The sequence below is a fragment of the Sphingobium limneticum genome (assembly GCF_008710165.1).
GTDB classification, from domain to species: Bacteria; Pseudomonadota; Alphaproteobacteria; order Sphingomonadales; family Sphingomonadaceae; genus Sphingobium; species Sphingobium limneticum.
The window spans coordinates 56,078-168,092 of the sequence record NZ_VYQA01000010.1 but is presented as its reverse complement, the minus strand read 5'-3'; the positions used below and the strand labels follow the sequence as shown (position 1 = coordinate 168,092).

At 64.0% G+C, this 112,015-nt stretch carries 105 protein-coding genes, 1 tRNA gene and 1 other annotated feature (2 of these 107 cut by a window edge); of the genes, 69 read left to right on the top strand and 37 right to left on the bottom strand.

All coding sequences use genetic code 11. The features are described from left to right. Window positions 1–560 carry the 5' portion of a DUF418 domain-containing protein gene (locus tag F4U95_RS14695; protein WP_150426205.1) on the bottom strand. 697 nt of this gene lie to the left of the window's left edge, so only the first 560 of its 1,257 coding nucleotides appear in the window; it begins with the start codon at window positions 558–560; its stop codon lies beyond the left edge, outside the window. 171 nt (window positions 561–731) lie between these two features. Between F4U95_RS14695 and F4U95_RS14690 the strand changes: the two genes are divergently transcribed. Both F4U95_RS14690 and F4U95_RS14685 read left to right on the top strand, forming a co-directional pair. Beyond that, entirely contained in the window at window positions 732–1,499 is a 768-nt protein-coding gene (locus F4U95_RS14690; RefSeq protein WP_150426204.1) for a methyltransferase domain-containing protein, read from the top strand. A 16-nt stretch (window positions 1,500–1,515) separates the two neighbouring features. Next, the gene (locus tag F4U95_RS14685) at window positions 1,516–2,139 is read left to right on the top strand and encodes a GNAT family N-acetyltransferase (RefSeq protein WP_246171602.1); all 624 of its coding nucleotides are present in this window, start codon (window positions 1,516–1,518) and stop codon (window positions 2,137–2,139) included. Here F4U95_RS14685 and purT read toward each other — a convergent pair. From purT to F4U95_RS14670, 3 genes are all read right to left on the bottom strand, one after another. Beyond that, window positions 2,127–3,296 (bottom strand): formate-dependent phosphoribosylglycinamide formyltransferase, encoded by a 1,170-nt coding sequence (gene purT / locus F4U95_RS14680; RefSeq protein ID WP_150426203.1) that lies wholly within the window; start codon window positions 3,294–3,296, stop codon window positions 2,127–2,129. The genes F4U95_RS14685 and purT overlap by 13 nt on opposite strands. A 157-nt stretch (window positions 3,297–3,453) precedes the next feature. Next, entirely contained in the window at window positions 3,454–5,631 is a 2,178-nt protein-coding gene (gene purL / locus F4U95_RS14675) for a phosphoribosylformylglycinamidine synthase subunit PurL (protein WP_150426202.1), read from the bottom strand. Window positions 5,632–5,696: 65 nt separating this feature from the next. Beyond that, a complete protein-coding gene (locus F4U95_RS14670; protein WP_150426201.1) occupies window positions 5,697–6,467 on the bottom strand; it encodes a DUF6683 family protein in 771 nt (256 codons plus the stop codon). A gap of 195 nt (window positions 6,468–6,662) precedes the next feature. On the opposite strand from F4U95_RS14670, the gene F4U95_RS24600 reads away from it, so the two are divergent. Then, a complete protein-coding gene (locus tag F4U95_RS24600; RefSeq protein ID WP_161600394.1) occupies window positions 6,663–6,818 on the top strand; it encodes a hypothetical protein in 156 nt (51 codons plus the stop codon). Between the two features lie 213 nt (window positions 6,819–7,031). Here F4U95_RS24600 and F4U95_RS14665 read toward each other — a convergent pair whose 3' ends face one another. Further along, window positions 7,032–7,415 carry a hypothetical protein gene (locus F4U95_RS14665; RefSeq protein ID WP_120250506.1) on the bottom strand — a complete coding sequence of 128 codons (384 nt, stop codon included), beginning with the start codon at window positions 7,413–7,415 and terminating at the stop codon, window positions 7,032–7,034. Between the two features lie 168 nt (window positions 7,416–7,583). Between F4U95_RS14665 and F4U95_RS14660 the strand changes: the two genes are divergently transcribed. The 5 genes from F4U95_RS14660 (at window position 7,584) to queA (ending at window position 11,417) form a co-directional block, all read left to right on the top strand. Continuing rightward, window positions 7,584–7,838: an exodeoxyribonuclease VII small subunit gene (locus tag F4U95_RS14660; RefSeq protein ID WP_120252107.1), complete on the top strand. Its 255-nt coding sequence runs from the start codon at window positions 7,584–7,586 to the stop codon at window positions 7,836–7,838. A gap of 5 nt (window positions 7,839–7,843) precedes the next feature. Beyond that, a complete protein-coding gene (locus F4U95_RS14655) occupies window positions 7,844–8,761 on the top strand; it encodes a polyprenyl synthetase family protein (RefSeq protein ID WP_120250505.1) in 918 nt (305 codons plus the stop codon). 5 nt (window positions 8,762–8,766) lie between these two features. Beyond that, window positions 8,767–9,285, top strand: a complete 519-nt coding sequence (gene coaD, locus F4U95_RS14650) for a pantetheine-phosphate adenylyltransferase (protein WP_150426200.1) — start codon at window positions 8,767–8,769, stop codon at window positions 9,283–9,285. A 224-nt stretch (window positions 9,286–9,509) separates the two neighbouring features. Further along, window positions 9,510–10,295 carry a peptidylprolyl isomerase gene (locus F4U95_RS14645; protein ID WP_150426199.1) on the top strand — a complete coding sequence of 262 codons (786 nt, stop codon included), beginning with the start codon at window positions 9,510–9,512 and terminating at the stop codon, window positions 10,293–10,295. Window positions 10,296–10,388: 93 nt separating this feature from the next. Then, window positions 10,389–11,417, top strand: coding sequence for a tRNA preQ1(34) S-adenosylmethionine ribosyltransferase-isomerase QueA (gene queA / locus F4U95_RS14640; protein WP_150426198.1), 1,029 nt, complete (start codon window positions 10,389–10,391; stop codon window positions 11,415–11,417). Here the strand turns inward: queA and F4U95_RS14635 are convergent. The 3 genes from F4U95_RS14635 to F4U95_RS14625 form a co-directional block, all read right to left on the bottom strand. Continuing rightward, window positions 11,397–12,920: a glycosyltransferase family 39 protein gene (locus tag F4U95_RS14635; protein ID WP_161600393.1), complete on the bottom strand. Its 1,524-nt coding sequence runs from the start codon at window positions 12,918–12,920 to the stop codon at window positions 11,397–11,399. The genes queA and F4U95_RS14635 overlap by 21 nt on opposite strands. A 108-nt stretch (window positions 12,921–13,028) precedes the next feature. Next, window positions 13,029–13,367: a DMT family protein gene (locus F4U95_RS14630; RefSeq protein ID WP_120250499.1), complete on the bottom strand. Its 339-nt coding sequence runs from the start codon at window positions 13,365–13,367 to the stop codon at window positions 13,029–13,031. A 121-nt stretch (window positions 13,368–13,488) separates the two neighbouring features. Further along, complete coding sequence (locus F4U95_RS14625; RefSeq protein WP_150426196.1) at window positions 13,489–14,421, bottom strand: DUF2171 domain-containing protein; 933 nt, start codon at window positions 14,419–14,421, stop codon at window positions 13,489–13,491. 235 nt (window positions 14,422–14,656) lie between these two features. Here F4U95_RS14625 and F4U95_RS14620 point away from each other — a divergent pair. From F4U95_RS14620 to F4U95_RS14610, 3 genes are all read left to right on the top strand, one after another. Further along, a tRNA-Ala gene (locus F4U95_RS14620) sits at window positions 14,657–14,732 on the top strand. A 66-nt stretch (window positions 14,733–14,798) separates the two neighbouring features. Further along, entirely contained in the window at window positions 14,799–15,581 is a 783-nt protein-coding gene (locus F4U95_RS14615; protein ID WP_150426195.1) for an NUDIX hydrolase, read from the top strand. A gap of 3 nt (window positions 15,582–15,584) precedes the next feature. Then, window positions 15,585–16,310 carry an extensin-like domain-containing protein gene (locus tag F4U95_RS14610; protein WP_150426194.1) on the top strand — a complete coding sequence of 242 codons (726 nt, stop codon included), beginning with the start codon at window positions 15,585–15,587 and terminating at the stop codon, window positions 16,308–16,310. A gap of 47 nt (window positions 16,311–16,357) precedes the next feature. Here F4U95_RS14610 and trpE read toward each other — a convergent pair whose 3' ends face one another. Continuing rightward, window positions 16,358–17,881 (bottom strand): anthranilate synthase component I, encoded by a 1,524-nt coding sequence (gene trpE / locus F4U95_RS14605; protein WP_150426193.1) that lies wholly within the window; start codon window positions 17,879–17,881, stop codon window positions 16,358–16,360. A gap of 1 nt (window position 17,882) precedes the next feature. Further along, window positions 17,883–19,832 carry a SurA N-terminal domain-containing protein gene (locus tag F4U95_RS14600; RefSeq protein ID WP_120250494.1) on the bottom strand — a complete coding sequence of 650 codons (1,950 nt, stop codon included), beginning with the start codon at window positions 19,830–19,832 and terminating at the stop codon, window positions 17,883–17,885. 201 nt (window positions 19,833–20,033) lie between these two features. Here F4U95_RS14600 and tpiA point away from each other — a divergent pair, with 201 nt between their 5' ends. The 3 genes from tpiA to pyrG all read left to right on the top strand — a co-directional run bounded on the left by tpiA (window position 20,034) and on the right by pyrG (window position 23,084). Then, complete coding sequence (gene tpiA / locus F4U95_RS14595; protein WP_150426192.1) at window positions 20,034–20,795, top strand: triose-phosphate isomerase; 762 nt, start codon at window positions 20,034–20,036, stop codon at window positions 20,793–20,795. Between the two features lie 189 nt (window positions 20,796–20,984). Beyond that, on the top strand, window positions 20,985–21,362 hold the full coding sequence (gene secG, locus F4U95_RS14590) for a preprotein translocase subunit SecG (protein ID WP_150426191.1): 378 nt from the start codon (window positions 20,985–20,987) through the stop codon (window positions 21,360–21,362). Between the two features lie 90 nt (window positions 21,363–21,452). Continuing rightward, the gene (gene pyrG / locus F4U95_RS14585; RefSeq protein WP_150426190.1) at window positions 21,453–23,084 is read left to right on the top strand and encodes a CTP synthase; all 1,632 of its coding nucleotides are present in this window, start codon (window positions 21,453–21,455) and stop codon (window positions 23,082–23,084) included. 34 nt (window positions 23,085–23,118) lie between these two features. Here pyrG and F4U95_RS14580 read toward each other — a convergent pair whose 3' ends face one another. The 3 genes from F4U95_RS14580 to F4U95_RS14570 form a co-directional block, all read right to left on the bottom strand. Beyond that, window positions 23,119–23,862 (bottom strand): hypothetical protein, encoded by a 744-nt coding sequence (locus F4U95_RS14580; protein WP_150426189.1) that lies wholly within the window; start codon window positions 23,860–23,862, stop codon window positions 23,119–23,121. Between the two features lie 114 nt (window positions 23,863–23,976). Further along, on the bottom strand, window positions 23,977–25,089 hold the full coding sequence (locus tag F4U95_RS14575; protein ID WP_150426188.1) for an NADH:flavin oxidoreductase/NADH oxidase: 1,113 nt from the start codon (window positions 25,087–25,089) through the stop codon (window positions 23,977–23,979). Between the two features lie 128 nt (window positions 25,090–25,217). After that, window positions 25,218–26,348 carry a PQQ-dependent sugar dehydrogenase gene (locus F4U95_RS14570; protein WP_150426187.1) on the bottom strand — a complete coding sequence of 377 codons (1,131 nt, stop codon included), beginning with the start codon at window positions 26,346–26,348 and terminating at the stop codon, window positions 25,218–25,220. Between the two features lie 264 nt (window positions 26,349–26,612). Here F4U95_RS14570 and rimP point away from each other — a divergent pair, with 264 nt between their 5' ends. The 10 genes from rimP (at window position 26,613) to F4U95_RS14520 (ending at window position 35,747) form a co-directional block, all read left to right on the top strand. Next, window positions 26,613–27,137, top strand: coding sequence for a ribosome maturation protein RimP (rimP, locus tag F4U95_RS14565; protein ID WP_120250489.1), 525 nt, complete (start codon window positions 26,613–26,615; stop codon window positions 27,135–27,137). Between the two features lie 13 nt (window positions 27,138–27,150). After that, window positions 27,151–28,722 (top strand): transcription termination factor NusA, encoded by a 1,572-nt coding sequence (nusA, locus tag F4U95_RS14560; RefSeq protein ID WP_150426186.1) that lies wholly within the window; start codon window positions 27,151–27,153, stop codon window positions 28,720–28,722. A gap of 198 nt (window positions 28,723–28,920) precedes the next feature. Next, window positions 28,921–29,583 (top strand): DUF448 domain-containing protein, encoded by a 663-nt coding sequence (locus tag F4U95_RS14555; protein ID WP_120250487.1) that lies wholly within the window; start codon window positions 28,921–28,923, stop codon window positions 29,581–29,583. A gap of 97 nt (window positions 29,584–29,680) precedes the next feature. Next, window positions 29,681–32,302, top strand: a complete 2,622-nt coding sequence (gene infB / locus F4U95_RS14550; RefSeq protein ID WP_150426185.1) for a translation initiation factor IF-2 — start codon at window positions 29,681–29,683, stop codon at window positions 32,300–32,302. 100 nt (window positions 32,303–32,402) lie between these two features. Beyond that, on the top strand, window positions 32,403–32,804 hold the full coding sequence (gene rbfA, locus F4U95_RS14545; protein WP_120250485.1) for a 30S ribosome-binding factor RbfA: 402 nt from the start codon (window positions 32,403–32,405) through the stop codon (window positions 32,802–32,804). Between the two features lie 31 nt (window positions 32,805–32,835). Continuing rightward, the gene (locus F4U95_RS14540) at window positions 32,836–33,105 is read left to right on the top strand and encodes an AbrB/MazE/SpoVT family DNA-binding domain-containing protein (protein WP_150426184.1); all 270 of its coding nucleotides are present in this window, start codon (window positions 32,836–32,838) and stop codon (window positions 33,103–33,105) included. Further along, the gene (locus F4U95_RS14535) at window positions 33,105–33,494 is read left to right on the top strand and encodes a type II toxin-antitoxin system VapC family toxin (RefSeq protein WP_150426183.1); all 390 of its coding nucleotides are present in this window, start codon (window positions 33,105–33,107) and stop codon (window positions 33,492–33,494) included. The genes F4U95_RS14540 and F4U95_RS14535 overlap by 1 nt, the downstream gene beginning before the upstream one ends. A gap of 14 nt (window positions 33,495–33,508) precedes the next feature. Next, entirely contained in the window at window positions 33,509–34,405 is an 897-nt protein-coding gene (locus F4U95_RS14530) for an alpha/beta hydrolase family protein (RefSeq protein ID WP_150426182.1), read from the top strand. A 218-nt stretch (window positions 34,406–34,623) separates the two neighbouring features. Then, entirely contained in the window at window positions 34,624–35,202 is a 579-nt protein-coding gene (locus F4U95_RS14525; protein ID WP_150426181.1) for a thymidine kinase, read from the top strand. Then, entirely contained in the window at window positions 35,199–35,747 is a 549-nt protein-coding gene (locus tag F4U95_RS14520; RefSeq protein ID WP_343032335.1) for a GNAT family N-acetyltransferase, read from the top strand. The genes F4U95_RS14525 and F4U95_RS14520 overlap by 4 nt, the downstream gene beginning before the upstream one ends. A 50-nt stretch (window positions 35,748–35,797) precedes the next feature. Here F4U95_RS14520 and F4U95_RS14515 read toward each other — a convergent pair whose 3' ends face one another. Further along, window positions 35,798–36,493: an HAD family hydrolase gene (locus F4U95_RS14515; RefSeq protein WP_150426180.1), complete on the bottom strand. Its 696-nt coding sequence runs from the start codon at window positions 36,491–36,493 to the stop codon at window positions 35,798–35,800. A 62-nt stretch (window positions 36,494–36,555) separates the two neighbouring features. Here F4U95_RS14515 and truB point away from each other — a divergent pair, with 62 nt between their 5' ends. From truB to ligA, 8 genes are all read left to right on the top strand, one after another. Next, the gene (truB, locus tag F4U95_RS14510) at window positions 36,556–37,608 is read left to right on the top strand and encodes a tRNA pseudouridine(55) synthase TruB (RefSeq protein WP_150426179.1); all 1,053 of its coding nucleotides are present in this window, start codon (window positions 36,556–36,558) and stop codon (window positions 37,606–37,608) included. Further along, complete coding sequence (rpsO, locus tag F4U95_RS14505) at window positions 37,609–37,878, top strand: 30S ribosomal protein S15 (protein WP_120250479.1); 270 nt, start codon at window positions 37,609–37,611, stop codon at window positions 37,876–37,878. Window positions 37,879–38,148: 270 nt separating this feature from the next. Beyond that, window positions 38,149–40,497: a polyribonucleotide nucleotidyltransferase gene (gene pnp, locus F4U95_RS14500; RefSeq protein WP_120250478.1), complete on the top strand. Its 2,349-nt coding sequence runs from the start codon at window positions 38,149–38,151 to the stop codon at window positions 40,495–40,497. A gap of 158 nt (window positions 40,498–40,655) precedes the next feature. Next, entirely contained in the window at window positions 40,656–41,669 is a 1,014-nt protein-coding gene (locus F4U95_RS14495; protein ID WP_150426237.1) for a sensor histidine kinase, read from the top strand. A gap of 66 nt (window positions 41,670–41,735) precedes the next feature. Then, entirely contained in the window at window positions 41,736–42,524 is a 789-nt protein-coding gene (locus tag F4U95_RS14490; RefSeq protein WP_120250477.1) for an outer membrane protein assembly factor BamD, read from the top strand. Window positions 42,525–42,668: 144 nt separating this feature from the next. After that, a complete protein-coding gene (gene recN / locus F4U95_RS14485) occupies window positions 42,669–44,330 on the top strand; it encodes a DNA repair protein RecN (protein WP_150426178.1) in 1,662 nt (553 codons plus the stop codon). Window positions 44,331–44,415: 85 nt separating this feature from the next. Beyond that, on the top strand, window positions 44,416–44,790 hold the full coding sequence (locus tag F4U95_RS14480; RefSeq protein WP_150426177.1) for a putative quinol monooxygenase: 375 nt from the start codon (window positions 44,416–44,418) through the stop codon (window positions 44,788–44,790). A 185-nt stretch (window positions 44,791–44,975) separates the two neighbouring features. Continuing rightward, window positions 44,976–47,093 (top strand): NAD-dependent DNA ligase LigA, encoded by a 2,118-nt coding sequence (gene ligA, locus F4U95_RS14475; protein ID WP_150426176.1) that lies wholly within the window; start codon window positions 44,976–44,978, stop codon window positions 47,091–47,093. Window positions 47,094–47,188: 95 nt separating this feature from the next. Here the strand turns inward: ligA and chrA are convergent, their stop codons facing one another. Both chrA and F4U95_RS14465 read right to left on the bottom strand, forming a co-directional pair. Further along, window positions 47,189–48,433 (bottom strand): chromate efflux transporter, encoded by a 1,245-nt coding sequence (gene chrA, locus F4U95_RS14470; protein WP_170267497.1) that lies wholly within the window; start codon window positions 48,431–48,433, stop codon window positions 47,189–47,191. 145 nt (window positions 48,434–48,578) lie between these two features. Next, window positions 48,579–48,977: a winged helix-turn-helix transcriptional regulator gene (locus tag F4U95_RS14465; RefSeq protein ID WP_120250472.1), complete on the bottom strand. Its 399-nt coding sequence runs from the start codon at window positions 48,975–48,977 to the stop codon at window positions 48,579–48,581. 111 nt (window positions 48,978–49,088) lie between these two features. Here F4U95_RS14465 and F4U95_RS14460 point away from each other — a divergent pair, with 111 nt between their 5' ends. Next, entirely contained in the window at window positions 49,089–49,700 is a 612-nt protein-coding gene (locus F4U95_RS14460; protein WP_150426174.1) for an NAD(P)-dependent oxidoreductase, read from the top strand. 140 nt (window positions 49,701–49,840) lie between these two features. Here F4U95_RS14460 and yghU read toward each other — a convergent pair whose 3' ends face one another. Next, window positions 49,841–50,710: a glutathione-dependent disulfide-bond oxidoreductase gene (gene yghU / locus F4U95_RS14455; protein ID WP_150426173.1), complete on the bottom strand. Its 870-nt coding sequence runs from the start codon at window positions 50,708–50,710 to the stop codon at window positions 49,841–49,843. Between the two features lie 86 nt (window positions 50,711–50,796). Then, on the bottom strand, window positions 50,797–51,231 hold the full coding sequence (locus F4U95_RS14450; protein WP_120252101.1) for a universal stress protein: 435 nt from the start codon (window positions 51,229–51,231) through the stop codon (window positions 50,797–50,799). 389 nt (window positions 51,232–51,620) lie between these two features. On the opposite strand from F4U95_RS14450, the gene groES reads away from it, so the two are divergent. The 3 genes from groES to F4U95_RS14435 all read left to right on the top strand — a co-directional run bounded on the left by groES (window position 51,621) and on the right by F4U95_RS14435 (window position 54,443). Then, window positions 51,621–51,908 (top strand): co-chaperone GroES, encoded by a 288-nt coding sequence (gene groES, locus F4U95_RS14445; RefSeq protein ID WP_004211301.1) that lies wholly within the window; start codon window positions 51,621–51,623, stop codon window positions 51,906–51,908. A 127-nt stretch (window positions 51,909–52,035) separates the two neighbouring features. Further along, window positions 52,036–53,682: a chaperonin GroEL gene (gene groL / locus F4U95_RS14440; protein WP_120250469.1), complete on the top strand. Its 1,647-nt coding sequence runs from the start codon at window positions 52,036–52,038 to the stop codon at window positions 53,680–53,682. Window positions 53,683–53,825: 143 nt separating this feature from the next. Beyond that, entirely contained in the window at window positions 53,826–54,443 is a 618-nt protein-coding gene (locus F4U95_RS14435; protein ID WP_150426172.1) for a hypothetical protein, read from the top strand. On the opposite strand, the gene F4U95_RS14430 is transcribed toward F4U95_RS14435, so the two are convergent. Then, window positions 54,437–55,123 (bottom strand): GNAT family N-acetyltransferase, encoded by a 687-nt coding sequence (locus F4U95_RS14430; RefSeq protein WP_150426171.1) that lies wholly within the window; start codon window positions 55,121–55,123, stop codon window positions 54,437–54,439. The two genes, F4U95_RS14435 and F4U95_RS14430, sit on opposite strands and share 7 nt — an antisense overlap. Before the next feature lie 113 nt (window positions 55,124–55,236). Between F4U95_RS14430 and F4U95_RS14425 the strand changes: the two genes are divergently transcribed. Continuing rightward, the gene (locus F4U95_RS14425; RefSeq protein ID WP_150426170.1) at window positions 55,237–57,216 is read left to right on the top strand and encodes a putative bifunctional diguanylate cyclase/phosphodiesterase; all 1,980 of its coding nucleotides are present in this window, start codon (window positions 55,237–55,239) and stop codon (window positions 57,214–57,216) included. A 21-nt stretch (window positions 57,217–57,237) separates the two neighbouring features. On the opposite strand, the gene F4U95_RS14420 is transcribed toward F4U95_RS14425, so the two are convergent. Next, entirely contained in the window at window positions 57,238–58,221 is a 984-nt protein-coding gene (locus F4U95_RS14420) for a crotonase/enoyl-CoA hydratase family protein (protein ID WP_150426169.1), read from the bottom strand. Window positions 58,222–58,459: 238 nt separating this feature from the next. Between F4U95_RS14420 and F4U95_RS14415 the strand changes: the two genes are divergently transcribed. Together F4U95_RS14415 and tgt are read left to right on the top strand one after the other, a co-directional pair. Then, a complete protein-coding gene (locus F4U95_RS14415) occupies window positions 58,460–58,639 on the top strand; it encodes a hypothetical protein (protein ID WP_120252098.1) in 180 nt (59 codons plus the stop codon). 45 nt (window positions 58,640–58,684) lie between these two features. Continuing rightward, entirely contained in the window at window positions 58,685–59,815 is a 1,131-nt protein-coding gene (gene tgt / locus F4U95_RS14410) for a tRNA guanosine(34) transglycosylase Tgt (protein WP_150426168.1), read from the top strand. Window positions 59,816–59,931: 116 nt separating this feature from the next. Here tgt and F4U95_RS14405 read toward each other — a convergent pair whose 3' ends face one another. Both F4U95_RS14405 and F4U95_RS24805 read right to left on the bottom strand, forming a co-directional pair. After that, the gene (locus F4U95_RS14405) at window positions 59,932–61,479 is read right to left on the bottom strand and encodes a sensor histidine kinase (RefSeq protein WP_246171601.1); all 1,548 of its coding nucleotides are present in this window, start codon (window positions 61,477–61,479) and stop codon (window positions 59,932–59,934) included. 43 nt (window positions 61,480–61,522) lie between these two features. Continuing rightward, entirely contained in the window at window positions 61,523–61,774 is a 252-nt protein-coding gene (locus F4U95_RS24805) for a NepR family anti-sigma factor (protein WP_150426166.1), read from the bottom strand. 276 nt (window positions 61,775–62,050) lie between these two features. Here F4U95_RS24805 and F4U95_RS14395 point away from each other — a divergent pair, with 276 nt between their 5' ends. The 8 genes from F4U95_RS14395 to F4U95_RS14365 all read left to right on the top strand — a co-directional run bounded on the left by F4U95_RS14395 (window position 62,051) and on the right by F4U95_RS14365 (window position 71,281). Beyond that, window positions 62,051–62,842, top strand: coding sequence for a response regulator (locus F4U95_RS14395; protein ID WP_120250464.1), 792 nt, complete (start codon window positions 62,051–62,053; stop codon window positions 62,840–62,842). A gap of 77 nt (window positions 62,843–62,919) precedes the next feature. Beyond that, the gene (locus F4U95_RS25380) at window positions 62,920–63,051 is read left to right on the top strand and encodes a hypothetical protein (RefSeq protein WP_281347236.1); all 132 of its coding nucleotides are present in this window, start codon (window positions 62,920–62,922) and stop codon (window positions 63,049–63,051) included. 117 nt (window positions 63,052–63,168) lie between these two features. After that, the gene (locus tag F4U95_RS14390) at window positions 63,169–63,834 is read left to right on the top strand and encodes a sigma-70 family RNA polymerase sigma factor (RefSeq protein ID WP_120250463.1); all 666 of its coding nucleotides are present in this window, start codon (window positions 63,169–63,171) and stop codon (window positions 63,832–63,834) included. 52 nt (window positions 63,835–63,886) lie between these two features. Continuing rightward, window positions 63,887–64,159 carry a hypothetical protein gene (locus F4U95_RS14385; protein ID WP_120250462.1) on the top strand — a complete coding sequence of 91 codons (273 nt, stop codon included), beginning with the start codon at window positions 63,887–63,889 and terminating at the stop codon, window positions 64,157–64,159. Between the two features lie 238 nt (window positions 64,160–64,397). Beyond that, the gene (locus F4U95_RS14380; RefSeq protein WP_150426165.1) at window positions 64,398–65,786 is read left to right on the top strand and encodes a TIGR03013 family XrtA/PEP-CTERM system glycosyltransferase; all 1,389 of its coding nucleotides are present in this window, start codon (window positions 64,398–64,400) and stop codon (window positions 65,784–65,786) included. Between the two features lie 13 nt (window positions 65,787–65,799). Next, window positions 65,800–67,872 (top strand): XrtA/PEP-CTERM system histidine kinase PrsK, encoded by a 2,073-nt coding sequence (gene prsK / locus F4U95_RS14375; RefSeq protein WP_150426164.1) that lies wholly within the window; start codon window positions 65,800–65,802, stop codon window positions 67,870–67,872. After that, window positions 67,872–69,236, top strand: coding sequence for a PEP-CTERM-box response regulator transcription factor (gene prsR / locus F4U95_RS14370; protein WP_150426163.1), 1,365 nt, complete (start codon window positions 67,872–67,874; stop codon window positions 69,234–69,236). The genes prsK and prsR overlap by 1 nt, the downstream gene beginning before the upstream one ends. Before the next feature lie 5 nt (window positions 69,237–69,241). Continuing rightward, the gene (locus F4U95_RS14365; protein ID WP_150426162.1) at window positions 69,242–71,281 is read left to right on the top strand and encodes a tetratricopeptide repeat protein; all 2,040 of its coding nucleotides are present in this window, start codon (window positions 69,242–69,244) and stop codon (window positions 71,279–71,281) included. A 1-nt stretch (window position 71,282) separates the two neighbouring features. On the opposite strand, the gene F4U95_RS14360 is transcribed toward F4U95_RS14365, so the two are convergent. Beyond that, window positions 71,283–71,627: a GntR family transcriptional regulator gene (locus F4U95_RS14360; RefSeq protein WP_150426161.1), complete on the bottom strand. Its 345-nt coding sequence runs from the start codon at window positions 71,625–71,627 to the stop codon at window positions 71,283–71,285. Window positions 71,628–71,700: 73 nt separating this feature from the next. Further along, a complete protein-coding gene (locus F4U95_RS14355; RefSeq protein WP_150426236.1) occupies window positions 71,701–72,279 on the bottom strand; it encodes a nitroreductase family protein in 579 nt (192 codons plus the stop codon). Between the two features lie 144 nt (window positions 72,280–72,423). On the opposite strand from F4U95_RS14355, the gene F4U95_RS14350 reads away from it, so the two are divergent. From F4U95_RS14350 to F4U95_RS14335, 4 genes are all read left to right on the top strand, one after another. After that, window positions 72,424–73,947: a peptide MFS transporter gene (locus F4U95_RS14350; RefSeq protein ID WP_150426160.1), complete on the top strand. Its 1,524-nt coding sequence runs from the start codon at window positions 72,424–72,426 to the stop codon at window positions 73,945–73,947. Next, on the top strand, window positions 73,944–75,341 hold the full coding sequence (locus F4U95_RS14345; RefSeq protein ID WP_150426159.1) for an amidohydrolase: 1,398 nt from the start codon (window positions 73,944–73,946) through the stop codon (window positions 75,339–75,341). Before F4U95_RS14350 ends, F4U95_RS14345 begins: the two co-directional genes overlap by 4 nt. Beyond that, on the top strand, window positions 75,338–76,645 hold the full coding sequence (locus F4U95_RS14340; protein WP_150426158.1) for an amidohydrolase family protein: 1,308 nt from the start codon (window positions 75,338–75,340) through the stop codon (window positions 76,643–76,645). Before F4U95_RS14345 ends, F4U95_RS14340 begins: the two co-directional genes overlap by 4 nt. Window positions 76,646–76,799: 154 nt before the next feature. After that, window positions 76,800–76,855: a sequence feature (sul1 is cis-regulatory element that is thought to sense ions involved in sulfur or methionine metabolism; They are found in Alphaproteobacteria), on the top strand. Between the two features lie 66 nt (window positions 76,856–76,921). Continuing rightward, window positions 76,922–78,412, top strand: coding sequence for a SulP family inorganic anion transporter (locus F4U95_RS14335; protein WP_150426235.1), 1,491 nt, complete (start codon window positions 76,922–76,924; stop codon window positions 78,410–78,412). Window positions 78,413–78,509: 97 nt separating this feature from the next. On the opposite strand, the gene F4U95_RS14330 is transcribed toward F4U95_RS14335, so the two are convergent. Then, window positions 78,510–79,007 carry an SH3 domain-containing protein gene (locus F4U95_RS14330; protein ID WP_150426157.1) on the bottom strand — a complete coding sequence of 166 codons (498 nt, stop codon included), beginning with the start codon at window positions 79,005–79,007 and terminating at the stop codon, window positions 78,510–78,512. 103 nt (window positions 79,008–79,110) lie between these two features. Here F4U95_RS14330 and F4U95_RS14325 point away from each other — a divergent pair, with 103 nt between their 5' ends. Beyond that, window positions 79,111–80,109: a 2-hydroxyacid dehydrogenase gene (locus tag F4U95_RS14325; RefSeq protein ID WP_150426156.1), complete on the top strand. Its 999-nt coding sequence runs from the start codon at window positions 79,111–79,113 to the stop codon at window positions 80,107–80,109. A 115-nt stretch (window positions 80,110–80,224) separates the two neighbouring features. On the opposite strand, the gene F4U95_RS14320 is transcribed toward F4U95_RS14325, so the two are convergent. After that, on the bottom strand, window positions 80,225–80,674 hold the full coding sequence (locus F4U95_RS14320) for a ferritin-like domain-containing protein (RefSeq protein ID WP_161600392.1): 450 nt from the start codon (window positions 80,672–80,674) through the stop codon (window positions 80,225–80,227). A gap of 168 nt (window positions 80,675–80,842) precedes the next feature. Between F4U95_RS14320 and F4U95_RS14315 the strand changes: the two genes are divergently transcribed. The 4 genes from F4U95_RS14315 to F4U95_RS14300 all read left to right on the top strand — a co-directional run bounded on the left by F4U95_RS14315 (window position 80,843) and on the right by F4U95_RS14300 (window position 86,038). Next, window positions 80,843–81,028, top strand: coding sequence for a DUF1328 domain-containing protein (locus F4U95_RS14315; protein WP_120250451.1), 186 nt, complete (start codon window positions 80,843–80,845; stop codon window positions 81,026–81,028). Window positions 81,029–81,033: 5 nt separating this feature from the next. Next, on the top strand, window positions 81,034–81,237 hold the full coding sequence (locus tag F4U95_RS14310) for a DUF5818 domain-containing protein (RefSeq protein ID WP_150426154.1): 204 nt from the start codon (window positions 81,034–81,036) through the stop codon (window positions 81,235–81,237). A gap of 43 nt (window positions 81,238–81,280) precedes the next feature. Continuing rightward, window positions 81,281–83,053: a DUF885 domain-containing protein gene (locus F4U95_RS14305; RefSeq protein ID WP_150426153.1), complete on the top strand. Its 1,773-nt coding sequence runs from the start codon at window positions 81,281–81,283 to the stop codon at window positions 83,051–83,053. A 219-nt stretch (window positions 83,054–83,272) separates the two neighbouring features. Beyond that, entirely contained in the window at window positions 83,273–86,038 is a 2,766-nt protein-coding gene (locus tag F4U95_RS14300) for a bifunctional aconitate hydratase 2/2-methylisocitrate dehydratase (protein WP_150426152.1), read from the top strand. Between the two features lie 241 nt (window positions 86,039–86,279). Here the strand turns inward: F4U95_RS14300 and F4U95_RS14295 are convergent, their stop codons facing one another. Then, window positions 86,280–86,507, bottom strand: a complete 228-nt coding sequence (locus F4U95_RS14295) for a hypothetical protein (RefSeq protein ID WP_150426151.1) — start codon at window positions 86,505–86,507, stop codon at window positions 86,280–86,282. 239 nt (window positions 86,508–86,746) lie between these two features. Between F4U95_RS14295 and acnA the strand changes: the two genes are divergently transcribed. After that, window positions 86,747–89,416: an aconitate hydratase AcnA gene (gene acnA, locus F4U95_RS14290; protein WP_150426150.1), complete on the top strand. Its 2,670-nt coding sequence runs from the start codon at window positions 86,747–86,749 to the stop codon at window positions 89,414–89,416. 148 nt (window positions 89,417–89,564) lie between these two features. Then, window positions 89,565–90,176 (top strand): hypothetical protein, encoded by a 612-nt coding sequence (locus F4U95_RS14285; protein WP_150426149.1) that lies wholly within the window; start codon window positions 89,565–89,567, stop codon window positions 90,174–90,176. Window positions 90,177–90,179: 3 nt separating this feature from the next. Here the strand turns inward: F4U95_RS14285 and F4U95_RS14280 are convergent, their stop codons facing one another. Continuing rightward, window positions 90,180–92,516 (bottom strand): GH92 family glycosyl hydrolase, encoded by a 2,337-nt coding sequence (locus tag F4U95_RS14280; RefSeq protein ID WP_150426148.1) that lies wholly within the window; start codon window positions 92,514–92,516, stop codon window positions 90,180–90,182. A 112-nt stretch (window positions 92,517–92,628) separates the two neighbouring features. Here F4U95_RS14280 and F4U95_RS14275 point away from each other — a divergent pair, with 112 nt between their 5' ends. Together F4U95_RS14275 and F4U95_RS14270 are read left to right on the top strand one after the other, a co-directional pair. Continuing rightward, on the top strand, window positions 92,629–93,330 hold the full coding sequence (locus F4U95_RS14275; protein WP_150426147.1) for a glutamine amidotransferase: 702 nt from the start codon (window positions 92,629–92,631) through the stop codon (window positions 93,328–93,330). Window positions 93,331–93,456: 126 nt separating this feature from the next. Further along, the gene (locus F4U95_RS14270; protein WP_150426146.1) at window positions 93,457–94,809 is read left to right on the top strand and encodes a glycoside hydrolase family 27 protein; all 1,353 of its coding nucleotides are present in this window, start codon (window positions 93,457–93,459) and stop codon (window positions 94,807–94,809) included. Between the two features lie 45 nt (window positions 94,810–94,854). Here the strand turns inward: F4U95_RS14270 and F4U95_RS14265 are convergent, their stop codons facing one another. After that, window positions 94,855–96,531: a M28 family metallopeptidase gene (locus F4U95_RS14265; RefSeq protein WP_170267496.1), complete on the bottom strand. Its 1,677-nt coding sequence runs from the start codon at window positions 96,529–96,531 to the stop codon at window positions 94,855–94,857. Window positions 96,532–96,572: 41 nt separating this feature from the next. Continuing rightward, window positions 96,573–97,229, bottom strand: coding sequence for a glutathione S-transferase (locus tag F4U95_RS14260; protein ID WP_150426145.1), 657 nt, complete (start codon window positions 97,227–97,229; stop codon window positions 96,573–96,575). Window positions 97,230–97,355: 126 nt separating this feature from the next. Here F4U95_RS14260 and F4U95_RS14255 point away from each other — a divergent pair, with 126 nt between their 5' ends. Beyond that, window positions 97,356–98,579 (top strand): polyhydroxyalkanoate depolymerase, encoded by a 1,224-nt coding sequence (locus tag F4U95_RS14255; RefSeq protein ID WP_120250440.1) that lies wholly within the window; start codon window positions 97,356–97,358, stop codon window positions 98,577–98,579. Window positions 98,580–98,602: 23 nt separating this feature from the next. On the opposite strand, the gene F4U95_RS14250 is transcribed toward F4U95_RS14255, so the two are convergent. Both F4U95_RS14250 and F4U95_RS14245 read right to left on the bottom strand, forming a co-directional pair. Beyond that, the gene (locus tag F4U95_RS14250) at window positions 98,603–98,908 is read right to left on the bottom strand and encodes a YdeI/OmpD-associated family protein (protein WP_150426144.1); all 306 of its coding nucleotides are present in this window, start codon (window positions 98,906–98,908) and stop codon (window positions 98,603–98,605) included. A gap of 66 nt (window positions 98,909–98,974) precedes the next feature. Beyond that, on the bottom strand, window positions 98,975–99,328 hold the full coding sequence (locus F4U95_RS14245) for a YbaN family protein (protein WP_150426143.1): 354 nt from the start codon (window positions 99,326–99,328) through the stop codon (window positions 98,975–98,977). Between the two features lie 221 nt (window positions 99,329–99,549). Between F4U95_RS14245 and F4U95_RS14240 the strand changes: the two genes are divergently transcribed. Both F4U95_RS14240 and F4U95_RS14235 read left to right on the top strand, forming a co-directional pair. Then, on the top strand, window positions 99,550–100,380 hold the full coding sequence (locus F4U95_RS14240) for a 23S rRNA (adenine(2030)-N(6))-methyltransferase RlmJ (protein WP_150426142.1): 831 nt from the start codon (window positions 99,550–99,552) through the stop codon (window positions 100,378–100,380). 130 nt (window positions 100,381–100,510) lie between these two features. Beyond that, the gene (locus F4U95_RS14235; RefSeq protein ID WP_150426141.1) at window positions 100,511–100,831 is read left to right on the top strand and encodes a hypothetical protein; all 321 of its coding nucleotides are present in this window, start codon (window positions 100,511–100,513) and stop codon (window positions 100,829–100,831) included. Window positions 100,832–101,078: 247 nt separating this feature from the next. On the opposite strand, the gene F4U95_RS14230 is transcribed toward F4U95_RS14235, so the two are convergent. The 4 genes from F4U95_RS14230 to F4U95_RS14215 all read right to left on the bottom strand — a co-directional run bounded on the left by F4U95_RS14230 (window position 101,079) and on the right by F4U95_RS14215 (window position 104,473). Then, the gene (locus F4U95_RS14230) at window positions 101,079–102,386 is read right to left on the bottom strand and encodes a sensor histidine kinase (RefSeq protein ID WP_120250435.1); all 1,308 of its coding nucleotides are present in this window, start codon (window positions 102,384–102,386) and stop codon (window positions 101,079–101,081) included. A 163-nt stretch (window positions 102,387–102,549) separates the two neighbouring features. Then, on the bottom strand, window positions 102,550–103,215 hold the full coding sequence (locus tag F4U95_RS14225; protein ID WP_120250434.1) for a response regulator transcription factor: 666 nt from the start codon (window positions 103,213–103,215) through the stop codon (window positions 102,550–102,552). 50 nt (window positions 103,216–103,265) lie between these two features. Next, window positions 103,266–103,616 (bottom strand): hypothetical protein, encoded by a 351-nt coding sequence (locus F4U95_RS14220; RefSeq protein ID WP_120250433.1) that lies wholly within the window; start codon window positions 103,614–103,616, stop codon window positions 103,266–103,268. 125 nt (window positions 103,617–103,741) lie between these two features. Beyond that, window positions 103,742–104,473 (bottom strand): SIMPL domain-containing protein, encoded by a 732-nt coding sequence (locus F4U95_RS14215; RefSeq protein WP_150426140.1) that lies wholly within the window; start codon window positions 104,471–104,473, stop codon window positions 103,742–103,744. A gap of 139 nt (window positions 104,474–104,612) precedes the next feature. On the opposite strand from F4U95_RS14215, the gene F4U95_RS14210 reads away from it, so the two are divergent. The 6 genes from F4U95_RS14210 (at window position 104,613) to F4U95_RS14185 (ending at window position 110,207) form a co-directional block, all read left to right on the top strand. Next, the gene (locus tag F4U95_RS14210) at window positions 104,613–106,394 is read left to right on the top strand and encodes an ABC-F family ATP-binding cassette domain-containing protein (protein WP_150426139.1); all 1,782 of its coding nucleotides are present in this window, start codon (window positions 104,613–104,615) and stop codon (window positions 106,392–106,394) included. Window positions 106,395–106,462: 68 nt separating this feature from the next. After that, window positions 106,463–107,173 (top strand): VIT1/CCC1 transporter family protein, encoded by a 711-nt coding sequence (locus F4U95_RS14205; RefSeq protein ID WP_150426138.1) that lies wholly within the window; start codon window positions 106,463–106,465, stop codon window positions 107,171–107,173. 43 nt (window positions 107,174–107,216) lie between these two features. After that, the gene (locus F4U95_RS14200; protein ID WP_150426137.1) at window positions 107,217–107,762 is read left to right on the top strand and encodes a glutathione peroxidase; all 546 of its coding nucleotides are present in this window, start codon (window positions 107,217–107,219) and stop codon (window positions 107,760–107,762) included. Continuing rightward, window positions 107,762–109,072 (top strand): M20/M25/M40 family metallo-hydrolase, encoded by a 1,311-nt coding sequence (locus F4U95_RS14195; RefSeq protein WP_150426136.1) that lies wholly within the window; start codon window positions 107,762–107,764, stop codon window positions 109,070–109,072. Before F4U95_RS14200 ends, F4U95_RS14195 begins: the two co-directional genes overlap by 1 nt. A gap of 107 nt (window positions 109,073–109,179) precedes the next feature. Next, window positions 109,180–109,824: a trimeric intracellular cation channel family protein gene (locus tag F4U95_RS14190; protein WP_150426135.1), complete on the top strand. Its 645-nt coding sequence runs from the start codon at window positions 109,180–109,182 to the stop codon at window positions 109,822–109,824. Window positions 109,825–109,961: 137 nt separating this feature from the next. After that, window positions 109,962–110,207 carry a helix-turn-helix domain-containing protein gene (locus F4U95_RS14185; protein WP_150426134.1) on the top strand — a complete coding sequence of 82 codons (246 nt, stop codon included), beginning with the start codon at window positions 109,962–109,964 and terminating at the stop codon, window positions 110,205–110,207. Between the two features lie 73 nt (window positions 110,208–110,280). Here F4U95_RS14185 and sppA read toward each other — a convergent pair whose 3' ends face one another. After that, on the bottom strand, window positions 110,281–112,015 hold the 3' portion of the coding sequence (gene sppA, locus F4U95_RS14180; RefSeq protein ID WP_150426133.1) for a signal peptide peptidase SppA. The gene runs 152 nt beyond the window's last position; only the last 1,735 of its 1,887 coding nucleotides appear in the window; the start codon falls outside the window, past its right edge; it ends in the stop codon at window positions 110,281–110,283.

Here is a 112,015-nt window from a genome sequence, read left to right as displayed (position 1 = left end):
AGATAGCCGTCGCGCATCATACCGGTCGCGCCGGGGTCTGCGGCGGCATGGCCCCACAGATAGAGGCTGGCGATGAAGGTGGCGCACAGCAGGAACTGGAAGAAGAAGAAAAGCAGCGCGCGTTTGACCAGGGCAAAGGGTTCCAGGTTCACGAACAGCAGCGCGAACAGGCTGACCAGCGCATAGACGCGCAAGATGTCGCCCCACCAGAGCAGGAAGAAATGGGCGCAGCCAAGGACGAACAGCCAGCCCGCGCGGACCATCTGCGCCCGGCGGCCGTCGCGCCCGGCCATTTCCTCCCGGTCGATCAGCAACAGCATCGACGCGCCGAACAGCAGGGCGAAGAGGCCGCGCATCTTGCCATCGATGAGGATCAGGCTGACCGCCCAGGCGGCGATGTCGGCGGCCGAAGGCGTGCCGGCCACCGCCGGGTTGAAATAGGCGTTTTGCGGCAGGGCGAAGGCGGTGATGTTCATCCACAAGATACCCAGCACCGCGCAGCCGCGCAGCACGTCCATGGCCCGGATACGAGGGGCGGGGTTGCGGGGGGAGGCGGTCATGAAGCGGATGGTCCCTGCTGATACTGGCCAAATGGGCAAAGCTCTGCCATGCGCCTAGAGCCTTTCCCCAATCGGTGGAAAGGTTCTTGTTTCTTGCAGTCGCATTTTAGCTGCGCTGGCCTGCCGCTCCAAGGCGTGAACCATGACTGATCAACCGAAAATGCTCCGTCCATGAACGATGCCCGCAAGCAACGGATAAGCGACACATTCGGTGCGGCGGCGGCGCATTATGACGGGCATGCCGGGCCGCAGCGGCTGGCGGCGAGCCTGGTGGCGGATATTGCCCAGCGGCAGCAGCCCGATGGGGTGACGCGGATATTGGAGGTCGGGTGCGGCACCGGCTTTTTGACGCGCGATATTCAGGCGCGCTGGCCCGGCGCGGAGTTGATCGCGACCGATATTTCGCCCGGCATGCTGGAGCAGGCGGCGGCCAATGGGCGGGTCGCGGGCCGGTTCATGACGATGGATGGAGAGGCGCCGGTTTTCGACGGGCCTTGGTTCGACCTGATCCTGTCCAGCCTGGCATTTCAGTGGTTCGACGATCTGGAAGGCGGCATCGCGCGGCTGGTGGGGTTGTTGCGGCCGGGCGGGAGCCTGATCTTCTCCACAATGGGGCAGGGGAGCTTCGCGCACTGGCGCGCGGCGCATGCGGCCTGCGGGCTGGTGGCGGGCGTGCCGGACTATCCGTCGCTGGATGCGTTGCGGGCGATGCTGGGGCGCCATGCAGACGCATTTGCCTTCGACGAGGATTATGCGCTGGGCTGTGGCGGCGCGCGCGGGCTGATCGCGCATCTGAAGGGGATCGGAGCGGTGGTGCCGGTCGACGGGCGCAAGCCGTTGGGCCCGACCGACCTGCGCCGGGTGATGGCCGCGTTCGAGGCGGAGGGCGGCGAGGATGGCTATCAGGTTTTGTTCGGCCGGGTGACGCGGCCGGACTGAGCGCGGCCGCCTCCGCTTGATTGCGCACCGGAAAGCGGCGATCGCCGGGCAGGACGGGCTGGTGCGGGCGGTTGGGGCATGGCATGTCCGGGGCATGACGCTGACCATCCGCCCTGCGCTTTCATCCGACGTGGAAGCCCTGTCCATCCTCAAGCTGACGGCGTTCCGGCAGACCTTCATAGATGGCTTTGCCGTGCCCTATCCGCCGGCTGACCTCGCGCAGTTCGAGCAGGAGAGTTATGGCGTCGATCGGGTCGCGGCGGAGCTGGCCGATCCGACCCATGCGACATGGGTGGCGCAGGACGCGGATGGCGCTTTGCTGGCCTATGCGCATGTGGGGCCGTGCAAATTGCCGCATCCGGACGCGTCGGCGGATCAGGGGGAATTATATCAACTCTATGCGCTGAACGCCGCGCAGGGGCAGGGCATGGGCGGCGCGTTGATGCGCGTGGCGATGGATTGGCTGGCAGCGGCAATGCCAGGGCCGGTGTGGCTGGGCGTATGGTCGGGCAATGACCGGGCACAGGCCATTTATGGCCGGGCCGGTTTCACGAAGGTCGGCGAATATGGCTTTCGGGTCGGTAGCTGGACCGACCATGAATATATCTTCTGCCGCGACGGTACGGATCAGTCCTTGTAGACGATCGTCACCTTGTCGGCGGCGGCCTTTGCAAGGGCGCGGGCGGCGTCGGCGGCGTCGGCGCGGGCGATGGCCACGCCCATGCGGCGATAGGGGCGGGTGGTCGGTTTGCCGAACAGGCGGATATCGACTTCGCCGCCCGGCGTCGCGAGCGCGTCGGCCAGCCCTTCATAATGGAAGTCGGCGGAGTCGCGATCGGCCAGGATGACGGCGGAGGCGGAGGGGCCGCGCAGGGTAATGTCCGGGATGGGCAGGCCCAGGATCGCGCGGGCATGCAGATCGAATTCGCTCAGATTTTGCGAGAGGAGCGTCACCATGCCGGTGTCGTGCGGGCGGGGCGACAGTTCGGAGAAGATGACGTCTTCGCCCTTCACGAAATATTCCACCCCGAAAATGCCGTAGCCGCCCAGATCGTCGACTACCTTGCGCGCCATATCCTGCGCGGCGGCAAGGGCGGTGTCGGACATGGGGGTAGGCTGCCAGCTTTCCTGATAATCGCCCCGTTCCTGCCGGTGGCCGATCGGCGGACAGAAATAGACGCCGTCGCGGGTGCGGATGGTGAGCAGGGTGATTTCATAGTCGAAGGCGATAAATTCCTCGACGATCACGCGGCTGCGGTCGCCGCGCATGTTGGCGACGGCGTAGGTCCAGGCGGCCTCCAGTTCGGCGGCGCTGCGGACCGTGCTTTGCCCCTTGCCGGAAGAGGACATGACCGGTTTGATGACGCAGGGAAAGCCGGTGTGGTCGGCGCCGGCGATCACCTCGTCCAGGCTTTCGGCATAGCGATAGCGTGACGTGCGCAGGCCGAGGTCCACGGCAGCGACTTCACGGATGCGGTCGCGGTTCATGGTCATGATGGTCGCGCGGGCGGAGGGGACGATGGTGATGCCCTTGCTCTCGAAATCGGCGAGGACTTCGGTGCGGATCGCTTCGACTTCGGGGACGACGAAATCGGGCTGATGCTTTTCGATCGCGGCGGCGAGCAGATCCGCGTCCAACATGGAGAAGATTTCGAAGCCGTCCGCCACCTGCATGGCGGGGGCGCCCGCATAGCTGTCACAGGCGATGACCTGCGCGCCCAGGCGCTTGGCGGAGATGGTGAATTCCCGGCCCAGCTCGCCCGAACCCAGGAGGAGGATCTTGGCGGTGAAGGGCATGGGGAGACTCCTGTGACGTGACAAAGCCCCTGACAACAAGGGCAAGAACCATCCTCTCCCGTCATCCCGGCCTTGAGCCGGGAGCCTGCTTTTCTCGTCGCCGTCGCTGCAAAAAGGCAGCTGGACCCCGACGCGAGGCCGGGGTGACGGTCGGTTTTTACAGTTCGCTGTCCATGAGGGCGGGGAAGAAGCCTTCATGCGCGGTGCGCAGCGTGTCGATCGCGACGCCTGCGACCGTGCTGCCGCCGACGGTGCCGATCTTGACCGCGCCGGGGACGTCCACGCCCGCCGCCGTGGTGACGACATAGCGGCCCTGATCTTCGCCAAAGGCCGATGCGGTGGTGAGGGCGACGTCCAGCGTCGCGCCGACCTTGCCCGCCAGCGCCATTTCCGCGATCGTGACGATCAGGCCGCCGTCCGCGATATCATGCACGGCGGTCGCCCTGCCCTCTGCAACAAGCGTGCGGACGATGTCGGCGTTGGCGCGCTCTGCGGCCAGATCGACCTTGGGCGCTTCACCGGCTTCGCGGCCGGCGATTTCGCGCAGCCAGATGGTCTGGCCGAGGTGCGAACCCTCTCCGCCGATCAGCCAGATCGCGTCGCCTGCATTCTTGAATGCGACCGTCGCCATGACGTCCACATCCGCCAGCAGGCCGATGCCGCCGATCGCCGGGGTCGGCAGGATCGCCGAGCCGCCGCCGGTCGCCTTCGATTCATTGTAGAGCGAGACGTTCCCCGACACGATCGGGAAGTCGAGCGCACGGCAGGCGTCGCCCATGCCCTCCAGACAGCCGGTCAGCTGCGCCATGATTTCGGGGCGCTGCGGGTTGGCGAAGTTGAGGCAGTTGGTGACGGCAAGCGGGGTGGAGCCGACGGCGCTCAGGTTGCGATAGCATTCGGCGATCGCCTGCTTGCCGCCTTCATAGGGGTCGGCATAGCAATAGCGCGGCGTGCAGTCGGTGCTGATCGCGATGCCCTTTTGCGCGCCATGGACGCGCACGACCGCGGCGTCGCCGCCGGGGCGCTGCACCGTGTCGGCGCCGACCATGTGATCATATTGTTCCCAGATCCAGCGGCGGCTGGCGATGTCCGGGCTGCCCAGCAGGGTGACGAGGTCCGCGCCGATATCCGCGCTTTCCGTGATGTCGCCCAGCGGTTCGACCTTCGACCAGATCTTATACTCGTCCTTGGGCATGGAGGGACGGTCGTAGAGCGGCGCGTCGTCGGCCAGCGGGGCGAGCGGGATATCGCAGACGATCTCGCCCTTATGCTCCAGCACCATGCGGCCGCTGTCGGTGACATGGCCGATGACGGCGAAGTCGAGTTCCCACTTCTTGAAGATCGCTTCGGCGAAATCCTCGCGGCCGGGCTTGAGCACCATGAGCATGCGCTCCTGGCTTTCCGACAGCATCATTTCATAGGTGGTCATGCCGGTTTCACGCTGCGGCACATCGTCCATCTTGAGGTGGAGGCCCACGCCGCCCTTCGACGCCATTTCGACGCTGGAAGAGGTGAGGCCGGCCGCGCCCATATCCTGAATGGCGACGATCGCGTCGGACGCCATCAGTTCAAGGCAGGCTTCGATCAGCAGCTTTTCGGTGAAGGGATCGCCGACCTGCACGGTCGGGCGCTTGGCGTCGGCGTCGTCGCCGAAATCGGCGCTGGCCATGGTTGCGCCATGGATGCCGTCGCGGCCGGTCTTCGACCCCACATAGACGATCGGGTTGCCGACGCCGCTGGCGGCCGAATAGAAGATCTTGTCGGTGTCCGCGACGCCAACGGTCATCGCGTTCACCAGGATGTTGCCGTCATAGGCGGGGTGGAAATTCACCTCGCCACCCACGGTCGGCACGCCCACGCAATTGCCGTAGCCGCCGATGCCATGCACGACGCCCGCGATCAGATGCTTCATCTTGGGGTGGTCGGGGCGGCCGAAGCGCAGCGCGTTCATGTTCGCCACCGGGCGCGCGCCCATGGTGAATACGTCGCGCAGGATGCCGCCAACGCCAGTCGCCGCGCCCTGATAGGGTTCGATGTAGGACGGGTGGTTGTGGCTTTCCATCTTGAAGATCGCGGCCTGACCATCGCCGATGTCGACTACGCCCGCATTTTCGCCGGGGCCGCAAATGACCTGCGGGCCTTTGGTCGGCAGCTTCATCAGGTGGATCTTGGAGGATTTATACGAGCAATGTTCCGACCACATGACCGAGAATATGCCCAGTTCCGTCAGGTTCGGCTCACGGCCGATCGCCTTCAGTACGCGGTCATATTCTTCCGGGCTGAGGCCATGTTCGGCGACGACTTCCGGGGTGATCTGGGGCGATGTGCTGGACATGCCCGCGCCTTTAGCGAGGGCGAGGGCGAAGGGCAATGGTGGGCGTGCGGGGCGAGGCGATGGGATCAGGCCGTAACGAACCCCCGATCGGTCAATTTCAGGGCGCGCAGGTCCAGTTTCATGTCGTTGCGGAAGCGGATGACGGCGGCGTCGCCCAGTTTGCGCTTCATGGCGGCGTCGCCACGTTGCCCGGCTTCGATCCAGGCTGTGCCCTGAACGAATTGATTATACATGAAAACTTCGGCCAGTTCCTGCCGCTGCGCTTCGGTGAAGCCGGCCATGCTGGCCGCGACCTGTCGCCGCACGGCCATGACCTGCGCCGGCCGGGTGGTTTCGACGCCATTGGCCATCTGCCAATTCTGGACCCAATAGGCGGCGAAGGCATCCGCCAGATCGCCGGGCTTCAGACCGTCGGATTGCATCTGTTTGGTCCAGAGGGCGAAAATGTCATGCTGCTGCATCACCTGCCGCATGGCGGCTTCGCCTTGCGAGCCGGACGTCTGCCTGATCCAGGCGAGAAATTGTTCGCGCACCCGCGCGGTGACGGCGGGGGAGGCGACATAGCGGGTGGGATGCGCCTTCGCCGGGGGCGGTGCCGGGAGAGTGGGCTTGATCGGGCCGGCCTTGCGATCGGGCGCGCGGGGCTGGTCGCCATCATGGGGGGTCTGCATGTGGCGGTGCAGGCTGTCCATGCGGACATTGTCCATCATGGAACTCATGAAGGCGCTGTTGCCAAAACCGCTGAACGTATCGTCGGCGCGGGCGGGCGCGGTGGTGATGCTCGTTGCCAGCAACAGCGTCATGCCCGTCGCGAGAAAACGGCGTCCAAGGCTCATGCAATCCCCCGTCGATTTTGCTGAGAAGCAAATGCCTGGGGATCGGGAAAGTTGCATGCCGGTGCGGCGGGCCGATCATCCGGCCGCGTCAACCGTTCGTCGCGGCGGCAACCTTTCGTTAACGGCCTTCCCTAAAGTTCATGGGTGGAGCGGGGTGGCGATTCGACGGAGATTGAGGCCACAGAGAGGTTTTCCATGAAGGGGAGTGACTTCTTTTATTTTTCCAGCCGTTGCAAAAAGCAGCGTCTGATGGAGCAGGCGTCCACATCGGAACGCGCCAGGGCCGCGCACCGGCGGCTGGCCAACGCTTATGCGGATCGTGCCGCGCTGGCGATGTTCAACAATGAGTGATGGGTGATCGCATATGATGCACCTGTTCGTGCTGAGAGGCTGAGCCCTTGGAATCCCCGTGTCCAAGCATCATGCGCTGCGCGCATCCTTCGACACGCCATTTCGACTTCGCTCAATAGCTACTCAGGACGAACGGTGCAGGTTTATCAGGCGCAATAAAAAGGCCGGACCTTCAGGGAAGGCCCGGCCTGGCAATCAGGAAGGTCGTGCGACTCAGACGTGGCAGGCCTGAGCGCTCTTGCCCGGCACGGTGATGGTCACGTCGTTGCCCGAACCCTTGACTTCATAGCCGCCCTCGGCGGTGAAGGGCTGGCCGGCTTCGGCCGCCTTGAGCGCGGTGGCGGTGCCGCCCTTTTCGGTGCGCAGCAGCGCGCTCTTGTCGTCGCTCATATAGTCGACGAAGATCAGGCTGTTGTCCTTGCAACGGAACTGCTTGTTCGCCTTCACCGACGGCGGCAATTCGACCGGCGCGGCGTTGGCAAGCTGAGCCGCCATCGGGTCGGCGGGGCCGCCCACGACTTCGGGTTCGTCATTCTTGTTGCAAGCCGACAGCAAAGCGACGCTGGCGACGGCGATAAGGGGGAGATAATGTTTCATAGCGATCCTTTTATGTGCATGCGCAACATGGTGCGTCAACGCAAAACTACGACGTTCCCGCTATGCCCCCTGAAATGACGTCATGACCTTTTGATGACAGCGGGCGCTATGCTTGCTTATTGCCGGGGCGGGCTTGACCGGGCGCGTGACGGCGGCCAATGCAAGGGAATGGCTGAGGATATTTCCACCCCCGACACCGAAACATTGTCGTTCGAGGACGCGCTGCGCGCGCTCGAAACGATCGTCCGGCGACTGGAAAGCGGCGACGTGCCGCTGGACGAGTCCATTTCGCTCTATGCGAAGGGCGAAGAATTGCGCAAGCGCTGCACCGAACGGTTGCAGGCGGCCGAAGCGCGCATCGCCAAGCTGACGGTCGACGCCAATGGCGCGGTGACCGGCGCCCAGCCCTTCGGCGCGGATTGATCCGCATGACGGGGGGAGGAGAGAGCGCCTCCGCAACGGCGCTGGTGACGGCGCGGGCGGGCGAGGTCGCGCAGGCGATCGACGCCGCGTTCGACCGGTTGCTGCCCTTGCCGCAGGATGCGCGCGTCCGCCTCTATGATGCGATGCGGCATGCCGCGATCGGTGGCGGCAAGCGGCTGCGCCCGCTGCTGGTGCAGGCGACCAGCGACCTGTTCAACATTTCCCGCGACTCGGCGCTGCGCGTAGGGTTGGCGGTCGAGTGCATCCATGTCTATTCGCTGATCCACGACGATCTGCCGGCGATGGATGATGACGATATGCGGCGCGGCAAGCCGACCGTCCACAAGGCGTTCGACGAGGCGACGGCGATATTGGCGGGCGATTGCCTGCACGATCTGGCGTTCGAGATATTGGCCGACGAGGAGACGCATCCCGATCCGTTCGTGCGGATCGAACTGGTGCGCGCGCTGGCCGCCGCCAGTGGCCCGGCTGGCATGGCGGGCGGGCAGATGATGGATCTGGAAGCGGAAAAGACCCGCTTCGACCTTGCCACCGTCACGCGGCTCCAGAATTTGAAGACCGGGGCGCTGATCGCTTTCTGTGTCGAGGCCGCCGCGATCATGGCGCGTTTGCCGCATGAGGCGCGCACCGGCCTGCACGGCTATGCCCGCGACATCGGCCTGGCCTTCCAGATTGCCGACGACCTGCTGGACGTAGAAGGCGACGCGGCGCTGGCGGGCAAGGCGTTGGGCAAGGATGCCGCGGCGGGCAAGGAAACCTTCCTGTCGCTGATGGGCGTGGAACGGGCGCGCGAGCAGGCGCATATGCTGGTGGCGCAGGCCAAGGCGCATCTGCATGGCCATGGTCCCGAAGCGGACCTGCTGCGCGCCATTGCCGACTATATCGTGGAGAGGGATCGCTAAAAGTCATGAGCAAACAGCGTATCGGCGTCTATCCCGGCACTTTCGATCCCATCACGCTTGGCCATATGGACATCATCCGGCGCGGCGCGAAGCTGGTCGACAAGCTGGTGATCGGCGTGACCACCAACATCGCCAAGTCGCCCATGTTCTCCGACGAAGAGCGACTGGAGATGGTGCGCCGCGAATGTGCGGGGATCGACACGGACATCGTCGTCACCGGCTTCAATTCGCTGTTGATGGACTTTGCCGAGTCGCAACAGGCCAGCGTCATCATCCGGGGCCTGCGCGCGGTCGCGGACTTCGAATATGAATATCAGATGGCGGGCATGAACCAGCAGATCAACGGCCGGATCGAGACGGTTTTCCTGATGGCGGACGTATCGTTGCAGCCGATCGCGTCGCGGCTGGTCAAGGAAATCGCCCTCTATGGCGGGCCGATCCACAAATTCGTCAGCCCGGTGGTGCGCGACGAAGTCGCCGCGCGGGTGGAAAAGATCGGGCGAAAAGGGACGGTGAGTCTTTAGGGGAGAACCGCACCAGCCCGCTCCCCCACCCGGCCGCCCAATCAGGATACACTGTGGGGGGGCCGGGTGGGGGAGCGGGCTGGTGCCGCATTAAAATGCGCTCTGCCGCGCATTTTACCAAGGACTCGACCGTTTCAGCCTTCGTTCAGTTGCCAATCGCGATCAGGGCGCTATCAGGGCGGCTTGGCCCCATGGCTTTTACGAGATCAAGGAACTTCTGCTCCATGCGTTTTACTAGCGCGCTCAAGACTGTGGCGATCGGTTTCGCCCTTACCGCGTCCGGTGTGGCCCTGGCCCAAGGGGGCGGCGGCAAGGGCGAAGACATGAAGAAGGCCGAAGCCGCCGTACGCGCGCAGGACAATGCCAAGTCGCTGGGTCATGACCTGACGCCCAAGCTGCCACCGGCCACCATTCCTGCCGATCCGCAGAATATCTGGGATCTGGACCTGTCGAGCGGCGGCCGCGTGCGCATCCAACTGCGTCCCGATATCGCGCCGGCCCATGTCGAGCGGATCAAGGAGCTGACGCGTCAGGGCTTCTACAACGGCCTGAAATTCCACCGCGTCATCCCCGGCTTCATGGCGCAGGGCGGCGATCCCAAGGGTGACGGTACCGGCGGTTCGACGCTGCCCGACCTGAAGGCCGAATTCAATCCGATGCCGCATCTGCGCGGTACGCTGTCGATGGCGCGCGCCCAGAGCGAGGACAGCGCGAACAGCCAGTTCTTCATCGTGCTGCTGCCGCGCATGCAGCTGGACAAGAAATATACCGTGTTCGGCCGCGTGATCGAAGGCATGCAATATGTCGACGCGATCCATGAAGGCGAGCCGCCGGCCGACCCGAGCGTGATCCTGCAGGCGTCGATCGAGAGCGACGGCAAGCCGCCGGTGACGGTCGCGCCCACGCCGCCCGCACCGCCGGTGTCGATCGTCGACACGGTCAAGGCAAAGCCCAAGCCCAAGGCTCCTGCGGCCAAGCCGGCGCCCAAGAAGGTCGCGCCGAAGAAATAACGAGCCGATCCGGCTTTTGCTGTCCTGTAAAGGCCCCGGTCGCTTCTTTCGAAGCTGCCGGGGCCACGCCGTTTGGATGAAACGTCCCGAGCCATGCGCGTAGACCTGTTCGATTTCGACCTGCCGCCCGAGAATATCGCATTGCGGCCCGCGTCGCCGCGCGACAGTGCGCGGATGCTGCTGGTGCCGGGCGACGGGGCGATGCAGGATCGGATCGTGCGCGACCTGCCCTCCATGCTGCGCGCGGGCGACGTGCTGGTGTTCAACGATACCAAGGTCATTCCCGCCCAGCTGGAAGGGATGCGGGGGGAGGCGCGGATCGGCGCGACGCTGCATAAAAGGCAGGGGCCGCGGCAATGGCAGGCCTTTCTGCGCAACGCCAAGCGGGTGCGGGCGGGTGACCGGATCGATTTCGGCGCGGGCGTGACGGCGATCGCCGGGCCGCGCGACGAGGATGGCGGCGTGACGCTGGATTTCGAAGGCGACGAGCCGGTCGAGGTGCTGCTGGAGCGGGCGGGGCGGATGCCGTTGCCGCCCTATATCGCGAGCAAGCGCCCGACCGACGAGCGCGATCGCAGCGATTATCAGACGATGTTCGCGCGCGAGGATGGTGCGGTCGCCGCACCCACCGCTGCATTGCATTTCACACCGGCGCTGATGGCGGCCATCGCCGACGCTGGCATCGCGACCGAGACGCTGACGCTGCATGTCGGGGCGGGCACGTTTCTGCCAGTCAAGGCGGACGATACCGACGACCACCGCATGCACGCCGAATGGGGGCGGATCGACGCGGCGACGGCGGATCGGCTGAACGCGGCGCGGGCGGCTGGCGGTCGGCTGATCGCGGTGGGCACCACATCATTGCGTCTGCTGGAAAGCGCGGCGGGCGAGGATGATGTCATCCGTCCCTTTGCCGATGAAACGCGGATATTCATCACGCCGGGCTATCGTTTTCGGGCGGTCGATGGGCTGATGACCAATTTCCATTTGCCCAAATCGACGCTGTTCATGCTGGTCAGTGCGTTGATGGGGACGGAGCGGATGCGGGCCGTCTATGGCCATGCGATCGAAACGGGATATCGTTTCTACAGCTATGGGGATTCATCGCTGCTGCTGCCGTGACGGCATGGCTTGTCTGACGCAGCCGATGCTGCCGATGCCCGAGCGAGGCGGAGCATGGTCGCAGCGCCAGGATGGATCGTTCGCGAATGTCGGCGGATGATCCTTTGCTGCGGCGCGAACATGGACATTATATAGCCAGATGATCGCGGGCCTCTGCGACGTGGCGGCGGCGCGCAGGATGCGGTTCGCATCGGCTTTGTCATCGACGACGACAGGCTGGACCGGGATGTTCAGCCCTTCGCGTTGCTGGAAATAGCCGCCGAGGGCCTCCAGCGATGCACGGTCCATGATCTTTGCCGATGATGAATCCCACAGGAACAACAGGCGATCGGGTTTCGCCGCAGCAACGAAATCGCTGCTCTCTTCATAGCCGTACATGGCGCGCTGCCCCAATTCGCCCCGCATCAGGTCCAGATTGAGCGTGGGCAGCAGGAAGGCCAAGCCCAGGCCAAGCGCTGCATAATCGGGCCGCGCCGTGCGCTTTATGAGCAACGTAAGTCCCAGCATCGCGGTCGGCACCAGGGGGACGAGGTAGCGGTTGGTAAGGGATGGCTGCGCAAGGCTGATCAGGATGGCGAGCGTGAGCCCGATGACCGCCGAGAGAACAGTAAGCAGCAGCGCGCCGTCGTGACGCGTCGGGGTTTCGCGGATAGTGGACCGTCTCCGGCGATGATGGACGATCGCGGCGAGAAAGGTTGCCGTCACCGCCGCCAGAGCGATGGGGTTATGCGCGCCCAGAACATAGGTCATGTTGAGCAGGCTGCTGAGGAGCGACGTATGCTCGTACCAGGCCGCGTCGGGCCGGGCATAATCGGACAGGCGCGACATGTGATAGGCGAACCAGACCAGGCCGGGGATCGCCAACAAGCCGGCGGGCCAGCGTCGTGCCAGCTGAAAGCCGTAACGGTACAGAAGGACGAGCGCCTGACCCACAAGCAGGACGGCCGCATAATAATGGGTGAGGAACATCAACGTGCCCAGCCCGACCCAGAGCATGGCCCGGTTTAGCGTCAATCGCTCCAGCATATGGGCGACGGCTAGGCAGGATCCGGTGGCCAGCAGCAGCATCAGGCCATAGCCGCGCGCATCGACCATGAGGCCGAGATTGGATGGCCAGAGCAGGATCAGCGCGGCGAAGGTCCAGATGCCGGCGCGGTCGAGCGTGCGCGGCGGCCAGATCAGCGGCAATAGGGCAGCGGCCAGCACGAACAGAAAGGAGGGCAGGCGCATCGCCAAATTGCTGTCACCGAACAGCGATACCCAGCCGGTCAGGAAGACATAATAAAGCGGCGGATTGCAATCTAGCCAGGCTTCCCGCCAAAAGGACGACCAGTCGGGGCGCGTCGCGATCATCCCGCTCCATGTCTCATCGAGCCATAGCGGGGTCACCTGCAACATATGCAGGCGCATGGCCATGGCGTAGATCGCGCACAGGACAAGGAATCCGCAGAGCAAAATGGTCGGTTCCACGATGGACCGACGCGCGGTGATAGTCATCGACAAGGATCTGCCCCCAACTTGATGCGCGGGACCATCGCCGATCATGGTTAAGAAGGAGATAACCCGCGGGCGATTTGATGGGCAGCGATCGTCATGCAGGCGTGGCCGCGCTCAGGCCTTCCCCACGAACAGGAAGCCGACCGCGCCCATGATGCAGGCGAAGGCGGCGAGGTGACGCCAGTGGAGCGGTTCGCCCAGCACCGTCACCATGAAGCCGCCGAAGATGATGAGCGCGATCGCTTCCTGTGCGACCTTGAGCTGGCCTGCGCTCCAGCCGCTGGCAAAGCCGATGCGGTTGGCGGGGACGGCCAGGCAATATTCGAACAGGGCGATGCCCCAGCTGATCAGGATGACCAGCAGGATCGGTTTGTCCATTCCGCCTTTCAGATGCCAGTACCAGGCGATGGTCATGAAGATGTTGGATATGATCAGCAGAATGATGGTCGGCATGGCACCAGGCTCGCGCGGGGAGGGTGCGATGCTTTGGCATTGCAGATGGCGGTTGCGCAAGCGGGCATGCAAAAAGGCCCGGCGTCGATGCGCCGGGCCTTTTCATTCCTAGAGTTGCAGATCAGCGATAGCGCGTGCTGCTGTAGCTGCTGCTACTGCTGCCGGCGGTGCCTTCGCCGTTCCAGCTGCTCTGGTCGCGGTCACGGTCGCCGAACAGGGCGTTCTGTTCGCGTTCGGTGCGCCAGGCGTCCTGCGCCTGCTCTGCGGTCTTTTCCAGCGTCACCTTGGTCGCGTCGACGGATTTGATCCAGCTCGACGGGATGGAATGGTGGACGCCGCCGGCATCGCTGTCGCTCTTGGTCAGGATGATGCGGTCGCCGCGCAGCTTGTCGACGGTGCCGACATGTTCGCCGTCGCTGCCGACCACTTCATGATGTTCTCGCACCTGAGTGATCGCCTGGCGCTGTTCGCCGCGGCGGCTGCGCCATGTGCCGAATTCGCTGTTGAAGCGGTCGCGATTGTCGCGCTGATATTCCGCATAGTCGCGATCGAGTTCCTCGATCCGCTGCTGGCGCCAGCTGTGATAATTGCTGTCGTGATGGGCGCCATAATCCTGTTGCGGACCAAAGGCACGCACGCGGTGATCCTCGCTGGCATAGCCGCTGCGTTCGCCCGTATAAGGGGTGAAACCGCGATTGGGCAGGTATTCGCTGCGCGCGGCGCTGGCATAGCCCAGGCGGCTGGACTGGTCGCGCGGGTCGCCATAGGGGCGGTTATAATATTCGTCATATTCCCGGCGGCGCTCGGCTTCTTCATCGCCGAACCAGCTGCGGATCTCGTCGCCGGCGCGGTCGAAAAAGCCGCGATCGTCATAATCATAGTCGCTGGGGGGGCGGCGATAGTCGGGGCCGCCAAACTGGCCGCGCGTGCCGTAACGATAGCCCCGATCGCTGCGGCCATAGTCGCGCTGACCGCGATAGCGATCGCCGCCGCGGTCCAGATTGCCGGAATATCGGTCTTCGCCACCATAGCGGCGTCCGCCTTGGTAACCCATCGTCCTTCTCCTTCTATGGATGACGCCAGTGCGGCGTCCACGAAGGGTTCAATGAGTGGGCGGTGGCATCGTTCCGGGCGTTACGCAGGGGTAATGTCCTGCCCATCGGGCGTCCTGTCGCGTCGGAAATAGTCGCTTTTTCTGCGGCTTGATCCAGATCAGTCGCGCGCCCTGCTTTTTGCGCAAAATGCTGTTGCAAGGGCCAAAACGCTATCCTATAGCCAGCGCACCTTCGGGGGCCTTAGCTCAGCTGGGAGAGCGCGTCGTTCGCAATGACGAGGTCAGCGGTTCGATCCCGCTAGGCTCCACCAACCCCTTTCACGGGGTTGATCCGAAGGACTTTACCGCCAGCGCCGGATGCGCGTAGAGCGGTTTCCATGACAGATGAGAATGACGCGGCCGAGGATAAGGGGCGGCCCGCCGCCACGGTCGTTATCGTGCGCGACCGGCATGATGGGCCGCCCGAACTGCTGATGGTGGAGCGCGCGTCGAGCATGGCCTTTGCTGCCGGCGCGCTGGTCTTTCCCGGCGGCGCGGTGGACGAGGCGGATCATGATTTGGCCGCGCGGATCGACCATGGGCTGGAGCCGGACGAGGCGGCGGGGCGGATCGCCGCCATTCGCGAGACGATCGAGGAAGCGGGGCTGGGGATCGGCCTGACGGGCGCGGTGGATGCGGCAGCGGTGCTGCGGCTGCGCGACGGGTTGCATGACGGGCGCACGCTGGGCGAGATGCTGGAGCGGCTGGGGCTGGGGGTAGCGCTGGAGGCACTGACGCCCTTTGCGCGATGGCACCCCGCACGGTTCGAACAGGCGCGGCGGGTGTTCGATACGCGCTTCTATATCGCCCGCGCGCCCGAGGGGCAGGTGGCAAGCGTCGATACGACCGAGAATGTGCGGCTGTTCTGGAGCAGCGCGGCCGACACGCTGGCCAAGGCGGCGGCGGGGGAGGCGCAACTGGTGTTTCCGACGCGGCGCAATCTGGAGCGGCTGGCGTTGCATGATGGCTATGCGGCGCTGATTGCGGATGCGGGCGCTTATCCGGTCGAGAAGATACGGCCGTGGCAGGAGGAGCGGGACGGGGAGGTGCATTTGTGCATCCCCGATCATCTGGGTTATCCGGTCGTAACGGAACCGATGACCCGCGTTCGGCGTGTATAGCATGTGCGACGATTGCATCTGACCCTGCGCCGCCTGCTGTGGCTGGCCGCCTTCGCTTGTCTTGCCCTGCTGGCCTATGGCGCGATGCGGCAGCGGCCGCAGGATATGCCCTGGACGCCATTGGATCTGGATCAGCCGGTCGGCCTGTTTACCGGGCGCAAGCTGGCGGCTTTGACCGGCGATGCAGCCGGGTGCCGGGCGCTGCTCGACCGGGCGGGGGTGGATTATGTCGCGATGAAAGCGGGCGGGGCGGACCAGTGCCGCTATGCCGATGCGGTGCGGCTGCGGGCGGAGGCGGGTGCGATCGGGCTGGTGCCGGCAGCGGTGGCGCCGTCCTGCCCGGTAGTCGCGGCGTTGAAGCTATGGGAATGGCAGGTGGTGCAGCCTGCCGCGGAGCGCGTCTATGGCCAGCCCGTTCGGTCGATCCGCCATTTCGGCAGCTATAGCTGCCGGCGCATATATGGGCGCGGTCAGGGCGATTTCAGTGAACATGCGACGGCCGATGCGATCGACGTCGCGGCCTTCGTGTTGAAGGACGGGCGGCAGGTGAGCGTGCTGAAGGATTGGAAGGGGACGGGCAAGGACGCGGACTTCCTGCGCGCGGTGCGGGATGGGGCGTGCGGGCTGTTTTCGACCGTGCTGTCGCCCGATTATAATGCCGCGCATCGCGACCATTTCCATCTGGATCAGGCGGAGCGCGGCGCGATGGGGGGACGGGCGTGTCGGTGACATAGATGGCTCCCCTCCCTTGAAAGGGAGGGGCTAATCAATGGCAGTTACTGCCCGAAGCTGCTTTCCCGTGCCAGGCTGACCGCTTCGCGCGCCGCCGCCAGCAGGGCGCCGCTCTTCGCCTCGCATTCGCGCTGTTCATATTCGGCGGTCGAATCGGCGACGATGCCGGCGCCGGCCTGGACATGCATGACGCCATCCTTCAGCACGGCGGTGCGCAGGACGATGCAGCTGTCCATATTGCCGTCCGGTCCGAAATAGCCGACCCCGCCGGCATAGGCGCCGCGCGTTTCGGGCTCCAGTTCGGCGATGATCTCACAGGCGCGGACCTTGGGCGCGCCCGACACGGTGCCGGCCGGGAAGCCTGCGAACAGGGCGTCGATCGCATCCTTGTCATCGCTCAGGCGGCCGACGACGTTCGACACGATGTGCATGACATGGCTGTAAAATTCGACGGTGTAGCTTTCCGTCACGGTCACCGATCCGGCGGACGCGACCCGGCCGACATCGTTGCGGCCCAGGTCCAGCAGCATCAGATGCTCGGCCCGTTCCTTGGGATCGGACAGCAGGCTTTCGCGATTGGCGGCATCCTCGACAGCGTTCTTGCCGCGCGGGCGGGTGCCGGCGATCGGTCGGATCGTGACTTCGCCATTGCGGGCGCGCACGAGAATTTCCGGCGACGAACCGATCAGCGCGAAGCCGGGCAGGTCGAGATAATAGAGGAAGGGCGAGGGATTGATCCGCCGCAGCGCGCGATAGAGGGCGATGGGCGGCAAGGTGAAGGGGCTGGTGAAGCGTTGCGCCAGCACGACCTGAAAGATGTCGCCGGCGACGATATAGTCCTTCGCCTTTTCCACCATCTGCGCATAGCGGCCCGGTTCCAGCACCGGGGTGATGTCCACGTCGGCAATGTCGGCTGGCGCTGGGACGGCGGGCAGCGGCGCGGCGAGGCGGGCGGCGGTGGCGTCGATCCGCTCCAGCGCGGCGTCGATCGCCTTGTCCGCGTCGGTGAAGCTGCCCTTCCACACCGGCGCGACCAGATAGAGGGCGTCGGCCAGCCGATCGAAGACCAGGATCACGGTCGGGCGAACGAACAGCATGTCGGGCACGCCGATATCGTTGGCGGCGGGGCGGGGCAGTTTTTCCACCAGCCCGACCGTTTCATAGCCGAAATAGCCGACGAGGCAGGCGAGCGCGGCGGGCAGGGCCGGGTCCATAGGGGCGCGGCATTCGGCGACCAGATCGCGCAGCGCGTCGAGCGCGCCCTTGTCTTGCGGCACGAAGGCGTCGCGGTCGGTGGCCCAGTGGCGGTTGATGTCCGCAGTCTGGCCATCGGCGCGGAAGACGAGGTCGGGGGCGAGGCCGATCAGGCTGTGGCGGCCGCGCACGGCGCCGCCCTCGACCGATTCCAGCAGATAGTCGCCCCGGTCCGGCTCGAACAATTTGAGCGCGGCGGAGATGGGCGTGTCGGTGTCCGCAATCTGCCGTTTCCACACCAGCGCGGATTCGCCCCGAGCCAGCGCGGCGCGCGCGGTCGCAATGCCGTCCGTCATCCCACCCATCGCGACCATCTTACTGTTCGCCGCTGTTGGTGGCGGCCAGCGCGTTGCGGACCTGATCAACCGCCTTGGCATTGCGGGTCACGCCCAGATCCTTTTCGATCGCGCGTTCGAACTGCTGGCCATATTCCTGGCCGACCACTTCGGACAGCTGGGTGCGAACCTGATTGAGCAATTCCGGCTGGCCCTTGGCATCGCCGCGCTCGATCTTGTTGAGCTGTACGACGAAGTAACCGCGATCCTGGCCGATCGGCAGGGTCTTGACCGTGTTGGCGGCCATCGAGAAGAGGATGGCGACTTCGGCCGGCGGGCGCTGTTCACCGCGCATGATGTCGGCGCGGCGGCCGCCCAGCGTCTGCGGCGCGGGCAGCTTGACGCCGGCCTGCGCGATGGCGTCGGCCAGCTTCGCGCCCTTGGCGACCTTCGCCTGGATCTGCTCGGCCAGGGCCTTGGCCTTCTGGTTGCCGGCGTTCAGCTTATATTGCGCCAGAACCAGCTGCTTGACCTCTGCCAGCGGCGGCGGGGCGGCGGCGACGATCTCGCCCGGCGCGGCCAGCGCATAGCGCTTGTCGGCGGTGATCGGGATCAGCTGCGCATCATCGTCGGCGCTCATCGAGAAGACCGGGGCGAGCAGCGGTTGCAGGTCGGGACCGGCGGTGAAGGCGGAATCCTTCACCTGCTTGCCGGTGGCCAGCACCAGCGGGCTGGTTTCCAGCTTCAGGCCGTTATCCTTCACCACTTCGTCGAAGGTGCCGCCGTCGCCGATCGCATCCTCGATCTTGCCGGTGAAGTCGGTCAGCAGCTGCTTTTCCTTCTGCACGCGCAGGGCGGCGACGATCTCTTCACGCACGGCGGCGATCGGACGGGCCGGGGTTTCCTTGGCAGCGGTGACGCGCACCAGCAACCAGCCGAGCGATCCGCGCACCGGACCGATCAGGTCGCCCTGCTTGGCTGCGAAAACGGCGTCGGCGACGGTCTTGCCGGCGGAACCGGTCAGCGCTTCGCGGCTCTGGTCGTTGGCGGTCGATACGGCGAGGCCGGCGCTCTTGGCGGCGTCGGCGAGGCTCTTGCCGGCCTTCACCTGATCGTCGATCGCCTTGGCACCCGCCTGCGTGGGCAGCACCAGCTGTTCGATGCTGCGCGTCTGCTTGGCGGCGTAGGCGGCCTTGTTCTGGTTATAATAAGTGCCGATCTCCGCATCGGTCGGCTGCGCGGCCTGGGCGAAGCGTTCGGCGTCGATCACGGCATAGCGGATGCGGCGCTGTTCGGGGATGGTGTAGCGGCTGGCGTTCTTCTTGTAGAAATCGGCCAGCTGCGCGTCGGTCGGGTTCTTTTCTTCGAGGAAAGCGAAGGCCGGGATGGCTGCGACCGTGCCCTGACGCGCTTCCAGCAGCAGCGAGGCATAGGGCAGGACCAGGCTGTCGGTCAGCTTGACGCCAAGGCCCACGGGCGCGAGCAGTTGGCGCTGGAGGATTTCGCGGCTGATATCGTCGCGCAGCGCCTGTTCGGTCAGCCGTTCGCGGGCCAGCAGGGCGCGGAAACTGTCGTTGCTGAAATTGCCGGCCGCATCCTGGAAGGCGGGGATCTGCGCGATCTGCGCATCGACCAGCCGCTTGGAGATATGCACGCCCTGATCGTCGGCAAAGGCGCGCAGCGTCAGCGAGGCGACGAGCTGGTCATAGACCTGCTTACCGCCGCCCTGCGCGAAGAAGTCGCCGATCTGGAGGCCCGGATTGGACCGGCGCGCATTTTCGAACACGCGCTGCACGCGATCCTGCAATTCGGATTCGGACAATTTATAGCCGCCCGCCTTGGCCGCGGTCCCGCCGCCACCGATGGAACCGCCGAACTTGCCGCTCGAAATGTCCCCCATGATGAAGGCTGCGGCGATCACCCCCAGGAAGAGGATGGCGAAGAGCGCGCCGAACTTGGAGCGGATGAAGCTGCGAAAGACAGAAAGCATGGGGGTTCCGGAACTGCGGCTGTGTGGCGGCCCGCTTTAAGGGCGGATGCGCGCGGCGGCAAGGCTTGGACTGGACAAATGCGTGAGCGCCGTTCATCGGCTGTGGCAGCATCCGGCTTTCTTCGAGGAGACGTGCGGGTAAAGACCCGACGGCGAAGGGGCAGGGGGCGACGTGCAGCAATAATCACAAGGAACGCTTTGATGGGCAGGCGCAAGCTGGTTGTCGGCAATTGGAAGATGAACGGGATGCGCGCGCATCTGGACGAGGTCGAGGCGATCGGCGCGGTCGCGGCGGCGCATCCGGATGTGGAGGTGGGCCTGTGCCTGCCCGCGACGCTCATCATGGCAGGGTTCGAACGACGGGGCGCCGCCTTCATCGGCGCGCAAAATTGCCACATGGATTTCAGCGGTGCCTATACCGGATCGCTGTCGGCCGAGATGTTGGCCGAAGCCGGCGCCAGCTGGGTCATTACCGGCCATAGCGAACGACGCGAGGCGCGCGGCGAAACCAATGCCGACATCGCCGCCAAATCGGTCGCCGCGCATAATGCGGGCATCAATGTGATCCTGTGCGTGGGCGAAACGCTGGCCGTGCGCGATGCCGGGCGGGCGGAACAGGTGGTGGCCGACCAGTTGCTCGCATCCCTGCCCGAAGGGGCTGCGGCGGACTGGCTAGCGGTCGCCTATGAACCCATCTGGGCGATCGGCACCGGCCGCATCCCGACGATCGAGGCGGTGGCCACCATGCACGCGGCCCTGCGCGCGGCCCTGGCCAGCCGCATCGGCGCGGAAGCGGACAAGGTGCGCATTCTCTATGGCGGGTCGATGAATGGCGACAATGCGGCCGACCTGATGGGGATAGCGGACGTCGACGGCGGGCTGGTGGGCGGCGCAAGCCTGACCGCCGCGAAATTCGCGCCGATCATCGAGGCGGCCGACAGCAAGCTGGCGGCTGCGGCCTGAAATAAAAAGCCAACAGCCGTTCGTTTCGAGCGTGTCGAGAAACGGTAGCGCAGTGCTTGCCGCTTCTCGACATGCTCGAAGCGAACGGGATATGGTTCGTATGACAAGGTGCCCCTCACAGGTTGCCCCCGCGCGCCATCGTCGCTATGTGCGCGCCAACGCACCCTATTGTACCGGACCATCGTCGCCATGTTCACCTTCCTCCTCGTCGTTCAGGCGATCGTCGCCGCCCTGCTGGTTACCGTCATCCTGATGCAGAAGTCGGAAGGCGGCGGTCTGGGCGTGGGCGGCAGCCCGGCGGGCCTGATGTCGGCGCGCGGCGCGGCGGATTTCCTGACCCGTTCGACCACGGTACTGGCCAGCATCTTCGTGCTGCTGTCGGTCGTGATGGCGGTGATCGCCGCCGTGCGCCATGCGCCGAGCGACATCGACACCTCTCTGGTGAAGCAGGCCCCGGCCACGCAGGGCGCCCCGGCGGCCCCCAATGCCGATCCGCTGGCTGGTGCGGCGAGCAACGCGGCGTCCGCTCCGGCGGCGGCGAACGGCGCGGTTCCGCTCGCCAACTAAACTTTCCGTCGATCTTTCGATCTTTTTTCAAGCGTGCGTGGATTCGCGCGCTTGCCCTTTGTTGTTCCGAAAGGCTAAGCCTCTCTTCCCATGACGCGGTATATTTTCATCACCGGCGGCGTGGTCTCCTCGCTTGGCAAGGGCCTTATGGCCGCTTCGCTCGCAGCGCTGCTGCAAGCGCGAGGTTTCCGTGTGCGAATCCGGAAATTCGACCCCTATCTCAACGTCGATCCGGGCACGATGTCGCCCTATCAGCATGGCGAAGTCTATGTGACCGACGACGGGGCGGAAACCGACCTCGACCTTGGCCATTATGAGCGGTTTACCGGCGTTTCTGCGCGCCAGTCGGACAATGTGACGCAGGGCCGCGTCTATCAGACGATCATCCAGCGCGAACGGCGCGGCGATTATCTGGGCGCGACGGTGCAGGTCATTCCGCACGTCACCGACGAGATCAAGGCGTTCGCCACCGCCGATACCGAAGACCTGGACTTCGTGTTGTGCGAAATCGGCGGCACGGTGGGCGACATCGAATCGCTGCCCTTCATGGAAGCGATTCGCCAGCTGCATAATGATCTGGATCGCGGTCAGTCGATCTTCGTCCATGTGACGTTGGTGCCGTACATCGCGGCGGCCGGCGAGCTGAAGACCAAGCCGACCCAGCGCAGCGTGCGCGACCTGACCTCGCTCGGCATCCAGCCCGACATTCTTCTTTGCCGTTGCGAGCATCCGCTGCCCGATAGCGAGCGCAAGAAGATCGCCCTGTTCTGCAACGTGCGCCCCGAAGCGGTCATCCCCGCGCTCGACGCCAGCAGCATCTACGCCGTGCCGCATCAGTACCATGCCGAAGGGCTGGACGAAGAAGTGCTGCGCGCATTCGGCATCAGCGATGCGCCCGCGCCCCAGATGGATCGCTGGGACGACATCATGGATCGTCGCCAGAATCCCGAAGGCGAAGTGACGATCGGCGTGGTCGGCAAATATGTCGGCCTGCTCGACGCCTACAAATCGCTCTTCGAAGCGCTCAGCCATGGTGGCCTGGCCAACCGGGTGAAGGTCAACGTCAAGTGGATCGACGCGGAGCTGTTCGAGAAGGGGGACGACATCGTCGCCAGTCTGGAACCGATGCACGGCATATTGGTCCCCGGCGGCTTTGGCGTGCGCGGGTCGGAAGGCAAGATCGAATCCGTCAAGTTCGCGCGCGAACGCAATGTGCCCTTCTTCGGCATCTGCCTTGGCATGCAGATGGCCTGTATCGAAGGTGCGCGGAACACGGCGGGCATCGCCGAAGCCTCCACCACGGAATTTGGCGAGACGTCCGAGCCGGTCGTCGGCCTCATCACCGAATGGATGGGCAAGGAAGGCCTGCAGAAGCGCACGGCCGACACCGATCTGGGCGGCACGATGCGTCTGGGCGCCTATCCGGCGAAGCTGGACGGCAACAGCGTGGTCGCGGGCATTTACGGCAGCAACGACATCAGCGAGCGGCACCGCCATCGCTATGAGGTCAATGCCGGTTATCGCGAACCGCTGGAAAAGGGCGGCCTGATCTTCTCGGGCATGTCGCCGGACGGCACGCTGCCCGAAATCGTCGAGCGGCCGGACCATCCCTGGTTCGTGGGCGTGCAGTTCCACCCGGAACTGAAATCCAAGCCCTTCGACCCGCATCCGCTCTTCGCCAGCTTCATCGCGGCGGCGGTGAAGCAGAGCCGGTTGGTATAAAAGAAAACGGGGCCAGATGGCCCCGTTTTTCGTTTCAGCGCACGGTGGGATCGAGCATCGGCTTGCCCGGTTCGAAGCGCGGCGCGTCCGGCGCGGGCGGTCCGTCCTGCATGGTGGGTTCCGGCAGCGAAGGCATGACCTGTAGCGGGGCAGAGCCGGCAGGGCGTTGCGACGGGTCGCAGCCCGCTGCGCGCATCTTCGTATCCATCGCGCCCAGACGCATGATATCGCGTGAGGTCGATCCGATGGCGGCGCCCAGCGAACTGCGGTCGTCCGATCCGGGGGCAGGGCCTCCGCTCAACAACTGCTCCGCCAGTTCGTCGCAATGCGGCCCCCAGGCCATCGTCAGCTTGTTGACCTGCGTTTCCAGCGCGGCGGCGAACAGCCCGAGCGTGATCTTTTCCGATCGGAAGGCGGGCGAGGTGATATCGTCGGGTGCGTCGCCCCGTTCGACCGACGCCTTGATCCGGGTCGCCGCGCCATCCTTGATCGGCTCCAGCGTGGCGATCATGCGGGTCGCGACCTTGTCACCAGCCATGACCAGCCATGTCATCTTGCCCGGCTCCCGTTCCAGCTTGAAGTCCGGCAGCACGCCGCCCGACCGCGACGGATCGGTGCCCGGCGATCCTGGCTCGTTGCGCACGTCCAGTCCTTCGAGTGTTGCCATGACGTCAGCGACCGGACGCTCGACGTCGCGCGAATAGCCTGAATTAAATGCGCCACTGAAATATATTATGGCGGCCGCGATCAGGCCGACTGGCACCAACAGTTTCCACATCGATGATTTCCCCCAGATTTTACCGCCGGGAGATGTAGAAGACAGGCGTTAACAGTTCTTGAAATGCTGTTGTGTCGTTCCGTCCCATTCTCTGAGACGGAACGACAGGGCGATTTACTTGTCGGTTTGATCGAACAGATGCCGATATTGGCGTGGCTGACAGCGCAGATATTGCGGCGCGGCTTTTACCGATGCGCCCAGATGGGCGGCGGCGTGCCAGGGCCAGCGCGGATCGTAGAGGATGGTGCGCGCGATCGCGATCAGGTCCGCGTCGCCCGTGCCCACGATCGCTTCGGCCTGTTCATAGTCGGTGATGAGGCCGACGGCGATCACCGGGATCGATACCGCCTGCTTCACGGCGCGGGCCAGTGGCACCTGATAGCTGGGGCCGACGGGGATGTCCTGCCGCGGGTCGAGGCCACCGCTCGACACATGGATGGCGCTGCAACCGCGCGCCTCCAGCGCCTTTGCAAAGGCGATCGTCTGGTCGATGTCCCAGCCGCCGTCGACCCAGTCGGTGCCCGATACGCGCATCGTCACCGGCTTGTGCGCGGGGAAGGCCGCCCGCACCGCGTCGAAAATCTCCAGCGGCAGGCGCATCCGCTTTTCCAGGCTGCCGCCATAATCATCGTCGCGCTGGTTGGAGAGGGGGGAGAGGAACTGGTGCAGCAGATAGCCATGCGCGCCATGGAGCTGGACCGCGTCGATACCCAGATTGTCGGCGCGCTTGGCCGCCGCGACGAAGGCATCGCGCAGCCGGTCGATAGCGGCCTTGTCCAGCGCCGTCGGCGCATGGGTGCCCGGCGTGAAGGGCAGGGCGGACGGCGCGACCGTCTGCCAGCCATTGGGCGAGTCGGGGGCGATCTGCGCGCCGCCTTCCCATGGGACATGGGTCGATGCCTTGCGCCCGGCATGGCCAAGCTGGATCGCGATGGGCATGTCGCTATGGGCGCGCACGCCGTCCAGCACCCGCTTCATCGCGGCTTCGGTCCGGTCGTCCCACAGGCCGACATCGGCATGGCTGATCCGGCCTTCGGGCAGGACGGCGCTGGCCTCGATCGTCAGCAAGGCTGCGCCCGACAAGGCAAGCTGGCCCAGATGGATGAGGTGCCAGTCGGTCATTTCGCCATCGACCGCCGAATATTGGCACATGGGGGCGATGACGATGCGATTGTCGAGGCTCAGGTCGCCGACGTGGAAAGGCTCGAACAGCTTGGGTCCGCTCATGATATCTCCGGCTTTTTATGGAGACGAAAGCGGGGGCCAGTTTCGTGCGCCGAACTGGGCCCCGGCCTTCGCCGGGGAACGAGAAGCGCCCTATATAGGGCGCCGCCCATGTCCTGAAAGGCGTCCGATCAGCCTGCGGGCGTCAGTTTCAGCATCCGGCCCTGCGATTTGCCGCCATCCTCCAGCAGCCACAGCGCGCCGTCCGGCCCCTGTTCCACTTCGCGGATGCGGGCGCCCATGTCCCATTGATCGGCCTTTTCCGCCTTTTCGCCGTTCAGCTTCACGCGGACCAGGCTCTGGCTGGACAGGCCGCCGATGAACAGCGAGTTTTTCCACTGCGGGAAGAGGTCGCCCGAATAATAAAGCAGGCCGCCCGGCGAGATGACCGGGTTCCACCAGACCTTCGGCGCTTCGAAGCCGTCGCCCGGCGCATGGTCGGGAATGTCGCGGCCGTCATAATGGCTGCCGTTCGACACTTTGGGATAGCCATAATTGAGGCCGGGCTTGATGAGGTTGACCTCGTCCCCGCCCTTCGGCCCCATTTCCTGTTCCCACAGGCGCCCGTCCTTGTCGAAGGCGATGCCGAGCAGGTTGCGATGGCCATAGGACCAGATGGCGGGGTTGAAGCCCTTGGCGCTGAGCGGATTATTCGCGGCGGGCGTGCCGTCGAGGTTGAGGCGCAGCACCTTGCCCAGCGTGGACTTGGGATCTTGGGCCGGATCGAACTTCTGCCGCTCGCCATTGGTGAAGAAGAGATATTTGCCGTCGGGCGAGAAGGCGATGCGGCCGGAATAATGGCCGTCGCCGTCGACATAGGGGCTGGCGCGGAAGAGGATGGTCACGCCGTCCAGCTTCGTCGTGCCGTCGCTCGCCTGATTGAATGCGCCCTTGGCCAGCGCCACGCCTTTGAGGCCATCGCGCTCTTCGGAAAAGCTGAAATAGACCGCCTTGTCTTTTGCGAAGCGGGGCGAAAGGACGACGTCCATCAGCGCCCCTTGCCCCGCGCTATCGACCTTGGGGATGCCGGCAACCGGGATCTTGGTGCCGTTCTTCGGATCGAACAGGATCATGTCGCCCGCCTTTTCCGTCACCAGCGCGCGGCCGTCGGGCAGGAAGGTCATCGCCCAGGGCGAATCGAAATCGGCGATGACGGAGGTCTTGAACGGCTTGTCGGCCATGGTCGTCGTCTGGCTGTTGGCGCCTTCGCCCGAGCAGGCGATCAGGAGGAGGGGCAGGGCGGAAATCAAGGTGCGGGACATATTATCCTCCATTCGGGCTGCGCTGGTCGAGGCCCCGTCCTTCTTGGAAGAAAGAGCGGCCCTTCGACAAGCGCAGGGCGAACGGGGAATGTGAAAATTTCCGATAAAATGATCGGGCACGAATAATGTTGCAGATTTCCCGCACCATGCCTATATCGCTCTTGCTTCCTTACATCGTCAAACATGTCAGGGTCGCGGGCAGATTGCTCGCGGCGGCAAATGCCGCATGGGCGGAAGCACGCATATTTTATTGTCGGAGACTGCATGGCGGACATCGCCGAACTGACCGCGCTGATCGAACCTGAGGTGAAGGCTTTGGGCTTCGACCTTGTGCGCATCAAGCTTTTCGGGTCGGGCGACGAATATACGCTCCAGATCATGGCCGAAAATCCCAAGACCAAGCAGCTCGTGATCGAAGATTGCGCTGCCATTTCGCGCCGCATTTCGGACGTGATGGATGAGGTCGATCCGATCGAGGAAGCCTATCGGCTGGAAGTCAGCTCGCCCGGCATCGACCGGCCGCTGACCCGCCTGTCCGACTTCATGGAATGGGCCAGCCATGAGGCCAAGATCAGCGCGACCGAAATCGTCGAGGGTCGCAAGAGTTTTCGCGGCGTCCTCAATGGCGTGGAGGGGGAGGATATCCTCTTCACCGACGCCAAGGCCGGCGACGTCGTCATTCCGTTTTCGCTCGTCAGTGACGCCAAGCTGGTGCTGACCGACAGGCTGATTTCTGCTAGCATGCCGCTTTCCTCCGATGGGGCGGATGAATTTGAAACCGAAGAATAAGGGTTCATAAGTCATGGCCAACGCCATTTCCGCCAATCGGGCCGAACTGATCGCCATCGCCAATTCGGTGGCCAGCGAAAAGATGATCGACAAGGCCATCGTCATCGAGGCGATGGAAGACGCGATCCAGCGCGCGGCGCGTGCCCGCTACGGCGCCGAGAATGATATCCGTGCCAAGCTGGACCCGGACAGCGGCGACCTGCGCCTGTGGCGCGTCGTCGAAGTGGTCGAGGTCGTCGAAGATTATTTCAAGCAGGTGGACCTCAAGCAGGGCCAGAAGCTGAAGAAGGACGCCGTGGTCGGCGACTTCATCGTCGATCCGCTGCCCGCGATCGACCTGGGCCGCATCGACGCCCAGTCGGCCAAGCAGGTGATCTTCCAGAAGGTCCGCGACGCCGAGCGCGAGCGCCAGCATGAAGAATATAAGGACCGCGTGGGTGAGATCATCACCGGCGTCGTCAAGTCGGTCGAATTCGGCCATGTCGTCGTCAACCTCGGCCGCGCCGAAGGCGTGATCCGCCGCGATCAGCAGATTCCGCGCGAAGTCGTTCGCGTCGGCGATCGCATCCGTTCGGTCGTGCTGAACGTGCGCCGCGAAAATCGCGGTCCGCAGATTTTCCTCAGCCGCGCGCACCCCGAATTCATGAAGAAGCTGTTCGCGCAGGAAGTCCCAGAAATCTACGACGGCGTCATCACCATCATGGCCGCCGCCCGCGATCCGGGCAGCCGCGCCAAGATCGGCGTCATCAGCCGCGACGGCAGCATCGATCCGGTCGGCGCCTGCGTCGGCATGAAAGGCAGCCGCGTACAGGCCGTCGTGCAGGAAATGCAGGGCGAAAAGATCGACATCATCCCCTGGTCGGAAGATACCGCGACCTTTGTGGTCAACGCGTTGCAGCCGGCCCAGGTCGCCCGCGTCGTCATCGATGAAGAAGAAGAGCGTATCGAAGTCGTCGTTCCCGACGATCAGCTGTCGCTCGCCATCGGTCGTCGCGGTCAGAATGTCCGCCTCGCCAGCCAGCTGACCGGCAAGGCGATCGACATCATGACCGAAGCCGACGCCAGCGAGAAGCGCCAGAAGGAATTCGTCGCCCGCTCCGAACTGTTCCAGAACGAACTGGACGTGGACGAGACGCTGTCGCAGCTGCTGGTCGCCGAAGGCTTTGGCGAGCTGGAAGAAGTCGCCTATGTCGAAATCGACGAACTGGCCGCGATCGAAGGGTTCGACGAGGAACTGGCCGGCGAATTGCAGAATCGTGCGCTGGAGGCGCTGGAGCGTCGCGAACAGGCTGCGCGTGAAGAGCGTAACAATCTGGGCGTCGAGGACGCGCTGGCCGACATCCCGCATCTGACCGAAGCGATGCTGGTCACGCTGGGCAAGGCGGGCATCAAGACGCTGGACGATCTGGCCGACCTCGCCACCGACGAGCTGGTGCAGAAGAAGCGTATCGACCAGCGCCGCCGCAAGACGGACAGCAACAGCGACGACAAGGGCGGCATCCTGGCGGCCTATGGTCTGAGCGACGAGCAGGGCAATGAGATCATCATGGCCGCGCGTGCGCACTGGTTCGAAGAGGAAGCGTAAGTCTCCATGGCTTTTGACGGCATCCTGTCAGCATATTGCACCCGGTCGCGCATGCAGCGGCCGGGCATGCTGACGGCTGTCGTTTCTATGTCTCTAACAAGGGAGGACGCCAATGTTGCGGACACTCCCCGATGAGAGAATAGCGCTTCTCGACAGCGTTGGACTTGCCCTTTCATCCGTTTTGGCGGAGGGGCACGCATGACCGAACGCAAATGCATATTGAATGGCGAACGCGCCGATCCCGAAACGCTGATCCGTCTGGCGATCGGCCCGGAGGGTCAGGTGTTGCCCGACATCCGCGCCAAGGCGCCGGGGCGGGGAGCGTGGATTGGCGTGTCGCGCGCCGAACTCGACGTCGCGCTGGCCAAGGGCAAGCTGAAAGCCGCGCTGGCCCGTTCCTTCAAGGACGGCACGCTGGATATTCCTGCCGATCTGCCCGCCATGATCGAGTCGGGCCTGCGCAAGACGCTGCTCGACCGGCTGGGGCTGGAGGCGCGGGCGTCCATGTTGCTGACCGGCTCTGAAAAAATCGACGTCGCCTGTCGCAAGGGGCAGGTGCAATTGCTGCTCCATGCCGCCGATGCGGCGGCGGACGGCAACCGCAAGCTGGACCAGGCGCTGCGCGTCGGGCAGGAAGCGGAAGGCACGGATTTGGCAGGCATCACCTTGCCTGTGGACCGCGACGCCCTATCTATGGCAATGGGGCGCGATAATGTCGTCCATATCGCGGTGACCGACTCGCGGGCAGCTTCGCGCCTGCGCGCGGCCATAGGCCGCTTGGAAAGCTATCTGGGTTGCGCTAACGGGGCGTCCGTGCATGGGGAGCATGTCTCCGCTGATGCGCCGGGCGTTCCCGATTAGGCATTGTTCGTGCGGGTGCAGGCCGGAAGCATCGAAGAATAAAGGCGTCGGCGGGCCTATCCGGCCGAAGCGGAAGTGAAGGGTTAAGTTCGAACTTATGAGTGACAGCAAGGAAGACAAGCCGGTTCTGGGTCGCAAGCCGCTGGGCATCAAGCGGACCGTGGAATCCGGTCAGGTGCAGCAGCAGTTCAGCCATGGCCGCAAGAATACGGTCGTGGTTGAGGTGAAGCGGCGCCGCGTCCTGGGCAAGCCCGGTGAGACGACCGGTGGCGCCCCTGCGGCTGCGCCCCTGGCCGAACCCGCGCCGGCACCCGTCGCGCAGGCCCCTGCGCCGCGTCCGGCCGCCCCGGCCCCTGCGCCGCAGCAGACCCGCGCGCCGCAGCCCGCTCCGGTGCGTCAGTCGCCGCCCCAAAGCCTGATGTCGCGTCAGGAATTGCAGGCCAAGCTGCTGCGCGAGGCGGAAGAAGCCCGCATGACCGCGCTGGAAGATGCGCGCCGTCGTGAGGATGCCGCTCGTCTCGCCGCGAGCGAGGAAGAAAAGCGCCGCGCCGAGGAAAATCGCCTGGCCGCCGAAGCGGCTGCCGCTGCGCCTGCGCCAGCGGAAGAGCCTGCGCCGCAGCCGGTTGCGGAAGCACCTGCCGCGCCTGCGGCTGAACCAGCCAAGGCGGAGGTCGCTGCTGCGGCCGCTGCACAGGAACGCCCTGCTGCGACCACGGCCGCCCCGGCTGCTGCCACGCCGCCGCCGCGTCGCTTCACCCCGGTTACGCCGGTCAAGCGCCCCGAGCCGGCCAAGCCCGATCGCGCTAAGAAGGGCGAAGATAATCGTCGCCAGTCCGGCAAGCTGACCGTCACCAAGGCCCTGGCCGATGACGACAGCGCCCGCGCCCGCAGCCTCGCCGCGCTCAAGCGTGCTCGCGAGAAGGAACGTCGCGCCCATTATGCCGGCGGTGCCCAGCCGCGTGACAAGCAGGTTCGCGATGTCGTGGTGCCTGAAGTCATCACCGTGCAGGAACTGGCCAACCGTATGGCCGAAAAGGGCGCGGACCTGGTCAAGTCGCTGTTCAAGATGGGGCAGGCGGTTACGCTCAACCAGCCGATCGATCAGGATACTGCCGAACTGCTGGTCGAGGAATTCGGCCACCGCATCCAGCGCGTGTCCGACGCCGACGTTGAAATCGGTATCGAAGGCGATGTCGACGCGGTCGAAACGCTCAAGCCGCGTGCGCCCGTCGTCACGATCATGGGCCATGTCGACCACGGCAAGACTTCGCTGCTCGACGCGCTGCGTGGAACCGACGTGGTCGCCGGCGAAAGCGGCGGCATCACCCAGCATATCGGCGCCTATCAGGTGACGACGAAGAAGGGCGATGTCATCACCTTCCTCGACACGCCGGGCCATGAAGCCTTCTCCGAAATGCGTGCCCGTGGCGCCAACGTCACCGACATCGTCATCCTGGTGGTGGCGGCGGACGATGGCCTGATGCCGCAGACGATCGAAGCCATCAACCATACCAAGGCGGCCGGCGTGCCGATGATCGTTGCGATCAACAAGTGCGACAAGCCCGATGCGAACCCGCAAAAGGTGCGTGAGCGCCTGTTGAGCGAGGAAATCGTCGTCGAGGATATGGGCGGCGACGTGCAGGACGTGGAGGTTTCGGCTCTCAAGAAGACCGGCCTGGACGAACTGATCGAGAAGATCCTGCTTCAGGCCGAAGTCATGGAACTGACCGCCAACCCCGATCGCGCTGCCGAAGGCAATGTGATCGAGGCGCAGCTGGACAAGGGCCGTGGCGCCGTTGCCACCGTGCTGGTGCGCAAGGGTACGCTCAAGATCGGCGATACCTTCGTCATCGGCGCGGAAAGCGGCAAGGTGCGCGCGCTCGTCAATGACAAGGGGCAGCAGGTGAAGGTTGCCGGCCCATCGACCCCGGTCGAGGTGCTGGGCCTGTCGGGCGTGCCGAAGGCGGGCGATCAGCTCACCGTCGTCGAAAACGAAGCCCGTGCCCGCGAAGTCGCCGCCTATCGCCAGGAGCAGATCACGCTCAAGCGGACGGCGTCGGTGCCGACCAATTTCGAGAGCATGTTCTCGGCGCTCAACACGACGATGATCGAATATCCGGTCGTCATCCGTGGCGACGTGCAGGGGTCTGTCGAAGCGATCGTCACGGCGCTGAACCGTATCTCGACCGACGAGATCAAGGTGCGGATCCTCAGCTCCGGCGTCGGCGCGATCACCGAAAGCGACGTCACGCTGGCAGCCGCCAGCCGCGCGCCGCTGATCGGCTTCAACGTCCGCCCCAATGCCAAGGCGCGTCCGATGGCGATCCGCGAGAAGATCTCGCTGCGTTATTATGACGTGATCTACGACCTTCTTGAGGAAGTCCGTGGCGAAATGGCGGGCCAGCTGGCGCCCGAGCGCATCGAAACGATCGTGGGTCGGGCCGAAGTGCTTCAGGTGTTCCCGGCGGGCAAGAAGGACAAGGCGGCTGGTCTGCTGGTTCTGGACGGTATCATCCGCAAGGGGCTCAATGCGCGCCTTACCCGGTCCGACGTCATCGTGTCGAAGACGGTCATCCACTCGTTGCGTCGCTTCAAGGACGATGTGTCCGAAGTGCGCGCCGGCATGGAGTGCGGTGCGGTGTTGCAGGACACGAACGACATCAAGGCCGGCGATACGCTGGAACTGTTCGAAGTCGAAGAGCGTCAGCGCACGCTGTAACAGGAAAGTGCGTCACCCCAGCGAAAGCTGGGGTCTCGTGCGATCCCGGCTCTGCCGTCGCTTGAGACTCCAGCCTGCGCTGGGGTGACGAGGATTAATTATGGCTCAACAACAATCCGAAGGCCCCTCCGTCCGCCTGCTGCGCGTGGGTGAACAGGTGCGCCATGTCCTGTCGGACATTCTTCAGCGCGGCGACGTGCATGATGATGTACTGGCCAAGCATGTGGTGAGCGTCACCGAAGTGCGCATGTCGCCCGACCTGCGCCACGCGACCGTCTTCATCAAGTCGCTGCTGGGGCAGGATGAGGAAGCGGTGCTCAAGGCGCTGCGGACCAACACCGCCTATCTGCAACGCGAAGTTGCCCATCGCATCGCGCTCAAATATGCCGCGAAGCTGAAATTCCTGGCCGACGAGAGTTTCGACGAGGGCAGCCATATCGACAAGCTGCTGCGCGATCCTAAAGTCGCGCAGGATCTGGTCAAGGATGAGGGCGAGGATTGACTCGGCCTGCGGTAAGACGCATCTTACCGCCATGAACGCCAAGACCACATTGTCGGCAAAAGGGCAGGTCGTCATCCCTAAGGATGTGCGCGACCAGCTTGGCTTTGCGCCGGGGCAGGTGTTGGACGTGGTGCCGATGGGTGGCGGGGTATTGCTCAAGCCGCAGCACAAGAAATCCGGCCGCAGTTTCGACGAGATCATGGCGGGTATCCGGGCGCGCTATCGGCATCAGGGACCGCCGCTGTCCGTTGAGGACATGGACGAGGCAGTCGCTCGGATGTTTCGCGATTCCCAGGATTGATGGCGGCTGCGGTCGATACCAATGTGTTGATTCGCTTCCTGACGGGAGACGATCCATCGCAGGCTGCCATCGCAGCAGAACGGATCAGTCAGGGATTTCTGCTTCTGCCTACTGTGTTGGTCGAAACGGAATGGGTATTGCGTGCCAGCTATGATTGGCCGCGCGAACAGATAGAGGCGGCTTTTCGCGACATCGTGGATTTGCCCGAAGCGATCGGCGTGCCAGCTGGCATGGATTGGGTACTGGATCATTTTTCAGCCGGTGCCGACTTTAGCGATATGATGCACCTGGCCATGGCTGGCGATGCGGATGCCTTTCTGACATTCGACCGACAGATCGGAAAACGGCTGGGGGATTCCTCGCCTGTCGCCGTCATCACCTTAATATGATCGGGGATTATATCATGCGGGCTTTCTGGTTGTCTTGCGCTCTGCTGTCTTGCGCGGCGACGCCCGCCATCGCCAAAGAGCCCGCCATCCATCACGCCGTCATCGCCGACCCGAAGCCCGACGCCGCCAATCCCGCGGGGATGGCTGCCTTCGTCATTCCGGTCGAGGATGGGGCGATGAATGCGGTGATGTACACGGCTGCCGGATCGGACCTGCGTCCCACGCTGCTGCTGCTCCATGGCTTTCCGGGCAATGAGCAGAATCTGGATCTGGCGCAGGCTGCGCGGCGCGCCGGGTGGAATGTGTTGACGCTCCATTATCGCGGCAGCTGGGGTAGCCCCGGCACCTTCTCCTTCGGCCATGCGTCGGAGGATGGCTTTGCTGCGCTCCAATATCTGCAACAGGCTTCGGTGGTCGCCAAATATCGGATCGACACCAGCGCGATAGTGGTCGCGGGGCACAGCATGGGTGGCTTCATGGCCGCCGATGCGGCCGCCGCCGATCCGCGCGTCGCGGGGCTTTTTCTGATCGATCCCTGGGACCCGGCGCAGACCGTCGCGTCGCTGGCGAGCGCGCAGGGTGAGGCGGGATGGAAAGCGGAAGTGGCGAGCGACCTGCCGCCGCTGAACGGAGCCACTTATGAAAGCCTGACTGGTGAGATCAAGGCGGACGGGCAGAAATTCGATCTTGGCCGGCGTCTGGCGGCCTATGCGCGCCGGCCGCTGACGATCATTGGGGCGGAGCGCGGGATCGGCGCGATGGCGCGCAAGGTTGCCGCCGATGCACAGGGCGCCAACCCGGATTCGCGGCTGATGGTGTGGCCGACCGACCATAGTTTTTCCGATAGTCGGATCGCGCTGGCCGATGCGCTGGTGCGGTTTCTGGCGGGTGTGGCGCCGAGCATTCGGTAAGGCTCAAGACAAAACCCGTTCGTTTCGAGCGTGTCGAGAAACAGGGAACGCGGCGCTACGTGCTGCTCGACTTCATCGCCTTGGGCGATGAAGTTTATCCTGAGCGCCCGCTGCAAGCGGGCAGTCGAAGGGCTCGAAGCGAACGGTGGGGAGGGCGCGCACACCACTCCGCCAGCACCTATTTCCATCCGTCGTGAAATCGCTCTATGCGCAGGAGCATGGCGAAACTCTATTTCTACTATAGCTCGATGAATGCGGGGAAATCGACGACCCTGCTGCAATCGGACTTCAACTATCGCGAGCGCGGCATGGACACGATGTTGTGGACCGCTGCGCTGGACGATCGCTATGGCCATGGCCGGATCGTGTCGCGCATCGGGCTGGAGGCGCAGGCGCATCTGTTCGATCCCAAGGTCGATATCTTCGCCGCCATCGCCGCGCAGCATCAGGCGACGCCGCTATCCTGCGTGCTGCTGGACGAAGCGCAGTTCCTGACCGAAGCGCAGGTATGGCAATTGGGCGCGGTGTGCGATCGCCTCGGCATCCCGGTCCTGTGCTACGGCATCCGCACCGATTTTCAGGGGCAGTTGTTTCCCGGTAGCGCCGCCTTGCTGGGGCTGGCCGATTCGCTGAGCGAGATTAAGACGATCTGCGAATGCGGGCGCAAGGCGATCATGAACCTGCGCATGGACGAGCAGGGCAGGGCGATCCGACAGGGCGACCAGACGGAGATTGGCGGCAACGACCGTTATGTGGCGCTGTGCCGCCGGCATTTTGTGGAGCAGATGCAGCGATGACCCGGATGGAACGATTGCTGGCGCCGATCGATGCGCCGGGCCTGTATCTGGAGCAACTGCAGGAAGGCCATCGGGAAGCGCTGCGCGCGTTGTGCCCGGTGGATGATCCGGTGTGGGAGATTTTCCCGGCCAACTGGTCGGGCGACCATTTCGACGCCATTTTCGACGCGACCATCGCCAATGCGGACCGCTTCCCCTTCCTGATCGTCGCGGATGGCGTGGCGGTCGGCATGTCCGGCTTTCTGCGGGTGGCGGCCGCCGACAATTGGCTGGAACTGGGCGGCACCTATATGACGCCGGCTGCGCGTGGCACGGGCCTCAATGGCCGGATCAAGCCGCTGCTGATCGGCCGGGCGCTGGACTGTGGCTTCACCCGGATCGAATTCTGCATCGACCAGCGCAATGTCCGGTCGCAAAAGGCGGTGGAGAAATTGGGGGCGGTGCGCGAGGGCGTGCTGCGCAAGCAGCGCATCACCTGGACCGGGCATGTGCGCGACACGGTGATCTATTCGATCCTGGCCGATGAGTGGCGAGGGAAGGTCTGAGCGTGGGGCTGGGCCCCGGCCTGCGCCGGGGAACATGCCTTCCGTTCAGGTCAGTCGATCGTCGTAATCCAGTCCGGCAGGTCGGCTAGGCGTTGCAATTGCGTGAAGCAGGGATGGTCCGACGGCGCGGCGGCGCTTTCATGGACCCAGGCGCCCTCCTGCGGGATGAAGGCCGCCCAGGCGCCGGCCTCCAGTGCGGGCAAAATGTCGGATCGCATGGAATCGCCCGCCATTACAGCCTCTTGTGGATCGATATTCATACGCGAAAAGAGTGCACGGAACGTGTCCGCCTTCTTGTCGCTGACGATTTCGATGCCGGAAAACAATTCGCCCAGGCCCGATGCGGCCAGCTTGCTTTCCTGATGCAGCAGGTCGCCCTTCGTCACCAGCACCAGCGGGGCGATATGGGCCAGCCGCTCCAGCGTATCCTGCACCCCGTCGAACAGCAGGACCGGATGCGCCAGCAGCGCGCGCCCCGCCGCCAATATCCCCGCGATCATCCCGGCGGACAGCCTGTCGCCCGCCACCTCCACCGCCGTCTCGATCATGGAGAGGGTGAAGCCTTTGGCGCCATAGCCATAGAGCGGCAGGTTGCGGATCTCGCACGCGATCATGCGTTCGCGCGTGACGTCGACCTGCGCGAAGGGGCGCAGCATGTCGATCAGCGCGTCCTCCGTCTCATGGAAATGACGCATATTGTGCCAGAGCGTATCGTCGGCATCGAGGCAGATGAGCTTGATGGTCATGGGCGCCCGGATAGCGCATTAAAGGCTGACAGGCCAAGACGGGACATATAAGGCCCGCCGCCATGCACGGTTGGATCATTCTCGACAAACCCCATGGCCTGGGTTCCACGCAGGCGGTCAGCGCGGTCAAGCGCGCATTGCGGACCCAGCGGGAACTGCTGGGCGGCACGGAGAAGTGGAAGGTCGGCCATGGCGGCACGCTCGATCCGCTGGCGACCGGCGTGCTGCCGATCGCGGTGGGGGAGGCGACGAAGCTGGCCGGGCGGATGCTCGACAGCGACAAGATTTACGACTTCACGGTTCGGTTCGGCAGCCAGACCGATACGCTGGACCTGGAAGGGAAAGTGATTGCGCAGAGCGACCATCTGCCCACGTTGGCGCAGGTGGAGGCGGTGCTGCCGGGCTTTACCGGACCGATCGAGCAGGCGCCGCCCGCCTATAGCGCCATCCTGATCGACGGCCAGCGTGCCTACGACCTCGCCCGCAAGGGGGAGGCGGTGGAGATGAAGCTGCGGTCGGTGACGATCCATGGGCTAGAAATATCCTCTCCCCAAGGGGGAGAGGATGGCACAGCTTGCCCGCGAAGCGGGTTAGCGAAGCCTGGAGAGGGGGAGGGTGCGCCAAACCCCTCTCCAAGCGCGGCTAGGCAGCAAGCTGCCGAGCCTTGCTATCCTCTCCCCCAGGGGGAGAGGATTTCCGAAGTCACGCTGACCGCCCATGTGTCCAAGGGCACCTATATCCGCAGCCTTGCGCGTGACATCGCGATCGCGCTTGGCACGGTGGGCCATGTGACGATGCTGCGCCGGATCAAGGCGGGGCCGTTCGCGCTGGAATCGGCAATTTCGCTGGACAAATTGGATGAAGCTGCTAGGGGTGGCACCATCGGTGGGCTTATGCTCCCGTTGACGGCGGGGCTGGACGACATCCCGGCTCTCGCAGTCTCTCCCGATCAAGCGCTCGCTCTCCGTCAGGGGAAGGTGCTGTCGGGGTCCGACATTGCCACCGGCCTTCATCTGGCGTTCGACGGGGTCATTCCCGTGGCGCTGGTTGAAATGCTGGACGGAGAGATCCGGGTCGTGCGCGGATTTAACCTGATGCCGAAGGAAGAAGACTAGATGACGATCACTGCCGAGCGCAAGGAAGCGCTTATCAAGGAACATGCCCGCGTTGAGGGTGACACCGGTTCGCCGGAAGTCCAGGTTGCGATCCTGACGGAACGCATCACCAACCTGACCGAGCATTTCAAGGGTCACCACAAGGACAATCATAGCCGTCGTGGTCTCCTGATGATGGTCAACAAGCGTCGTTCGCTTCTGGACTATCTCAAGAAGAAGGATCAGGCTCGTTATGTCGACCTGATCGGTAAGCTGGGCCTGCGCAAGTAACCCAGTCGTTCGGCCCGCTTCGGCGGGCCGATTACGTATTGGGTTACGCCGACGAAGGTCGGGGTCCAGCGGGAAGGGCACGGTGCCCAGGCCCGACAAGGCGCAACTGAACCCCGGCCTTCATGCCGGGGAACGAAGGGAAGGGATCGCAATCCGGTGATCCCGATCCGACCCAGGGACCAGATGATGTCCCAAAACCGATGCGGGCCGGTTTAGTCCGCATGACAGGCCCCGCCCGGCAATAGGGCCAGGTGGGCGAAGGAAAACTCTATGTTCGATGTAAAGAAAGTTTCGATCGAGCTGGCCGGCAAGACGCTGACCCTCGAAACCGGCCGTATCGCGCGCCAGGCCGACGCCGCCGTGCTGGCGACCTATGGCGAAACCGTGGTGCTGTGCGCCGTGACCGCCGCCAAGAGCGTGAAGGAAGGCCAGGACTTCTTCCCGCTGACCGTCCACTATCAGGAAAAATATTCGGCCGCCGGTCGCATTCCGGGTGGCTTCTTCAAGCGTGAACGTGGCGCGACGGAAAAGGAAACGCTGGTTTCCCGCCTGATCGACCGCCCGATCCGCCCGCTGTTCCCCGAAGGTTTCTATAACGAAATCAACGTGATCGCGCAGGTTCTGTCGTTCGACGGCGAAAGCGAGCCCGATATCGTGGCGATGATCGCCGCGTCGGCTGCGCTGACCCTGTCGGGCGTGCCCTTCATGGGCCCGATCGGCGCCGCGCGCGTTGGTTACAAGGACGGCGAATATCAGCTGAACCCGAGCCTGGAAGAAGTGAAGACCGGCGAACTCGACCTGGTCGTCGCCGCCACCGGCAACGCGGTGATGATGGTCGAATCCGAAGCCAAGGAACTGTCGGAAGAGATCATGCTGGGCGCGGTCCTGTTCGCCCATGAAGCCAGCAAGAAGATCGCCAACGCGATCATCGACCTGGCCGAGAAGGCCGCCAAGGATCCGTGGGACATCGCCAAGGGCGACAATGTCGAAGACCTGAAGAAGAAGCTGAAGAAGCTGATCGGCAAGGACATCACGGCCGCCTACAAGCTGACCGACAAGTCGGCCCGCTCGAACGCGCTGAACGAAGCCCGCGCCAAGGCGAAGGCATCCTTCGCAGCCGAAGGCCTGGACGCCCAGACCGTGATGGCCGGCATCAAGCTGACCAAGAAGCTGGAAGCGGAAATCGTGCGCGGCGCCATCCTGAAGGACGGCAAGCGCATCGACGGTCGTACCACCACGCAGATCCGCCCGATCGAAGCGATGGTCGGCTTCCTGCCCCGCACCCATGGTTCGGCCCTGTTCACGCGCGGTGAAACGCAGTCCATCTGCACCACCACGCTGGGCACCAAGGACGCCGAGCAGATGATCGACGGCCTGACCGGCCTGCATTATGAAAACTTCATGCTGCACTATAACTTCCCGCCCTATTCGGTCGGTGAAGTCGGCCGCTTCGGCGCGCCGGGTCGTCGTGAAGTGGGTCATGGCAAGCTCGCATGGCGTGCGCTGCACCCCGTGCTGCCCAGCAAGGACGAGTTCCCCTACACCATCCGCGTCCTGTCCGACATCACCGAGTCCAACGGCTCGTCGTCGATGGCGACTGTTTGCGGCGGTTCGCTGTCGATGATGGACGCCGGTGTGCCCCTGAAGCGCCCCGTGTCGGGCATCGCCATGGGCCTGATCCTGGAAGGCAAGGACTTCGCCGTCCTGTCCGACATCCTGGGTGACGAAGATCACCTCGGCGACATGGACTTCAAGGTCGCGGGTACCGAAGTCGGTATCACCACGATGCAGATGGACATCAAGATTGCGGGCATCACGCGCGAAATCTTCGAAGCCGCTCTGACCCAGGCCAAGGAAGGCCGCGCCCACATTCTGGGTGAGATGAGCAAGGCGCTGTCCTCGACCCGCACCGAGCTGTCGGCCCATGCCCCGCGCATCGAGACGATCCAGATCGACAAGTCGAAGATCCGTGACGTCATCGGCACCGGTGGCAAGGTCATCCGCGAAATCGTCGCCGAAACCGGCGCGAAGGTCGACATCGACGACGAAGGCATCATCAAGATTTCGTCGTCCGACACCGCCCAGATCGAAGCCGCCAAGAAGTGGATTCTCGGCATCGTCGAGGAAGCGGAAGTCGGCAAGGTCTACACCGGCAAGGTCGTCAACATCGTCGACTTCGGTGCGTTCGTGAACTTCATGGGTGGCAAGGACGGCCTCGTCCACGTTTCCGAAATGAAGAATGAGCGCGTCGAAAAGCCGACCGACGTCGTGTCGGAAGGCCAGGAAGTGAAGGTCAAGGTTCTCGAAATCGACCCGCGCGGCAAGGTTCGCCTGTCCATGCGCGTCGTCGATCAGGAAACCGGTGAAGAGCTGGAGGACACCCGTCCCGCCCGCGAACCGCGTGAACCGCGCAGCGACCGTGGTGGCGAAGGCCGTGGCGATCGTGGCCGTGGTCCGCGCCGTGACGGCGGCGACCGTGGCGGTCGCGGCGAAGGCCGTGGCGATCGTGGTCCGCGCCGTGATGGTGGTGATCGTGGCCCGCGTCGCGAACGCAGCGAAGGCGGTAACGATGACGGCCCGGCACCGGGCGGTCTGCCCGACTTCCTGACCCAGGACTAAAGCGTCTATTCAGCCGAAAGGCTGGATGATGGAATGAAAATGGGGTGTCCGGTCAGCCGGGCGCCCCGTTTTTGCGTTTGCCTTTCCATATGTTAATTTCGATCAAAGAACCGGGGCAAAGTTCTGATAGTGTCATGACGGTCTGATGGGGGTTGATGGTGCAGCGAGGAAATGAGCGCTTTGTCGAACGGCTGCCGCTCGTGCTCGATCGGCCGCTTTACGCCTATGTGCTCACGACCATCTTCTGCGCGTCGGCGCTGCTGCTGCGGATCGCGGCGGACCCGTTGCTGCCCGTTGGCTATCCCTTCGTCACCTTCTTCCCGGCGGTCATCCTCGCGTCTTTCCTGTTCGGCGTGCGGCCCGGCATTTTCGCGGGCCTGCTGTGCGGGATCATCTCCTGGTATGTCTTCATCCCGCCGCACAATGGCTTTGCGATCAATCCGGCGGTGGTCGTAGCCATGCTGTTCTACAGCGGCGTGGTGGTGGTCGACATCGCGCTCATTCATTTCATGCAGCGGGCCAATTTCAATCTGGCCGTAGAGCGGGAACGCAGCCGCACGCTGGCCGACAATCGCGAATTGCTGTTCCAGGAATTGCAGCATCGCGTGTCCAACAATCTTCAGGTCGTGGCGGCCATGCTCTCGCTCCAGCGCCGCCATGTCGACCATGAGGTCGCCCGCCGCGCGCTGGACGATGCGTCGGAACGGCTGGCGCTGGTCGGGCGGATCAGCCGGGCGCTCTACGATCCGTCGGGGGCGGGGCAGGACATGCACGGCTTCCTGACGGAACTGACCACCGACATCATGGACGCCAGCGGGCGGCAGGACGTCGCCCTGACCGTGGCAGTGCCGGTGGGCCTGCGGCTCGACCCCAATATCACCGTGCCGCTGGCGCTGGTGGTCGCGGAATCGGTCAGCAATGCGATCGAACATGGCCTGCCCGATCGCGCCGGCCATATCCATGTCAGTTTGGCGCAGGCGGATGGCGCGCTGGCGCTGGAAGTGGCCGACGACGGCCATGGTCTGACGCCCGGCGGGGATGGTGGGCAATCGCTGGGCCTGCGCATCGCCCATGCGCTCGCGGCCCAGCTGGGCGGGCGTTTCGCCCTGTCCGCCGCGCCCCAGGGCGGGGCGATCGCCCGGCTCGATCTGCCCGCCACGATCGCCTGTTGAAGGGCCTGTTGACGAAGGCGCATTCTGCCGCTTGGCGGCGGCGATCCGCTCGGCTATGACCCGGCCATGCTGACGAAAACCCTGACGCGCATCGGCGCGGCCACCGCCTTGGTCCTGATCGCCTCGCCCGTGCTCACCGGCTGCTCCACATCGAAGAACAAGGCCGACACCCAATATGTCGCCCGCGACGTTTCGACCCTGTATAACAGCGGTAAGGACCGGCTCGATCGTGGTCAGTACAAGCTCGCCGCCGCCCTGTTCGACGAGGTGGAGCGCCAGCATCCCTATTCGCCCTGGGCCCGCCGGGCGCAGCTCATGTCCGCGTTCAGCTATTATATGAACCAGGACTATAATGAGTCCATCGCCGCGTCGCAGCGTTTCCTGTCGATCCATACCGGCAACAAGGACGCGCCCTACGCTTATTATCTGATCGCGCTGTGCTATTATGAGCAGATTGCCGACGTCACCCGCGACCAGAAGATCACGCAGCAGGGCCTGGACGCGCTGGGCGAGCTGATCCGCCGCTATCCCGACACGCGCTACGCCGCCGATGCGCGGTTGAAGGTCGATCTGGTCAACGACCATCTCGCCGGCAAGGAAATGGAAGTCGGCCGCTTCTACCAGCGCCGCGGCCAGTGGCTCGCCGCTACGCTGCGTTTCCGTTCGGTGGTGGACAAATATCAGACCACGACCCACGCACCCGAAGCGCTGGAGCGGCTGGTTGAATCCTACCTCTCGCTCGGCATCCCCGCCGAAGCGCAAAAGGCCGCCGCCGTGCTGGGCCGAAACTATCCCGGCACCAAATGGTATGAACGCAGCTACAAGCTGATGCAGCAACATGGCGGCAAGGCTTAACGTTTTTTAGCCCCTCCCTTTCAAGGGAGGGGTTGGGGTGGGTCGCGAGCGAAGCGAGCGTCCAACCTCGCCGTTGCAGGCGCCGCTGGCGCGGCGCACCCACCCCCTGACCCCTCCCTTGAAAGGGAGGGGGGAGTTATCGCGCTGCTAACCTCGCTCGCCATCCGCAATGTCGTGCTGATCGAAGCGCTGGACCTGGAGTTCGGCGCTGGCCTGTCCGTGCTGACGGGTGAAACCGGCGCGGGCAAATCGATCCTGCTCGACTCGCTGGGGCTGGCGCTGGGTGCGCGGGCCGATAGCGGGCTGGTCCGCAACGGCGAAGCGCAGGCGAGCGTCGTCGCGGCCTTCGAGCCGCCCGCTGCCTCCACCCGCGTCGCCCAACTGCTCGCCGACAATGGCATCGATATGGAGCCGGGCGAACCGCTGCTGATCCGCCGGCTGGTAAAGGCCGATGGCGGCAGCCGCGCCTTCGTCAACGATCAGCCCTGTTCGGCCGCGCTGCTGCGCGACATCGGTGGGTCGCTGGTCGAGATCCACGGCCAGCATGACGATCGCGGCCTGCTCAACCCGCGCGGTCATCGGGCGCTGCTCGACAGCTATGGCCGTTGCGATGCAGGCGCAGTCGCCACCGCCCATGCCGGATGGCGCGCCGCCGCCAATGCGCTGGCCGCCGCGCGCGAGACGGTGGACAATGCCGCGCGCGACCGCGACTATCTGACCCATGCGGTCGAGGAATTGCGCAAATTCGCGCCCGAACCGGGCGAGGAAGCGACCCTCGCGGAAGAGCGGGCGACCATGCAGAAGGGTGCGCGACTGACCGACGACCTGAGCGCGGTCAGCGATTGCCTGACCGGCTCCGACGGGGGTCTGGCCCAATTGCGTCAGGCCGCGCGCCGGCTCGATCGCATCGCGGGTGAGGAGCCATTGCTGAATGCCGTGCTGGAGGCGCTGGATCGCGCGGTCGTCGAAGCGGGCGAGGCGGAGGACCGTCTGGCCGAAGCCGCCGAGGCGCTGAGTTTCGATCCCGCCCGGCTCGATTCGATCGAAACCCGCCTGTTCGACCTGCGCGGTCTGGCCCGCAAGCATCAGGTGCAGCCCGACGACCTGGCCGCCCTGCGCGACGAGATGGCAGCCAAGCTGGCCGCGATCGAGGGCGGGGAAGAGCATATCGCAGCGCTGGAAAAGGATGTGGCGGGCAAGGCCGACGCCTATCGCGCGGCGGCGCAGGCGCTGTCGGCCGAGCGGCAACTGGCCGCCGGGCGCCTCGACGCCGCGGTTGCGGGTGAACTGGCGCCGCTCAAGCTGGACGCCGCGCGGTTCCGTACTGTCGTCGCGCAACTGGATGAAGGCCAGTGGAGCGCGCAGGGCATGGACCGGGTCGAATTCGAAATTTCGACCAACCCCGGCGCGCCCTTCGCGCCGCTGGCGAAGATCGCATCGGGCGGCGAATTGTCGCGCTTCATCTTGGCGCTCAAGGTCGCGCTGGCGGAGCGGGGCGGGGCCGACACGCTGATCTTCGACGAAATCGACCGGGGCGTGGGCGGCGCGGTGGCCGATGCGATCGGCGAACGGCTGTCGCGGCTGGCGCAGAGCAACCAGATATTGGTCGTCACCCACAGCCCGCAGGTCGCGGCGCGCGGCGCGAGCCATATGCTGATCGCCAAGTCGAGTGACGGGACCGTGACGCGTACGGGTGTTCATGCCCTGAGCGAAGCCGAACGGCGCGAGGAAATCGCGCGTATGTTGTCGGGCGCTGAGATTACGGCAGAGGCGCGGGCACAGGCGGAGCGGTTGCTGGAAGCTTGACACCACCCTCCGTTCGGTTCGAGCTTGTCGAGAACCATCGCGCAGAGTTCTCGACAAGCTCGAACCGAACGGGAATGATAGGTCTATGACCCATAACCGTAGAGACATGCTCGGCCTCACCGCCGCCGCGATCGCCGCCAGCGCCATTCCTGCCGCCGCGCAGGAGGCCAAGCCCCGCTACGGCCTGATCGGCCAGATGCTCAGCACGCCCGGCCAGCGCGACGCACTGGTTGCGATCCTGACGGCGGCGACCGGCGGTATTCCCGGCTGCCTGTCCTATGTGGTGGCGCTGGACACGGCCAATCCGGACGCGATCTGGATCACCGAAATCTGGGACAGCCGCGAAAGCCATGCCGCTTCGCTCAAGCTGCCTGCCGTGCGCGCGGCCATTGCCAAGGCAAGGCCGATCATTGCGGGCTTTCCGCAGCATTTCGAAACGGTGCCGGTGGCGGGGATGTGAGGTTGATGTGTTCGCGCGGAGACGCGGAGGCGCGGAGATTTTGAGAACGGGATGAACTTATTGACGGGGTGGAGCTCGCATGCCACCACGCTCTAAACCGCCTCTAGAAAACTCTCCGCGCCTTCGCGGCTCCGCGTGAACGACTCCCGCTTTCGCCGCCGCACGACAGCGGGTAAGGCATCCCCATGACCGACCCTGCGACCCTCTCCGAAGCCCAAGCTGCCAACCGCCTGATGCGCCTTGCCAAGGAGGTGGCGAAACATAACCGGCTCTACCATGATCAGGACGCGCCGGAGATTAGCGACGCCGACTATGACGCGCTGATCCGTGAGAATAATGCGCTGGAGGCGGCCTTTCCGCATCTGATCCGCGCCGATTCGCCCAATGCGCAGGTGGGTGCCGCCGCCACATCGGCGCTCAAGAAAGTGCCCCATGCCGTCCGCATGATGAGCCTGGACAATGGTTTTTCGGACGAGGATATCGGCGAATTTCTGGCCCGCGTCCGCCGTTTCCTTGCTCTGCCCGACGACGCGCCGCTGGCGCTGACTGCCGAGCCGAAGATTGACGGCCTGTCCTGCTCGCTGCGCTATGAAAAGGGCGCCTTGGTGCTGGCCGCGACGCGCGGGGACGGGACGACGGGAGAGGACGTCACCGCCAATGTCCGCACGATCCCCGACATTCCGCAGCAATTGACCGGGCCGAACATCCCCGACCTGTTCGAGGTGCGCGGGGAGGTCTATATGGCCAAGGGCGATTTCGTGGCTCTGAACCAGCGCCTGCTTGCCGAAGCCGACGACCCCGAAAAGGCGCGGCAGTTCGCCAATCCGCGCAACGCCGCCGCCGGATCGCTCCGCCAGAAGGACGCGACCGTCACCGCCGCCCGCCCGCTACGCTTCCTGGCCCATGGCTGGGGCGCGCACAGCGAAGTGCCCGCCGACACGCAGCTGGGCGTGATGCAGGCGATCGCCAGCTGGGGCCTGCCGGTGTCGGACATGCTGGCCTGCGTCGATAGTCTCGACGCGCTGATCGCCCATTATCGCGGGATAGAGTCGGCGCGCGCCGAACTGCCCTTCGACATTGACGGGGTGGTTTACAAGGTCGACCGGCTCGACTGGCAGCAGCGGCTGGGCTTCGTGGCCAAGGCGCCGCGCTGGGCCATCGCGCATAAATTTCCCGCCGAACGGGCGCAGACCACGCTGGAGGCGATCGACATTCAGGTCGGCCGCACCGGCAAGCTGACGCCGGTGGGACGCCTGACGCCCGTGACCGTGGGCGGCGTGGTCGTCTCCAACGTCACGTTGCACAATGCCGACGAGATTGCGCGGCTGGGCGTGCGCCCCGGTGACCGCATCGTCGTGCAGCGCGCAGGCGACGTCATCCCGCAAGTGGTCGAAAATCTGACCCGTGAGGAAGCGCGCGAACCCTTCCTGTTCCCGACCCATTGCCCCGTCTGCCAGTCCGAAGCGGTGCGCGAGGAGGAGGAGGTCGATTTTCGCTGTACCGGGGGCCTGATCTGCCCGGCCCAGCGGTTCGAGCGGCTGCGCCATTTCGTCAGCCGCGCCGCGCTGGATATCGAGGGGTTGGGGGAGAAGTCGATCCAGGAATTTATCGACCTGGGCTGGATCGCCGAGCCGGCCGACATCTTCCGCCTGAAAAAGCATCGACCCGACCTGATCGGCCGCGAAGGGTGGAAGGAAAAGTCGGTCGACAATCTGCTCGCCGCGATCGAGGCGAAGCGCGCGCCGGACGCTGCAAAGCTGCTCTTCGGCCTTGGCATCCGCCATGTCGGCGCGGTGACGGCGCGGGATCTGCTCAAACGCTACACCAGGCTGCCGGCGATCCGCGCGATCGGCGAAGAGATTATCGCCCTGCGCGCCGCCGCCGATCCGGCGGAGACGCAGGCCAAGCGGGATAAGGCGATCGCCGAACATATCGGCGTCGAAAATGTCGGGAGCGCGGTCGGCCATGCGCTGGCTGATTTCTTCCACGAACCGCATAATGTCGAGGCGTGGGAAGACTTGCTGCGCGAGGTTTCGCCGCCCGATTATGTGGTCGAAACTACCGCCAGCGCCGTGACCGGCAAGATCGTCGTCTTCACCGGCAAGCTGGAGACGATGAGCCGCGACGAGGCGAAGGCGCAAGCCGAGCGGCTGGGCGCCAAGGCTGCCGGCTCCGTCAGCGCCAAAACCGATCTGGTCGTGGCCGGCCCCGGCGCGGGCAGCAAGCTGAAGCAGGCCGCCGCGCTGGGGATTGAGGTCATCAGCGAAGAGGCATGGGCCGAGATCGTGCAGGCGGCGGGGTAACATCATGACGTTCCCCGGCCTGCGCCGGGGAACAATGCCTACATCCCACTCACTGCCAGCCCTGCCACTGCGCAGATCGCCAGCACCGTCATCACTCAGCGCTTCGCCACGAAGATGAGCAGCGCAGCCCCCAGCGCGATGGCGGCAATCCGCCAGTCCAGACTGGTCCAGTCCGGCCACCACAGCCTGACCGGCCCGGCGGCCACCCGTTCCCCGCGCATGAACAGCACATGCAGCGCGAACCAGACGGTCAGGTTGCCGATCACCCCCACGATCGCGGCGGTCAGCGCGGCGAGCGCCCCTTGCAGACGCGGCGCGCGCTCCAGCCGCTCCATCCACGGCGCGACGCTGAAGATCCACAGGAAACAAGGCGCGAACGTCACCCAGGTCGTGAGCAACCCGCCCAGCAATCCCGCGACCAGCGGCGTGAACGGCGCCGGCGCCCGGAATGCGCCCAGAAAGCCGACGAACTGCGTCACCAATATCAGCGGTCCCGGCGTCGTTTCGGCCAGGCCCAGCCCATCGGTCATTTCACCGGCCGACAGCCAGTGCATCGACTGCACCGCCTCCTGCGCCATATAGGCCAGCACCGCATAGGCGCCGCCGAACGTCACCACCGCCAGTTGCGAGAAGAATACGCCGATCTTCCACAGGACATGATCGGGGCCGAGCGCCAGCAGGATCGCCAGCATCGGCGCGGCCCATATCGCGATCCATATCGCGATCGACCGCAGCGTCTGCGCCCAGGGCAATGGCCCGACCGGCGCGTCGCTCGCCGCCTTGCCATGGGCATGCAGCCAGTCCGGCCGCACCCGCGCCAGCAGGAAGCCGATCGCGCCTGATCCCAGCACGACCAGCGGGAAGGGCAGGTTGAACAGGAACAGCGCGAGGAACGCCGCAAAGGCCAGCGCGCGCTTGAACCCGCTGTCCAGCGCGCGCCGGGCGATGCGGATCAGCGCCTGCACCACGATGGCCAGCACCGCCGCCTTGATCCCCAGAAACAGCGCCGCCACGGGTTTCAGGTCCGCGGCAAAGGCGTAGAGCATCGACAGGCCCAGCATGATCGCCGCGCCGGGCAGCACGAACAACAGGCCGCACACAAGTCCCCCGATCGTGCCGTGCATCCGCCACCCGATCCAGGTCGCCAGCTGCTGCGCCTCCGGCCCCGGCAGCAGGTGGCATACATTGAGCGCGCGCAGGAAGGCACCTTCCTCCACCCATTGCCGTTCCTCCACCAGTTCGCGGTGCATCAGCGCAATCTGGCCCGCCGGCCCGCCGAAACTGATCAGGCCGATCCGCCCGAAGACTCGGAATAATGTCGATAAATCCGGTTGCGACACGCACGTCCCCCTTGGGCCGGACACGCCAAAGCGCGCCAAAGGCCCGATACAGCCGCAATGCTTGGGCGGGGAACGCCTGAACGGGAGATTGCCTTACCCCGTGCGCGCATCATGCGATGATGCCGGGGCGGGCGCAAGGGGGATTTCAGGCGGCCAGCGCGTCCGTTCCGTCATGGGCGCGGCGCGCGGCCATGATATCGCCGACATGGCTTTCGGCCCAATGGGTGATCTGGTCCAATATGCCGATCAGCCCGCCGGCCAGCGGCGTCAGCCGATATTCGACCGTCACCGGCACGGTGGGGAAGGCGGCGCGGCTGACCAGGCCGTCGCGCTCCAGGCTCTTCAACGTCTGCGACAGCATCTTCTGTGAAATCGCACCGATCCGCCGCCGCAGGTCGTTGAAGCGCACCGGCCCGTCCTTCAGCGTCAGCATCACCAGCACTGCCCATTTGTCGCCGATCCGGTCCAGCACATGGCGGGTCGGACAGTCGGGATTATAGGCGTCGCCGATGCGGGGCGGGGGCAAGTCCAGGGTGGAAAGCATGGGGGTGGTTTCCTGCGCGTAACCAGGTGATGGCGAAGTGCCTTCTTGCGACCATGATATCGCAATCGCTATCTGGTTTCCATCAGTAACCATCCTATGGAGATTGGAAGCATGAAGGTAGCGATCATCGGCGGCACTGGCCGCGCCGGCACGGAAATCAGCGCGGAACTCGCGCGGCGCGGGCATCAGGTGACGGCCATTTCCCGCCATCCCGAAAATGCGGTCAAGGTTGACGGCGTCACGGCGGTTGCCCGCGATGTGCAGCACACCGACGCGCTGGTCGAAGCGATCAAGGGCCATGATGTGGTGGTCAGCGCGGTCATGTTCTCCGACACCGATCCCACCTCGCTGGTCGGCGTCGTGCGCGATTCCGGTGTGCCCCGCTATCTGGTGGTCGGCGGCGCCGGCAGCCTGGAGGTCGCGCCGGGCGTCGCCCTGATCACCACGCCGGAATTTCCCGAAGCGTACAAGGCCGAAGCGGGCAAGGGCGCGGATTTCCTGACCTATCTGCGCGGTGTGGACGACATCGACTGGACCTTCCTCTCGCCGTCCGCCTATTTCTTCGTCGGCGACCGCAAGGGCAGCTTCCGCCTCGGCAAGGACGAACTGCTGGCCGATGCGGACGGCAATAGCAGCATTTCCTACGCCGACTATGCCATCGCGCTGGTCGACGAGATCGAGACGCCCAAGCACAGCAAGGCGCGGTTCACGGTCGGGTATTGAGGCTCTTCCAATCCCCTCCCGCTCGCGGGAGGGGCAGCGAGACTTGCGCGCGCAGCGCGTTAGTCGCAGCGGGGTGGGCAATTGCGACGTCCAGCCCACCCCCTAGCCCCCTCCCGCAAGCGGGAGGGGGAATTCAGATTTTAAGCCGCGCCTTCCAGCTTGTCCTGCGTCTTCGTGTCGAAGTCGCTTGCGGCGTGGCGTTCGTGCAGCTGCTCTTCCAGCGGCCCGTTCGCCTTGTTGACCATGCGGCCGCGCTTCACGGCGGGGCGGGCGTCGATCTGTTTGGCCCAGCGTAGCAGGTTGGTGTAGCTGCCCGCGTCCAGAAACTCCGCCGCGCCATAGGCCCGGCCCAGCACCAGCCCGCCATACCAGGGCCAGATGGCGATATCGGCGATGCCGTATTCCGCGCCGCCAATATATTCATTGTCCGCCAGACGCTTGTCCAGCAGGTCCAGCTGGCGCTTCACTTCCATCGTGTAGCGGTTGATCGGATATTCGTATTTCTCCGGCGCATAGGCGAAGAAATGGCCGAAGCCGCCGCCCAGCAGCGGGCCGGCGCCCATTTGCCAGAACAGCCAGTTTAGCGTCTCCGTACGGCCGGCCGGGTCGGTCGGCAGGAACTTGCCGAATTTCTCCGCCAGATAAAGCAGGATCGAGCCGGATTCGAACACGCGCTGCGGCGGCGATACGCTGCGGTCCAGCAGGGCTGGGATCTTGCTGTTGGGATTGATGTCGACGAAATCGCTGCCGAACTGGTCGCCATCGCCGATCTTGATCAGCCAGGCGTCATAGTCGGCAGCGGACACGCCCGCCTCCAGCAATTCCTCCAGCAGGATCGTCACCTTCTGCCCATTGGGCGTAGCGAGCGAATAAAGCTGAAGCGAGTGATCGCCGACCGGCAGATCCTTGTCATGAGTCGCGCCGGCGATCGGCCGGTTGATGCTGGCGAAGGGGCCGCCAGCCTCCTTGTCCCAGGTCCAGACTTCGGGCGGGGTGTAGGTGTCGGTCATGCGGGCTGGCTCCGATAAGAGGATGTGGCCCGCAGGTAGGAAGCGGCCCCGCCGCCCGCAACCAAGCCCCGCTCAACTATCCATGATTATTTCGAAACCGTTCGGACTGTCAGCACGCTGATCGCCGATTGGTGGACGATGGCCGACGCGTTGGAGCCCAGCAGCTTGGACGAGAGCGAGGGTTGATGCGACCCGATGACGATCAGGTCGGCGCCGCGCCGTTCCGCCTCGATCAGCACTTCGTCGCGCACGCGGCCGCGGCGGGTGAATATCTGCGTGCGGGCCGGGTCCAGTCCCGCTTCATCCGCCCATGCCTGCATGGCGGCCATCGCTTCCTCTTCTTCCCGCTCGTCGAAATCGATCGCCAGCAGTTCCGAATAGCGGGTGGGCAGATAATAGCGGACATAGAGGATGTGGACGGTACCGGTGGTACCGGCAATTTCAGCCGCGCCGGCAATGGCGGCATGGGCCAGGTCCGGATTGTTGACATCGACGGCGGCCAGGATCGTGGCGTAGGGCATCATCCTCTCCTTATGCTTGTGTCCCCCTCAACCGGCGACACGCGCGAGCGATGCGCCTGTCATCAAAGATTCCCGAAGCGACATGTATAAGGAATAGCCGCAATATCCGCGCAATCCGTCGCGGGCGGGATGACGATGGCGGGTGCCGCGCCTATCTGCGGCGAAGCGCTGGCACCGGGTCGGAACGGGCAGGAAATTTTTCCGCTCCCTCGCCCTTGACCGGCGGAATAGTTTTTCCATATGCATGCCGCTAGCACTCCTGCTCAGTGAGTGCTAACAAAGACAGGTTCATCGGGAGAAGGACAGGCGGACAGGGTGGTTTGGAGCACGACTCCAATGGCCCATCCGCTGCGCCCCATCCCAAATCACGCCAGGGAAAGGCACTCAACATGGCATTCCGCCCATTGCATGACCGCGTTCTCGTCCGCCGCATCGAAGCGGAAGCGAAGACCGCCGGTGGCATCATCATCCCCGACACCGCCAAGGAAAAGCCGCAAGAAGGCGAAATCGTCTCCGTCGGTTCGGGCAGCAAGGCCGAAGACGGCAAAGTGACCCCGCTGGACGTCAAGGCCGGCGATCGCGTGCTGTTCGGCAAGTGGTCGGGCACCGAAGTCAAGGTCGACGGTGAAGACCTGCTCATCATGAAGGAATCGGACATCCTGGGTATCGTTGCCTAAAAACGGCAGCGGCATCGTGGCGTAAAGCTGCGAACCGGATATCCATTCCCGATTTCGGCGAAAATTCGCGCCCTGTGACGGTGTGAACTTCGCAAATTTTGCAATTCTCAAACGAAGGTAAAAGATCATGGCAGCGAAGGACGTAAAGTTTTCGCGTGACGCTCGTGAGCGCATCCTGCGCGGCGTCGACATCCTGGCCGACGCGGTCAAGGTGACCCTGGGCCCGAAGGGCCGCAACGTCGTCATCGACAAGAGCTTCGGCGCGCCCCGCATCACCAAGGACGGTGTTTCGGTCGCCAAGGAAATCGAACTGAAGGACAAGTTCGAAAACATGGGCGCCCAGATGGTGCGCGAAGTGGCTTCGAAGACCAACGACATCGCCGGTGACGGCACCACCACCGCGACCGTGCTGGCCCAGGCCATCGTGCGCGAAGGCATGAAGTCGGTTGCCGCCGGCATGAACCCGATGGACCTGAAGCGTGGTATCGACCTCGCCGTCATCAAGGTCGTCGAAGACATCAAGTCGCGTTCGAAGCCGGTTTCGGGTTCGGCCGAAGTCGCCCAGGTCGGCATCATCTCCGCCAACGGTGACCGTGAAGTCGGCGAAAAGATCGCCGAAGCCATGGAAAAGGTCGGCAAGGAAGGCGTCATCACCGTGGAAGAGGCCAAGGGTCTCGACTTCGAACTGGACGTCGTGGAAGGCATGCAGTTCGACCGCGGCTACCTGTCGCCCTACTTCATCACCAACCCGGAAAAGATGGCTGTCGAGCTGGCTGATCCGTACATCCTGATCCACGAAAAGAAGCTGTCGAACCTTCAGTCGATCCTTCCCATCCTGGAAGCCGTCGTTCAGTCGGGCCGTCCCCTGCTGATCATCGCGGAAGATATCGAAGGCGAAGCGCTGGCGACCCTGGTCGTCAACAAGCTGCGCGGTGGCCTGAAGGTCGCGGCTGTCAAGGCGCCTGGCTTCGGCGACCGCCGCAAGGCCATGCTGGAAGACATCGCCGTCCTGACCAAGGGCGAAGTGATCTCGGAAGACCTGGGCATCAAGCTTGAGTCCGTCACGCTCGGCATGCTCGGCACCGCCAAGCGCGTCACCATCGACAAGGACAACACTGTCATCGTCGACGGCGCTGGCGACAGCGATTCGATCAAGGGCCGCACGGAGCAGATCCGTTCGCAGATCGAAAACACGACCAGCGACTATGACCGTGAAAAGCTTCAGGAACGTCTGGCGAAGCTTGCTGGCGGCGTGGCCGTCATCAAGGTCGGCGGCGCGACCGAAGTGGAAGTCAAGGAACGCAAGGACCGCGTCGACGACGCCCTGCACGCCACGCGCGCAGCCGTCGAAGAAGGCATCGTCCCCGGTGGCGGTACGGCTCTGCTGTACGCAACCAAGGCGCTGACCGGTCTGACGGGCGTCAATGACGACCAGACCCGCGGCATCGACATCGTCCGCAAGTCGCTGACCGCTCTGGTTCGCCAGATCGCCAGCAACGCCGGTCATGACGGCGCCGTCGTTTCGGGCAAGCTGCTGGATCAGGACGACACCTCGTTCGGCTTCAACGCGTCGACCGACGTGTACGAAAACCTGGTCGCCGCCGGCGTCATCGACCCGACCAAGGTCGTGCGCACCGCGCTCCAGAACGCTGCCTCGGTTGCTGGTCTGCTGATCACCACCGAAGCGGCCGTTTCGGAACTGCCCGCCGACGACAAGGCGCCGATGGGCATGCCCGGCGGCGGCATGGGCGGCATGGGCGGCATGGACTTCTGATAGGAAGTTCGACCCCGGCTCAGGCTGGGGTCGCATGTCACCAGGTGCAAGCCTGACAGAAAAAGCCGGTGGAGCGATCCACCGGCTTTTTTCTTTCCTACAGCGAACTGGGCTGACATGCTGCGCGTCTAGCTGGAGGATATATGTTATCGTTGACGATCGCCTTGCTGCTGTCGGGCACGCCGACGGCAATAAATCAGACTCTACCGTTACGGCACTATTTCGCGACGCAGACGGCAACCCACGATTGCCACTATGGGGATCAGGTCCACACTGTGAAGCTGATCGATGACGATATCCTGTCGTCATACGCCACGATTCTCGCCCGTGCGAAGGAGCCGTCATTCCTGACCCCACGCTCAGATGGCGCAACAATCTTGCGCTTTATATGGTTGCGTAGCTTTCACGCCCCCATCATCGTCCGTCTGACCATGCCAAATCAGAGTAAGGGCCGTGTCGAAATGATCCGCTTTTCCGGGCTAGGCGGTTACGACTATGGGCAGGTGAAAGATCGGAAAAGTCGCGCGGTGGATCAGGGGGAGGTCATTTCTTTGCTTGCCGACGCCGATCCCGCCTTGTTGGAGCCTGCTACCCCCTCTTGCGGCCCGCCCGGCACGGACGGAGCGCGTTGGCTGATCGAACGAAGCGACGCTAGCGGCCATCACTTTGCCGAGCGATGGTCGCCAGATGACGGAATTGTAAGAGCGACCGGCATAGCGCTGATCCGGCTGGCGGGGCTGGAGGGCGAAGAAATCTACTGATCCGTTGCGGCCATCACCACCATCATCGGCAATTCCGCCCGCACTTCGAACCCCAGTGAGCGATACAAAGCGATCGTCTTGTCATGCGCGGCATAGGCGTGGAGGAAGGGCGTCTCGCCCCTGTCCAGCATCGCCTGCGCCACCACCCGCATCAGTGCGCCGGCCAGCCCCCGGCCGCGCCAGTCGGGGTGGGTGCACACACCGCTGACTTCGGTAAAGCCGGGCAGGCGCATCCGCTCGCCGGCCATGGCGACCAGTCTGCCTTCCGCCCGCACGCCGATGAAGCGGCCCAGCCGGTGGGTGTGCGATCGGAACGGGCCGGGCTTCGTCAGCAGCGCCAGGTCCAGCATCTCCGCCGCGTCGCTTTCGTCCAGCGGCGCCCAGGCGGGCGGGAAAGCGGTGGCGGGCGTAACGGATGGTGCGACCATCTGCGCCAATGTGGCGGTGCGGGCGACATGGACGCCGGGCGGTGGTGTCAGCGCGTCCGGGCCGATCATCCATAATTCGCCATCCGCGGGCACCAGCGCAGCGAGGGCGGCAAGACTGTCGGGATGGTCGTTCGCCGCCGCGCCGAACGGGCCATGGCGCGGATCGATCCGGCGGGCGCGGTCATCGCCCTGCGCCCATGTCGCCCAGCCGCTCGACAGGCTGTTCCAGATGGGGCGATCGAGCGGATGCATGCGGGGAAACTCCTGTTGAAGGAATGTGTGGAGGCACCGATCCCTAACAACAATGTTAACCGAAAAATAAACGGAAAATGCGATGACCCGAGCGGGAAGCGGAGACCCGCCATTTGCGCGTGCTGAAAACATTATTGGAAAAGCGCCGGGCGCTGGACACGGGGCAGGACGCCGACGTGCGGCGGAGCTTGGTCGAATCGCTTTACGCTTCGCCCCGATCGCTGACCATCGGCGCGGTTACCGGCGTGGCCGTCGGCATCGTGATCAGCACCTTGTCCGATCCGGGTCCGATCCAGCTTGTGGTCGCGGTCCTCTGTCTGGTCGCAACGTTGCGCGTCATTTCCGCCATTTTCTTCCACCGCCAGCTGGTGCGCGGCACCGCCGTCGCCTCACGTAGCTGGGAACTGGCTTATGAACTGGGTGCCTGGGGCTATGCCGGGCTGCTGGGTTTGATGGGCTTCGTCACGTTGCTGGGATCGCCCAACCCCGTCACCCACATGCTCAGCGTGTCGATGGCGACGGGCTATGCCGGCGGTATTTCCGGCCGCAATGCGGGTCGTGTGCAAATTGCCATCGGCCAAGTCTGCCTGACCCTGTTGCCCACCGCGACCGGCCTGTGGCTGGAAGGCTCGACCGGCTATCGCGTCCTGTCCGTGGCGATGGTGATGATGGTGCTGGGGCTGGCCGAAATCAGCTCTACCGTCCATCGCATCGTCGTACAGGCACTGGTCGGCAAGCGCGAAAAATCACTGCTGGCCGAGAAGTTTGAACGGCTGGCGCGCTTCGACAGCCTGACCGGCCTGGAAAACCGCATGGCGATGCAGATGCGCCTGCGCGAGATTTTCGATACGAACCAGAAGCGGAACGACGCCGTCACCATATTGTGGATGGACATCGACCGGTTCAAGGAAATCAACGACTCGCTGGGCCATATGGTTGGCGACCAGTTGCTGCGCGGCGTGGCAGAGCGGCTGAATGACGTCGTGCAGGGGCGGGGACGCATTGCGCGGTTCGGCGGCGATGAATTCGTCATCATTTGCCCGGATATGGACCGCGTCACCGCCGCCGCATTGGCGCAGGAGATTATCGGCTATTTCGCGCATGGCTTTGACCTGAGCGACAATCATCTCCAGGTCACGGCCTCCATCGGCTATGCCGTCGCGCCGCAGGATGGCCGCGACATGGACGAGTTGATGCAGCATGCCGACCTGGCGCTGTATGAAGCGAAGCGGGAAGGGCGCAATCGCGCCGCCAGCTTCAACTGGTCGCTCAAGGAACGGTTCAACCGTATCCATGAGATTGAAACGGGCCTGCGCCGCGCGCTTGATGGCGGCGAACTCAAGCTGCTCTATCAGCCGATCGTCGATCTGGAGAGCGGGCATATAGACGCTTGTGAGGCGCTGCTGCGCTGGGATCATCCGGTGCTGGGACCGATTCCGCCGTCGGAATTCATACCGATCTCCGAAAGCATGGGCATGATCGAGGCGATGACCGGATGGGTGCTGCGCGAGGCTTGCAACACCGCTGTCGCCTGGCCAGGCGATGTGCGGATCGCGATCAATATTTCGCCGGCCTCGCTCAAATGCGCCGAACTGCCGGGCAATGTCATCGCCGCGCTGCTGGAATCGGGCCTGCCCGCCCGCAGGCTGGAGTTGGAGGTCACCGAATCCATCTTCCTCGACAATAGCGGGCAGACCAACAGTATCCTGCGCGAATTGCAGCGGATCGGGCTGCGGCTGGCGCTGGACGATTTCGGTACCGGCTACAGCGCGCTGTCCTACCTGCGTTCCTACCGGTTCGACACGCTCAAGATCGATCAGAGCTTCATGGCCGGTGTCAGCGCCAATGCCGAGGATCGCGCCATCGTCCGCGCGATCGGCAATCTCGCGCGCGACCTCAATATGGACACGGTGGCCGAAGGGATCGAGACGCCCGACCAACTCATCCATGCGCGCGAAGCCGGCTTCACCAATGTGCAGGGCTATTTGTTCAGCCGGCCGGTGCCGCGCGAGCGGATCGCAGAACTGATCGCGGCAGGGCCTTTGGCTGGCAGCGAACGGCCCGATCCAGTGCAACGTCGCCGCCACGCCTGATCGCGGCGGCGCAGGTCTTCCCTATCCGCGCAAGCGAGTCTGGGCAGCCGCCAGCCGCCGCATCATGCGCAGATCGCGGTCGGATAGAGCCAACGCCGTATCGGTCCAGGTTTCGACGATATCGATCAGCTCTTCCAGCGTCATGGGGTTGACCCGACGACCGGCTCGGTTGATGCCGACATAGCCTGCATGGTGGGATGCGTGATCCTTGATCCACTGGGCGGTCGCGGCTTCGCCTTCGCCCGTTTCGACCACCTGGTTGACGATGCCCATGTCGCACATTTCTTCGGCGGTATAGATGCGGCCATCTGTCAGCATATGCCGCGCCAGAACGGGACCGACCCGGCGGGAAAGAATGGAATAGGCGCCCATGCCAGGGAAGAGGCCGAACAATACTTCGGGCAAGCCGAAGCGGGCCTGTCTTTCAGCGATTATGACGTCGAAGCACATCAATGCTTCCAGCCCACCGCCCAGCGCGTCACCCTGGGCCAAGCCGATATTGATGATGTTCATGTCGTTGCAATGCCAGATGCGATCGACGATCTCGCAACAGGCGATACCATATTTCAGCAGCGTGGCGCGGTCGCGGCGCTGAATGCATTCGGCGAACATTTCCAGATCGCCACCTAGGTTGAACACGCCGGGAAAGCGCGACCCGAGCACCATGAACTTCAGCAGGCCGCTTCCATCGTTGTTCTGCTTGCCGCCAAAGACCTGCTTGCTTTCGCGCTGCCAAGCCATGGTGTCGCGAATCAGGCCCATGTTACTGTTGGGTCGCTCCAGTGGCGTCATGAACGCCCAGAGCGTCGACAGGTCTGCGTCCCAGCGGACATCGATCTGACCCAGATCGAATAGAGTCGACTGCCGGAACGCGCTTTCCAGCCCGGCTGCGCTTGGTGTTTCCGTAACGGCAAGCGGCGGAAGTTCGGCGCTGCCTGAGACATCGTCGTGGGATGCGGCTTCAGCCTCATCTCTGACCGGATTAAACCGTCCTGAATCAATCATGTGCGACCCCATTTTCCTATTCTGAATGAACAGATCAGGCTCGCAGGCAGCATGCAATCAACCCGAACATGATTGACAGGGTGTTAACCATTTTTGCCCTGCACTGTTGCAAGGAGGTCGCCCCAAAAGCCCCAGAACCGGATCGGATGTGGCGCAGATGCCACAAAGGCCGTTGTTGCTCGACTGTAAAATGTTAGGCTCAGGCCTTTGTTAACCTTTGTTAATTATGCCGTCGGTCATGAACGAGCCGCGTCCACATAGCCCCAGCGTCACGCTGGCCCTGCATGACGAGCAGGGTGATCCCTGGCCTTTGCGGCTGTCTGCCGATTGCTTGCGCTTCATCGGCCCCTATCGCCGGATAGAGGGTTTTCACATAGATGCGATGGCTCTGTTCGAGGGCGTGCGAAAAGCGGGTTGAGGCCTGCTTCTTGAACAGACGCCGGTTCGCCATTAGAGCGCGGCGATGACCAAAGCCCGTTTTTCCTTCTCGATCCACGCCACCGATGGCAAGGCCCGCACCGGCGCGATCCAGATGCGCCGCGGTGAAATCCGCACGCCTGCCTTCATGCCTGTAGGCACCGCCGCCACCGTCAAGGCGATGCGCCCCGCCGAAGTGCGCGCGGCCGGCGCCGACATCATCCTGGGCAACACCTATCATCTGATGCTGCGCCCCGGTGCCGAACGCATGGCGCGCCTGGGCGGCCTGCACGGCTTCATGGGCTGGGACCGGCCGATCCTGACCGACAGCGGCGGCTATCAGGTGATGAGCCTGAGTGCGCTGACCAAGATGAGCGAGGAAGGGGTCGCCTTCTCCAGCCATATCGACGGGTCCAAGCATATGCTGACGCCCGAGCGGTCGATGGAGATCCAACGGTTGCTCGACAGCGATATCGTCATGGCTTTCGACGAATGTACCAAAAATGGCTGCACCCATGACGAGGCCGCCCGGTCGATGGAGCGGTCGATGCGTTGGGCCAAGCGATCACGCGACGGCTTCGATGCGGGCGGCGACCATGCGGATCGCGCCGCGCTGTTCGGTATCCAGCAGGGGTCGCTGGATCAGGGGCTGCGCCGCATTTCCGCCGAAAAGCTGATCGAGGTCGGTTTCGACGGTTATGCCGTAGGTGGCCTGGCGGTGGGCGAGGGGCAGGAGGCGATGTTCGCTACGCTGGATTTCGCACCCGACATGCTGCCGCAGGACAAGCCGCGCTACCTGATGGGCGTGGGCAAGCCGGACGATATCGTCGGCGCGGTGGAGCGCGGCATCGACATGTTCGATTGCGTGCTGCCCACCCGGTCGGGGCGCAACGGGCAGGCCTTTACCTGGGCCGGGCCGCTCAACATACGCAATGCGAAATTCAATGAGGATCAGGGGCCGCTCGATCCGCGTTGCGGTTGTCCGGTCTGTGCGACGTGGAGCCGGGCCTATCTGCATCATCTGGTTAAGGCAGGGGAAATGCTGGGTGCGATGCTGATGACCCAGCATAATATCCATTTCTACCAGGAACTGATGCAGGGCCTGCGCGACAACATCGCCGCCGGCACCTTGGCCAGCTTCACCGCCGATTTCCGTCGCGATTATCGGAAGGTCTGATCCGATTCTGGAGCATGGTCCGACTAGATTGAATCGGGTCATGCTCTAGGCTCTAGAAATTTTTTGTTGTCCGCATTTTGCGAGCCGTCAGCTGTGCCAGCTGACTTCAAAATGCTCTAGGGGATGACGGTGATGAGGATGCTATAGCTGCCCGCATCACCATCATATTCCAACGGGGTCCGCAACTGGCGCGACAGGCCGGTCAGTACCCGGCCATAACGCTCATCCAGATGGCTGGCCATGTCGTCCGAACTGCGAAGCCCCGTCGATCGCACCGTCAGCCGGGCGCGATCATCACGGTCCGGCTCCAGTTGCACGGAAATGCGCATCGTCGCCTGCGGGGCGAGCATCATCGCCAGTTCGACCAGTTCGGTCAGCAGGAAGGCGATCGGTACGGCAACGTCCTGGCTGATGTGCAGATTGTCGCTGTCGATCTGGATCGCGAACCGACGCGCCAAGGCGGGCGCGGTGCCGCGCAGGCTGGCCGACAATTCGCTGATGAGCGGGCGCACGCCGACGCCGCGATTTTCTTCCAGCTCCGCAAAATGGTTGCGATGGACGACCGACAGCGCATCGACGCGGCGCTGGATCGAGGCATAGGCGTCCGACGCTTCGATATTATGCGCAGACCGGGCGTGGAGGTTGATGAGGCTGGCAATGATCTGCAGGTTGTTCTTGACCCGATGGTGGACTTCGCGGGTCAGCTTGCGCTGCGTTTCCAGCCCTTCGGCCATCTCCGCCTCATGCGTGGCGACGTCCTTGCTGATCTCGTGGAACGTCTCGCCCAGCGCCATGATCTCCAACGCCGGCGTGCGAATGCGCTGCAACGGTTCCAGCACTTCGCCCGGCTGATAGGCGGCGACCACGCGACGCAACAGCACCAGCGGACGGATCAGCAGGCGGTTGACCACGAACCAGCCGATGGCGGCGGCGGCGAACCACATGACCAGCGGCAGGAAGAGCGACAACATCCGCGCCAGCGTGGCGGGCGGCTCGCGCACGGTCATGGTGAGCAGAATGTCGGGTGGATCGAGTCGTGCGGACAGGCTGTTGCTATGGCCGCTGACGCCGCCGCCCGGCCGGCTGACGACCAGTTGGCGATTACCCTGGCGCAGGGTAAGCTGTCGGTTCTGCAATGCGGTAGCCGGATCGGCCACGCTCTCCAGATGGGCGCGCGAATAATAGGACAGGGCGACCAACCGCCCATTGCCGCTGCGTACGCGGCTGACCAGATGGGTCGGCAGCAATTGGGCGATCGGACGATCGAAGCGATTGGCAGGGGTGATGCCAGCGGGTTCCAACTGAGACGATTGGCAAAGTATGTGTCCGGCCCGGTCGTAAATGTAGAAATGACCGCCCTCGGCATCATGGGACGTCAGGAAAAAAGCCAGCCGCCGGCACATGCCCTTGTCAGCGGCGCCATTCGCGATCGCATTGACGGTGAGTTCCAGGGCGGTGCGGTCAGACTGTAAATCGGCGGTCAGCTTCCGCGCGCTCTGCGTCACCGCGACGCGAAGCAATGCTTCCTTTTCCAGGTCGGCGGTACGGATCGCCTGCAATGAGGCAACCAGCGCGATCAGCCCGAGCGGCAACAGGGCAAGAGTCAAGATGAGGAACATCTTGACCCCGGTCGATCGGAAAAAATGCAGCAATGACTCGATCATCGAGCGGGCTGCCGGAGGAAGGCTGCCCCCCATCATAAACGTCTCAGTCCAGCTTACTCAGTAGATCCAGCATTTCGGAGGGAATATCTTCCTCCACCGCGCGCTGGTAAACAGTGCGCAACGCATGAGAGACATTGCCATCTTCCTTGCCCGCGCCGGACCGGCGCTTGCGTTGGGCGGCGGAGCCCTTCACCTTTGTTTCCGGAGGTGGGACGTCATTTCTGTCGTCATCGGCCACGCCCCGCTCCGTCGTTGAAGAAACCAAAATCAGCCCCTCTGCAGCAATTTCCGCCATGCCGGCGCGCCCGTTTCGCGGGTTTGCGTCATGACGTCAATTCGCACAACCGTGCAATCCATAGGAAAATCACGATATCGTTGAAAAAACCATGTGGATGCGAAACAAATCCGTCTGTCGATGGTTCCGTCCTCCGAAGCATTTTTTACGCTGCACAGCTCTGCGCGGCGATGGGGGCGACGGGGGGTTGTCATAATGACATGGACATTCCATCCTTCGCGGCGTTCCCATGCTTCGGGACAATGATGCCCAAACGGGCAGGGAGAAGACTTGACGATGTCGCTTGGACAGCAACTGCACCCCCATCTTCCGTTCCTGCGGCGCTATGCCCGGGCGCTGACCGGTAGCCAGAACCACGGCGACGCCTATGTCCGTGCCGCACTGGAAGCGATCGTCGCGGCGCCGGAGGAATTTCCCAGCGATGTCGACCCGCGCCTTGGCCTGTACAAGACGTTCCAGGCGATCTGGTCGTCCTCGCACCTCGAAGATCTGCCTAATTCGGGCGGCAACGGTCGCGAGGCGATCGCCCAGGCGCGCCTCGCCCGATTGACGCCGCTGCCGCGCCAGGCTCTGCTGCTGACGGCTCTGGAAGGCTTCACCGTCGATGACGTATCCTATCTGATCGACCTGGACAGCGCCGATGTGGAAGCGCTGGTCGAGGAAGCATTGGGCGAGATCGAAGCGCAGACCCGCGCCAAGGTGCTAATCATCGAGGACGAACCCATCATCGCGATGGATATCGAAACGATCGTCCGCGATCTGGGCCATGACGTCACCGCCATTGCTGTCACCCGCGAAGATGCGGTGCGTGAGGCGCTGGCCGACCGGCCGGGCCTGGTGCTGGCAGATATCCAGCTGGCGGACGATAGCAGCGGCATCGACGCGGTGAAGGACATTCTCGCCGAATTTTCGGTGCCGGTCATCTTCATCACCGCCTTCCCGGAACGATTGCTGACCGGCGAACGCCCGGAGCCCACCTTCCTGATCACCAAGCCGTTCCAGCGCGCGACGGTGAAGGCCGCCATTTCGCAGGCGCTGTTCTTCGACGAGGCCACCGCGCCCGCCTGAAGCGCGGGAGGTCAGAAAGTCACGGAACCCCGATCGGAGCGCTGCGTTAATGATGCGTAACGATCGGGAGACGTGTCATGACCGGACAGGAAAGACATATCGCAACCGATGACGCGCGCGCAGGCGCCACGCCCCATGTGGTGCGCTACGTACTCGCCATCTCGCTGGCGCTGGCGGTACTCGCCATGCTGCTGGTGATCTGGCGATAGGCGATGCAACGGAAAGTTGGTTCTTGGCAGTGATCGGTTTAGGGTACGGATGCACTTATGGCTTTGACGACGTCGGTTCATGCGGCGGATGTAGAATCCGATACGAGGGTTGTTCCCATGAATGAGGACGTTGGTGCAGTCGCCGAGAGCGAAATCAGCGGCATCGAAGAGCGCGCGACGCTGTCCGATTCGGACTTCAAGCGCGAACTCGCGGCCGTAATCCCTCATCTGCGCGCCTTCGGCCGATCGCTGTCCGGCAATCGGGACGTGGCGGACGATCTGGTGCAGGAAACCCTGCTGAAGGCATGGGCGGCGCGCAATCGCTTCCAAGCCGGCACGAACATGCGGGCCTGGACCTTCATCATCTTGCGCAACCATTATCTGTCGCAGATGCGCCGGTCGCGCTTCCGGGGCGATTGGGACGATCTGACGGCGGATCGCATCCTCGCCGCGCCCGCGGGGCAGGACAAGCATGTCGAATTAAGCGATATGCAGCGCGCGCTGCTGCAACTGCCCCAGCCCCAGCGCGAAGCGCTGATCCTGGTCGGTGCAGGCGGCTTTGCCTATGAGGAAGCGGCCGAGATTTGCGGCGTCGCCGTCGGGACGATCAAGAGCCGCGTGGCGCGCGGTCGCGCTGCGCTGGAGCAGATATTGGAGAGCGGCGACCTGCCGTCCCGTCGTACCCAGCAGACCACCGACACGGCGGTGCTGGACGAGATCATGGACGATGTGGATCGCCTGAGCCGTGGCCGCAGCGTCGACACTATCCATGAGGATGACTGATCGGAACGTTCGGCTTCCCTTGTCCGTTATGCGGAGATCAAGGAGAGACTCTATGGGTGACATGCCCTCTGGCCGGGACGACGAACGAGTCCCGCCATCACCGCATATTTCCGTCGTCCGGCGCTCGCATGGCAGTGGCGTGGTTTTCGCGCTGATCGCCGTTGCGCTGGTGCTGGCGATCGGCTTTTTCTATATGACCAACGAGCGACGCGGCGATGCGCAGGCTGACAAGCTGACACATGCGGCAGGATCGGTGGACGACGCTGCCCGGATCGTGGGCGATGCGGCGCAGAACGCCGCCGACACGCTGCGCAACGAGCATTGAAGCCGACCTGATTTCCGTTCTTCCATAAACGGGTGATCCATCTGGTGATCTCGCCATACCCAACGGCGCGCCAGCGCTCAGCGGCGGGTTCCTGCAAACAGTTGCCCCCGGATTCAGCATTTCTTTGCCATTGTCGGGCAGTGTGTATCCACTGTCGGATTATCTTACAGCTGCTGTAAGGAAAATCCGGTTCCCCCGAAGGTGCGCCACCACGGCGGCCAGCAGGATATGCGCGACGATGATAAGGCTGTTCAAACATTATGTACCGCATGCGGTGCTGCTGCTGGGACTGCTCGATTTCGCGTTGTTGCTTTGCGCGGCCGAAGGGGGCTGGATATTGCGGGCGCGCCAGATCGGCATGGATGTCGATCATGTGATGACCCGCATGGGTCCGCTGATCAGTTTCGCCGTCGCGATCCAGACCGGCATGATCGCGGTCGGCGTCTATGGCACCGAAGCGCTGCAATCCATCCGATTCGCCTTTGCCCGCCTGCTGGTGGCCGTGTCGCTGGGCGTGATTTTCCTGTCGGTTCTCTACTTCCTGCTGCCCGGCATGACGCTGTGGCGGTCCAATTCGCTCTACGCCATGGGGCTGGCCATTGCCCTGCTGGTCACCGTGCGGCTACTGCTTGGGTCGATGCTGGGCGGGGAGGCGTTCAAGCGGCGGCTGGTGGTACTGGGCGCGGGTAATCGGGCCAACCGGATCAAGGATCTGGAGCAGAAGCGTGGCGCGGGCTTTCTGGTGGTGGGCTTCATCGCCATGAATGACGGGCCGCAAGTCATTCCCGAAGCGATCAACCGCGATGCGGTGTTCAACCTGTCCGACTTCGTCGTCCGGCTGAACGCCAGCGAAGTCGTGCTGGCGCTGGAAGAACGGCGCAACGCCATTCCGATGAGCGACCTGCTGCGGATCAAGACCACCGGCGTTCATGTCAACGACCTGTCCAGCTTTCTGGAGCGTGAGACGGGCCGAGTCGACCTGGCCAGCGTCAATCCCAGCTGGCTGATTTTTTCCGACGGGTTTTCCGCCGGCCGCCGCCTGTCCAGCATCGCCAAGCGCCTGTTCGACGTGATCGCCAGTTCCATCCTGCTGGCGCTGACCGGCCCGATCATTCTGCTGGCTGCCATATTGGTGAAGCTCGATACCAAGGGACCGGCTTTCTATCGCCAGCAGCGCGTCGGCCTGTTCGGTCAGGAATTCTGGATCGTGAAGCTGCGCACGATGCGGCTGGACGCGGAGGTCGATGGGCAGGCGGTCTGGGCGGAAAAGGACGATCCGCGCATCACGCGCCTCGGCTACTGGCTGCGCAAGCTGCGGATCGACGAATTGCCGCAGACCTGGACGGTGCTGAAGGGCGAGATGAGCTTCGTCGGCCCGCGCCCCGAACGGCGCCAGTTCGTCGAGGATCTGGAACAGCATCTACGCTATTATGCCGAACGCCATATGGTAAAGCCCGGCATCACCGGCTGGGCGCAGATCAACTATCCCTATGGCGCGTCGATCGAGGATGCCCGGCACAAGCTGGAATATGACCTTTATTATGCGAAGAACTACACGCCCTTTCTGGACCTGCTGATCCTGATCCAGACCTTGCGGGTCGTGCTTTGGCCCGACGGCGCGCGCTGAGGCGTTAGCGACCATGGGTGCGCTCCTTCAATTTGTCGGCGACTGGGGCCATGCGCTGGCGGCAGTGCTGTTCGCGGCGCTGGGCATCTTTCTGCTCCGTCGCCGAGACGAGGCGCCAGAGCCGCGTCTGCTCGCTGCGGCCCTGTTGCTGACGTCGTGCTGGGCGCTTTACGTGTCCTTCGGTGGCGTGTCGAAACCGCTGTCGGGCGTTGGCGAAAGCATCCGCAATGCCGCCTGGGTGCTGGCCATGTATGTCATGCTGCGGCGTGGGCCGGTAGGCCGCGCGGGGCCGACGATGGCGGTCAGCGCCGTCTATCTGGCGGTGGCCGGCCTGTTGCTGATGCAGACCGTTACCGACCTTCTCTGGCGGCAATTGTCGCCCGCGAGCGACCTGCATCACGCGCTCGTCACCTGTTCGTTGATCCTGCGCATGATGACAGCGATCGGCAGCCTGTTGCTGGTCCATCATCTTTACACCGCCTGGCCTTCGCGGGAGCGGGGTGGGGTGTCATTGCTGCTGGGATCGCTGGCGGCGATGTGGACCTATGACCTCAATCTCTACGCGATCTGCTGGTTCGCGCCGCATAGGGTGAACGAGCTTTATGCGCTGCGCGGGTTGTTGATGGGGCTGATCGCGCCGGTGATTGCGGTGGGCATGCGCAAGGGGATGGCGGGGCGGTTGCAATTGTCGCGGGCCATTACATTTCAGTCGCTCTCCATCGTCGCGGTGGCCCTCTATGTCGCGGTACTGACCGCTGCGGCCGTCCTGATCGAGATGATCGCCGGTCCCTATGCACGCGTGGTGGAGATTGCAGCGGTCTTCTTCACCGCCGTCACCGCGCTGGTGCTGCTGCCTTCGCCGCAGGTCCGGGCGCTGTGGAAGGTACAGGTCGCCAAGCATTTCTTCCAGCATCGCTATGATTATCGCACCGAATGGATGCGCTTTGGCGACACGATCGGTCGTCCGGGCGAGGATGCCGCGCCGCTCGGCCAGCGCGTGGCGAAGGCGATGGCCGACATCACCGATTCGCCCGGCGCGCTGCTGCTGCTGCGCGATGAGCAGGATGGGTTGGCGTTCGAAACGCAATGGAACTGGGCCGGCGACTTGTCCGATGTCGGAACGGTCTCGCCAGGCATCGTGGCGCAATTGGAGCAGACCGGCTGGATCGTCGATCTGGGTCGGCGCAAGAGCGGAGAGGGCGCGCTCGACCTGCCCGAATGGATGACGCAGGAGCGGCGCTTCTGGGCGCTGGTGCCGCTGATCCATTATGGTCGGATGATCGGTGCGCTGCTGCTGGCCCCGCCGCCGATCGACCGGCGGCTGGACTGGGAGGATTTCGACATGTTGCGCGCCGCCGGGCGACAGGCCGCGACGCATATCAGCGAGGCGCAGGGCCAGCAGGCGCTGGACGACGCGCAACGGTTCGAGGAGTTCAATCGCCGCTTCGCCTTCATCATCCATGACGTGAAGAATCTGGTGAGCCAATTGTCGCTGCTGTCCCGCAATGCAGAGCGCCATGCCGACAATCCCGAATTTCGCGCCGACATGGTGCTGACGCTCAAGGAATCGGTGGGCAAGATGAACGATATGCTCGCTCGCCTGTCCCAACATAACAAAGGCAAGGCGGAAGAGCCGCGCCCTGTCGCGCTGATCGACCTGTTGCAGCAGGTCGCCCGTACGCGTGGGCGGCAGCATCCCGTGCATGTCAGTGGCGACGCGCCGCTGGCCCTGGCCGATCCGGTGCGGGTCGAGCAGATCGTCGTCCATCTGCTGCAAAATGCCATCGACGCCAGCACAGCCGAAAGCCCGGTCGACCTGCGCCTGTCCGCCGAAGCGGGCGAGGCGGTGGTCGCCATCATCGATCGGGGCAAGGGCATGAGCGCGGAATATATCCGCCGCGATCTGTTCAAGCCCTTTTCCTCAAGCAAGGCGGCAGGCTTCGGCCTGGGCGCGTTCGAGGCGCGGACCCTGGCACAGGCCATGGGGGGGCGGATCGAGGTGGAGAGCAAGCCCGGCGCCGGCAGCCGTTTCACATTGCGCCTGCCGTTGGCGCCCCATAGCGATACACAAGAAAAGGCCGCCTGATGAGCGACACTCGCCCCAAATTGCTGATCGTGGAGGATGATCCGGGCCTTCAGCGCCAGTTGCGCTGGGCCTATGAGGATTATCAGCTGTTCATTGCCGGCGACCGGCAGGAAGCGATCGAGATTTTGCGCGCGGAAACGCCCGACGTGGTGACGCTGGACCTTGGCCTTCCGCCAGATCCCGATGGCACCAGCGAGGGCTTTGCCACGCTGGCGGAGATGCTGAAGATCAAGCCGGATACGAAGATCATCGTGGCGTCCGGCCATGGCGCGCGGGAAAGTGCGCTGGATGCGATTTCCGGTGGGGCTTATGACTTCTACCAGAAGCCGGTCGATATCGACGAACTGGGGCTGATCGTTCGTCGCGCCTTCCATGTTCATGCGCTGGAGCGGGAAAATGCGCGGCTGGCCGAAACCGCGCCGGAGGACAGTCGGGTGCTGGGGCGCATCATTTCGGGTGCGCCCGAAATGATGAAGGTCGCCCGCACGATCGAGCGGGTGGCCGGCGCGCAGGTGTCCGTGCTGCTGCTGGGCGCGAGCGGGACGGGCAAGGAATTGCTGGCGCAGGGCCTGCATGACGCCAGCCCACGTCGTGGTGGCGCATTCGTGGCGATCAACTGCGCCGCGATTCCCGAGACGCTGCTGGAATCCGAACTGTTCGGTCATGAGAAAGGCGCCTTCACCGGCGCGATCAAGACCACGCCGGGCAAGATCGAACAGGCGCAGGGCGGCACGCTGTTTCTAGACGAGGTGGGGGACATTCCGCTGGCCTTGCAGGTCAAGCTGTTGCGCTTCCTGCAGGAACGGGTGATCGAACGGATCGGTGGGCGTCAGCCCATCGCCGTCGATACGCGGATCGTGTGCGCGACCCACCAGAATCTGGAACAGATGATCGAAGGCGGTGCCTTCCGCGAGGATCTTTATTACCGCCTTGCTGAAATCGTGGTGCGGATTCCGGCGCTCAAGGATCGGCCGGGCGATCCGGCGTTGCTGGCCCGCCATTTCCTGACGCGCTTCGCCCGTGACATGAACCCGCAGGTCAAGGGATTGGCGCCCGATGCGCTGGCGGCGCTCGACGGCTGGGGCTGGCCGGGCAATGTGCGCGAACTGGAAAACCGGATGAAGCGCGCGGTCATCATGGCCGACGGGAAACTTATCACCGCTGCCGATCTGGACCTGGACGACGAGCGTGCCGATGGTGGCGATGTCGTCAATTTGAAGGCTGCGCGGGAAATGGCCGATCGTCGCGCCATTCGCCGTGCCATTGCCCGCACCGACGGCAATATTTCCGGCGCGGCCAAGATGCTGGGGATCAGCCGGCCGACGCTGTATGATTTGCTCAAACAATATCAGATGCAGGGCTGACGCCGATGCGACGGTCCCGTCTGGCCCTGATTGTCGGGGTAGCGCTGCTGGCGCTGGGTGCTGCCGGCATATTGCAATGGCGGTCGCATGCACGTGATGGCAGTGCGGCGCTGACGCGCGGTCTGGCCGCACTCGACAAGGGTGACGCGCGCACGGCGCGAGTCGAGTTGATGAACGCCATCAAGCGCGATCCCAGATCGACGGCCGCCCATGTGGCGCAGGCACAGGCGCAGGTCGATCTGGGCGATGGGGCGGGCGCGCAGGCGGCCGTCGAACGTGCGCGAACATTGGGGTCGCCGCCGGCGGCGACGCGCGCCATCATGGCGCAGGCGCTGCTGTTGCAGGGGGACATGGATAGCGCTCTGAAGGAAGCGCGCGCGGCTGACTTGCCCCCGGACGCGGGCGTGCTCGCGGCCCGCGTGATCGCGCAGGCTATGCTGGGGCAGGGTGACCTGCCGGCAGCGCGCGCGGCTTTGCAACATGCGTTGGCTAACGCGCCCGGTGATCCTGCCAATTGGGTCGAGCTAGGCCGGTTGCAGATGGTGGCGGGGGATCAGGCCGGCGCGATCATGGCCGCCGACCGCGCGGTTGCGCTGGCGCCCGGCGATGCGAAGGCGCTGACGTTGCGCGGCGAACTGACCCGCGCGCAATATGGCCTGGCTGCTTCGCTCCCCTGGTTCGAGCGGGCGCTGGCCGCCAATCCCGATTCCGTGCCGACGCTGGAGCAATATGCCGCGACCCTGGCCGATGCCGGGCAGGCGAGCCATATGCTGGGCCTCACTCGCCGCCTTCTGGCACTCGACCCGTCCAATCCGCGCGCCTGGATGATGCAGGCGGTGATGGCGGCGCGGGTCGGGCAGGGCGATCTGGCCCGCAAGCTGCTGGAGCGAACCAAAGGCCGGCTGGACGATGAGCCGGCGACCCGCCTGCTGCGCGGCATATTGCAATTGCAGGATGGCAATCCCGTGCTGGCGACCGAGGCACTGGCGCCACTGGTCGCTGCCCAGCCGGACAACCGCACGGCGCGTACGCTGTTGGCGCGGGCATTATATGACAATGACGACTTCGCCTCCGCCGCGACGACGCTGGCGCCGATCGTGGCGCAGCGGGATGCCGATCCCTATGTGCTGACGCTTGCCGCGCGGGTGCAGGAGGCGCTGGGCAACCGGGCGATGGCGGGTGATATGCTGGCGCGGGCCGCCTGGCCGGTGCGGGCGTCGAGCGATTCATTCGCCAGTTCGGCGGACCATGGGCTGGCATCCGGTGCGGGGCCGGCCAGCAGTACGACCGCGCGCGACAATATTCCCTATATCCGGGCGCTGCTCAGCACGGGTCGCAATGGCGATGCTCTGGCCCGGGCGCGATTGCTCAGCCGTGCCAATCCCCGAGCGCCCGATGCTTGGCTGATATTGGGCGATACGTTGGGCGCGGCGAACCAGCCGCAGGAGGCGGCGCATGCTTATGAAGCAGCCGGCAATATCCGGTTCGATCGCGATGCCGCGCTGCGGCTGGCCGCCGCATGGACCCGTGCGGGCAATGCGCCGCGCGCCCGCCAAGTGGTGCAATTGTTCCTGAGTCAGAATCCCAATGACGTGGAGGTTCAGCGTGTGGGCGCCGACATGGCGATGCAGGCGCAGGACTGGCGCGGCGCGCGGCGGATGTTGCAGGCGGTGCGGGCACAGATTGGGGACAATGACGCGGTGCTGATGGCGGACCTCGCGCGCGCCGCGATGGAGGATGGCGATCGGAACGCCGCGCGCGCCTATGCGGCGCATGGCTATCGGTTGATGCCCGGCAATCCGGTAACGGCGGACATGTTCGGTTGGGTGTTGCTGCGCAGCGGCGAGAAGGGGCCGGCGGCGGTCGACCTGCTGGAAAAGGCGGTGGCGCTGGCGCCCGGTGCGCCTGCGCTGCAACTGCATCTGGGGCAGGCCTATGCAGCGGCGGGGCGCAAGGGGGAGGCGAAGCTGGCGCTGGGCCGTGCGGCGGCTGTGCGTGGCTTTGTCGGTCGTCAGGATGCACTGGACGCGCTGGCGGCGCTGTAAATCAGGCCTTCAGCAGATCCAGATCGTCGATCCGCAGGCCAAGCCTCCGGATCTGCGCCGCGACGGGCGGCCAGACACTGTCGAGGAAGCGTTCGCGTTCGGCTTCGCGCAGGCGGCGGGTCGCACCGTCGGAGACGAACATGCCGACGCCGCGCTTCACCACTACCAGCCCGTCGTCCTGAAAGCTTTGATAGGCTTTAGCCACGGTCAGCGGATTGGCGCCCTGCGCCGCAGCAAAGGCGCGCACCGATGGCAACAGGTCGCCATCGGTAAATTCCCCATCCAGGATGGAGGCGGCGATAATCTCACGCAGGCGGAGATAGACGGGTTTGGATTCGTCGGCCATAGTGCATCAGTGCCATAATACAGCCATGCGGGTCAATCCGCAGAGGTTGTTCGGCAATGCTTTGCGGTTATAATTATCTGTCCCAGGTCGATACGATCGCGTCATATTCTGGCCGGGGCCGTTCTTCCTGCGGTTTGCCGGACGTGCCGATGAACACGAAGCCGGCAATCTTTTCGCCGTCCTTGCCAAAGGCGTCACGCACATCGTCGTTGAAGCTGGGCCAGCCGGTCAGCCAGCCGCCGGCAAAGCCCAGCGCATGGGTGGCGTGCAGCAGGTTCATGATCGCGGCGCCAGCCGACAATTCCTGTTCCCAGACCGGGATCTTGCTGCCCGCGACCGGGGTGGACAGGGCCACGACCAAAGTCGGCGCCTGATGGGCGAACTGATGCATCGCTTCGATTTCCAGCCGTCCGGCGTCCGGCTTTTCCGCGCGGTAGGCGGTTTCCAGCAGGTCGGCCAAGGCGGCGCGCTTGTCCTGCGGCACGATGACGAAACGCCATGGCGCCAGCTTGCCATGATCGGGGGTGCGCAGCGCCACCTCCAATATCTGGCGCAGTTGCGCGTCGTCCGGGCCGGGCGCGATCAGGTCGCGCGGTTTGCCGGAACGGCGGGTCTGGAGCAGGGCGAGCGGGGAGGAGAGGTCGTTGAACATCGTGCCGACAGATGGCGTGCCCAACGCTTCGGCGCAAGGGTTCAGGCGCCCTTTTGACAGGGCGGACCGATCCGCTCTAGGTTCGCGCCCATAAGCGGCCCCCAGCATGGCGGGCCGGACACAAGAATAAGCAAAGGGTGCCGAATGGCGACTTCGGACATGATTTCCGCCGAGGCAGGGAAAACCTGGCTCGGCCATCCGCGCGGGCTGTATCTGCTCTTCTTCGCGGAAATGTGGGAGCGTTTCTCCTATTACGGGATGCGCGCCATCCTGATCTTCTACCTCACCAAACATTTCCTCTTCGGCGAGGATAAGGCGTATCTCCTCTATGGCGCCTATACCTCGCTGGTCTATATCACGCCGGTCATCGGCGGTTATCTGGCCGACCGGTTTCTGGGGCCGCGCAAGGCGGTGCTGGTCGGCGGCGTGTTCATCGCGATCGGCCATTTCCTGATCGCGATTACGGAAGGACCGGGCGGACAGGATCCGCTGTTCCTGAATGGCTTCTACCTTGCGCTGGCGTCCATCATCGTGGGCACCGGTTTCCTGAAGGCCAATATCTCCGTGCTGGTGGGCGAGCTTTATGCCCGCGACGATCATCGCCGCGATCCCGCTTTCTCCATCTTCTACATGGGGATCAACATGGGCGGGATGCTGGGGCCGGTCGTCTGCGGTCTGCTGGGCGAACTATGGGGCTGGAGCTGGGGTTTCGGTGCGGCTGGCGTCGGCATGCTGGCGGGTCTGGTCATGTTCGTGTGGTTGAAACCCTGGCTGCTGGGCAAGGGTGAGCCGCCCGCGCCGCAACAGTTGCGCGCGCGCACGGCCACCGGGCTGAGCCAGGAATGGACCATCTATCTGGCCGCGACGCTGGGCGTGGTGGCGATCTGGCTGGTCATTCGTTATGCCGAATTGCTGGGCTATGCGCTCCTCGGTTTCTCGGCGCTGACCGTCGTCTATATCGTGTGGCGGACGGTCGGCACGCTGGGCAAGGTCGATCGCGATCGCATGTTCGCCGCGCTCTTCCTGATCGCGCTCAATCCGCTCTTCTGGGGCCTGTTCGAGCAGACCGGATCGTCGCTCAACATCTTTACCGACCGCAATGTCGATCGCAGCATGCTGGGTTGGGAAGTGCCTGCATCCCTGTTCCAGTCGGTCAATTCGGTCTTCATCATCCTGCTCGCGCCGCTCTTTGCGGTCCTGTGGACCTTCCTTGACAAGCGGCGGCTGGAGCCATCCTCGCCCGCCAAATTCGGTATCGGGCTGGTGCTGTGCGGCGCGGGCTTCCTTGTGCTGGTCGCGGGCGCGGCAATGGCGGGCGAGAATCTCACGCCGGTCATCTTCGTCTTCCTGATCTATCTGCTCCACACCATGGCCGAACTCTGCTTCTCGCCGGTGGGGTTGTCCGCCATGACGCGCCTGTCGGTGTCGTCGATGGTCGGGCTGGTCATGGGCACCTGGTTCCTGGCCATGGCGGCGGGTAATTTCATTGCGGGCCTGATCGCCCGCGCGACGGGGAGCGGCGAGGCGGGTAACGTCACGCAGGTGCTGGACGTCTATACCCGCATCGGCTGGTTCGCGATCGTGGTGGGGGGGCTGGTGCTGCTCGTCTCCCCCTATGTGAAGCGGCTGATGCATCTCGATCTGATCGGTTCGGAGGAAAAGGCATGAACATGAGCGGCAAGATGCTGCTGATCGCGGCGTTGCTGGCGGGGACCGCCGGCCCGGTCGCGGCGAAGAAGGAGAAGGAGGCGCAGCCCGCTGCGCAGGGATCGTCGGCCGAGCCGGACAATCCTTATCCCTCCACCTACAAGCCCTATCCGGGGCGGCCGACGGTGATCCGCAATGCGACCATCTTCGACGGGGAAGGTGGGCGCATCGACGGGGGCGTGGTCTTCCTGAACGAAGGCCGGATCGTCGCGATCGGCGGGCCGGATACGCCGATTCCGGCGGACATCGCCGTGTTCGACGGGACCGGCAAATATGTGACGCCGGGCGTGATCGACATTCACAGCCATCTGGGCGTCTATGCTTCCCCCGGCGTCGATGCGCTGTCGGATGGCAATGAAATGACGTCGCCGGTGACGCCCCATGTGTGGGCCGAACATAGTATCTGGCCGCAAGATCCCGGCTTCGGCCGGGCGCTGGCCCATGGCGGCGTGACGACGCTCCAGATCCTGCCCGGATCGGGCAATCTGTTCGGCGGGCGCAGCGTGACGGTGAAGAATGTTCCCGCCCGCACCCAGCAAGGGATGAAATTCCCCGGCGCGCCCTATGGGTTGAAGATGGCTTGTGGCGAAAATCCCAAGCGCGTCTACGGCGCCAAGGGACGCGAACCCAGCACCCGCATGGGCAATATGGCGGTCGATCGCCAGACTTGGATCAAGGCGCGGGAGTATCAGAAGAAGCGCGCGGCGGGCAAGGACCAGACCCGTGACCTGGGCATGGAGACGCTGGCCGATGTGCTGGAAGGCAAGATCCTGGTCCACAACCATTGCTATCGCGCGGACGAGATGGCCAATGTGATCGATATGTCGAAGGAGTTCGGCTACAAGATCACCGCCTTCCACCATGCGGTCGAAAGCTACAAGATCGCCGACCTGCTGCGCGAAAACGGCATCTGTTCGGCGATGTGGGGCGATTGGTACGGCTTCAAGATGGAAGCCTATGACGGGATCAAGGAAAATGTCCCGCTGGTGCAGCAGGCTGGCGCCTGCGCGATCGTGCATAGCGACGATCAGGATGGCATCCAGCGCCTGAATCAGGAAGCGGCCAAGGCATTGGGCGCGGGGCGGCGCATGGGGATTAATATTTCCGATGAGGTCGCCTGGACCTGGCTGGCGATCAACCCTGCCAAGGCGATGGGCATTGCCGACCAGACCGGCAGCCTGAAGGTCGGCAAAATGGCCGATGTCGTGCTGTGGAACGGCAATCCGTTCAGCACCTATACGCGGCCGGAGAAGGTGTGGATCGACGGGGCGCTGATGTATGACAGCGGCAATCCCAAGCTGCGGCCGGTGAGTGATTTCGAACTGGGCCAGATCGGCGCGGGAGACGTGAAATGAGCATGACGCGAACGGTTCTTGCAATGTTGGCCATGGCCATTTCCACCTCCGCGCTGGCCCAGTCCATCGCCATCACCGGCGCGACGCTGGCGATCGGGGACGGGTCGGAGCCGATCCGCAACGGCACCGTGGTCATCACCGCTGGCAAGGTGGTTGCGGCGGGTGCAGGCGTGGCCGTGCCGGCGGGCACGAAGACGATCGATGCAGGCGGTAAATGGGTGACGCCCGGTATCGTGTCGGGCTTTTCCCGCGTGGGTCTGGCCGAAGTGCCGGGAGTGAAGGAAACCAACGACACCCGTGCGGCCCGATCGCCCTTCTCCGCCGCGATCGACGTCGCGCCCGCGATCAATCCGCTCGCCAATCCGATTGCGATCAGCCGTACCGCCGGCGTGACCCGCGCGGTGGTGGTGCCTGCGGCTGGCAACGGCATCTTCGCCGGGCAGGGCGCGGTGATCGATCTGGGCGCGGATATGACGCCCATCACCAAGGCGCGTGCCTTCCAATTTGTGGAGATGGGTGAGGAGGGGAAGGATGATGCCGGCGGCAGTCGCGCGGCGACAGTTTTGACATTCCGCATGATGCTACGGGAAGCGCAGGAGTTTGCGAAGGCGCCGGCCAGCTATGATGGCCGGTCGCGCGATGCGCTGCTGAACCGGGTCGATGCCGAGGCGCTGGTGCCGGTCGTCACCGGTGCGATGCCGCTGATGGTGCATGTCGAAAGCGCACGGGATATCCTGACCGTACTGTCGCTGCGGCAGGATTTCCCGGCGTTGAAACTGATCTTGGCAGGGGCGACCGAAGGCTGGATGGTGGCGCCGCAGATCGTGGCGGCCAAGGTGCCGGTCATTACGGCCGGGCTGGAAGACCTGCCGTCCAGCTTCGAGAAGCTGGCCGCGACGCAGAGCAATGTCGGCCGGATGGTGAAGGCGGGCGTCAGTGTTTCGATGGGGCTGCTGACGGGCGACGATGCCCTGCAACTGCGCGCGGCGACGCAGCAGGCTGGCAATATGGTGGCGCTGACGAAGGTGCCGGGCGCGACGGGCCTTAGCTGGGGGCAGGCGTTGCGCACCATCACGTCTGCCCCGGCCGAGGCGATGGGGCTGGGCGACCGGTTCGGGTCGCTGAAGGCCGGCAAGGCGGGCGATGTGGTGATATGGGACGGCGATCCGCTGGAAATGACGTCGGCGCCGGTTTCGGTGTGGATCGACGGCGTACAGCAACCGCTGGAAAACCGACAGACCAAGCTGCGCGACCGCTATGCCAGCCCAAGCGAAGGGGCGATGCCCAAGGCGTATGAATGGTGAGGGGATAGGGGGGGCTGCATCAATGTAACGTCGCTTCCCCCTCACCCAGCTTCGACTAGGCAGCAAGCTACCAAGTCTGCGCAGCCCTCTCCCCCTCTGGGGAGAGGGGTATCTTGATCCTTGGCTGTATCTTCCGCTAAGGGCGGAATATTCGCATGGACCCGGTGAAATTCCGGGTGGCTATTCCGGCCGCCGATCCGCCGGACAACATCCCACATGATCCAACCCGATGCGCCGCCTTCGTTGCGGCGTCATGTGCCTTGTTGTGGATTTTCTATGACCGATTTCCTGACCCGCTACCGTCGGCAGTGGTTTGTCGACTTTACCTCCGCGCGGCGCGATGCGCTGGCCGGGATCGTCGTCGCGCTGGCGCTTATTCCCGAAGCCATCGGCTTTTCCATCATCGCCGGCGTCGATCCGCGCGTCGGCCTCTATGCCTCCGTCGCGATCGCCATGACGATCGCGCTGATCGGCGGGCGGCCGGGGATGATTTCCGCCGCGACCGCCGCCGTCGCCGTGCTGGTGGGGCCGCTGGTGAAGCAGCATGGCGTGGATTATCTGTTCGCCGCGACCATCATGATGGGCCTGATCCAGATCGCGGCCGGGCTGCTGCGGCTGGACCTGCTGATGCAGTTCGTGTCCCGATCGGTCATTACCGGCTTCGTCAACGCGCTCGCCATCCTGATCTTCATGGCGCAGCTGCCGCAACTGACCCATGTCAGCTGGCACACTTATGCGATGGTCGCGGCGGGGTTGGCGATCATCTACCTGTTCCCGCGCGTGACGAAGGCGGTGCCTTCGCCGCTGGTGGCGATCGTGGTGCTGAGCGTGGTCGGCCTGTGGTTGGGCCTGCCGGTGCATAGCGTCGGCGACATGGGCAAGCTGCCGGAAGGGCTGCCCAGCTTCGCCCTGCCGCATGTGCCGCTGACGCTGGACACGTTGCGGATCATCCTGCCCTATTCGGTGACGATGGCGGCGGTAGGGTTGCTCGAATCCATGCTGACGGCGCAGATCGTCGACGACATGACCGATACGGACAGCGACAAGAAGCGTGAGGCAATGGGGCAGGGCGGGGCGAATATCGTCGCCGCGCTGTTTGGCGGCATGGGTGGATGCGCGATGATCGGCCAGTCGGTCATCAATGTGACGTCGGGCGGGCGCGGGCGCTTTTCGACCTTGGTGGCGGGCGGGTTCCTGCTGTTCCTGCTCACCGTGCTGGGGCCGTGGGTGGGACTGTTGCCCATGCCGGCTTTGGTGTCGGTGATGGTGATGGTGTCGATCGGCACGTTCAGCTGGAATTCGATCCCGAACCTGCGGCGCCACCCGCCGACGTCTTCGGTGGTGATGCTGGTGACGGTGGCCGTCGTGCTTGCCACGCGCGACCTGTCGCTGGGCGTGCTGGTCGGCGTGCTGCTGTCGGGCATTTTCTTTGCCGGCAAGGTGCAGCGCATGTTCGTGGTCGAACAGAGCGAGGCGGACGGGCGGACGGTCTATCGCGTCACCGGCCAGATATTCTTCGCATCGGTCGACCGCTTCACCCGCGCCTTCCGGTCGGAGGAGGGTGCTGGCCCCATCCTGATCGACGTGAGCGGCGCGCATTTCTGGGATATTTCAGGCGTAGGGGCGCTCGACAAGGTGGTTGCGCGGTTGCGCGGGGATGGACGGCAAGTCGAGGTGGTCGGTTATAATCGGGCCAGCGCCGACCTGATCGACCGTTTTGCTCTGCATGACAAGACCGGGGTGGAATTGGGCGCTACGCCGCATTGAGACAGCGAGTTGGACAGTCCTATCGCGTGAGCGCGTTCGGACCTACGCGTAATATCATGTCCTATTTGCGTAAGAAAATATCCTACAGGGCGCGATCCTATTTGTCGGTCGCGCCCCAGATATCGCTGGTCTTCACATAGCCGCGCTGCCCCTTCGCATCGAAGGCGCACCAGCTGCCCGAACAATCGCTGAGCCGGCCCACGACACCGCGTTGGGCGCGGAACAGCGCGCGGGCGCCGTCGCTGGCGGATTCGCGTAAGGGGGCTTCTTCGGAGCGGACGATCGCGGTCGGCGTGTCGCTGAGCAGGCGGACGTGCATCCAGCCCTGCGCGCCGTCGGCATCCTCCACCTTGCGCCACAGGCCCAGTACCTGCACCACCTTCACCGGCAGGTCGCGGCGACGATAGATCCAATTCGAGGGGTAATCCAGGCTGGGCCCGACGCGCATCCGCGCCTCGTCATGCGAGAGGGACGCCCAATAGGGCACCTTCTTGGCCGGCCCGGCCAGCGCAGTGCCGCCCATGGCCAGCGCCGCAGCCATGCCCGCGCCCAGCAGCAGACGCTTCATTCCAGACCCATTGCCGATGTCACCCATGGCTTTCCCTTACTCCCTGCCGGGCCGCCGCGACAAGCGCTGATCTTGCCGGTTGCGCCATATCCGCTTGACCGGGCGCGTGGGCAGGAATAGCGGCCTAGTCATGGCCAAAAAACAGCGCCCCGCCAAGCCGCGCGTCATCGTCACGCGCCGCCTGCCGCCCAATGTGGAGGCGCGCATGGCCCAATTGTTCGATGCCAGTTTCAATATCGGCGACGTTGCGATGAGCCACGCCGACCTGGCCCATGCCATGGCGCAGTGCGACGTGCTGGTCCCGTGCATCAGCGATCCCATCGACGCCGCCCTGATCGAGGGCGCGCCGGAGCGGTTGCAACTGATCGCCAGTTTCGGCAGCGGGGTCGATCATATCGACCTGACGGCGGCGCGTAAGAAGGGTATCATCGTCACCAATACGCCCGGCGTGCTGACCGAGGATACGGCGGACATGACGATGGCGCTGATCCTGTCCGTCCCCCGCCGGCTGGCGGAGGGGGAGAAGCTGGTGCGGACGGGCGAGTGGCGCGGCTGGAGCCCGTCCGGCATGTTGGGTCATCGCATCGGCGGCAAGAAATTGGGCATTATCGGCATGGGGCGGATCGGCCGCGCCGTCGCCCGCCGCGCCCGCGCCTTCGGCCTATCGATCGCCTATCACAACCGCCATCGCCTGCCGTTCGAGGTAGAGCAGGACCTGGAAGCGGAATGGCATGGCGATCTGGACGCGCTGCTGACCGGGAGCGACATCGTATCGATCCATTGTCCGCTCAATGCCGATAGTCGCGGGCTGATCGATGCGCGGCGGGTCGGGCTGATTCAGCAGCACGCCTATCTGATCAACACGTCGCGCGCGGAAATCACCGACGAGCAGGCGTTGATCGCGGCGCTGGACGAAGGGCGCATCGCGGGCGCCGGTTTCGACGTCTACACCCATGAGCCGGCCATCGATCAGCGGTTGCTGGCGCTGCCCAACGTCGCGCTGTCACCGCATATGGGGTCGGCGACGTTCGAGGGACGCGACGCAACGGGCGCGCGGGTCATCGCCAATATCCGCACCTGGGTGGACGGGCATCGCCCGCCCAATCAGGTTTTGGAGGGGTGGGTCTAACGCGACCGGGCGGAACCACCGTTCGGTTGGGCTCCCCATGGCAAGGTCTTCCGTAAATCGTCATCCTGAAACAAGTTCAGGATGACGTTGCTTTTAAGGGCAAATAAGTTCGCGATCACGCGGTGGCCAATTGGTCCTTGAGGCCGGTCACGACCATATGGCCATGCGCCACCGATTCATGGGCGTGGCGGACGGCGGCTTGGGTTTCCGCGTCGATCGCCTCATCCTTGAGCACGCGCTCAAATTCCTCGCGCAGATAATCTTCGCCCCGGTCGATCGCCTGGATCACGGCCTTGTCTCCGCCGCCCAGCGCCACGAAAATATCCTCCAGCCGGCGATGCACGGTGCCGGCGGTGGAACCGAACTCATTGGGCTTGCCGCCCAGCGCACGGCTGCGCGCCTGGAGCAGATCGACCGCTTTGGTCCGTTCGCCGGCCAGATCGCGGAAGAGGATCTGATATTCGGTCGACGTCACCTTGTCGGCGCTATGTTCATAGCCCTTCACGCTGTCGATCAAGGTGGTGATCAGGTCGTCCAGTTTGCTGATGGCATGATTGCTCGACATCTTGGTCTCCTTTTCGATCAGGCAACAACCGATCGGCAGCGGCGATTGTTCAATCAAGCGCCTGATAATCGACCTTAATTTCCCGTTATCCATCTTTGTGCCGCAGGTGGAACAAGTGGCGTTATCGTCGGTTGAACGGACCATCACCTCCCACGGAAGGATATTTTCATGATCAAGCTTGCGATCATCTCCCTCGTCATTGCTGCGGTGCTGGCCCTGCTCGGCTTTGGCGGCGCGGCCGGCACGTTCGTCGGTATCGCCAAGATCCTGTTCTTCATCGCCATTGCCGTGTTCGTGCTGTTCCTGGTGCTGGGCGTGTTGGCTGGCAAGGGCATCAAGGATGCTATAGACTGACGCCCATGACACAGATTGGCGCTGGAGTGGATGAGACAGGCAGATTGCTGCGCGATGAGGCCGGCTTTCTGCTCCAGCGTGATCTGGGCGGGAGTTACCGCCTCGTCCTGCTGCGCGTACCCGTGGATCATGTCGAGAAACGGGTGCGGGTGCAGGGCTATTATGCCGGTGATGGCATAGTCGAAGCGGAGGGCGTGGCTGCCGCCTGACGCCTCTTGCCAAAAGCGGTGGGACGCGCGATCCATTGCGTCCATGCGCAAGATTCTTTCTTTCCTCATCGCTATTTCCGTGCCGGTTCTGGCGCATGCCCAGATGCCAGTGCAGACGGCGCCCCATGACCAATTGACCAGGATCATCGACGATCATTGGGCCTGGTATCTGTCGACCCATCCGGTCGAGGCGACGGCGCGGGGCGTGCGCGCGTATGACGATCGCATTTCCGATATGTCGCTGAGTGCGCGCGATGCGCAGATCAAGGCGGAGCAGGGCTTCGTCAGCCGGCTGGATGCCGTGCCCGCGCAACAGCTGGATGCGGCCGACCGGGTGAACCGCGACGTGCTGCTGTGGATGCTGCGCGATGATATCGATGGGGACAAGCATCCGGCCGAGCGGTTGATGCTGTTTACGACCTATTATGGCTGGCATCAGGGCTTTTCCGGCATGGCGGACGGCCTGCCTTTCTACAATCGCGCCGATTATGACAGCTATCTGAAGCGGTTGGCGCTCTATCCCAAGATGAATGGCGATGCGCTGGCCATCACGCGGCAGGCGATCAAGGGCGGCTATGTCCAGCCCTGTTCGGTGCTGCAAAATTATGCCGGGACGATAAGCGGCATTGTGGACGGCAAGCCGGGGGAGACGCGCTTCTACGAGCCGTTCGCGCGGGCCAAGCCGCGCGATATCAGCGATGCGGACTGGAGCGCGATGCAGGCGCGGGCCGTTACCATCATCCGTGATGTGCTGACGCCGGAATATCGCAAATGGCATGATCTGTTCGTGGCCGACTATCTGCCCCATTGCCGCAAGAGCGATAGCGCGTCGGCCCTGCCGGGCGGGGCGGCCTGGTATGCGGCTCGTGTGAAGGCGCATACGACGACCGATCTGACGCCGGACGAGATCCATCAGATCGGGCTGGACGAGGTCGCGCGCATCGGCAAGCGGATGGACGAGATTGCGGCCAAGGTAGGATACCCCAGCCGCGCGGCCTATATCCAGCATCTGCGCACCGATCCGTCTTATTATGCCCAGACGCCCGAGGAATTGCTGCGCGTATCGGCGCGGCAGGCCAAGACGATCGACGGGCTGCTGCCGCGCTATTTCGGCACGTTGCCGCGTCTGCCCTATGGGTTGAAGCCGATCCCGGCGGCCGAGGCGGAAGGCACGACGACGGCCTATTATGGGCCGGGCGCGCCGGAGAGCGGCATATCCGGCACCTATTGGGTCAATACGTCGAAGCTGGACCAGCGGCCTTTCTGGGAAGTGCCGGCGCTGACCGCGCATGAGGCGGTGCCGGGCCACCACAACCAGATCGCGCTGCAACAGGAATTGCCGTTGCCGCCATTCCGCAAATATCTGGCGGGGTTCACCGCCTATGTGGAGGGGTGGGCGCTCTATACCGAATATCTGGGCGAAGAGATGGGGCTGTACGACACGCCCGAGAAGATGATGGGGCGCCTGTCCTACGAAATGTGGCGCGCCTGTCGGCTGGTGGTCGATACCGGAATCCATGCCAAGGGATGGGACAAGGCCAAGGCGGTCGCCTTCATGAAGAGCAACAGCGCGCTGTCCGACGCGAATATCGATTCCGAGGTCAATCGCTATATCAGCTGGCCGGGGCAGGCGCTGGGCTACAAGCTGGGCGAGATCAAGATCCGGGCGCTGCGGGCGAAGGCGGAGGCGGCATTGGGACCGAAATTCGACTTGCGCCGCTTCCATGATGCGGTGCTGGCGCAGGGCGCGGTGCCGCTCACTGTGCTGGAAAGCCAGATCGACGGGTGGATCGCGGCGGAGAAGGCGCGGAGTTAACCGTCCTACTAAAGTCCATTCTTTACTCAGACTAATGGCAAAAGCCGCAGTTTTCGGCCGATTGTCGCACTTGGCAGCAACATTTTGCTGCGCTGCGGCGGCTTGCCAATTCTTGTCTCTTGGCGTACCGGGGCGGCGTCAGCTCCCGGACCGGGCATATAAGTCGGCAAGTGGCGCTGCGCGTCGACTCCGTGCACTTTATATGACGTTGGGAACGAGATGAGCATTTACCTGGATTATCTGGCCGAAATCGAAAGCCGTAAGACTCAGGGACTCGCGCCCAAGCCGATCGACGACGGCGCTCTGGTCGGCGAAATCATCGCCATCATCCAGGACGCGGGCAGCGAACATCGCGCCGACGCACTGAAATTCTTCATCTACAACACGCTGCCCGGCACCACGAGCGCTGCGGGTGTGAAGGCGGCGTTCCTCAAGAAGATCATCCTGGGCGACGTGGCCGTGGCGGAAATTACGCCGGCCTTCGCGCTGGAACTGCTCAGCCACATGAAGGGCGGTCCCTCGATCGAGGTGCTGCTCGACCTGACGCTGGGCGATGACGCGGCGATCGCCAGCCAAGCCGGCGACGTCCTCAAGACCCAGGTATTCCTGTACGACGCCGACATGTTCCGCCTGCGCGATGCGTTCGCGGCGGGCAATGCGGTCGCCAAGGATGTGCTGGAAAGCTACGCCAAGGCGGAGTTCTTCACCAAGCTTCCCGAGGTCGAAGACGAGATCAAGGTCGTGACCTTCATCGCGGGTGAAGGCGATATTTCGACCGATCTTCTGTCGCCGGGCAACCAGGCGCATTCGCGCTCCGACCGCGAACTGCACGGCCTGTGCATGATCACGCCCGAAGCGCAGCAGCAGATCGTGACGCTGAAGGAACAGCATCCCGACAAGCGCGTGATGCTGATCGCCGAAAAGGGCACGATGGGCGTGGGCAGCTCGCGCATGTCGGGCGTCAACAATGTGGCGCTGTGGGCTGGCAAGCAGTCCAGCCCCTATGTGCCGTTCGTCAACTATGCCCCGGTCGTCGCGGGCACCAACGGCATTTCGCCGATCTTCGCGACCACGGTGGACGTGACCGGCGGCATCGGCCTGAACCTGAAAAACTGGGTCAAGATGACCGGCCCGGACGGCAAGGCCATTTTGAACAATGACGGCAATCCGGTGCTGGAAGAGGCCTTCTCGGTCGCGACCGGGACGGTGCTGAAGATCGACGTCAAGAATCGCAAGCTGACCGACGAGGCCGGTAACGAACTGGTCGACGTCGCCGCCGCCTTCACCCCGCAGAAGATGGAATTCATGAAGGCGGGCAGCAGCTACGCCATCGTGTTCGGCAAGAAGCTCCAGACCTTCGCCGCCGAAACGCTGGGCGTCGAAGCGCCGGCCGTGTTCGCGCCGAACAAGGAAATCACCGTCGAGGGCCAGGGCCTGACCGCGGTGGAGAAGATCTTCAACCGCAATGCCGTGGGCGTCGCGCCGGGCAAGGTGTTGCATGCCGGGTCGGACGTGCGCGTCACGGTGAACATCGTGGGGTCGCAGGACACGACCGGCCTGATGACCGCGCAGGAACTGGAAGCGATGGCGGCCACCGTCATTTCGCCGTTGGTCGACGGCGCCTATCAGTCGGGCTGCCACACCGCGTCGGTGTGGGACAAGAAGGCGCAGGCCAACATCCCCAAGCTGATGTCCTTCATGAACAATTTCGGCCTGATCACCGCGCGCGACCCCAAGGGCGTCTATCATGCGATGACCGACGTCATCCACAAGGTGCTGAACGACATCACCGTGGACGATTGGGCGATCATCATCGGCGGCGACAGCCACACGCGCATGTCGAAGGGCGTGGCGTTCGGCGCGGACTCCGGCACGGTCGCGCTGGCGCTGGCCACCGGTGAAGCGACCATGCCGATCCCGCAGTCAGTGAAGGTCACGTTCAAGGGCAAGATGCAGCCCTATATGGACTTCCGCGACGTGGTGCACGCCACCCAGGCGCAGATGCTGGCGCAGTTCGGCGGCGAAAACGTGTTCCAGGGCCGCATCATCGAAGTGCATATCGGCACGCTGCTGGCCGATCAGGCCTTCACCTTCACCGACTGGACGGCCGAAATGAAGGCCAAGGCGTCGATCTGCATTTCCGAGAATGAAACGCTGATCGAATCGCTGGAAATCGCCAAGTCGCGTATCCAGATCATGATCGACAAGGGCATGGAAAATGCCGCCGGTACGCTCAAGGGCCTGATCGCTCTGGCCGACAAGCGCATCGCGGAAATCCGTTCGGGCGAGAAGCCTGCGCTGACGCCCGACGACAATGCGAAATATTTCGCCGAAGTCGTGGTCGACCTGGACCTGATCGACGAACCGATGATCGCCGATCCGGACGTCAACAATGCCGACGTGTCGAAGCGCTACACGCACGACACCATCCGCCCTGTGTCCTATTATGGCGGCACGAAGAAGGTCGATCTGGGCTTCATCGGATCGTGCATGGTGCATAAGGGCGACATGAAGATCCTGGCCCAGATGTTGAAGAACATCGAAGCCAAGGAAGGCAAGGTCGAGTTCAAGGCACCTCTGGTCGTCGCTCCGCCGACCTACAATATCGTCGATGAGCTGAAGGCCGAGGGCGATTGGGACGTCCTGAAGAAATATGCCGGGTTCGAGTTTGACGACGCGCAGCCCAAGAACGCGGCCCGCACCGAATATGAGAATATGCTCTATCTGGAGCGTCCGGGCTGCAACCTGTGCATGGGCAATCAGGAAAAGGCCGCCAAGGGCGATACCGTTCTGGCGACCTCGACCCGCCTGTTCCAGGGCCGCGTCGTGGAAGATACTGCGGAGAAGAAGGGGGAGTCGCTGCTGGCTTCGACCCCGCTGGTGGTGCTGTCCACCATATTGGGCCGCACGCCGAATATGGACGAGTATCGCAGCGCGGTGACGGGTATCGACCTGACGAAGTTCGCGCCGCCCGCCGCGCATTGATCTGGCGTTGATCTAGGGGGGCTAAGGCCCTTTTGCGACAAGGCCGCCGCTATGCTTTCCGCCTGATCGGGGAAGTGTGGCGGCGGCCTTTTCGTTTATGCTAATAAGCGATGATGTGGATTCATAGCTCTCCGTTCCCCGGCGTAGGCCGGGGTCCAGTTTAGAGCGTGGAACTGGGCCCCGGCCTACGCCGGGGAACGCTCCATCTGATATGCGCTTATCGGCGTGAAGGCAGTTCGGATCAGAGACTGGACGTAAGTGGAAGCGGCGCCAGAGACAGCGTCAACCACGCACGATGTTGCGATGCAGCAAGGGGTAGTGGCGTGTCGCAATGGGCGCATTCGGCCACCACGCGGCCCACGATCCACTGGCTGCCGCCGCAATCGGGGCAGGGGGTTTTGCGGCCAAGATAATATTGCGGATTGATAGCAATTACGCCGGTTTCGACGGGCGAAAAACCTGTGTCCATGACTGTCTCCCCTTTTCTGGCGATGCAACGTTTAAAGGGGTGAAACGTATCCCTACATAAGCACCACAGACTGCGTCGCCATTTGATTTGAAACGATCAAATGTTATGGCAGCGCAGCATCGGGACATATCTGCTTCGACCATGGGTTGGGGTGTATCCTTGCCACCTTGCCATCCGGCGAGCCTCTGGTGGAAACGCGCCCTCCTTTGGCCGAGGCCATGCGAGGAGACGCACATCTTATGACCGCCATCGGACAGGACACTTTGGGCACGCGCGACACATTGAATGTCGGCGGCAAGGACATTGCCTATTATTCGTTGAAGAAGGCCGCGCAGAAGCTGGGCGACGTATCTCGCCTGCCTTTTTCGATGAAGGTGCTGCTGGAAAATCTGCTCCGTTTCGAAGATGGCGTGACCGTGACCGCCGAGGATATCCAGGCGATCGTCGATTGGCAGAATGACCGGGGCAAGGCCGAGCGGGAAATCCAGTATCGCCCCGCGCGCGTGCTGTTGCAGGATTTTACCGGTGTGCCCTGCGTGGTCGATCTGGCCGCGATGCGCGACGCGATGAACGCGCTGGGCGCCGACGCCAGCAAGATCAATCCGCAGGTGCCCGTCCACCTCGTCATAGACCATAGCGTCATGGTCGATGAGTTCGGCACGCCCAAGGCGTTCGAGCAGAATATGGAGATCGAATATCAGCGCAATATGGAGCGCTACGACTTCCTGAAATGGGGCAGCAAGAGCCTCGCCAATTTCTACGCCGTGCCGCCGGGCACGGGCATCTGCCATCAGGTCAATCTGGAGAATATCGCGCAGGGCGTGTGGTCTTCGGTCGATGAAAGCGGCGCCACCGTCGCCTATCCCGACACCTGCGTCGGCACCGACAGCCACACCACGATGGTCAATGGCCTGGGCGTACTGGGTTGGGGCGTGGGCGGGATCGAGGCGGAGGCCGCGATGCTGGGCCAGCCTGTATCGATGCTGATCCCCGAAGTCGTGGGCTTCAAATTTACCGGTACGTTGAAGGAAGGCGTGACCGCCACCGACCTGGTGCTGACCTGCACCCAGATGCTGCGCGCGCGTGGCGTGGTGGGGCGTTTCGTCGAATATTTCGGACCGGGTCTGGCGACGCTGAGCCTCGCCGATCGGGCTACGCTTGCCAATATGGCGCCGGAATATGGCGCGACCTGCGGCTTCTTCGGCATCGATGACAAGACGCTGGACTATATGCGCCTGACCGGTCGCCCGGACGAGACGATCGCGCTGGTCGAGGCCTATGCCAAGGAACAGGGTTTCTGGATCGACCCGTCGATCGAACCGGTGTTCACCGACACGCTGGAACTGGATCTGTCCACCGTCGTGCCCAGCCTGGCCGGGCCGAAGCGGCCGCAGGACCGGGTCGCGCTGCCCGACGTCGATGATGTGTTCAATGCCGACATGGTCAATACCTACAAGAAGGCACAGACCCGCGTGCCGGTGGAAGGCAAGGATTTCGACATTGGCGACGGCGACGTCACCATCGCGGCGATCACCAGCTGCACCAATACGTCGAACCCCAGCGTGCTGATCGCGGCTGGGCTGGTCGCCAAGAAGGCGAACGAGCTGGGCCTGAAGCCCAAGCCATGGGTGAAGACGTCGCTGGCGCCGGGTAGCCAGGTCGTGACCGATTATCTGGAAAAGGCGGGGTTGCAGTCGCATCTGGACGCCATCGGTTTCAATCTGGTGGGCTATGGCTGCACCACCTGCATCGGCAATTCGGGGCCGCTGGCGCCCGCGATCAGCGCTGCGATCAATGAAAATGGGCTGGTCGCCGCCGCCGTGATTTCGGGCAACCGCAATTTCGAAGGGCGCGTGTCGCCGGACGTGCGCGCCAACTTCCTCGCGTCGCCGCCGCTGGTGGTCGCCTATGCGCTCAAGGGCACGGTGATCGAGGATTTCCTGACCACGCCGATCGGCGTCAGCACGGCGGGTAACGACGTGTATCTCAAGGACATCTGGCCGACCAACGACGAGATCGCGACCACCATCGCGGGCGCGGTCGACCGGCCGATGTTCCAGGCGCGCTATGCCAATGTCTATAAGGGCGACGCGCATTGGCAGGCGATCGACGTTACCGGATCGGACACCTATCAGTGGCGCGCGGGATCGACCTATGTCGCCAATCCACCCTATTTCGAGGGGCTGAGCATGACCCCGGCGCCGGTCACGGACATTGTCGAGGCCAAGCCGCTGGCGATCTTCGGCGATTCCATCACCACCGACCATATTTCGCCGGCAGGGTCGATCAAGGCGTCGTCGCCTGCGGGCAAATGGCTGAGCGATCATCAGGTGAGCCAGGCCGACTTCAACAGCTACGGGTCGCGGCGCGGGCATCATGAGGTGATGATGCGCGGCACCTTCGCCAATATCCGCATCAAGAACCTGATGCTGGACGGCGTCGAGGGGGGCATGACCAGTTATGAAGGCGAGGTCATGCCGATATATGACGCGGCGATGAAGCATAAGGCCGACGGCACGCCGCTGGTCGTGATCGGCGGCAAGGAATATGGCACCGGATCATCGCGCGACTGGGCGGCGAAGGGCACCAATTTGCTGGGCGTCCGCTCGGTCATCGTGGAGAGCTTCGAGCGCATCCATCGGTCGAACCTGGTCGGCATGGGCGTGCTGCCGTTGCAGTTCAAGGATGGCGACACGCGCGATACGTTGGGCCTGACGGGGGACGAGACGTTCACCATTCAGGGCGTTGCCGACCTGAAGCCGCGTCAGGATGTGGATGTGGTCGTGAAGCGGGCCGATGGTTCGACCTTCACCTTCACCGCGCTGTGCCGCATCGATACCGTCAACGAGCTGGAATATTTCCTGAACGGCGGCATTTTGCAATATGTGCTGCGCAAGCTGGCCGCTTGATCGGCTGAGGCGTCAAGGTAGGGAATGAGGGCTTCTTCCGGGTGGGAGGAGCCCTTTTCCTATGGAAGCGGCGCGATCATAAAATCGTCATGATTGTCTGAAAACCTCTGTTTCCTGGCAGGTTGAGGTAATGGTCATGAACATAGCCATGGTGATTTTGCTACTGTCGGCGACCGCTGCGCAGGGGCAGGGCAGCGCTCCGTCTTCGGACAAGGACTTTGGCGCCTATGGGCGTGGGGCGGCCGAAAATGCGATGACCGAATTTGCGCAATGCGTGGTGCGCGGAACGCCGGCCAAGGTCGCCGACGCGCTGAAGACACGGCCGGGATCGCCGGAGGAGACGGCCAGCTTCATGGCGATCGCCAATGGCCGGAAAGGATGCCTGCACCAAGGCAAGCTGCGGATGAAGGGCCATGCGATGCGTGGCGCGCTGGCCGAGCAGCTTTATCTCCACCGTTTTACCGCCCCGCTGGTCGAGCCGGCTAATCCGGCTGCGCCGGCGCCCGCCGTGCTGGAAGGGGAGAATTCCTATCACGCCTATGCCGGCTGCATCGTTGCGCGCAATGCGCCCGCGGTGGACAGCCTGATCCGGTACAAGGCCGGCAGTGAGGAGGAACGCGGGGCTTTTCAGCGCGCGATGCCGGCATTGTCATCCTGCCTTGCGGGCGGCGAAAACAACCGGTTGCGGATCGACCGTGCCGTGCTGCGCGGCTATCTGGCCGAGGCGTTGCTGGATTTTCGTAACGCCGGCTCGGGCTGATCCTTATCGGCCATAGCCGGTCATCGAATAGGGGCGGGCCTTCTTGCCGGTGGCCCAGGCTTTGTTCGGTGTGGCCTGCATGGTGAAGTGGAGCGTGCCGCCAGCGCGGATTTCGGCGTCGGTGATATAGGCACGCTCCAGCGGTTTGCCGTTCAGCATGACCGTGCCGATATAGCGGTTGGCGTCCGACAAGCCGTCAGTCGTCACGATGAAATGCTGGCCGTTCGGCAGCGCCATGTCCGCGCGGTCCACGAAGGGGCGGCCGATCACATATTCGTTGCTGCCCGGTGCGACGGGATAGAAGCCCAAGGCGGTGAAGACCAGCCAGGCCGACATCTGGCCCAGATCGTCATTGCCGGCGAGGCCGTCGGGCGTGGGCTTATACTGGCTATCGACGATCTGTTTCAGCCGTTCCTGCGTCCGCCAGGGCTGGCCGGCATAATTGTAGAGATAGGCGACATGATGGCTGGGTTCGTTGCCATGGATATATTGGCCGATCAGGCCGGATATATCTTCGGCATGGCTATAGTCGATCTTGCTATTGTCATAGTCGAACATGGCGTCGAGTTTCGCGACGGTCTTTGCGTCGCCGCCCAGCAGGCGGAACAGGCCGGCCTGATCATGGGGCATGAACCAGCTATATTGCCAGGCATTGCCCTCCGTATAGTCGGACCCATAGTTGATGGCGGTGGGGTCGAAGGGGGTGCGGAACGATCCGTCGGCTTTGCGCGCGCGCAGGAAGCCGGTTTTCTCGTCGAAGCTGTTGCGCCAGTTCCCGGCGCGTTTTTCGAAGCGTTGAGCCGTGGCGCTGTCGCCAAGCTGGCGGGCGAGGCGGGCGATGGTCCAGTCGTCATAGGCATATTCGACCGTCTTGGACGCAGCTTCGGGTTCGCGGTCGATGGGGACATAGCCCAGCTTCATATAGTCGCCAAGGCCGCCATAGGGGGCATAGTCGGCGCTGGCGACCATGGCTTTGAGCGCGGCGGCGCAGTCGATGCCCTTGATCCCTTTCAGGCAGGCGTCGGCGATGACCGGGACGGCATGATAGCCGATCATGGTCCAGGTTTCCTTGCCGCCGAACTGCCAGACGGGGAGGATGCCGAAGGGGCTGGTCTTCTGCCCTGCGACCAGCGCGTTCACGAAATCGGCATTCTTCGCTTCCGGCTGGACCAGCGTGAGCAGCGGATGTTCGGCCCGGAACGTGTCCCAGAGCGAGAAAGTGGAGTGCATGGTGAAGCCTTCACCGGCATGGACCTGATCGTCGGGACCGCGCCAGCGGCCGTCGGCGTCGCTCCAGATGCTGGGGGCCATCAGGCTGTGATAGAGGGCGGTGTAGACATTGCGGCGCATCGGGGCGGGCGCGGCGATCTTTACTGCGCCCAAGGCTTTGTTCCAGGCGGCGCGGGTGCTGGCGCGGATCGTGTCGAAGTCGCCCGCTTCGCTGGTGAGGTTGGCGATGGCGCCGTCCTCATCCACGCCGGACAGCGCGACCTTCACCTCCAGCGGCTTGGCGAGCGGGCCGAAGTCGAGTTGCGCGACCAGTGCGCGGCCAGAGAGGGAAGCCAGCGTTTCGGGGCCGCGACCCGGTCCCTTGAAGCCCTTATACAGGATATCCTTTTCGGTGCTGACGAACTGGTGGCTGGTCAGCGGCGCGGAGAAGCGCATGGCGAAGAAGATGCGGCGCGGGGTGGCCCAGCCGCGTATCTCGCGCGATCCGGTGATGGTGCCATCGGGGCGGATGCGGACCGAGGACCAGAGGATCTTGCCGGGATAGTCGTAGATGATCGAGCGCAGGTCCAGCACCAGATGCGCGGCCTTGCCTGCCGGGAAGGCGTAACGGTGGACGCCGACGCGCGTGCCGGCCGTCAATTCCGCGCGAACGCCGGGATCAGTGAGGGTAACGGCATAATAGCCGGGCGAGGCGACCTCATCGGCCTTGCGGGAGCGATAGCCGGGCGTCTTGTCGTCGCCGGCCTCCAGCGGGACGCTGTCGCCGCTGACCGGCGTGACGAGGAAATCGCCGAGGTCGCTATGACCCGCGCCGGAGAAATGGGTGTGGGAGAAGCCGAGGATCGTCGGGTCTTCGTGGCGGTAGCCGGCGGCCCAGTCGTAGGTCTGGCGCGCGGGGCCGACATGGGTGTCGGGTGAAAGCTGGACCATGCCGAAGGGGGCGACCGCACCGGGGAAGGTGTGGCCTTCGCCCGATGTGCCGATGAAGGGATCGACGGCTTCGACCGGATCGTCGCTCACGGACGTTTGGGCAGGGCTTTGGGCGAGAAGGGCGGTGCCGGCGAGGAGGCTGGCGGCGATGGCGGTGCGGGCGATGCGGAAGGCGTTCATGGTCCGTGGTTAAATCATGGACGCGGGCATTGGCCAATAGCGCTGATTTTGCCGCGCCAAGAAAGGCTGGGGTGGCGGCGGCGCGCGGGATTGTCTAGCGTCCGACTCAGCAATGAAAAGAGCGTTGATCGTCCGTCATGTCCCGCGCGAAGGCGCTGCGGGCTATCTCCAGCCGATAGAGGCTGCCGGTTATCATATCGATCGCATCGATGTGGCGAGCCCCGATTTCGGGCAGGTGGATCTGTGCGATCCCGACCTGCTGATCATGATGGGTGGCCCGATGGGCGTCTATGAGCAGGAATTGCATCCGTGGATTCCGGTGCAGATCGCGAAACTGGCCGATCGGCTGGCGGCGGATCGGCCGACTTTGGGCGTGTGTCTGGGCAGTCAGATGATCGCGGCGGCGCTGGGCGCGCGGGTCTATCCGGGTGGGCATATGGAATTGGGCTTCGCGCCGGTCAGCGTGAACGACGCGGGGGCGGCGTCCCCGTTGCGGCATATCGACGGCGTGCCGATCCTTCACTGGCATAGCGATACGTTCGATTTGCCGGACAATGTCGAGCTGCTGGCGTCGACGTCCAAATATGCGCATCAGGCGTTTCGGCGTGGGAGCAATGTGCTGGCGCTGCAATTTCATGCGGAAATGGGCGAAGATCCGCGTTTCGAGGATTGGCTGACGCATTTCTGGGCGGACCTGGATGTCGCACAGCAATGCGGGATCGCTTTGCGGGAGGATCATGGGCTGCATGGGCCGATCGCGGTTGCGGCGGGGCGGGCGATGATCGGCGAATGGCTGGCGGGGATTGAGGTCTAGCTTTTTCGTGTTGCATCTCTCTGTCTAATTTCTTGGATTTTAAGAAAAGTGAGATCCCAGCCTTCGCTGGGATGACGGAGGTTGCTTTTTCGTTTGCAGGTCTATTAACTCCTACAAATGATGAGGATGAACTGGAAAGCCAGCCGCCGCGATATGATCGCGGGTGGTATGGCAGGGCTTGCGGCTGCGAGAGCAGTACGTGCGGGGGCAGCACCGGTGGAGCGGGGTGGGGCGATATTGGCGCCGCGACCGCCGATGGGGTGGAATAGCTGGAACAGCTTTGCCACCACCATTACCGAGCGCCAAGCGCGCGAAACCGCGAAGATCATGGCGGAGAAGCTGCTGCCGTTTGGCTATGACATCTTTACCGTCGATATCCAGTGGTATGAACCGGACGCGTCCAGCTACACCTATAATGCCAAGCCCAAGCCGGCGATGGATGGCCATGGCCGGATGATCCCGGCGCCCAATCGCTTTCCGTCCAGTGCCGGGGGCAAGGGGTTCACGCAACTGGCCAAAGAGGTGCATGCGCTGGGCATGCAATTCGGCATCCATGTCATGCGCGGCATTCCGCGCGCGGCGGTGGAGGCGAACCTGCCGATCCTGGGCACCAACTATCGCGCGGCGGATGTGGCGGACAAGAGCAGCATCTGTTCCTGGAATCCGGATATGTATGGCGTCGACATGACGCGGCCGGGCGCGCAGGCCTATTATGACAGCATCTTCCGCCTCTATGCCGAGTGGGGCGTCGATTTCGTCAAGATGGACGATATGAGCCGGCCCTATGACGCCCATGCGCCGGAGATCGAGGCGGCACACAAGGCGATCGTCGCGACGGGACGGCCGATCATCCTGAGCCTGTCGCCGGGGGAGACGCCGGTGATTCGGGGCGATCATGTGCGCAAATATGCGCAGATGTGGCGGATTTCCGATGACTTCTGGGATGAATGGCGGATGTTGGAGGCGCAGTTTACCCGGCTGGAGAATTGGACGCCCTATCGCGGGCCGGGGTCTTGGCCGGATGCGGACATGCTGCCGCTGGGGCGGCTGGCGCTGGGCGAGCGGGATACGCGCTTTACCCCGGACGAGCAGAAGACGCTGATGACATTATGGGCGATCGCGCGGTCGCCGCTGATCATGGGCGGCGATTTGCGCCATCTGGATGCGGCGACGCTGGCGTTGTTGACCAATAGAGAGGTGATCGCGGTCAATCAGGCGAGCCAGGGCAACTGCCCGCACTTCGTTGCCGATGGTGCGCGGGTCTGGTCAGCGGTGCCGGAGGCTGGGAAGGGGCGTTATATCGCGCTGTTCAACACCGGCGACAAGCCGCGCGAGGTGGGCGTCAAGTTGCGCGATCTGGGCGTGAGCGGACCGGTGGCGGTGCGGGACTTGTGGGCCGGTACGGTGCTGGGGCAGCAGGCGGAGCGGGTGAGCGTGATGCTGCCGGCGCATGGGAGCGCATTGTATCGGTTGGGTTGATATAACAGGCTGTTCCCCGGCGCAGGCCGGGGAACAACTTTGGTTCTACTTCCGTACCGCCGCGCTTTTGTCGCGGATCGCCTTGAATTCCGATCCGGCTTTCCATTGCGGCCAGCGGGTCGAGTTTGCGAGGTCGCGACCGATGTCGAGCATCAGGTCCACGTCCTGGGCGGCGCCCTCCAGCTTCCATGTATCATCGACGGCGTCGCAGGCCTGATGATAGCATTTGCCGGTATAGGCATCGATCCACGCTTGACCCGCGGCGCGGCCGCCCTCCACCATGTCGGATGCGCCGGCCAGGCCCATCATGAGCAATACGGGCACGCCTCGCTTGGCCATGGAGAAATGGTCGGCGCGGTAGAAGAGGCCGCGTTCTGGCAGGCTTTCCTGCGTGATGACGCGGCCCTGCGCCGTGGCGAATTTGGCCAGATCATCTTCAAGGCTGTTTTGGCCCTTGCCGATCAGGATCACGTCCTTCGCCTTGCCGGCGGTCTGGAGCACGTCGATGGTCAGGTTGGCGACGGTCTTGTCGATCGGATAGACCGGGTTCTGGGCATAATGTTCGGAGCCGAGCAGGCCGCGTTCCTCCGCCGTCCAGGCGGCGAAGACGATCGAGCGGTCGGGCGCGGGTGCGGCCTTGAAGGCGCGGGCGATTTCGAACAGGCCGGCGAGGCCGAGCGCATCGTCATTGGCGCCCGCGCGGTAGATGCGGCCCTGCGCGTCCGGCTTGCCTTCGCCATAGGCGTCCCAATGCGCGCCATACATCACCGTTTCTTGCGGGCGCTTGGCGCCGGGGATGCGGGCGAGGACGTTGGCGCTCTGCACCACCTCCTGGTTGACCGGGAAGGCGGCGGAGAAGGTTGCGCCCTTCAATTCTATCGGCTTGAACTTGGCGGACCGGGCCTGTTTGCGCAGGGTGGCGAGATCCTGACCAGCGCCGGTAAACAGCGCCTTGGCCGCGTCACCCTCGACCCAGCCCTGGACTTGCAGGCTGGTCAGTTTGTCGGCAGGGCGGACGAGGTCGTAATTTTCGCCGCTGGGGCTGACGACGACGTTCCAGCCATAGCCCGCGCCCGGCGTGTCATGGACGATCAGCGCGCCGATCGCGCCGCGACGGGCCGCTTCCTCGAACTTGTAGGTCCAGCGGCCATAATAGGTCATGGTCTTGCCACCGAACTTGCCGAACGGGTCTTCGCCCTTGGCGGCTTCGAAATCCGGGTCATTGATCAGGAAGACGGCGACCTTGCCCTTCAGGTCCGCGCCCTTGAAATCGTCCCAGCCGCGTTCGGGGGCGGAGACGCCATAGCCGACGAAGACCAGCGGCGCATTGGCGATGGCAACATTGTCCTTGGGCTGGAGGGTGGAGAGATACACCTGCTTGCCGAAGGTCCAGGGGGTGGCGGCGCCGTTCTGGGCGATCGAGAGGGTTTGCGACTGGCCGAGGCGGGTGTGGAGCAGGGGCACGGTCTGCACCCACTGACCGTCGGGGCCGCCCGGTTCCAGCCCCAGTTGCTCGAAGCGGGCGACGAGATAGCCGATCGTGCGTTCTTCGCCGATGGTGCCGGGCGCGCGACCCTGAAACAGGTCGGAGGCGAGCGTGCGCACGGACTGTTCGAGGCGGGCCGGTTCGACGGTCTGGGCCTGGGCAGCCAGGGGGCAGGCCAGAGAGCAAGAAAGGGCGGCGGTCAGGCCAAGGGCCAGAGCGAGGGTGCGTGTGATCATGGACCCGCTCTAACCCCCCGGCGCGATGGGGGAAAGGGCGTTCAGAACTCGGTTTCGAGTTCGATCATCTCATCCGGTTCGGCGCGGGCATCGTCGATCCACTCGCGCATCAGCGACCAGCTATTGATGGTCTGGCAATAGGCGGCGGTGGCCCGCGATACCGGCACGGCGTAGGTCAGGAAGCGCTGGGCGACCGGCGCGAACATGGCGTCGGCCACCGTCGGTTCGTCGCCGAACAGCCAAGGGCCGCCATAGCTGTCCAGACATTCGGCCCAGATCGCTTCGACCCGCTCGATATCCGGGCGGGCGCCGGGGAAGATCGGGAATTTGCTGTGCCGGACCTTGAGATTCATCGGCAAGGCGGAGCGGAGGTTGGCGAAGCCGGAATGGATTTCGCCCGACACCGACCGGCAATGGGCGCGCGCCTTCCGATCGGTGGGGTACATGCCGACATTGGGATAGAGTTCGTGCAGATATTCGGCGATGGCCAGCGTGTCCCATACGCTGGCGCCCTCATGCGTCAGGCGCGGGACCAGCACGGAGGGGGAGAGGAGGAGCAGTTCGGCGCGATTTTCCGGGTCGTCCAGCGCGATCGTCTGTTCGACGATCCGAAGCCCCGCGAGCCGGCACAAAAGCCAGCCCCGCAGCGACCAGGACGAGTAGTTCTTGCTGGATAAAGTGAGTGTCGCGGCCGCCATGGTGACTCTCCTACGTTAGTCCAAAGTCACATTTATGATGATGCAGCGCAACATAAAAAGCATGTATAGCGTTGCAACAAAATACCGATTCGGATCGCGGCAACAGAATAAGGCTTTTTGGCTATCATGCGCATGCTCTACAGTGGTTATCAGGCCTGGAACGACATGCTGGCCCCAGCGCGGTTCGGCGCGCAGATGGCCCTTGGCCTGCGCGACAAGATGGGGCCGATGGCCGATTGGGCGATGCCGCGCCGCATGTTCGCGCTGATGGACGTGTTTCAGGGCGCCAAGCTAACCCACAAGCGGCCGGCCTATGAGATCCGCACGGTGACCAGCGGCAATGCCGAAGTGGCGGTGCGCGAAGAAGTCGCGCTGGACCTGCCGTTCGGCGACCTGCTGCATTTCGTGAAGGACGAGGTGGAGGCGGAACAGCCGCGCGTATTGGTGGTGGCGCCGATGTCCGGCCATTTTTCGACATTGCTGCGCAGCACCGTGCAGACGCTGTTGCGCGACCATGACGTCTATATCACCGACTGGAAGAATGCGCGCGACGTGCCGTTGGAAGCCGGCCGCTTCGGCTTCGACGATTATGTCGATTATATCATCCAGTTCCTGCACGAATTGGGCGAGGGCGCGCATCTGGTGTCGGTATGCCAGCCCTGCGTGCCGGCGATGGCGGCCGTCGCGCTGATGTCGGAAGACAAGGACAAGGCGACGCCGCGGTCGATGACGCTGATGGGCGGGCCGATCGACCCCAATGCCGCGCCCACTTCGGTGAACGACCTGGCCAATGAAAAGCCGATCGAATGGTTCGAGGAAAATCTGATTTCCGTCGTGCCGTTCCGCTATGCCGGGCGCGGGCGGGAAGTCTATCCGGGCTTCGTGCAACTGTCCGCCTTCATGGCGATGAACATGGAGCGGCATTCGTCGCAGCATCGCGAATTGTATCAGTTGCTGGCCGACGGCAAGACGGTCGAGGCCGACAAGATCAAGAATTTCTACGAGGAATATTTCGCGGTCCTGGACATGACCAAGGAATTCTATCTGGAAACCGTGGACATGGTGTTCCAGCGGACCTTGCTGGCCAAGGGCGAGATGACCGTGCGCGGGCGCAAGGTCAATCCGGGCGCGATCCACAATACCGCGCTGCTGACGGTCGAAGGCGAACGGGACGATGTGTGCGCGGTGGGCCAGACGTCGGCGGCGCATGCGCTGTGCACCGGGCTGCGCCCGCATATGAAGCGCCACCATCTGCAACCGGGCGTGGGCCATTATGGTGTATTTTCGGGCAGCAAATGGGAAAAGCAGGTCTATCCGCAGGTGCGGAATATGATCCTGGCGATGAACTGAGGCGATGAACTGAGCACCGGGGCCTAACTCTTCTTCCCGTCGATCAGGACGGCCTGCTGCCACTTTCCGGGCGCCTTGTCGGTGCGGTGGATGCAGCCGGGCCAGCAGCAGGGGCGCCTCTTGCCCTCCAGCAATTCTTCGCAGGTGCGGGCGATGCGGCGTGCGCGGGTCTTGGCCTGTTTGGCGTCGTCCACCCAGCAGATGAACTCGTTGCGGCCGAGCGGGGTCAGGCCTTCCCATAGCTGAAGGATGTGCGGGGCCGATCGGAGCGCGGCTTGCAGGTCGTCGGCCGCTTGATGGACCGTGCCATGGGCGAAAGCGTCTGACATATCGTGATTCCCGGTGGTGCCAGCATAGTCTGACCGCGCGTTGGGCGAATGTCCATGGCGGGGCGCTCAGCCCTCCGGACGGGTCCATATCCAACTGCCGCCGATCAGCGCGGCGGCGACCGGGACCAGAAACCAGGGCCAGGGAGAGAATATCAGCGCCAGTAGGACGCTGAAGGCGAAGGCGCCAAGCGCGGCCTTCTTGCCCCGACGGCTGATCGCGCCATGTTCGCGCCAGCGGCGGATATGCGGGCCGAAATGCTTGTGATCCAGCAGCTTGGCCTCAAGACGCGGGCTGGAGCGGGCGAAGCAGAAGGCGGCGAGGATCATGAAAGGGACGGTGGGCAACAGCGGCAGAAAGGCGCCGATCGTGCCGAGGCCGATCGAGAGAAACCCTGCGATGAGATACAGATGCCGCCGCATGGGGTGTCCTGTTGATGGGCTTGCGCCGCTATTGCTTCGCAGCTGCGGAGTGGGATGGCAAGGTGGATGTGGGCATGGCGAGGGTCTGGACGGTCATCTCCGCGAGGGCGAAGATCTGTTTCTATGGACCCGTGCACTGCCGTTCCGCAGTCGGCCCGTAGCGGCGCTTTGCAGAATGCCCCGCAGCCCGTAAAGGCAGATCATCTGGATTTTGAGTCACAATGAATTATCGCCATTCCTTCCATGCCGGCAACAGCGCCGATGTCGTGAAACACAGCCTCCTGATCGCTTTGGTGCGGGCCTTGCAGCTCAAGGAGGGCGCGCTGACTTTGATCGACACCCATGCCGGCTGCGGGCTGTACGACCTTGGCGGCGACCAAGCGCAACGCACCGGGGAGGCTGTGCAGGGCGTGCTGCGCGCCTTTGCCGACCCGAACCCCTTGCTGGACGACTATCGCGCCGCCGTACAGGCGGTGAATGCGGGTGACGAACCGCAGCTTTATCCCGGCTCGCCCCGGTTTCTGGCGCAGCTTTTGCGGCCCCAGGATATCCTGATCCTCAACGAAAAACACCCCGAAGACGCTTACACCCTGCGTGGTGTCATGCGGGACACCGGCGCGGCCGTGCATGAACGCGACGCCTATGAACTATGGCTGGCTATGGTGCCGCCCCGCACCGCGCGCGGCGTGGTGGTGGTCGATCCGCCCTATGAGCAGACGGATGAACGCGCGCGCATCACTGCCACCCTCGCCGCCGCTCACCGCAAATGGGCGCATGGCGTGACGGTGATCTGGTATCCGTTGAAAGACCAGGCCACGCATTGGAAGTGGAAGCAGCAGTTGCGCAGGATCGGCATCCCGAAATTGCTGCTGGTGGAGCATTGGCTATACGATAGCGAGCAACCCGGCATCTATAACGGCGCGGGCCTCTTCATCGTCAACCCGCCCTACGCTTTTACGCAGGCACTGCCGCCAATGCTGGAAGCCTTGCGCGCTGCGCTGGCGCCCGAAGGACATAGGGGCGAGATCATATCCGGCTGGTTGGGCGATTGAGCTAAATCCTCGCCTCACCCCTATGCCAGAGGGGAAATTGCCGCGCTCCATATGATGGCGACTGAGGGCGCCGAGAAAATCCTGCGATACTATGGGTGAAGTAGCGCTGCCGACATGCTAATGGCATGACATGTTTCAAGCACCCGGCCGCAGCGGCACTGTCGAGATCGACGGATTCAAATATGATTGGGAACTCCTGAGCGAGCCTCAATTATCCTCTTTCGATGGCTGGAAGGGCATGACCGTCTCCTTGCGTCAGAGGGACATGCCCCGCGAAGCCGTGCTGGAATTTCCGACACCCAAGAGGCTGATGAAAGGATTGCCCAAAGGGCGTCTGCACATCAACGATGCGATTGCGTCGCGCGGGGTGCGGGCCGCCTTATCGGCAGGATGGGATCCGTCGTCGCGAGGCAAACCCACGGTTTTCATGGTCGATGCCAATGGTGACTAAGGGGACGTAAATCGTACACCTTCGCCATCGCAGATATGGATGGGGTCGGGCGGAATCATGTCATTCGCCCGCTCATGCACTTGGGAAGTGGGAGATCGGTAGCTGGGTGAGGGGACGCAAGCTCGCGGCAGTACGCCAATCTTGCGCCGATCCCCTCATCCAACTTCGCCTAGGCTCCTTCGTCGCCAAGGCTTCATATCCTTCTCCCTCAAGGGGAGAAGGAAAGTCCGCTTCTGCTTGCTTGCACTTACGCAGCCGGCAGCCTCAGCCGCACCAGCAAGCCGCCCAGATCCTCGCTTTCCTCCAGCGCCACCGATCCGCCGTAGATTTCGGCGACGTCGCGGACGATGGCCAGGCCGAGGCCGGTGCCGGGCTTGCCGCTGTCCAGACGCACACCCCGATCGAAGATGCGGACGCGGTCGGCCTCCGGTATGCCCATGCCGTCATCCTCGACCTGAATTTCCACCATGCCGCCGGTGCGGGCGACGACCGTGGCGAAGACGCTGCCGCCGCCATATTTGGCCGCGTTCTCGATGAGGTTGCCGAGCATTTCGTCCAGATCCTGCCGCTCGACGCGCACGGCGGCGTCCTTGTCGCCGTCCATGTCGACGCGGGCTTCGGGATAGAGGCGCTGGACGGCGCGCTCGACGGCGGTGAGGCTGGCCCAGACCTCGGCGCGGCTCTGGGCGGCGCCGCGACGGCCGACGGCGCGGGCGCGGGCGAGGTGATGGTCCACCTGCCGCCGCATCGTCGTCGCTTCGCGGATCACCGCGTCGCCAAGGTCGGGCGCCTGCGCGGTGGCGGCGTTCATGATGACGGTTAGCGGCGTCTTGAGCGCATGGGCAAGGTTGCCGGCATGGGTGCGCGCTTCCTCCGCCTGCCGCTCATTATGGGCGAGCAGGGCGTTGAGTTCCTCGACCATGGGGAGGACTTCGGCGGGCATGGGTTCGGTGACGCGGCTTTTTTCGCCGCCGCGCATCTTGATGATTTCCAGCCGCACCTTGCGCAGAGGGCGCAGGCCATAGATGGTCTGGAGCGTCGCCAGCATGAACAGACCGAGCGCCAGGAGCGCGAAACTGTTGAACAAAGTGGTGCGCAGCGTGCGGATCTGCCCATCCAGTCCTTCGCGCGCCTGCGCCACCATGAACAGCCAGCGCGTGTCGGAGCCGGGCAGGATGACGGTGCGTTCCATGATGCGCAAATCCTCTCCGGGGAATTGCTTGCTGTCATAGGTGTGGAGATGGCGGTCGTGATGCTGCGCCGGTGCCTTGAGCGCGCGGTCCCACAGCGAGCGGGAGCGCCAGTCCTCATGCCCCTTCGCGCTGATCTGATAATAGAGGCCGCTGCTCGGTTCCAGAAATCGCTGGTCGGCCAGTTCGCGGTTGAAGAGGACTTCGCCGTCCGGGCCGATTTCCGACGCCGCGATCATCGCGGTCAGCACATAATTCATGCCGTCGTCGAAATTGCGGGTGATCGCGTCGGCCAGCACCCGGTCCAGCGCCACGCCGCCGCCGATCAGCAGCACGCTGATCCACAGCGCGGCGATGCCGATCATCCGCCGGCTGATGGAGCCGGTGGAGCGGACGGGGGGAGGGGATTGGTTGTCCATCTGGACCTGACTTACACCCGTTCGTTTCGAGCGTGTCGACAAACGAGAAGCGCAATACTTGCCGCTTCTCGTCTTCGCTCGAAGCGAACGAAGGTGGGTGCCGTTTCGATCAGCGCCCCGGCTCGTCCAGGCTGTAGCCAAGGCCGCGGATGGTGGTGATGACGTCGGCGCCCAATTTCTTGCGGATGCGCGTCACGAACACTTCGATCGTGTTGGAATCGCGGTCGAAATCCTGGTCGTAAATATGTTCGATCAATTCGGTGCGGCTGACCACCTTGCCCTTGTGATGGAGCAGGTAGGAGAGCAGCTTATATTCCTGCGCGGTGAGCTTGACCGGGTCTCCGCCCAACGTGACCTTGCCCGAACGGGTGTCGAGGCGGACGTCGCCGGCGGTCAGTTCGCTTGATGCATTACCCGATGCGCGACGGATGAGGGCGCGCAGGCGGGCGATGAGTTCTTCGCTCTGGAAGGGTTTGGCGAGATAATCGTCGGCGCCCGCATCCAGCCCGGCGACCTTGTCCGACCAGCTATCGCGCGCGGTGAGGACGAGGACCGGGAAGCTGCGGCCTTCCTTGCGCCAGCGGTCGAGCACGGTGAGGCCGTCGATGGTGGGCAGGCCAAGGTCGAGCACGACCGCGTCATAGCTTTCGGTAGCACCCAGGAAATGGCCGTCTTCGCCGTCTGTGGCGAGGTCCACGGCATAGCCCGCGCCTTCCAGCGTGTTCCTGAGCTGCTGGCCCAGATTCGGTTCATCCTCGACGATCAGCAGGCGCATGGGGCTTTTGTCCGTTTCTATTATGCGTTGAGTCTAAAGGCGGGCGCGGGTCAGCGCGCCATGCCGATGATATCGCCGGTCCGGCCGTCGGCATCAACCCATACGACCTTGCCGTCCTTCACATATTTCAGGCGGTAGCGGTTGGAGGAGGGGTTGAATTCGCTGCCGACATAGGAGGCGCCATCGACCGCCGCATCGACGCGGCGCTTGATCATGGCGAAGGGCATGACCTGCCCGTCCAGCATCGCGCGGCGCGCGGCATCCTGCTCGTCGCGGCGATTGCCCGCGTCGGCGGCGGGAATCGCCACCGAAAGGGCAAGGGCTGCCGTGATCGCAGCGACCAGAGAGCGGGGCAGGCTGTTCCACTTCATATTCATGGGCATGGCATAGGTGAATGGCATTGAACAGGTGGTGAATGGCGGGAATATGAACAGAAAAGGCGACGATGCACAAACATCGCCGCCTTTTCCAAATGTCCGTCACTCCCGCGAAGGCGGGAATAACGTTTAAGGTTTAGCGCCGTTTCTTACTTTTCCAGCGCATATTGCACCGTCAGCGTGACGGACGCGCTGACCTGGCCGGGTTCGACCGGGGTGACGGGAGCGGCATCCGCCTTGAAGCGCGCGCTCTGCATCATCGGCATGGGCGGTTGGCCGCCGCTGTTGCTTTCCGCGATCGAAATCAGCCGCGCGGTGCGATAGCCCGCCGCCTGGGCGTAGAAATCGGCCTGCGTCTTGGCGCTCTTGAGCGCGGTGCCGCGGGCCTGCTGGATCAACGGAGAGGGATCTTCGATCGAGAAGCTGGGGCCGTTGATATTGGTGGCGCCGGCGGCGACGAAGGCGTCGAGCGAGGCGCCCACCTTCTTGATGTCGCGCAGCTTCACGGTCAGCTGGTTGGACGCTTCATAGCCGATGAAGCGCGGCCCTTCCGGCTGGCCGTCGCGGTTGCTGTAATCATATTGGGCATTGAGGTTGATGCCGCTGGTCTGGATGTCCTTTTTCGCGATGCCGACCTTGGCCAGGGCGGCGATCAGCTTTTCGGTCTTGGCGGCATTGTCCTGCATGGCGGCCTGCGCCGTCTGGGCGCGGGTCTGGACGCCGGTGCCGACGGTCGCGATGTTCGGTGCGGCCTCGACGCTTTCGGTGACGTTCAATGTCACGACCGGCGCCGTCTCGGCGATGGTGACGCTGGTCTGGGCGACAGCCGCGATCGGAAGGGCGGCGGCGCCGAGCGCCATCAGGGCGAGAGCGGATTTCATGGACGTTTCTCCTCTGTAAGTCCTTGCACCCGTTTTGGCCGGGGTGCGATGAATGGACGCTGTCCTGCGTTGAAAGCCGTCTGAAAGCTTTCCGGTTCCGGTCTTGCTACGCGGCATGACAGGCTTTAGCTGCACGTTCATGGCAGCTCCTATTCTCTCGTTCGAAAATCTTGGCCTTTCGCAAGGCTCCCACTGGCTGTTTCGCGGCCTGAATATCGCCGTCGGCGCGCGGGATCGGCTGGCGCTGATCGGCCGCAATGGCGTGGGCAAGACGACGCTGCTGAAATTGCTGGGCGGGCAGATCGAGGCGGATGAGGGCGTGCGGTCGGTGCAGCCGGGCGCGCGGGTCATCACGCTGGAGCAGGATCCGGACGTTACGCCGTTCAAGACGCTGCATGATTTCGCGCTGGCGGGCGAGTTCGCGCCACCCGCGCATGAGGTGGAGGCGATCGCCGACCAGTTGGGCATCGACCTGAGCCGCGAAGCGAAGACGGCGAGCGGGGGCGAGCGGCGCCGGGCCGCCATCGCCCGCGCGTTGGCGAGCGAGCCGGACCTGCTGCTGCTGGACGAGCCGACCAACCATCTGGATATCGCCGCGATCGACTGGATCGAAAACTGGATGGCGCGCTATAGCGGCGCCTTCATCGTCATCAGCCACGACCGCGCCTTTCTGACGCGGCTGACGCGCCAGACTTTGTGGCTGGACCGGGGGCAGATGCGCCGCAACGAGATCGGCTTCGGCGGGTTCGAACAGTGGATGGAAGCGGTCTATGCCGAAGAGGCGCGGGCGGCGGAGAAGCTGGACGCGAAGCTGAAGATCGAGGCGCATTGGCTGGAACGCGGCGTCACCGCGCGGCGCAAGCGCAATCAGGGGCGGCTCGCCAAGCTGTGGGAAATGCGCGAAACGCGCGCGGCGATGCAGGGGCCGCAGGGCACCGCCAAGATCGCGGTGGCGAGCGACGACAGCAAGACCAAGAGCGTCATCAAGGTCGAGCATGTCACCAAGACATTCGGTGAGCGCACGATCATCGACGACCTGTCGATCCGCGTGCAGCGCGGCGACCGGATCGGCATCGTGGGCGGCAATGGCGCGGGCAAGTCCACCTTGCTCAAGCTGCTGACCGGCGAACTGGCGCCCGATAGCGGCAGCGTGACGCTGGCCAAGACGCTGGACATGATCTTCATCGACCAGCAGCGCAGCCTGATGCAGGGCGACAAAACGGTGCGCGATGTGCTGGCCGAGGGCGGCGACTGGATCGACGTACGGGGGGTGCGCAAGCATATCCATGGGTACCTCAAGGACTTTCTGTTCGACCCGTCTCTGGCGGAGGCGAAGGTCGCGACATTGTCTGGCGGCGAGCGGTCGCGACTTTTGTTCGCGCGGGAATTTGCGCGCGAATCCAACCTGCTGGTGCTGGACGAGCCGACCAACGACCTGGATCTGGAAACGCTGGACCTGTTGCAGGAAGTGATCGCGGATTATGATGGCACGGTGCTGATCGTCAGCCATGACCGTGACTTTCTGGATCGCACGGTCACGGTGACTTTGGGGCTGGATGGCACCGGGGTCGTGGATGTGATCGTGGGCGGTTATGCCGACTGGATCAACAAGCGCGACCCGCGCAAGGCCGCGAAGATCGAGAAGAAGGAAGCCGCGCCGCCTCCGCCGCCAAAGCCCGTGTCGGCCAAGCTGACCTATAAGGATCAGCGCGACCTGGACCTGCTGCCCAAGCGGATCGAGGAGCTGGAAGCGGCGATCCTGCGCGATGAGGAAGCGCTGGCCGATCCGGCGCTTTATACGAAAGATCCCAAAAAGTTCGCGGCGCTGACCGGGGCGATCGAAAAGGCGCGCGCCGACAAGGATGCGGCCGAGGAGCGCTGGCTGGAGCTGGCGGAGAAGGCCGAGGGGTTGGCGGGGTAAACTCTCGCTCATATCCCCCGTTCGGATTGAGCAACTGGCGTCAACAGCATGGTGGTAAAGGGAAGCCCATGGACACGCAAAACACGCCGATCCCCCATCATGCCGTCCATTATGTCAACCGGGTCGGCTGGCTGCGCGCGGCGGTGCTGGGGGCGAATGACGGGATCGTGTCGACCGCCAGCCTGATGACCGGGATCGCCGCATCGGGGGCGGGATCGCAGTCGATTTTGCTGTCGGGCGTGGCGGCTTTGGTGGCGGGCGCCATGTCGATGGCGGCGGGCGAATATGTGTCCGTGAGTGCGCAGTCTGATACGGAACGCGCAGATCTCGCCAAGGAAGAAAAGGCGTTGCGCACCCAGCCCCATGCCGAATGGGTGGAGTTGCGGGATATCTATGTCGATCGTGGGCTGACGCCGGATCTGGCAGGGCAGGTGGCCGAGCAGTTGATGGCCGCCGATGCGCTGGGCGCGCATGCGCGCGACGAACTGGGCATTTCCGATTCTGTTACGGCGCGGCCGGTGCAGGCGGCACTGGCGTCTGCCGCGAGTTTCGCCGCCGGGGCTGCGCCGCCGGTGGTGGCGGCCGGGCTGGCGACGGCGGAAAGTGCGATCCCGGCGATCGTGGGCATGTGCCTGCTTTGCCTCATTATATTGGGCTATGCCGGCGCGAAGCTGGGCGGGGCGAAGCCGTTGCGGTCGATCGTGCGGACGCTTTTCTGGGGTGTGCTGGCGATGGCGATCACGGCGGGGGCGGGGCATCTGTTCGGCGCGGCGATTTGATGCCAAGGTCCGGAGTAACCTGATTCCCACAAGGAGACGCGCCATGACCGATATCCAGCACATTCCGCTCAAGACCATCAAGGGGGCGGACGTCAGCCTGGCCGACTATGCGGGCAAGGTAGTGCTGGCGGTCAATGTCGCGTCCAAATGCGGCCTGACCCCGCAATATGAGGGGCTGGAAAAGCTCTATGCCGAATATCAGGACAAGGGGTTGGTTGTCGCCGGCTTTCCCGCCAATGATTTCGGCGCGCAGGAGCCGGGCAGCAATGATGAGATCGCGACCTTCTGCACCACCAATTTCGGCGTCGAATTTCCGATGTTCGAAAAGATCGTCGTTACCGGGCCGGACAAGCATCCGCTCTATGCCGCGCTGACCAGTGCGCAGCCCGATGCGCAGGGCGATGGCGCGGCGTTTCGCGAGAAGCTGACCGGCTATGGCATCACGCCCAATCCGGGGCCGGAAGTGCTTTGGAATTTCGAGAAATTCCTGATCGCCAAGGATGGCAGCGTGGCCGCCCGCTTTGCGCCGACGACCGCGCCGGACGATGCGGCGCTGGTCGCGGCGATCGAGGCGGAACTGGCCAAGTGATGGTGCGGTGTCTGATTGCAAGCGCGCTGCTGCTGGGTGGCGCGCCGATGGCGCATGCGGCGCTCAGCCCGGCGGAGCAGAAGATCGGCGCGACCGTGGAGGCGGGCTATGAACCGTCGGTCGGTTTGCTGGAAAAGCTGGTCAACCAGAATAGCGGGTCGATGAACCTGGCGGGCGTGAAGGCGGTGGCCGACATGCTGCGGCCCGAATTCGAGGCGCTGGGCTTTGCGGTGACGTGGAAGCCGATGGATGCGGCCAAGCGCGCCGGCCACCTGATCGCGGTGCACAAGGGCAAGGCGGGCAGCACGAAAATGCTGCTGATCGGGCATCTCGATACCGTGTTCGAGCCGGATTCGCCGTTCCAGAAATTCGTCCGTGAGGGAGATTTTGCTCGCGGGCCGGGCGTTGCCGACGACAAGGGCGGCGTGGTGACGATGATCCTCGCGCTGAAGGCCATGCAGGCGGCCGGGACGCTGAAGGGCGCCAATATCGAAGTGGTGCTGACCGGGGACGAGGAGGATTCGGGCGATCCGGTGGAAATTGCACGGGCCGATCTGGTTGCTGCTGGCAAGCGGGCCGATGTGGCGCTCGACTTCGAGGGGCTGAGCCAGGAGGGGGGCAAGGATATGGGGTCGATCGCCCGCCGCTCCTCGAACAATTGGACGCTGACGACGACGGCCAAGTCGGGCCATAGTTCGGGCATCTTTTCCGCCGAAGCGGGAGATGGCGCGGTCTATGAGTTGGCGCGGATATTGGTCGCCTTCCGCAAGGAATTGCCGGAGCCGAACCTGACCTTCAACGCCGGGCTGATCGGCGGTGGGCAGAGCGCGGAGGTCGACAAGGACGGCGTGCGCATCGCGGTGACGGGCAAGACCAACATCATTCCGTCGATCGCGGTGGCGAAGGGCGATTTCCGCACGTTGAGCGAGGCGCAGACGCGGCGGGTGCGCGACAAGATGCAGGGAATCGTGGACCGCGAGCATTTGAACGGCACGTCGGCGAAGATCGCTTTCGATCAGGGTTATCCGTCCATGGCCCCGACCGAGGGGAACAGGGCGTTGCTGGGCAAGTTGAACGGCATCAATCGCGACCTTGCCCTGCCGGAAATGGCGGCGCTCGATCCGTTGAAGCGCGGTGCGGGCGATATCAGCTTCGTGGCGGCCGATACGCACGGGCTGGTTGGGCTGGGTCTGGCGTCCAGCGGCGACCATAGCCCGGCGGAAAAGGCGGACCTGTCCACCATGAAGCGCCAGGCCAAGCGTGCTGCGATATTGATGAGCCGGCTGGCGGCGGAGAAGGGGCGGAAATGAAAGGATGTTGGTGCTCCTGCGAAAGCAGGAGCCCAGTGTTCCGGGCATGGCGGTTGCCGCCCTGGGCTCCTGCTTTCGCAGGAGCACGATAAGGGTTAGACGAAACCATGCTTCCTCCCACGCCCTTGCTCGTCACCTCCATCGGTCCCGTGCTCGAAACATTGAGCATCGTGGGCACCTTCGTCTTCGCGGCATCCGGCGCGCTGGCGGCGGCGCGGTTGCGGCAGACGTTGGTGACCTTCTCTTTCTTCGCACTGGTGACGGGCGTGGGCGGGGGCACGGTGCGCGACCTGCTGATCGGGGCGCCGGTCTTCTGGGTGGTGGATGCGGTGCCGGCGATCGCCTGCATGGTCGCGGCTTTGGTCGTGTGGTTCACGCCGCGCCGCTGGTGGAGCGACCGGGCGCTGGACTGGCTCGATGCGATCGGTCTGGCCGCCTTCGCCGTGTTCGGCGCGGCCAAGGCGATGAGTTTCGGCGTACCGCCCTTCGTCGCGGGGATGATGGGGGTCGTCACCGGCTGCGTCGGCGGCATCATGCGCGATCTGCTGGCGGGGGAGCCGTCCATCCTGTTGCGGCCGGAACTTTATGTGACGGCGGCGGCATTCGCGTCGGGCCTGTTCGTGGCGCTGCGCTGGGTCGGGCTGGACGTGCCGGTGGCGGGAGTGATTGCGGCGCTGCTGGGGTTCGGGCTGCGCGCGATGGCGATCCGGCGCGGGCTGGGGCTGCCGGTGTATCGGGGAGAAGGGGAGTAGGGTTGAATTGGATGGAAGCGGACGGATAGCTTCTTAGCCCTCTCCCGTCTTCACGGGAGAGGGCAGCCGCTAAACGCCCGATCTTGCCTAATGCGCGTGATAGCCTAGAGCGCCGATAACGAATGAAAGGGACAATCATGGCCGCGCCAATTTCGAACGACGAGAGAAGCGAACATTTTGCTTTTTGCGTGCAGCTCTTCGGTGGCACCACCGCTTTTTCGCGACGCCTTGGGATAGATGAACGGGCCATCCGCCGCTTTATCAATGGGGAGCGCCCGATCAGCGATGGGCTTCTGGAAGATACGGCAAAGGCTTTGCGCTTGCTGATCGCCGAAGCGACCACGGCTGAGGAACAGATTGCCGCATCGTTGAGCGCGGGCTGACCCGCCATAGAATGACGCCGCGCGCGTAACGCCGCCCCTCCGGTGAACGCGAGGGGCAGCGTCTGTTTTTAGGTTAGCGCCACAGGCCCGCCAGCATCGCCAGCATGCCGCGTTCTTCCGCAGCGCTCCGCGGTTTGGGCGCGCCATAGCCGCGACATTCCAGACAATCGGCCCGCACGCCCGCACCCATCACCAGCGCCTTGACGTCGGACACCGCCTGCATCGCCCAGCCGCGTTGCAGCCAGGCCTGCCGCGCCAGCATGTCGCGCGGGGCGGTGGCGCTGTCCTGTTCGCGGTCGGCGAGCGACTGGACGAACTCGGCGAACTTGTCGGGCTGCTTCTCGATATAATAGGCTTTCGCCTTGGCCGGATCGAGCTTCGCGCGGCGGGCGGCTTCGGCGATGGCGTCTTCCAGACCGCCAAAGCGGTCGACCAGGCCGATCTGGCGGGCGGTGCCGCCGTCCCAGACGCGACCCTGCGCGATGGCGTCGATCGCTTCGGGCGATTTCTTGCGCGATTGGGCGACGAGGCCGACGAAGCGGCGATAGATATCCTCGACCCCCAATTGCATGATCTGGTCGAATTCCGGCGTGGTGCCGCCGGTGACGTCGGGCTGGCCCGACAGCGGCGTGGTGCGCACACCGTCGGTGGTGATGCCCATCTTCGCCAACGTGCCCTCGAAACTGGGGATGATGCCGAAGACGCCGATCGAGCCGGTGATCGTGTCCGGCTCGGCGAAGATGACGTCGCCCGGCGTCGATACCCAATAGCCGCCGCTGGCCGCGACATTGGCCATGGAGACGACCACAGGCAGGCCTGCGGACTTGGCTTGCAGGATGGCGCCGCGAATCTTTTCCGACGCCATCACGGAGCCGCCCGGCGAATCGACGCGGACGACGAGGGCTTTCAGCTGCTTTTCATCCAGTGCGGTCAGCAGTAGGTCGGAAATCGTGTCGCCGGCCGCCGTGCCGGGACCGGCTTCGCCATCGACGATGTCGCCCGCCACCGTCAGCACGCCGATCTGCCCGTCATTGGCGGGTTTGCGCGCCTTCACATAGGAAGCCAGGTCGATGGTGGCGAAATTGCCCGCCTTGTTGTTATTCGACGCTTCGCCGGCGATCTGCGCGACGCGCGCGCCAAAGGCGGACTGGTCGCCCAGCTTGTCGAGGAGGCCGGCGGCGAGCGCGGCCTTGGCGATGTCGCCATTGGTGGCGCGGGCGGCGGCGGCGGGATCGGCGGCATAGGCCGCGATCTTCGCCTTGGGCCGGGCCTTCGTCACGTCATCCTGCCAGCTTTGCCACAGGGCGCCGGCCAGCGCCTGATTGGCCTGCTTGGCTTCGGGCGATTGTTCGGTGCGGGTGAAGGGTTCGACGAAGCTTTTATAGGTGCCGACGCGGTAGACATGGGTGTTGACGCCCAATTTGTCGATCAGCCCCTTATAATAGAGGTTGGAACCGCCCCGGCCGAGAATGGCGACGCCGCCCAGCGGGTCGCTCCACACCTCGCTGGCATGGGCGGCCAGTTGATAGCCATCGTCGCTATAGAGGGTGGCATAGGCCAGCACCGGCTTCTTGGCGGCGCGCACGGCGTCCAGCGCCTTGCCGACGCGGCTCATCGCCACCTGCCCGCCGCCGACGAAACCGTCGAGGTTGAGGACCACGGCCTTGACCTTTGCATCGCTCTTGGCCGCGTCGAGTGCGGCGACGATGTCGGACAGGCGATATTCCTTCGCTTCCGAACCGGAGCCGCTGAGCAGCGCCATGGTGCTGGTTTCGGCGGGTTGCTCCACGATGCTGCCGTCCAGGTCG

Excerpts from the sequence above, each read along its gene's own strand:
- F4U95_RS14690 (WP_150426204.1), top strand. The coding sequence starts at position 732 with ATGAACGATGCCCGCAAGCAACGGATAAGCGACACATTCGGTGCGGCG.
- purT (WP_150426203.1), bottom strand. The coding sequence starts at position 3,296 with ATGCCCTTCACCGCCAAGATCCTCCTCCTGGGTTCGGGCGAGCTGGGC.
- purL (WP_150426202.1), bottom strand. The coding sequence starts at position 5,631 with ATGTCCAGCACATCGCCCCAGATCACCCCGGAAGTCGTCGCCGAACAT.
- F4U95_RS14670 (WP_150426201.1), bottom strand. The coding sequence starts at position 6,467 with ATGAGCCTTGGACGCCGTTTTCTCGCGACGGGCATGACGCTGTTGCTG.
- F4U95_RS24600 (WP_161600394.1), top strand. The coding sequence starts at position 6,663 with ATGAAGGGGAGTGACTTCTTTTATTTTTCCAGCCGTTGCAAAAAGCAG.
- F4U95_RS14665 (WP_120250506.1), bottom strand. The coding sequence starts at position 7,415 with ATGAAACATTATCTCCCCCTTATCGCCGTCGCCAGCGTCGCTTTGCTG.
- F4U95_RS14660 (WP_120252107.1), top strand. The coding sequence starts at position 7,584 with ATGGCTGAGGATATTTCCACCCCCGACACCGAAACATTGTCGTTCGAG.
- F4U95_RS14655 (WP_120250505.1), top strand. The coding sequence starts at position 7,844 with ATGACGGGGGGAGGAGAGAGCGCCTCCGCAACGGCGCTGGTGACGGCG.
- coaD (WP_150426200.1), top strand. The coding sequence starts at position 8,767 with ATGAGCAAACAGCGTATCGGCGTCTATCCCGGCACTTTCGATCCCATC.
- F4U95_RS14645 (WP_150426199.1), top strand. The coding sequence starts at position 9,510 with ATGCGTTTTACTAGCGCGCTCAAGACTGTGGCGATCGGTTTCGCCCTT.
- queA (WP_150426198.1), top strand. The coding sequence starts at position 10,389 with ATGCGCGTAGACCTGTTCGATTTCGACCTGCCGCCCGAGAATATCGCA.
- F4U95_RS14630 (WP_120250499.1), bottom strand. The coding sequence starts at position 13,367 with ATGCCGACCATCATTCTGCTGATCATATCCAACATCTTCATGACCATC.
- F4U95_RS14625 (WP_150426196.1), bottom strand. The coding sequence starts at position 14,421 with ATGGGTTACCAAGGCGGACGCCGCTATGGTGGCGAAGACCGATATTCC.
- F4U95_RS14615 (WP_150426195.1), top strand. The coding sequence starts at position 14,799 with ATGACAGATGAGAATGACGCGGCCGAGGATAAGGGGCGGCCCGCCGCC.
- trpE (WP_150426193.1), bottom strand. The coding sequence starts at position 17,881 with ATGGTCGCGATGGGTGGGATGACGGACGGCATTGCGACCGCGCGCGCC.
- F4U95_RS14600 (WP_120250494.1), bottom strand. The coding sequence starts at position 19,832 with ATGCTTTCTGTCTTTCGCAGCTTCATCCGCTCCAAGTTCGGCGCGCTC.
- tpiA (WP_150426192.1), top strand. The coding sequence starts at position 20,034 with ATGGGCAGGCGCAAGCTGGTTGTCGGCAATTGGAAGATGAACGGGATG.
- secG (WP_150426191.1), top strand. The coding sequence starts at position 20,985 with ATGTTCACCTTCCTCCTCGTCGTTCAGGCGATCGTCGCCGCCCTGCTG.
- pyrG (WP_150426190.1), top strand. The coding sequence starts at position 21,453 with ATGACGCGGTATATTTTCATCACCGGCGGCGTGGTCTCCTCGCTTGGC.
- F4U95_RS14580 (WP_150426189.1), bottom strand. The coding sequence starts at position 23,862 with ATGTGGAAACTGTTGGTGCCAGTCGGCCTGATCGCGGCCGCCATAATA.
- F4U95_RS14575 (WP_150426188.1), bottom strand. The coding sequence starts at position 25,089 with ATGAGCGGACCCAAGCTGTTCGAGCCTTTCCACGTCGGCGACCTGAGC.
- F4U95_RS14570 (WP_150426187.1), bottom strand. The coding sequence starts at position 26,348 with ATGTCCCGCACCTTGATTTCCGCCCTGCCCCTCCTCCTGATCGCCTGC.
- rimP (WP_120250489.1), top strand. The coding sequence starts at position 26,613 with ATGGCGGACATCGCCGAACTGACCGCGCTGATCGAACCTGAGGTGAAG.
- nusA (WP_150426186.1), top strand. The coding sequence starts at position 27,151 with ATGGCCAACGCCATTTCCGCCAATCGGGCCGAACTGATCGCCATCGCC.
- F4U95_RS14555 (WP_120250487.1), top strand. The coding sequence starts at position 28,921 with ATGACCGAACGCAAATGCATATTGAATGGCGAACGCGCCGATCCCGAA.
- infB (WP_150426185.1), top strand. The coding sequence starts at position 29,681 with ATGAGTGACAGCAAGGAAGACAAGCCGGTTCTGGGTCGCAAGCCGCTG.
- rbfA (WP_120250485.1), top strand. The coding sequence starts at position 32,403 with ATGGCTCAACAACAATCCGAAGGCCCCTCCGTCCGCCTGCTGCGCGTG.
- F4U95_RS14540 (WP_150426184.1), top strand. The coding sequence starts at position 32,836 with ATGAACGCCAAGACCACATTGTCGGCAAAAGGGCAGGTCGTCATCCCT.
- F4U95_RS14535 (WP_150426183.1), top strand. The coding sequence starts at position 33,105 with ATGGCGGCTGCGGTCGATACCAATGTGTTGATTCGCTTCCTGACGGGA.
- F4U95_RS14530 (WP_150426182.1), top strand. The coding sequence starts at position 33,509 with ATGCGGGCTTTCTGGTTGTCTTGCGCTCTGCTGTCTTGCGCGGCGACG.
- F4U95_RS14525 (WP_150426181.1), top strand. The coding sequence starts at position 34,624 with ATGGCGAAACTCTATTTCTACTATAGCTCGATGAATGCGGGGAAATCG.
- F4U95_RS14520 (WP_343032335.1), top strand. The coding sequence starts at position 35,199 with ATGACCCGGATGGAACGATTGCTGGCGCCGATCGATGCGCCGGGCCTG.
- F4U95_RS14515 (WP_150426180.1), bottom strand. The coding sequence starts at position 36,493 with ATGACCATCAAGCTCATCTGCCTCGATGCCGACGATACGCTCTGGCAC.
- truB (WP_150426179.1), top strand. The coding sequence starts at position 36,556 with ATGCACGGTTGGATCATTCTCGACAAACCCCATGGCCTGGGTTCCACG.
- rpsO (WP_120250479.1), top strand. The coding sequence starts at position 37,609 with ATGACGATCACTGCCGAGCGCAAGGAAGCGCTTATCAAGGAACATGCC.
- pnp (WP_120250478.1), top strand. The coding sequence starts at position 38,149 with ATGTTCGATGTAAAGAAAGTTTCGATCGAGCTGGCCGGCAAGACGCTG.
- F4U95_RS14490 (WP_120250477.1), top strand. The coding sequence starts at position 41,736 with ATGCTGACGAAAACCCTGACGCGCATCGGCGCGGCCACCGCCTTGGTC.
- F4U95_RS14480 (WP_150426177.1), top strand. The coding sequence starts at position 44,416 with ATGACCCATAACCGTAGAGACATGCTCGGCCTCACCGCCGCCGCGATC.
- ligA (WP_150426176.1), top strand. The coding sequence starts at position 44,976 with ATGACCGACCCTGCGACCCTCTCCGAAGCCCAAGCTGCCAACCGCCTG.
- F4U95_RS14465 (WP_120250472.1), bottom strand. The coding sequence starts at position 48,977 with ATGCTTTCCACCCTGGACTTGCCCCCGCCCCGCATCGGCGACGCCTAT.
- F4U95_RS14460 (WP_150426174.1), top strand. The coding sequence starts at position 49,089 with ATGAAGGTAGCGATCATCGGCGGCACTGGCCGCGCCGGCACGGAAATC.
- yghU (WP_150426173.1), bottom strand. The coding sequence starts at position 50,710 with ATGACCGACACCTACACCCCGCCCGAAGTCTGGACCTGGGACAAGGAG.
- F4U95_RS14450 (WP_120252101.1), bottom strand. The coding sequence starts at position 51,231 with ATGCCCTACGCCACGATCCTGGCCGCCGTCGATGTCAACAATCCGGAC.
- groES (WP_004211301.1), top strand. The coding sequence starts at position 51,621 with ATGGCATTCCGCCCATTGCATGACCGCGTTCTCGTCCGCCGCATCGAA.
- groL (WP_120250469.1), top strand. The coding sequence starts at position 52,036 with ATGGCAGCGAAGGACGTAAAGTTTTCGCGTGACGCTCGTGAGCGCATC.
- F4U95_RS14435 (WP_150426172.1), top strand. The coding sequence starts at position 53,826 with ATGTTATCGTTGACGATCGCCTTGCTGCTGTCGGGCACGCCGACGGCA.
- F4U95_RS14430 (WP_150426171.1), bottom strand. The coding sequence starts at position 55,123 with ATGCATCCGCTCGATCGCCCCATCTGGAACAGCCTGTCGAGCGGCTGG.
- F4U95_RS14420 (WP_150426169.1), bottom strand. The coding sequence starts at position 58,221 with ATGATTGATTCAGGACGGTTTAATCCGGTCAGAGATGAGGCTGAAGCC.
- F4U95_RS14415 (WP_120252098.1), top strand. The coding sequence starts at position 58,460 with ATGAACGAGCCGCGTCCACATAGCCCCAGCGTCACGCTGGCCCTGCAT.
- tgt (WP_150426168.1), top strand. The coding sequence starts at position 58,685 with ATGACCAAAGCCCGTTTTTCCTTCTCGATCCACGCCACCGATGGCAAG.
- F4U95_RS14405 (WP_246171601.1), bottom strand. The coding sequence starts at position 61,479 with ATGATCGAGTCATTGCTGCATTTTTTCCGATCGACCGGGGTCAAGATG.
- F4U95_RS24805 (WP_150426166.1), bottom strand. The coding sequence starts at position 61,774 with ATGGCGGAAATTGCTGCAGAGGGGCTGATTTTGGTTTCTTCAACGACG.
- F4U95_RS14395 (WP_120250464.1), top strand. The coding sequence starts at position 62,051 with ATGTCGCTTGGACAGCAACTGCACCCCCATCTTCCGTTCCTGCGGCGC.
- F4U95_RS25380 (WP_281347236.1), top strand. The coding sequence starts at position 62,920 with ATGACCGGACAGGAAAGACATATCGCAACCGATGACGCGCGCGCAGGC.
- F4U95_RS14390 (WP_120250463.1), top strand. The coding sequence starts at position 63,169 with ATGAATGAGGACGTTGGTGCAGTCGCCGAGAGCGAAATCAGCGGCATC.
- F4U95_RS14385 (WP_120250462.1), top strand. The coding sequence starts at position 63,887 with ATGGGTGACATGCCCTCTGGCCGGGACGACGAACGAGTCCCGCCATCA.
- F4U95_RS14380 (WP_150426165.1), top strand. The coding sequence starts at position 64,398 with ATGATAAGGCTGTTCAAACATTATGTACCGCATGCGGTGCTGCTGCTG.
- prsK (WP_150426164.1), top strand. The coding sequence starts at position 65,800 with ATGGGTGCGCTCCTTCAATTTGTCGGCGACTGGGGCCATGCGCTGGCG.
- prsR (WP_150426163.1), top strand. The coding sequence starts at position 67,872 with ATGAGCGACACTCGCCCCAAATTGCTGATCGTGGAGGATGATCCGGGC.
- F4U95_RS14365 (WP_150426162.1), top strand. The coding sequence starts at position 69,242 with ATGCGACGGTCCCGTCTGGCCCTGATTGTCGGGGTAGCGCTGCTGGCG.
- F4U95_RS14360 (WP_150426161.1), bottom strand. The coding sequence starts at position 71,627 with ATGGCCGACGAATCCAAACCCGTCTATCTCCGCCTGCGTGAGATTATC.
- F4U95_RS14355 (WP_150426236.1), bottom strand. The coding sequence starts at position 72,279 with ATGTTCAACGACCTCTCCTCCCCGCTCGCCCTGCTCCAGACCCGCCGT.
- F4U95_RS14350 (WP_150426160.1), top strand. The coding sequence starts at position 72,424 with ATGGCGACTTCGGACATGATTTCCGCCGAGGCAGGGAAAACCTGGCTC.
- F4U95_RS14345 (WP_150426159.1), top strand. The coding sequence starts at position 73,944 with ATGAACATGAGCGGCAAGATGCTGCTGATCGCGGCGTTGCTGGCGGGG.
- F4U95_RS14340 (WP_150426158.1), top strand. The coding sequence starts at position 75,338 with ATGAGCATGACGCGAACGGTTCTTGCAATGTTGGCCATGGCCATTTCC.
- F4U95_RS14335 (WP_150426235.1), top strand. The coding sequence starts at position 76,922 with ATGACCGATTTCCTGACCCGCTACCGTCGGCAGTGGTTTGTCGACTTT.
- F4U95_RS14330 (WP_150426157.1), bottom strand. The coding sequence starts at position 79,007 with ATGGGTGACATCGGCAATGGGTCTGGAATGAAGCGTCTGCTGCTGGGC.
- F4U95_RS14325 (WP_150426156.1), top strand. The coding sequence starts at position 79,111 with ATGGCCAAAAAACAGCGCCCCGCCAAGCCGCGCGTCATCGTCACGCGC.
- F4U95_RS14320 (WP_161600392.1), bottom strand. The coding sequence starts at position 80,674 with ATGTCGAGCAATCATGCCATCAGCAAACTGGACGACCTGATCACCACC.
- F4U95_RS14315 (WP_120250451.1), top strand. The coding sequence starts at position 80,843 with ATGATCAAGCTTGCGATCATCTCCCTCGTCATTGCTGCGGTGCTGGCC.
- F4U95_RS14310 (WP_150426154.1), top strand. The coding sequence starts at position 81,034 with ATGACACAGATTGGCGCTGGAGTGGATGAGACAGGCAGATTGCTGCGC.
- F4U95_RS14305 (WP_150426153.1), top strand. The coding sequence starts at position 81,281 with ATGCGCAAGATTCTTTCTTTCCTCATCGCTATTTCCGTGCCGGTTCTG.
- F4U95_RS14300 (WP_150426152.1), top strand. The coding sequence starts at position 83,273 with ATGAGCATTTACCTGGATTATCTGGCCGAAATCGAAAGCCGTAAGACT.
- F4U95_RS14295 (WP_150426151.1), bottom strand. The coding sequence starts at position 86,507 with ATGGACACAGGTTTTTCGCCCGTCGAAACCGGCGTAATTGCTATCAAT.
- acnA (WP_150426150.1), top strand. The coding sequence starts at position 86,747 with ATGACCGCCATCGGACAGGACACTTTGGGCACGCGCGACACATTGAAT.
- F4U95_RS14285 (WP_150426149.1), top strand. The coding sequence starts at position 89,565 with ATGGTGATTTTGCTACTGTCGGCGACCGCTGCGCAGGGGCAGGGCAGC.
- F4U95_RS14280 (WP_150426148.1), bottom strand. The coding sequence starts at position 92,516 with ATGAACGCCTTCCGCATCGCCCGCACCGCCATCGCCGCCAGCCTCCTC.
- F4U95_RS14275 (WP_150426147.1), top strand. The coding sequence starts at position 92,629 with ATGAAAAGAGCGTTGATCGTCCGTCATGTCCCGCGCGAAGGCGCTGCG.
- F4U95_RS14270 (WP_150426146.1), top strand. The coding sequence starts at position 93,457 with ATGAACTGGAAAGCCAGCCGCCGCGATATGATCGCGGGTGGTATGGCA.
- F4U95_RS14265 (WP_170267496.1), bottom strand. The coding sequence starts at position 96,531 with ATGATCACACGCACCCTCGCTCTGGCCCTTGGCCTGACCGCCGCCCTT.
- F4U95_RS14260 (WP_150426145.1), bottom strand. The coding sequence starts at position 97,229 with ATGGCGGCCGCGACACTCACTTTATCCAGCAAGAACTACTCGTCCTGG.
- F4U95_RS14255 (WP_120250440.1), top strand. The coding sequence starts at position 97,356 with ATGCGCATGCTCTACAGTGGTTATCAGGCCTGGAACGACATGCTGGCC.
- F4U95_RS14250 (WP_150426144.1), bottom strand. The coding sequence starts at position 98,908 with ATGTCAGACGCTTTCGCCCATGGCACGGTCCATCAAGCGGCCGACGAC.
- F4U95_RS14245 (WP_150426143.1), bottom strand. The coding sequence starts at position 99,328 with ATGCGGCGGCATCTGTATCTCATCGCAGGGTTTCTCTCGATCGGCCTC.
- F4U95_RS14240 (WP_150426142.1), top strand. The coding sequence starts at position 99,550 with ATGAATTATCGCCATTCCTTCCATGCCGGCAACAGCGCCGATGTCGTG.
- F4U95_RS14235 (WP_150426141.1), top strand. The coding sequence starts at position 100,511 with ATGTTTCAAGCACCCGGCCGCAGCGGCACTGTCGAGATCGACGGATTC.
- F4U95_RS14230 (WP_120250435.1), bottom strand. The coding sequence starts at position 102,386 with ATGATCGGCATCGCCGCGCTGTGGATCAGCGTGCTGCTGATCGGCGGC.
- F4U95_RS14225 (WP_120250434.1), bottom strand. The coding sequence starts at position 103,215 with ATGCGCCTGCTGATCGTCGAGGATGAACCGAATCTGGGCCAGCAGCTC.
- F4U95_RS14220 (WP_120250433.1), bottom strand. The coding sequence starts at position 103,616 with ATGCCATTCACCTATGCCATGCCCATGAATATGAAGTGGAACAGCCTG.
- F4U95_RS14215 (WP_150426140.1), bottom strand. The coding sequence starts at position 104,473 with ATGAAATCCGCTCTCGCCCTGATGGCGCTCGGCGCCGCCGCCCTTCCG.
- F4U95_RS14210 (WP_150426139.1), top strand. The coding sequence starts at position 104,613 with ATGGCAGCTCCTATTCTCTCGTTCGAAAATCTTGGCCTTTCGCAAGGC.
- F4U95_RS14205 (WP_150426138.1), top strand. The coding sequence starts at position 106,463 with ATGGACACGCAAAACACGCCGATCCCCCATCATGCCGTCCATTATGTC.
- F4U95_RS14200 (WP_150426137.1), top strand. The coding sequence starts at position 107,217 with ATGACCGATATCCAGCACATTCCGCTCAAGACCATCAAGGGGGCGGAC.
- F4U95_RS14195 (WP_150426136.1), top strand. The coding sequence starts at position 107,762 with ATGGTGCGGTGTCTGATTGCAAGCGCGCTGCTGCTGGGTGGCGCGCCG.
- F4U95_RS14190 (WP_150426135.1), top strand. The coding sequence starts at position 109,180 with ATGCTTCCTCCCACGCCCTTGCTCGTCACCTCCATCGGTCCCGTGCTC.
- F4U95_RS14185 (WP_150426134.1), top strand. The coding sequence starts at position 109,962 with ATGGCCGCGCCAATTTCGAACGACGAGAGAAGCGAACATTTTGCTTTT.